Source organism: Solwaraspora sp. WMMD1047 (assembly GCF_029626155.1).
Lineage (GTDB): Bacteria > Actinomycetota > Actinomycetes > Mycobacteriales > Micromonosporaceae > WMMD1047.
The window spans coordinates 2,628,145-2,743,487 of sequence record NZ_JARUBL010000001.1 but is presented as its reverse complement, the minus strand read 5'-3'; the positions used below and the strand labels follow the sequence as shown (position 1 = coordinate 2,743,487).

The following is a 115,343-nucleotide window of genomic DNA, read 5'->3' as shown; positions in this document are numbered from 1 at the left end:
GCGGATCGCCTGCGGGGCGGCGGTCGGCAACCTGCGGCTGGCGCTGGCGGTGGCCGGCCGGCCGGCGCGGGCCTGGCTGCGTCCGGATCCGGCGGACCCGGACGTGGTGGCCCGGCTCACCCCGGACCGGCCGCGGCCGGCGACGCCCGGCGAGCGGGCGCTGCACGCGGCGATTCCGCGCCGGTACAGCAACCGGGCGCCGTTCTGGCCCGACCCGGTCCCCGCCGACCTGCGCTGGCGGCTGGCCGAGACGGCCCGTGCCGAGGGTGCCTGGCTGGAGATGGTGATCGGCACCGGGGCGGTCGCGGCGGTCGCGGCGGTCGCCCGCAGCGCCCACCGGGTGCTGCGCCGCGACCCGGCCTACGTGGCCGAACTCGCCGCGTGGACCCGACGTACCGCCGAGCCGGACGGGGTGCCGGCCGACGCCGGCGGGCCGCTCGGCGAACCGCACGACCTGCTCCCGCAGCGCGACTTCGGCATCCGCCGGCGGGCCCCGGGCCGCGACTTCGAACCGGAACCGCTGGTCGCCGTCCTCGGCTTCCCGGGCAACACCCCGGGCGACCAGATCGCCGCCGGGCAGGTGCTGCAGCGACTGCTGCTCACCGCCACCGACGCGGGGTTGGCGGTGTCGCTGGTCTCCCAACCGATCGAGGTGCCCAGCGCCCGGGAGCAGCTCCGGCTGGCACTGGGCCGGTCCGGCACCCCGCAGATGGTGATGCGGATCGGGTACGGCCAGCCCGGCTGGCCGACTCCGCGACGGGCGGTCGACACGGTGATCGACCCACCGGTATGGCTCGCGGCGGCCGGCGCCCGGCCGGGTGGCCCGGTGGCGGACAGGCCGAAGGTCCCGGCAGGTACGGACCGGCAGCCCTGACCCGGAGCCGCACCGCACCCGTCCAATGGAGTTAGGCCCCCGACCGGGAGCCGGAACCAGGAAAGGACGTGGCAGCCATGACCGCGATGATCGAGCGGCCTACCGCCCCCGCGACCGCTCCGGCGGTCGCCCAGCCCACCGGCGAGACCACCCGCCAGCAGGCCACCCGCTACACCTGGGCGGTCGTCCGCATCGCCCTCGGTTGGACGTTCCTCTGGGCGTTCCTGGACAAGACCTTCGGGTTGGGTCGGGGCACCGAGACCGAAGCGGCCTGGATCAACGGCGGGCACCCGACCGAGGGCTTCCTGCTGCACGGCGCGACCGGACCGTTCACGGACTTCTACCACAACATTGCCGGCGCGGCCTGGGCCGACTGGCTGTTCATGATCGGTCTGGCCGGCATCGGCGTGGCCCTGCTGCTCGGCATCGGCCTGCGGGTCGCCGCCGCCACCGGCGCGCTGCTCTACGTGCTGATGTGGACCGTGGTGCTGCCCCCGGAGAACAACCCCTTCATGGACGAGCACCTGATCAACGCCGCGGTGCTCGTGGGCCTCGCCCTGGTCGGCGCCGGCCACACTCTCGGCCTTGGCCGGACCTGGGCCCGGTTGCCGCTGGTGCAGCGGTGGGGTTGGCTGAAGTGACGACCTGATCCCCGCAGACCGCCCCCAGCTGGGGGCGGTCTCATTTTTTAGCCTTGTCTTATATAAGCACGCGCTGTATCTTCTGCTCGTGCATGCGTTCGATGTTCTCGGGGATCCGGTCCGCCGCCGGATCCTCGAACTGCTCGCCGAGGGAGAACACGCCTCGGGAGCGATCTGTGCCGTCATCCAGCGCGAGTTCGGGATCACCCAACCCGCTGTCTCGCAACACCTGCGGGTGCTGCGGGACAGCGGGTTCGCCACCGTCCGTGCCGCCGGCACCCGCCGCCTCTACGCCGTCAACGCTGACCCGCTGCACGAGGTGGACGCCTGGCTGGACCGGTTCCGCCGGTTCTGGGACCAGCGGCTCGACGCGTTGGGCACCGAACTGGCACGCGGCAGGCGGCAACGGCGCATCGAGTCGACGCCACCCGGACCGGACGGGACCGGACCGGCAGCAGACAACAGTGAGAGGACCGCGGAATGATCGACATCATCACCGAGCTGAACGCCATCAACCGCGCCGTCGGCAACCGGCAGCTCGCCGACGGCGAGGGCATCGGCGTGGTGCTCCGGCGGCGCTACCCCGCGCCCATCGACGACGTCTGGGACGCGCTGACCGATCCCGACCGCCTTCGCCGCTGGTTCCTGCCGATCAGCGGTGACCTGCGGGTCGGTGGGACCTTCCAGCTCGAAGGAAACGCGGGCGGCGAGATCCTGACCTGCGACCCGCCCACCCGACTGAAGGCGACCTGGGGCGGACCGGCCAGCGTGGTCGAACTGCGCCTGTTCGCCGACACCGCCGAGGAGACCACCCTGGAGCTGGAGCACACCGTTCCGCTCGTCTTCGCCGGCAGCGGCGCGGGCGCCCTCTTCGTCGGCCCGGGCTGGGACATCGGCTTCCTCGGACTCGGCCGGTTCCTGCGCGGCGAGGTCGTCGACGATCCGGTCGCCTGGGAGAACACCACAGAGGTCCAGCAGTACTCCAAGCAGACGATCGAGGCCTGGACGGCCGCCGTCGAATCGTCCGGCACCGCGACCGCCGAGGAGATCACCGCCGGGGCCGAGGCCGCCCGGTCCCAGTTCACCCCCGGGTTGCCCGCCGACTGATCAGCCGGCGGGCCGGGTCGACCTCGACTCGGCCCGGTCGACCGGCACCACAGGTGGCCGGTCGACCGGCGCCGCAGGTGGGTTGGTCGACTCCGCACCGGGCCGATCGGCTCCCCCGGTCGGTGGGCGGATCTCGGCCCGGCGGCCGAGGGCGGTGCCGCCGGCCGGCACGTCGTCGAGGACCAGCGCCCCCGCGCCGATCTTCGCGCGGGGGCCGATCACCACCGGACCCAGCACGGCCGCCCCGGCACCGAAGGTCACCTCGTCGCCAACCACCGGTTCACCGCTGAAGTCCCGCCGGCCGATCGTGACGTGGTGGTAGAGATCGATGCCGGCACCGAGTCGGGCGCCGGCGTGCAGGACCAGGCCATATGGGTGGAACAGCCGCAGACCCGGCCCGCAGCGCAGCTCCCGGGGCAGGTCGCTGTTGGTGCCGAGCCGGACCACGAGCAGATTCAGAATCTTGTACGGCAGGACGCCGAGCTGACGCCCGATGGTGCGTTGTTCGGCCGTCCACTGGCCGAACCGGAAGATGAGCAGGACGAGCCGGGCCAGCGGATCGCGGTTCCGCCGAAAATCCTGCCTCAGCGTGTCGAGCATGAGACAGAGCGTAAGGTCGGCGTACGGAGAATCGCGCCCGACGCACCGCGCCACCGACAAAGTCGCCCGGCCGGTGGCGCGTCGGCGCGACCCGAACCACCGCCCGTGGGGAGAGCGCCGAATGAGCAACCTGGGACGTCGCCGGTGACCGACCGGCCACTGCGGATCGCGTTGCTCAGCTACCGCGGCAACCCGTTCTGCGGTGGGCAGGGCGTCTACGTCCGGCAGCTCGGCCGGGAACTGGTCCGGCTGGGCCACCACGTCGACGTGCTGGCCGGTCAGCCGTACCCGGACCTCGATCCGGGTGTCCGGCTGGTCCGGGTGCCCAGCCTCGACCTCTACCGGGAGCCGGAGCCGTTCCGCACGCCCGGTCCGGGCGAGTACCGCGACTGGGTTGACCTGCTGGAGGTGGCGACCATGATGACGGCCGGTTTCCCCGAGCCGCTCACCTTCTCGCTGCGCGCCCGCCGGCTGCTGGCCGCCCGGCGGTCCCGCTACGACGTGGTGCACGACAACCAGGGACTCGGCTACGGCCTGCTGGACCTGGCCCGGCACGGCCTGCCACTGGTCGCCACCGTCCACCACCCGGTGCAGATCGACCGGCGCCTCGACCTGGCCGCCGCCACCGGGCTGCGCCGGGTCACCCTGCGCCGCTGGTACGGCTTCACCCGGATGCAGCGGCGGGTGGTCCGCCGGATCACCGACCTGGTCACCGTCTCCGAGGCGTCCCGGGCGGAGATCGTCGCGCACCTCGGCGTACCGGCCGACCGGATCGAGGTGGTGCCGATCGGCACCGACGCCGACCTGTTCGCACCCGACCCGGGCGTGGCCCGGGTGCCCGGCCGGATCGTCACCACGGCCAGCGCCGACGTGCCGCTCAAGGGGCTGCTGCCGCTGGTGGAGGCGACCGCGAAGCTGCGCACCGAGCGGCCGGTGGAGCTGGTGGTGGTCGGTACGGCCCGGGCCGGCGGACCGGTCCGCGCGGCCGTCGACCGGTACGGGTTGGCCGACGCCGTCCGGTTCACCGGCCGGATCCCGCACGCCGACCTGGTCGACGAGCTGCGCCGGGCCGAGGTGGCCGTGGTCCCCTCCCTCTTCGAGGGCTTCTCGCTGCCGCTGGTCGAGGCGATGTCCTGCGGGGTGCCGGTGGTCGCCACCACCGGTGGCGCGCTGCCCGAGGTGGCCGGCCCGGACGGCGAGGCCGCCCTGCTCGTCCCACCCGGCGACGTGGCCGCGCTGGCGGTGGCGATCGGGCGGCTGCTCGACGACGCCGGGCTGCGGCACCGGCTCGGCGCGGCCGGCCGGGCGCGGGTGCTGCGCCACTACACCTGGCGGGTGGCCGCCGAGCGGACCGTCCGGGTCTACCGGCGGGCCATCGCGGCGGCGGCGTGCTGACCGTCGACTTCGCCCGGCTGCGGCTGCGGCCGGGCGACCTGGTGCTGGACCTGGGTTGCGGGGCGGGCCGGCACGCGTTCGAGTGCTACCGGCGGGGTGCCCGGGTGGTCGCCCTGGACCGGTCCGCCAACGACCTGGCCGACGTCCGGAAGATGTTCTGGGCGATGCGCGAGGCCGGCGAGGCCGGCAGCACCAACCAGGACGGCGGCACCAACCAGGACGGCGGCACCAACCAGGACGGCGGGGACGACCGCGCCGTGGCGGTCGCGGTGCGCGGCGACGCGCTGCGGCTGCCGTTCCCGACCGGCGCGTTCGACGTCGTCATCGCCTCCGAGATCCTGGAACACCTGCCCGAGGACCGGGCGGCGATCGCCGAGGCCGCGCGGGTGCTGCGACCCGGCGGCACCCTCGTGGTCACCGTGCCGCGCTGGTGGCCAGAGCGGATCTGCTGGGCGTTGAGCGAGGCGTACCACCGGGTCGAGGGCGGGCACGTGCGGATCTACCGGCGCGGCCAGCTGCGCGCCCGGCTGCGCGCCGCCGGGCTGGTGCCGGCGGCCAGCCACCACGCTCACGCGCTGCACTCGCCGTACTGGTGGATGCGGTGTCTGTTCGGGGTCGACAACGACCGGGCCGCGGCGCCCCGCCTCTACCACCGGCTGCTGGTGCACGACCTGACCCACCGGCCATGGTGGACGGTCTGGCCGGAACGGGCGCTCAACCCGCTGCTCGGCAAGAGTCTGGTCAGTTACCTGCGCAAGCCGGACCGGGCCGGATGAGGCGCCCGCAGCCGCCCGGCGCCGGTCCGCTGGACCTGGACGCGGTCGGGCGGACCGCCGACACCATCGCCGCCGCGCAGGAGCCGAGCGGGCAGATCCCCTGGTTCCCCGGCGGCCACACCGACCCCTGGGACCACATCGAGGCCGCGATGGCGCTCGACGTGGCCGGCCGGCACGACCGCGCCCGGGCCGCCTACGAGTGGCTGCGCCGCAGCCAGAACCCGGACGGCTCGTGGTACCGGGGATACCGCGGCGCCGAGGTGATCGACCCGGTCCGGGAGTCCAACTTCACCGCGTACGTCTGCGTCGGGCTGCGGCACCACCTGCTCAGCACCGGCGACGACGCCTTCCTCGACCGGATGTGGCCGGCGGTGCGGGCCGCCGTCGACTTCGTCCTGGCGCTGCGCGCGCCGGGTGGCCAGATCGTCTGGGCCCGCGACGCCGCCGGGGCGGCCGCCGACGAGGCGCTGCTGACCGGCTGTTCGAGCATCTACCACGCGCTGCGCTGCGCGCTGGAGCTGGCGGGCCGGCGCGCCGAGCCGCAGCCCGGTTGGGAGCTGACCGCGAGCCGGCTCGGGCACGCCGTCGCCGCCCACCCCGAACGGTTCTCTCCCCGCGAGCGGTACGCGATGGACTGGTACTACCCGGTGCTCTCCGGTGCGGTGCGCGGGGCGGCGGCGCGAGCCCGGATCGACGCGGGGTGGGACCGGTTCGTCGTACCCGGGCTGGGGGTCCGGTGCGTCAGCGACCGGCCGTGGGTGACCGGCGCGGAGACCTGCGAGCTGGTGCTGGCGCTCTGCGCCCTGGGCGAGCGCGACCGGGCGGCCGGGCTCTTCGCCGACGTGGCCCGACTCCGGCACCCGGACGGCTCGTACTGGACCGGCTACGTCTATCCGGACCGGACGCTCTGGCCGGCCGAGCGGACCACCTGGACCGCCGGCGCGGTGCTGCTGGCCCACGCGGCGCTGGCCGGCCAGCCCGCCACCTCGGCGGTCTTCGACGCGGCCCGGCTACCGGCCGGCGTCCGGGGCCGGGCGGCCCGTATCCGGGTGGATCCGGCGACCGACCGCCGCCCGGCGCAGCACGCGTAGCGAGCCAGTGCCGGGCAGCTCGACGAAGCGGCCGCTGGCCAGCGCCGCGCGGTAGACCCGGTACGGCGCCTGCCCGCCGTCGGCCGGGTCGGCGAAGACGTCGTGGATGGCGAGCAGACCGCCGGGTGCCAGGTGCGGCGCCCAGCAGGTGTAGTCGGTGAAGGCCGCCTCGTCGGTGTGCCCACCGTCGATGAAGACCATCCCGAGCGGGGTGGCCCAGAGCCCGGCGGCCACCACCGACCGGGCGACCAGCACCACCACGTCCTGCTCCACCCCGGCCGCTCGCAGGGTCCGGCGCAGCACCGGCAGGGTGTCCATCAGCCCGCACTCCGGGTCGACCAGGGCCGGATCATGGTACGGCCAGCCGGGTTGCTGCTCCTCCGAGCCCCGGTGGTGGTCCACGGTGATCACCACCCGGCCGTGGTGCCGGGCGGCCGCGGCCAGGTAGATCGCCGACTTGCCGCAGTAGCTGCCGATCTCCAGCAGCGGACCGGCCCGGGCCGCGTCCAGCGCCGCGGCGTAGAGCGCCAGTCCCTCGTCGGGCGGCAGGAAGCCGGGCGCGGCCTCCGCCGCCGCCCGCAGCGCCGGGTCCATCGCGAGGGCTTCCACCTGGTACGACGGCACTACTCGTCGGGGTCGAACGAGACGTGTTCGAAGGCGTACGGGGTGGCCAGATCGGCCCGCCGGGACAGCAGCCGGTCCAGCTCGCCGGCCAGGTCGGCGCGGCCCGGCAGAGCCAGGTCGGCGCGGTCGGTCAGGTCGGCGCGGTCGGCTTCGTGGCGCAACCGTTCGCCGATCGCGGCCACCGCCAGGTCCGCGGCCAGCCGCGCCGGCGCGACGCCGCAGCTGAAGCCGTGCTGCCAGAGCCGGACCCGCTCGTACAGGAAGCGGTCCTCGCCGGCCCGCAGCCAGGCCCAGCCCTCCGACGGGCCGTCCCGCCAGTCGACGTGCAGGTCCCGGATGATCGGGTCGGCCACCCGCCGGTCCACGTACGCCTCGACGGCGGCGGCCCGGGCCGTCGCACCCAGGTCGTTGACGCAGCCCTGCCGGCCGTCGGGCAGCCGTCCGACGATGTCCCGATAGCCGGGCGGCGCGTCGTCCGGCCAGTCCGGGTCGACCCGGTCACCGGGACCGGGGCGGCCGGCCGCGGCCGGCTCCGCCGCGTCGCGGAAGGCGCGGGCGTCGATGACGTACTCGACGATCCGGCGGCCGTGGCCGGCCCGGCGCAGCACCGAGGACTCGATGCGCAGCAGGTCCAGGCCGACCGCCTCGCAGACCGTGTTCGTCATCCGGTCCACCCGGTCGCTGTCGCCGGACCGGCCGGCCGGGTCGGTCAGCACCACCGCGAACGTCGGCGCGTATCCGGCCGCCGCGCAGACCACGAAGTCCAGCTCCGCGCGGATCGCCGAACTCCACTGGTGAGCGGTGATCCCCGGGGGCCGGCGCTGCACCACCTGGCTGAGCTTGCGGCCGGGCTGTACGACACAGCCGGCTCGTTCGAACACCTCGCCCCGGGCGGCCCGGTCCGCGTGCTCGTCCCGGGTGAGCACCGGACGCAGCCACTGGCCCATGTCGTTCCCGGCAGTCACCATCGCGTCCCGATCCATCCCCGGGCCCGGTCGCCCCGCTCGGCGACCCGCACCGGCGGCGCTCGTCGCGGCGACCAGCCTACGACAGCGGGTGCGCGTAGCCGGCCTCGACACTCGGTCGCCCGGTGGCGGTGGCCGGCACGGTCAGCGTCCGCTGTCCCGCAGCAGAGGCAGCAGCCCGGCGAACGCGCAGCCGGCCGCGGCGACGAGCAGGGGCAGCCGCCGGTCGGCCAGCACCAGACCGGCTCCGACCGGGATGGCGACCACCAGCGGCGTGAACAGGACCGCTCCGGCGGTGGCCGCGACCCGCCCGAGTAGCCGTTGCGGGGTGCGCATCTGGACCGCCGTCATCGCCGCCACGAGCGTCCACGGCAGCCCGAGACCGGTGGTCACGGCGGCACCGACGGCGACCGGCAACCACGGTACGCAGAACGCGGTGAACGCGACCGCCACCAGCAGGGCGCCGGCCGCCCCGACCCGGACGGCGCCGAACCGGGCCAGCAGCAGGCCGGCGACCAGCCCGCCCACGATCGATCCGGCGCCCTGGGCCGAGGTGAGCACGCCGAGGAACGCGGCCGGCCGGTGCAGGCCGTCGGTGACGACGGCGTACATCGCGGCGGTGGTCAGGCCGGACATCGCGATCGCCACCCCGCCGATCGAAACCGCGCGCCGCAGCACCGGATCGCCGCGCAGGAACCGGAACCCGTCACCGGGCTGCGCCCACCGCGCCGCCGACGGCCGCGACCCGCCCGGTCGATCCGACCCGCCCGGTCGATCCGACCCGCCCGGTCGATCCGACCCGCCCGGTCGATCCGACCCGCCCGGTCGATCCGACCCGCCCGGTCGATCCGACCCGCCCGGTCGATCCGGGCCGGCAGAGCCGTCGCGGGCCGGGTCGGCCCCGGGCGGCCGCCGTGGTGGGCGGGGTCGGACCAGGCCGTAGAGGCCGGCCGCGGTGGCCAGCACGACCGCGGTCAGGATCGTCACCGGCGGTCCGCCACCCCAGGCGAACAACCCGGCGCCGGCCAACGGTGCGATCAGCTTCATCCCCTCCGCGGCGGAGGTCCGCACGCCGTTCACGTCGCCGAGCACCTCGGCCGGCAGCACGGCCGGCAACAGGGCCGACTCGGCGGCGGCGCGCACCACATGGCTCACGCCGTACGCCAGCATCACCACGAGAATGAGCCACCACCGCCGGGCGGTGACGGCCAGCAGGATCAGCAGGGCGGCGGCGGTCGACAGGTTGACCCCGATCAACAGGGCCCGGCGGGGCAGGCGGTCGACCACGGCGCCGAGCAGCGGTCCCAGGGCGGCCGGCAGGTACAGGCAGAATCCGACCAGCGCGGCGAGGCTGTTCGAACCGGTGAGTTCCCTGGTCCACACCCCGGCGACCAGGGCCATGGCCGTGCCGCCGAATCCGGAGAGCAGCGAGATGGCAACGAACAGGACCACGTTCCGGTCCCGGTAACGGTTGAGGGCGCCCCGCACGCCGGCCTCCCGCAGAGTTGAGTCGAGGGGACTCACATGCTCCGGGACCACCGGCCTCGGCGTCAACCCACGGTCGACCCGGGATCTGCCTTCGGCGTCGCGGCGACCAATGCCCGCCGCAGCCGGTCGACCGCCTTCCGGAGCGCCGGCCGAAGCAGCTCGGGCGGCACGCCGTCCAGGTCCCGCACCGCCAGGGTCGCCAGGTCCACCAGCGCCCCGGGCGGGGCGTCGCCGGCCAGGGCGAGGGTGGCCCGGGCCAACCCGGTCCGGGGGTGCCGACCGGCGCGACCCGGGTCGGCGTCGATCCGCCGGCCGGCCGCCAGCACCGCGGCGCGCAGGTCGCCGACGATCCGGCCGGCCCGGGCGTCGAGGGTCCGCTGGTGGCGGCGGGCCGCCCGCACCGGCCCCGGCTCGCGATCCGGGCCGGGGACGCCGCCGGAGGCGGCGGTGAGTCGCAGCAGCCGCTGCTCGGCGGCCTGTCGGCTGGCCAGGCCCAGCGCGGTCGCGATCCGCGCCCAGCTCGCGCCCCGGTCCCGGGCCTGGTGGATCAGCTGTCGCTCGACCCGGTCCAGGTGGGTCCGGAGCGCGGCCAGCTCGCCCAGTGCGTCCAGCGGTCGGGTGGCCCGCGGTCCCGGTTCGGCGAGGACCGCCAGCAGCTCGCGGTGTCGCCGTAGCGCCCGGTGCTCGGCCTGCGCGCGGGGCGGGTGCGAGGCGGCACCGACAGACTCGGGTCCGGTGGCGTGGGCCGACGGCGTCATGTCCGCCAGGGTGTCAGGCTCCGGGCGATCTGGTCAACAAAACGTTGACAAAGACCAGCAGTTGATCGACGAAAGCTGACGACACCTCGGGAGGAGCGTCGCGCCGATCACCATCGCCGATGCGGCCGCCCGAGCCGGGGTCAGCAAGACCACCGTCTCGCGGGTGCTCGACGGCCGCATCGTCCGAGTCGACGACGACACCCAGCGGCGGACGCCGAAGCGGAGCGCGCTCCGGCTGCGCGACACCATCCGCCGGACCCGCCCCGCTGGTCCATGATCATCTGATGGAAAAGGTCGCCCGGAGCCCCGACAGCGACCTTTTTCGTCAGATGATCATGGACCAGTCTGGTCAGGACCGAGGGGCGTACATGATCACCGCGACGCCGATCAGGCAGATGGCCGCGCCGATGAGGTCCCAGCGGTCGGGGCGGAACTTGTCCACGACGACGCCCCATGCCAGCGAGCCGGCGACGAAGATGCCGCCATAGGCGGCCAGGATCCGCCCAAAGTTCGGATCCGGTTGCAGGGACGCGGCGAAGCCGTACGCGCCGAGGGCGACGATCCCGGCGGCGATCCACAGCACCCCGCGATGCTCCCGCCAGCCCTGCCAGATCAGCCACGCGCCGCCGATCTCGGCTAGCGCGGCGAGCACGAACAGGGCCAGGGAGCGGACGAGGATCACGAGGTGGACCGTAGCGCCTGGCCGGCGGCGGGCACGTCGCGCGCGGCCGGCGTGGCGCGGGCGGCCGGCGTGGCGCGGGCGGCCGGCGTGGCGCGGGCGGCCGGCGTGGCGCGGGCGGCCGGCGCCGGGAGCGCGCCGCCGTCGGTGAGCAGCCGGGCGACCGGCAGGGTCGCCGCGCCCATCGCGACCGCGTCCGGCCCGAGCTGGCACAGCTCGATGTCGACCTGCGAGTACGGCTGGCGCAGCGCGTGCCGGGCGGTGGCCGCGCGGATCTGGTCCAGGCGGCCCTCCCCGAGCGCCAGGCCGGCCCAGCCGCCGAGGACCAGCCGTTCGGGGTTGAACAGGTTGATCAACGTGGCGAACCCGGCGCCGAGGTAGTCCACCGTCTCCGCGATCACCCGGGCGGCGGTCTTCGTGCCGTCGGCCGCCTTGAGCAGCGCGTGCAACGCCGACTCCTCGTCGGCGCCGGGGGCCGGCCGGCCGTGGTTGGCCTGCCGGAACCGGTCCAGGATGCCGCCCGCCCCGACGTACGCCTCCAGGCAGCCCTGCGCACCGCAGCGGCAGGCCCGGCCGCCGTACACGATCGTGGTGTGGCCCCACTCGCCGGCGCTGCTGTGCGCGCCCCGGTAGCTGGACCCGTCCGCGACCACGGCCGCGCCCACCCCGGAGCCGACCAGGGCGACCACCGCGTGCCGGGTACCGCGGCCGGCGCCGTACCACATCTCGGCCTGGCCGAGGGTCTTCGCGCCGTTGTCGACGAGCACCGGGATGTCGGTGCCGGCGCGCAGCATCGCGCCGAGCGGTACGCCGTCCCAGCCGATGGTCTGGGCGTGCACGACGGCGTCGGCGGTGCGCTCGACGGTGCCGGAGACGGCCACCCCGAAGCCGAGCACCGCCGCCGGGTCGACGCCGGCCTGCTCGACCACCGAGGTCAGTCCGGCGAGCAGGTGCCGCAGCACGTCGTCGGGCTCGGGTCGCGCGGCGGCGATCGGGTGCTCCGCCTTGGCCAGCGGGGTCATCGCCAGGTCGAAGAGTTCGACCTGGACCCGGTTCTCGCCGACGTCGGCGCCGACCACATAGCCGTAGCCGGGGGCCACCCGCAGCAGCACCCGGGGTCGGCCGCCGTCGGACTCGACCGCGCCGGCCTCCTCGACCAGGCCCTCGCCGATCAGCTCGCCGATCAGGTTGCTCACGCTGGCCTGGCTCAGCGCGGTGGTCTGGCCGAGTTCGTAGCGGCTGAGCGGCCCGTCGCGGTAGAGGTTCGTGAGCAGCACCGACCGGTTAGCGCGGCGCACGTCGCGCACTGTGGTCCGCCGCGGATCCATCGACACCCGTCCTCTTTGCCCAGCTCAGCAGGTCACTCCAGGCACTGCCACCGGCACCAAGGATGCCGCAGGCAGAAGTTTAACGCTTTGAACTAAGTATTGAAGTATGCTGTCGAACCGTTCGGGTTGCCGGTACCACCCTCCGGCTCACCGACCCGCGCCGAAGGAGCTCCGCGTGCCCGAGTTCGCCAGCCTGCCCCCGGACTTCGTCTGGGGCGTCGCCACCTCCGCGTACCAGATCGAGGGCGCCGTCGACGCCGACGGGCGCAAGCCCTCGATCTGGGACACCTTCTGCCGGGTTCCCGGCGCGATCGACGGCGGTGACACCGGTGACGTGGCCTGCGACCATTACCGACGCTGGCCGGAGGATGTCGCGATGCTGCGCCGGCTCGGCGTCGACGCGTACCGGTTCTCGGTGGCCTGGCCGCGCATCCTGCCGGACGGCACCGGCCGGCCCAACCCGCCCGGCCTGGCGTTCTACGACCGCCTCGTCGACGAGTTACTGGCCGCCGGCATCCGGCCGTTCGCCACCCTCTACCACTGGGACCTGCCGCAGGCGCTGCAGGACCGGGGCGGCTGGCCGGCCCGGTCCACCGCCGAGGCGTTCGCCGAGTACGCCGCCGTGGTCGCCGGCGCGCTCGGCGACCGGGTAACCGACTGGATGACCGTCAACGAGCCGCTCTGCTCGGCCTGGATCGGGCACCTGGAGGGCACCATGGCCCCCGGCGAGCGGGATCTCGGCCGGGCCGTGCACGCCTCCCATCACCTGCTGCTCGGGCACGGCCTGGCCACCGCCGCGATCCGGGCCAACGCGGCCCGCCCGGCGGCCATCGGGGCGGTCCTGAACCCCAGCCCGATCGAGCCGGGCAGCGACTCCGACGCCGACCGGGCGGCGGCCGTCCGGGCCGACGGGCACACCAACCGCTGGTGGCTGGACCCGCTCTTCGGTCGCGGCTACCCGGGCGACATGATCGACACGTACCAGGTCGAGCCGCCGGTCCGCCCCGGCGACCTCGACCTCATCGCCGCCCCGCAGGACTTCTTCGGGCTGAACTACTACTTCCGCCAACTCGTCGTGGACGACCCGACCGGCCCCGCCCCGTACGCCCGGCAGATCCCGGTGCCCGGCGCCGTCGAGACCGCGATGGGCTGGGAGACCCACGCCACCGGCCTGGAGCAACTGCTGGTCCGGGTCGCCCAGGAGTACGGCGCCCGCAGCATCTATGTCACCGAGAACGGCTCGGCCTGGTATGACGAGGTGGCTCCGGACGGGACCATCGAGGACAAGCGGCGCACCGAATACCTGGAGGAGCACCTCGCGGCCTGCGCGGCGGCGGCCGCCCGGGGGGTGCCGATCGACGGCTACTTCGCCTGGTCGCTGCTGGACAACTTCGAATGGGCGTACGGCTACGACAAGCGGTTCGGCCTGGTCCACGTCGACTACCCCACCCAGCGGCGCACCATGAAGGCCAGCGGCCACCGGTACGCCGAGATCATCCGGGCGCACCGGCAGGGTGTCGTTCCGGGCTGACCCCCGCCGGGGGTTCACTCCCAGCGGAAGAAGCGGGCGGAGACCGCGCCGAGGCCGAGCGTCAGGATGGTCATCACGGCCACGTGCAGGGCGCTCGGCCAGGCGCCGGCGAACGAGTCCTGCAGCGCCTGGGAGGCAGCGCCCAGCGGGGTGTAGTCCGAGATCCGGCGGACCAGGTCCGGCATGACCGGGCCCGGCGTCCAGACCCCGGCGAAGAACATCAGCGGAAAGTAGACGAGCGTGCCGATGCCGGAGGATGCCCTGGCGCTCGGCGCCACCGCGGCGATCAGCAGCGCGACCGCGCACATCGCCGCCGACCCGAGAACGAAGGCGAGCCCGAAACCGGGCACGTTTTCCGGCGGCGCGACCTGGAAGACGGCGGTCGCGACGAGGAAGGCCAGCAGCGACCCGAGGACCAGCGCCCCCACGTTCACCACGAGCTGCGCGGCGAGCAGCACCGTCGGCGAGACCGGGGTGGTGGAGAGCCGGCGCAGGATGCCGCGCTCCCGGTACTGCGACAGCACCCCCAGCAGTGTGATCATGGTGACGGTGGCGATGGCCAGCGCCAGCGTGATGGGCAGATAGATGTCGATCGGCCGGTCCCCGCCGAGTGCCTCGTCCGGCTCGGTGAAGCCGGGAATGGCGCTGCCCAGCACCAGCAGCAGGATCGCCGGGAAGGCCAGGGCGAAGAACGCGCCGATCGGCTCGCGAACGAACAGCTTGGCCTCGACGGCGACGAGTTTGGTGAGCGACTTCATGATCAGCTCCTGGCTGCGGTCAGGTTGAGAACGGCGTCTTCGAGGGTCGGACGGGCCACCCCGGGCACATCGGCATCGGCGATCAGGTTGGCGGGGGTGTCGACGGTGACCACCCGACCGGCGGCCAGCACGGCCAGCCGGTCGCAGAGCCGCTCCGCCTCGTCCATGAAGTGGGTGACAAGGACGACGGTCACCCCCCGGTCGCGGATCTGCCGGATGAGTTGCCAGGTGTCGCGCCGGGCCTGCGGGTCCAGGCCGGTGGTCAGCTCGTCCAGGATCGCCACCGACGGGTTGCCCACCAGCGCCAGCGCGATCGACAGGCGCTGCTTCTGGCCGCCGGAGAGCTTGGCGTACGCGGTGTTGCGCTTCTCGGTCAGGCCCAGCTCCGCCATCAGGGCCGTCGGGTCGGCCGGGTCCGGGTAGAAGCTGCCGTACAGATCCAGCGCCTCCCAGACCCTGATCCGATCGGGCAGTTGGGACTCCTGGAGCTGGATGCCCAGCTTCTGCCGTACCGCCGCGCGGTCCCGGCGGGGGTCGAGCCCCAACACCCGCACGGTGCCGCCGTCGGGAGACCGGATCCCCTCGATGCACTCGACCGTGGTTGTCTTGCCGGCGCCGTTCGGACCGACGATGCCGAAGATCTCCCCTTCCAGCACGCTGAACGAGACGTCCGCCACGGCGACCTGGTCGCGGTAGCGCTTCCGCAGGTTCGTCACCTCGATCACTGTCATACCGAAAACGCTAGAAATTTCGCAGCCCGGCGAGAATGGGGCCACCCGCCGAGTACGGGTGGAGGAAACTGCACCCCGGCGCGGCGCCTCGGCCCATCGCGTCCCGGACCGACGATCGGGAGACTGTGGGCGTGGTGACCCGCCAGCTGCTCGCCCTGGTCCGCTGCCTCGCCCTGGTCGGGTTGGCGGCGGTGGGGCTGCTGCTGTCGTACGCGGTGGTCGTCGCCGCCACCCTCGTGGTGCCGTATCCGGCGGTCAGCACCGGCCAGCTCCGCCTCGCCCGGCTCGGCCGCCGGCTCGCCCGGAGGTGGGGAGGGGTGGACTTCCCGGAGCCCGAGCGCACCGGGCCACCGGTCCCCCAACGACGCGCCGACGGCTGGTACGTACACGGCAACCAGCTCTACCGGTGGCCGGTCGTGCCGGCCTTCCTGGCGCGGCTGGAGTGGGTGACCAGGGATCCGACCCACGGGCGGGAGTGGCTGTGGCTGCTGCTCACCCCGGTCACCGGCGGCCTCGCCGCGGCGGTGCCACCGGCGCTCGTGGTGGCCGGCGCGGCGGCGCTGTTGGCCGGCACGACCGCGCTGCTGTCCGGCACGACCGCGCCGCTCGCCGAAGCACTGCCGGTCTTCGGTGTACTGCCGGTCTTCGGTGTACTGCCGCTCGCCGGTGTGCTGCCCAGCTTCGGGGCGCTGCCGGGCACCTGGGCGGTCGCGCTCGGTGTCGCGGCCGTCGGCCTCGGGCTGGCGCTGGCTCCGGCGATGGTCCGGCTACACGCCCGGTGGACGGCGTTCCAGCTCCGGGCGGGCTCGGCGTCGTGGACCCAGCAGACGGGGATCGGCCGGTGGATCGGGCGCGGCTACCGGTCGGTCTGGCCGCTGGCCGGGCTCGGTGGGCTGGCGGTCGTGGCGTTCGGCGGGTTCCTGCTCACGGTGCTGGCCGCCGTGGTCTCGCGGGGGCGGCTGATGGCGTCGGTCTCGGCAGTCACCCGCCCGCTGCTGGGCCGCTACCGGCAACGCGCTCGTGCCTGGGCCGGCGCGGACCTGCCCGAGCCGTACCGGCCGTTTCCGGCGCCGCCGGTCCCGGACGGCGACGGTTCCTACCGGGTCGGCCGTGGCCTCTACCCGACCCGGTCCGAGGCGGTCCGGGCGCAGCGCCAGCAGTGGGTCGTCGCAGATCCGGCAACCTGGCGTGACCTGCTCTGGATGGGCCTGACCCCGCCGCTGGCGGTGCTCGGGCTCGTCCCGGCGGCGCTGGTCTGCGTCGGCCTGTTCGGGCTGGTGTGGCAGGTGGTCATCTGGCCGGCCTGGGCGCTGCCGATCGGCCTGCTCCGCGGGGACGTCTTCACCGCCTGGTACCTCTGGTACTTCGCGGCGCGACTGCTACCGGTCCTGGACGTCGTGCCGGGCTGGTTGAGCGTGCCGATCGGTTTCCTGATCACCCTGGTCGGTGTGGCGCTCGGGCTGCCGATGCTGCGGCTGCGCCAGTGGTGGGACCGGCTGCTGCTGGCCCCGACCCGGGCCGCGCTGCTCGCCCAGCGGGTGGCCCGACTCACCGAGACCCGGGCCGACGCCGTCGACAGCCAGGCCGCCGAGCTGCGCCGGATCGAACGCGACCTGCACGACGGCGCCCAGGCCCGGCTGATCGCCGTCGGACTCAGCCTGGCCTCGGTCGAGCGGCTGATGGAGACCGACCCGGTCCAGGCCCGCGACCTGCTGGCGCGGGCCCAGCAGACCTCCGCCACCGCGCTGGCCGAGCTGCGCGACCTGGTCCGCGGCATCCACCCCCCGGTACTCGCCGAACGCGGCCTGGTCGACGCCGTACGCGCGGTGGCCCTGGACACCCCGTTGCCGGTGTCGGTGACGGCCGACCTGCCCGGCCGCCCAGCGCCGCCGGTGGAGACGGCCGCCTACTTCGCCGTCTGCGAGGCACTCGCGAACGCCGTCCGGCACGGCGGCGCGAAGCGCGTGGAGATCGACATCCGACACCGCAACGGCCTGCTGCGGATCACCGTCACCGACGACGGCCGGGGCGGCGCCGACCCCGAGCAGGGCACCGGCCTGCGCGGGGTACGACGCCGGCTGGGCACCTTCGACGGCACCGTGACCGTGCACAGTCCACCGGGCGGACCGACGGTACTGACGATCGAGCTGCCGTGCCCGCTCCCCCCACCGGGCGGGGCCGGCCGGTGACGGCGTGGCGTCACCGGCCCGGGCTCGGTGGCGGTCCGGCCGCCGTAGCCAGGTGCAGCGACAGCTCGCGTACCAGATCGTCCATGCTCTGGCCGGTCTGGGCCCGGACCAGCCCGAGGGCCAGCTCGGCGAGCAGGTAGAAGCCGGCGGTCCGGGCCTGGTCGGTCGGGAAGGCGGCGAGCAGCGACTCGGCGCCGGCCAGGTCGCCCCGGTGCCGGGCGCCGATCACGCCGGCGGCGCGTTGGACGGCCTCGGCCTGACCCGTGGAGGCCCGGTCCATCGGCTCAGATCCCCGGCTTGGCGGCCCGGGCGGCGGTGAACCGGGCGTCCACGTCGATCCAGTTGACCAGATTCCACAGCTTGTCGACGTAGTCCGGCCGGACGTTGCGGTACTGCAGGTAGTAGGCGTGCTCCCAGGCGTCGAAGACCAGGATCGGAGTTGATCCCTGACCCACGTTGCCGTGATGGTCGTAGACCTGCTCGATGATCAGGCGTTGGCCGAGCGGTTCCCAGGCGAGCACACCCCAGCCGGAGCCCTGCACGCCCTTTGTGGCCGCCGAGAGCTGGCCGGCGAACGCGTCGAACCCGCCGAGGTACTCGTCGATCGCGGCGGCCAGCTCGCCGTCGGGCCGGTCGCCGCCGTCCGGGGAGAGGTTGTTCCAGAAGATCGAGTGCAGGACGTGGCCGGAGAGGTTGAAAGCGAAGGTCTTCTCCAGCCCGACGAGGGTGCCGTAGTCGCCCTTCTCCCGTGCCTCGGCCAGCCGGTCCAGCGCGTCGTTGCTGCCCTTCACGTAGGCGGCGTGGTGCTTGCTGTGGTGCAGCTCCAGGATCTCGCCGGACATCGCCGGTTCGAGCGCGCCGTAGTCGTACGGCATGTCGGGCAGCGTATAGACCGCCATCGGACTCCCTCATCTATTGAGCAGAATTGGCTGTTGCCATCTACTTGCAACAGGAGCCTATCGACAGCAGGCGAGGCTGTCGAAACGTCGACGCCCGCTGCGCGGAAATCCGACGGTTCGGTTGACCGCCATGGCCGTCACCAGCACTTTCGAAGGTTCCGCTATCCATACACCGACGGACCATAGCCAGCAAATGCGTGGCCGCCGGCGCTGGCGCCGTGTCACGGTGTGGGCCGCCCGACCGTCGAGCAACCACCACCATCCACAGGAGACGAAGCCCGTGAGCACCAGCAGGCGTGCCGTACTCGGCATGATCGCCACCGCCGCGGTGGCCGGTCCTCTCGCGGGGCTGTCAGCCCCCGCCCCCGCCCTCGCCGCCGATCTGTACGACTCCAACACCGACCTGTACGCCGACCCGAACCTGACCGAGGGCGTCGACTACGCCCGCCGCTACCGGCGGCACGCCCTGCTCGACAACACCGACGGCCAGGCGTTCCCGTTCCCGCGTACCGCGATCATCGCCCCGCACGGCGGTGGGATCGAGGCCGGCACCTCGGAGCTGTGCCTGGCCATCGCCGGCTACCACCCGGCCACGCTGGCGGTCACCCCGACCGGCGGCGTCGTCCACGACTACTGGATGTTCGAGGGCATCCGCTCCGGCGGCAACGCCGACCTGCACGTCACCGCGACGCACTGCGACGACGTGCCGGCCCTGTCGGTGGCGGCCAGCGCGCTGAACGTGGTGGCCCTGCACGGCTGCACCCCGGCCTCGGCGGGCCTGTCGTCGACCGCGCAGGCGGTCGCGGTCGGCGGGCGCAACGCCGCCTTCCGCGCTCAGCTGATCGCCGCGTTCCAGGCCGCCGGCTTCACCGCGCTCGACGCCACCACCATCCCGGCCCTGGCCGGCACGGCGGTCGACAACATCGCCAACCGCGCCCTGCTCGGCATGGGCGCCCAGTTGGAGATCACCACTCCCCTGCGGACGGCGATGTTCGGCACCAACACCCGCCCCCAGCGCCGCCACACCACCACCCAACTCTTCTGGGACTTCGTAACCGCCACCCGCCTGGCCATCACCCAAACCGAAGCCACCCAACCCATCCCCTGACCCCACCCCTGCCTGATCGCGAAGGGTTCGGGTCGTGCGCGCGACCTGAACCCTTCGCGATCACTGAGCTGGCGGTTGGCAGCAGCCGAGGTGGGCGGCCGGGAGGGCGCACGGGTGGGCGATCCGCCGCCGGGTCCGAGAATCCTGGCGTCACACCACACCCGGGTACGCAGAGACTGCTCGTCTTCCTCGGAGAGGCTCGTCGCACCGAAGTCGAGCACGGGTAGCTGGGTCAGCGACGCGCGCAACGCGGTGACCAACTCCACGGCGGCGTGCCGCGAGGTGAGCGCGGTCGGCAGGTGGATCACCCAGCGGGTGCCGCCGCTCACCACCGCCCCCTGTTCCGGCTTCCCCGTTCGGGCTCATCCCCGCCGGGTCCACCGCCACTGCCACTGCGACTGCCGCCTTCGCTGCCGGTGGCGTCGACGGCGCGGGGACGGGCCGCCCCGGAATCAGCGGACCTCGTGACCGGTCCGAAGTCCGGGTCGGCGAACTTGCAACCGATGTGGCGGGTCCGCCACTGCCACAGCCCCTGCCGGATCCGCTCCAACTCTTTCGACGTGGTCCGCACCTCCCGCAGCAGGCCATCCATCTCGTCGGCGACCTGCCGCAGGTACCCGTACACCTCATCGGGGTCGAGCCCGCGCCACCGTCGGCCGAACGTGGCCGTCCGGACCTGGTAGGGAGCGATCCGATTACCCGTCCGATACATCATCGCGCCACTCCAGACACCTCGTTCATCCGTGCTGGAGCCACCCTGACAAACCAGACGATCACCAGGAACGACTACCCGCTGCACTTGTGTGGCACCTTTTCCGCCACCGCTGCCGGTAGGCTGCACAGAGACCGGTCTCGACTCGATCGGAGGCTGTATGACGACCGTGCAGCGCTGGACCGGTCGGGAGACCAGGGCGTTACGGCAAGCACAACGCATGAGTGTTCGCGACTTCGCCAAGCACTTGGGGGTCGGCGAGCGAACTGTCTCCAAGTGGGAGGCCGGCCATTCAGGCATCTGCCCCCGTCCGGAGATGCAGGCCGCGCTTGATACCGCTCTTGCCCAGGGGTCCGACGACGTCCAGGACAGGTTCCGATCAGCCCTGGGACACCCCGCCGCCGCGTCACGAGACAGCCCGGAGGGCCCTTCGGATCCGTTGTCGATCGGCTACGGCACGGCTCCGCAGGACCACCTGCCGCACGAACACCTCGCCGACCTCACGGCGGTCTACACGAATCGTGCTGAACTCTCGACACACATACCGGTCGGGAAACTGCTCGACGGAGCGCGTGACGTTAGGGCAGTTGGCTTGTCATTGAACGTGCTGTGTCAGGACTACGCGGACCGTCGCTGGCACGCACTTGTCGAGGGCGGCGCCCGCATCCGCTGCCTGTTTCTCGATCCCGCAGGCTCGGCGCTGCGGGCCAGGGAGGCTGAAGAGGGCTTCCCTGCTGGACACCTGGCTGCCTTGACGAAGCTGAACATCGAGACCCTGACTCGGGTTCGGGGCCGGCTGCCGGATGAGGTCCAGGGGAACATCGACATCGCCACCTACGACGAAACAATCCGGTTCAACATCGTCCTCGTGGATGGCCTGTGCGTCGCGCAGCCCTACCTGCCCGAAAGCCGCGGGGTTGACTCACCGGCCTTTGTGATCAAGCGTCGCCCGGACGCGCCCGGGCTCTTTCCGGTGTTCGAGCAGGTATTCGAATCACAGTGGGAGCGAGGGCGGAGGCTGTGACCGAACTCGGTCGGCTGCTCCCGCTCGCCGTCCAGGCTGTTGAGCGAGCCAGCCTGGTGATGCGGCATCGGCCAGCAGGAACCCTGACTGCGAAGGGCGATCGGGACCTCGCGTCGCAGGTGGACTTCCAGATCGAGCGCGACCTTCGCCTGTTTCTCCGCGACGAGACGCCCGAAATCGGGTTCCTCGGTGAAGAGGAGGGCGTCAGCGGGTCAGGCGAACTGCAGTGGGCGCTCGACCCGGTGGACGGGACAGTGAACTTCGTCCGCGGCCTACCCCTCTGCGCGATCTCGCTCGGGCTGATTCGCGGCAGGCGACCGGTCCTGGGCGTCATCGACCTTCCGTTCCTCGACCGCCGCTATACGGCCGCCGAGGGCCACGGCGCACAAGCGAACGGCCAGCCGATCAAGGTCAGCGACACGGCATCACTGACCGAGGCCATCGTGGCGATCGGCGACTACGCCGTAGGCCCGGACGCCACGAGCCGGAACCGGTCACGTCTCGCGCTGACCGCCCTGCTCGCCGCAGCGGCTCAGCGAGTACGGATGACCGGCTCGGCGGCGCTCGACCTCGCCTGGCTCGCCGAGGGAAAGTTCGACGCCGCGCTCACTCTGTCGAACCATCCGTGGGACATGACGGCCGGAGTCGTGATCGCCCGCGAGGCCGGTGCGGTGATCCTCGACCAGGACGGATCAGCCCACTCCAGCGACTCGATGGCCACCATCGCCGCCACACCGCTGCTCGCTGATCAGGTACTCCAACTGGTGAACCTGGCGGAGTCGGCGCCCGCTCGATCACGGCAGGCACGCGGGCGGAACCCGACCGATTGACCGTGATAGCGGGGTGTCTACTCCATTTCGTCTCCATCAGCGCTCCAGGAAGTAGCCGGTGGGCTTCGGCTTCCAGGGCGGCGAACTCCTCGGCCGCCTCGCGGTCAGCCTCCGCCAGTTCACGGGCGCGACGGTCGGCGTCGAAATCGTCGAAGTGCTCGTGGGAAATCTTCTGCATGTCGCTCTGAGAGACTCGTCCGGCGTCGGCCAGCAGTCGGCGCTCGTTGAAATCCAGGAAGCGGTCGGTCTGGACCACCCATTCGGCCATCCGGATCTGCTGGCGCCGCCGGGTCCGGTCCTCCCCGAAGTCGAGGAACATCGTGGTCAGCCGGTTCAGCTCATCCAGCTCGCTCGCGTTCAGGTAGTTCTTCGACACGGTCACGTCGCTCTTCCGCACCCGGGATCCGGGCCAGTTGGTCAACCCATGTTCGGCGCCTTCGCCCGCACCACGATGAGTTCGGCGGCGGTGTGGCCCGTGACGGCGTACACCAATTTGTTGGATTGTCGCGAAGAAGGTGCGGGCCAGGTCGCTTGAGCCGTCGTAGTCGACGCTGGTCTGCGCGAACAGATCCCGGACCTTCTGGTAGAAGCGCTTCTCGGAGGCCCGGATGTCCCGGATCCTCGCGAGCAGTTCGTCGAAGTAGTCGTGGCCGCCCGGCTGCTTCAGTCGCTGGTCGTTGAGGGCGAAGCCCTTGACCAGGTACTCCCGCAGGACTGTCGTCGCCCACTGCCGGAACTGCGCGGCCCGTGCCGACCTGACCTGGTACCCGATCGCCAGGATCATCTCGCCGGTCGGCTCGGACACGACCGATCCTCGCGTACCTCGATGTGGTCTGGCGCGTACCCGAATTTGGTTGGACGGACCCGCACGGCTGTGCCAGGGTACCGGGCGTGACCGCGGACTATCGGACGGTGAACCGGGCCAACTGGGACGAGCGGGCGCCCGCGCACGCGGCATCGCCGGACTACGGCATCGAGCGCTATGTCGACGATCCGGAGCATCTCAGCGACGTGATCCGGTTCGACCGGCCCCGGCTCGGCGAGGTGGCCGGTCTGCGGGTCGTGCACCTGCAGTGCCACATCGGCACCGACACCCTGTCGCTGCACCGGCTCGGCGCCCGGGTGACCGGGCTGGACTTCTCCGGCGCCTCGCTGGCCCAGGCCCGCGCGCTGGCCGCCCGCACCGGCGCCGACATCGACTTCGTCGAGTCCGACGTCTACGACGCGGCACAGGTGTTGGAGCCCGGCGGCTTCGACCTGGTCTACACCGGCATCGGCGCGATCTGCTGGCTGCCGGACATCCGGCGGTGGGCGCAGGTGGTCGGCGCGCTGCTGCGCCCCGGCGGCCGGCTCTTCATCCGGGAGGGCCACCCGATGCTGTGGGCGTTGGACGAGGCCCGCACCGACGGGCTGCTGGCGGTCGAGTACCCCTACTTCGAGCGGCCCGAGCCGCTGGTCTTCGACGAGCCCGGCACCTACGTCGCCACCGACGCCACCTTCACCCACAACCTGACCCACGAGTGGAACCACGGCCTCGGTGAGATCGTCACGGCGCTGCTCGACGCGGGTCTGGACCTCACCATGCTGCAGGAGCACGACAGCGCGCCGTGGAACGCCCTGCCCGGCGTGACCGAATGCGACGAGCGCGGCGAGTGGCGGCTGCGCGACCGGCCCTGGCGGCTGCCGATGACGTACACCCTGCAGGCCCGTCGCCGCCCCTGATCAGCCGAGCAGCCGGTCGAGCGCGGCGGCGGTGGCGTCGTCGGCCGGCAGGTGCACCAGCAGTCGCTGGTCGGCGGGGTCGGGAAGATCCAGGATCTCGTACGCCAAGCGCAGTTCGCCGGCCTCGGGATGGCACAGTCGCTCGACGCCGGTGCGGCGGGGCACCGTGGGCGGCCCGTGGTACCGGTCGGTGAACGGCGCACCGGCCGTGACGGTCAGCTCGTCGACGAGCCGGTCCAGATGCGGGTCGCCGCGCCCGGGCAGGCGCAGGTCGGCGACGAGCCGGTCGGCCAGGTCGGCCCAGTCCGGGAAGGCGTGCCGGGCCCGGGCATCGGTGAAGACGAATTCGACCAGGCTCGGCGGATCGGCGTCCAGCACCCCGAGCGGTCCGGCGAGGCGGGCGTACCCGCTGGTGTGGGCGAGGATCTCGCCGAGCCGGTTGAGGAGCACGGCCGGCCCGGGTTCCAGCCGGTCGAGCAGCGCCCGCACGGTGGGGCGGACGGACCGGGCCGGCGGCTCGGCCTCCATGCACGGCAGGCCGCCGTCCGCGCTCTTGGACATCATCCGCAGGTGGACCCGCTCCTCGACGGGTAGCCGCAGCGCGTCGGCGAGCGCGGCGAGCACCTGCGGCGAGGGCCGGCGGTCCCGCCCCTGTTCGAGCCGGGTGAGGTAGTCGACGCTCACGCCGGCCAGGGTCGCCAGCTCGGCCCGACGCAGCCCGGGGGTCCGCCGCCGGCCGCCGGGAGGCAGCCCGACCTGCGCCGGCGTGACCGCCTCCCGACGGGTACGCAGAAACGATCCCAGCTCGTTGTCGCTCACTGTCGAAAGGTTACCGCCGCGACCGGCGGCGATCCTGGCCCTGGCAGGGCCAGCCTCAACGCGGCCTGGCTGTCCCGGACCCGATCCGGCAGCGTGGCATCGGCAGCGAGCTGGGAACGACAATCACGGGGAGTACACATGGATCTGGGTCTACACGGTCGTACCGTCATCGTCACCGGGGCCTCCGGCGGGCTGGGGCGGGCGATCGCCCGCGGCTTCGCCGCCGAGGGCGCCGAGGTGGTCCTCACCTACCACCAGGACCGGTCCGCGGTGGAGAAGCTGGCCGGCGAGATCGGCGACCGCGCGTTCGTTATCCGGTACGACATGGGCGCCGACAACGCGGCGAGGAAACTGGTCGACGCGGTGCTCGACCGCGCCGGCCGGATCGACGTGCTGGTGAACAACGCGGTGCGGTGGGGCAGCTCGGCGCCGGATCCGGACGCCCGCTTCGAGAGCGTGCCGGACGCCGAGTGGCTCACGGTGCTGCGGACCAATGTCGAGGGTGCGCTGGGGCTGAGCCGGGCCGTCGCGCCGGCGATGCGCGAGCACCGTTGGGGGCGGTTGGTGCACATCTCGTCGAGCCTCGCGGTCGACGGTGCCGCCGGTTCGGAGTACTACGCCGCGGCGAAGGCGGCGCTGCACGGCTTCAGCCGGTCGGCCGCGTTCGGGCTGGGTGGCAGCGGGGACATCCTCTCCAATGTGGTGATGCCGGGCCTGACCCGGACCGACACGAACGGGATGATCGTGGACGCGGCCGGCGGGCACTACGCGGCGCTCAGCCCGCTGCGGCGGCTGCTCGACGCCGACGAGGTCGCCGGGCCGGTCGTCTACCTGGGGTCGGCCGCCAACACCGGCATCACCGGCCAGGTGGTGGCGGTGACCGGCGGCGCGTAGCCGGTCAGCGGCCGCAACCGACCCGCTGGGCGCCGAGCGCGATGTCGTCGATCCAGAGGTCGAAGTGGTCCGGCGTGGGGCCGCCCTGGTAGAGCTGCCAGCCGATCTTGACGGTGTTGGCGTCGGGCAGCACGAAGTCGACCGGGTTGCCGCCGTGCTCGGTGGTCGTCACCGTCATCTCGGGCTGGGGTACGCCGTCGATCCAGACGTCGATCCGGTTGTCGGCGCCCCGCCAGCGCCACTCGAAGCACTGCCAGCGGTCCTCGACCGTGGGCGCCGACTCGCGCCAGTTGGTCCAGTCGCCGGTCGGGCCGCCGTCGGCGCCCACGCCCCAGAACGAGCCGGCCAGCGGCGGCGCCCACTGGCCGCCGATCGGCCGGACCACCTCGGCGCTGCCGGCGCCGGTCAGCTCGACCAGGGTGAAGTGCGCCCAGTCCGGCGCGGTCGGGAAGGCGTCGACCTTGATCCGTACCCGGCCGTGGTGGCTGTTGCCGGGGGCGGCGAAGTCCTCGACCTTGAGGAAGGCCCGCCCGTTGCCCTCGGTGTGCACGTGCAGCGCCTTGCCGTGCCGCTGACGCTGCACGGCGAGGGTGCCGTGGCTGGTGTCGACCCCCCAACGCAGGGTGGCCGGCCCACCGACCGGCAGCCGTTCGAAGTCCTCACAGAACAGCAGGTTGCGGTGCGACCGGTCGCGGCACCCCGCGTCACCGGCCCCGGCACCGGCCGTGCCCGCCGCACCGGCCTGGACGCCACCGGCGCCGAGCAGGATCGCCGTGAACATGACTGCGAGGGCCGCCAGCCGGCCGCGCGACTTCACCATGGCGACAGAGCATGACAGACATCGATGGGTTGGCGCCACCCCGATGGTTTCGGCCGGGTGGCACGCACCTTCCCCGCAACCCGACCGTCCGGGCCAGGTAACGGCCATCCCGGCCGACCCGCCGCCACCGCCCCGCCCCCGGAGCTGACCGGCGGCGTCCCGCTACCACGAGTGCATCGAGCCGTCCTCCAGGCGGTTCACCGGCAGGGCCTTCGGCTGGTACGGGTACTTCGCGGCCAGTTCCTCGTCGATGTCGACGCCGAGGCCCGGCTCCTCGGACGGGAGCAGGTAGCCGTTCTCGAACCGGTAGCCGTGCGGGAAGACCGCGTCGGTCTCGCCGGTGTGCCGCATGTACTCCTGCAGGCCGAAGTTCGGGATGCTGATGTCCACGTGCAGCGCGGCGGCCATGCAGACCGGGGAGAGGTCGGTGGCGCCGTGCGAGCCGCTGCGGACGTGGTGCAGGGCGGCCAGGTCGAAGATCCGGCGCAGGTGGCTGATCCCACCGGCGTGCACCACCGTGGCCCGGATGTAGTCGATGAGCTGCTCGGTGATCAGCTGCTGGCAGTCCCAGACCGTGTTGAACACCTCCCCCACCGCGATCGGGGTGGTGGTGTGCTGGCGGATCAGCCGGAAGCCCTCCTGCAGCTCGGCCGGGACCGGGTCCTCCATCCAGGTCAACGCGTACGGCTCCAGGCTCCTGCCGAGCCGGGCCGCCTCGATCGGGGTGAGCCGGTGGTGCACGTCGTGCAGCAGCTTCAGGTCCGGGCCGAACTCGTCGCGGACCCGGGCGAAGACCGACGGTACGGTGTTGAGGTACCGCTCGGTCGACCAGACCGCCTCGGTGGCGATCGCCGCGTCGGCCGGCTCGTAGAAGGTCTTGTCCCCGCTCACCCCGTAGGTGGCGGCCAGCCCGGGCACGCCGGTCTGCACCCGCACCGCCCGGTAGCCGCGCTCGACGTACCAGGCGACCTCGGCCAGCACCGCCTCGGCCGTCTCCGCGTTGGCGTGCCCGTACACGGTGACGCCCTCGCGGGACCGGCCGCCCAGCAGCCGGTAGACCGGCAGCCCCGCCACCTTGCCCAGGATGTCCCAGAGCGCGGTGTCCACCGCCGCGATGGCGCTCATCGTCACCGGACCGCGCCGCCAGTAGGCGCCCTTGTAGAGGTACTGCCAGGTGTCCTCGATCCGGGCCGGGTCGCGACCGATGAGCGCCGGCACGACGTGCTCGGTCAGGTACGCCGCCACCGCCAGTTCGCGGCCGTTGAGGGTCGCGTCGCCGACCCCGGTCACCCCCTCGTCGGTGACGATCTTCAGGGTGACGAAGTTGCGTCCCGGGCAGGTGACGATGACCTTCGCGTCGGTGATCCTCATTCCGACATCTTGCTCGGTCCCCACCCGGACTGTCGATCAGCGGGCCACGGACCGGCCGGCGGCCGGAAACGGCTCATCGCCGAAGATCGCCGCCCAGACCAGCCGTTGCTGGTCGTGGACGGTCCGTTCCGCCAGGTCGATCGGCGGTTCCAGCCCGATCGCCGAACTCCAGGACGCGGCGGTGAACGCGCCGGTGCGGATCGCGGAACCGAACTCGTCCCGCAACCACGGGTACCGTCCGGCCCGCACCACCTCGCGCAGGTCACCGAGGGTGTGGGAGCTCAGCCCGCCCCCGTAGATCCGCAGGATCTGGATGAGACGCAGGCTCACATCGCCGGGATCACCGGCGTGTCCGGACGCCACTACGACCACCTCAGCCCATCGTTACCGACCGGTTCGCTGGAGATGGCCGTCAGCGTAACCTCCCGTTACGGACGGGTCGCCGTCCTATGTGGCGCAGGTCTTGTCCGGACGGCTAGTTCTACGGGTACGAGCGGGTCCCACGGGTACGAGCGGGTCCCACGGGTACGAGCGGGTCCTACGGGTACGAGCGGTCAGCCGGCACGGCGGTGGTGGCGGGAAGTCCGTGCGCGGCCAGGAACCCGTCTACCGAGGCGGACCAGGGAAAGTCCTCGGCCCGGCGGCGGGCCGCCGCCCGCCGCTCGCCGATCGACCGGGACGCCAGGTCAACGACCGCGTCCGCGTACGCCGGACCGTCGCCGGGCACCGCGACGCCGGCCGTGCCGATCACCTCCGGCAGGGCGCTCTCCGCGCTCGCCACGACCGGCGTGCCGCTGGCCAGCGCCTCCAGCGCCGCCAGTCCGAAGGTCTCCACCGGACCCGGTGCCAGCACCACGTCGGCGGTGGCCAGCAACCGGGCGATCAGGACCCGGTCGCTGACGTGGTTCTCGAACCGCACCGGCAGGCCGGCCCGGCGGGCCTCAGCCCGCATCCGGGCCTGCCGAGGTCCACTGCCGACGACGACCAGGACCGCCGGCACCGCCCGGTCGCGCAACTCGGCCAACGCCGCGAGCACCCGTTCCGGCTTCTTCTCCGGGGAGAGCCGCGCGCAGTGCAGCAGCAGCAACTCACGGCGGGCGGCGTAGCGGTCGCGTAACGCCTGGTCGTACCGGTCGGGGCGGAAGTGGTCGAGGTCGACCCCGAGCGGCACCCGGACCACGTTGGCCGCGCCGACCCGATGGAACTCCGCCGCCGCCCACGCGGTCGTGCAGACCACCCGGTCGTAGCCGCCCGCGGTGGCCACGTTCATCCGGTCGGCGAGCCGGTCGACCGGCAGCCGACCGCCGGCCGGCAACCGCAGCAGTCCGGCCAGGGTTTCGTGCGAGACCATCACCGACGGTACGCCGTGCCGGGACGCCCACCGGCCGGTCCACCGCAGCGTGGTCCGATCGGAGACCTCGATCCGGTCGGGCGCCAGTCCGTCCAACACCCGACGCAGGCGCTTGCGGTCCAGCAGCACCCGGTAGCCGCCGGTGCCGGGGACCACCGGCCCGGGCAGCGTGACGACGAGACCCTGCTCGGTGTCCCGCCAATCCGGTTGCGCCCCCGGTACGATGAGTACGGGCTCGTGGCCGGCTGCCCGGTAGCCCGCTCCGAGTTCCCGCAGCGCGGTCCGCAGGCCACCGGAGTTGCCGGTGACGAAGTTGGCCAGCCGAACGATCCTCATGCTGACTCCCAGTCGACGATCGTGATCGGCATGACAACAAGGTGCCGCGAGCCGGTCGGCACCACACCACGGCGTCATGACAGGTCGGCGAACTGTCGATGACAAGCCGCCATCTCACGTTCCCGCGCGTGTGAGCTCAGTTACCTCTCCACCGCTGGGGAATGCCGGTCTGCCTCAGGAGTTGCTGCCAGATGGATCGACGAAAATCCGGGCCGGCCCCGGCGGGTGTGCCACCGCCGCCATCGGCCCCGCGAACGGGGGATCGAATGACAGTCACCGCGCACGAGACGACGACGGCCGCCCCACCGGCCGGCACGCCCGGGGAGCTGATGAGCGGTCGGCAGCGGGCCGGCCTGGTGCTGGTGCTCGGCTCACTGATCGCGATCGGCCCGCTGACCATCGACATGTACCTGCCCGCGCTGCCGGCGATCACCGACAGTTTCGGGACGACCTCGGCCGCGGTGCAGCTCACCCTCACCGGCACGCTCGCCGGTCTGGCCCTCGGCCAACTGCTGATCGGCCCGCTCTCCGACGCGGTCGGACGCCGGGCGCCGCTGATCGCCGGCCTGGCGCTGCATGTCCTCGCGTCGCTGCTCTGCGTGATCGCGCCCAACATCGCCGTGCTCGGCGCGCTGCGGGTCCTGCAGGGACTCGGCGTCGCCGCGACGTCGGTGGTGGCGATGGCGGTGGTGCGGGACCTGTTCAGCGGGTCCGCGTTCGCCGGTCTGATCTCCCGCCTGATGCTGGTGATGGGTGCGGCACCGATCCTGGCTCCGACGCTGGGCAGCGCCCTGCTGAGCTGGACCGACTGGCGGGGCGTGTTCGTGGCGCTCGCCGGGTTCGGCGTACTGCTGGTGGTCGTCGCGGTGGTCGGGCTGCGGGAGACCCTGCCGGTCGCGCGACGCCGCCGCGGCGGGGTTCTGGACACCGTCCGCGTCTACCGGTCGTTGCTGCGGGACCGGGTCTTCGTCGGGCTGGTGATCGTCGCCGGGATGTCGATGGCCGCGCTGTTCGCGTACGTGGCGGGTTCGTCCTTCGTCTTCCAGGAGCGGTACGGCCTCAACGAACAGGAGTTCGGGGTGGCATTCGGGGCCGGCGCGGTCGGGCTCATCCTGGCCACCCAGCTCAACGTCCGGCTGCTGCGCCGGTTCGCGCCGCAGCAGATCCTGCTCACCGCCCTGTCCGTCGGATCAGTCGCCGGGCTGGCGCTGATCGGCTTCGCCGTGACCGGACTCGGCGGTCTGCCGACCATCCTGGCCTCGCTCTGGGTCGTGCTGGCGGCCGGCGGCCTGGCCATCCCGAACGCGCCCGCGGTGGCGCTGTCCCGGCACGGGGAGGCGGCCGGCACCGCCGCCGCGCTGCTCGGTTCGGTGCAGTTCGGCGTCGGCGCGGTGGCGGCCCCGATGGTCGGCGTGCTCGGCAACGGCAGCGTGGCGATGGCGTTGGTGGTCGCGGGCGGGATGTTCGCGGCGCTGGCGGTGCTCGTCCTGGTCGTCCGCCCGGCCCGGTTGGATCCGGTGGAGCCGCGGGTCGTCGCGGTGGCCACGCACTGAGAGAACCCGTGCCGGCCGGTCGTCAGCCGAGCTTCGAACCGGTGACGGTCGGCCGGCCGGCCCCGAGGTAGAAGATCCCGGGCAGGCCCTGGGTCTCGAACCCGTCGCTGGGGTTGCGGCGCAACTGAGAGCTCTCGATCCGCAGGGTGCCGGTGCGGTCGTTGCTGACAAAGAAGAGCGCGCCCCCGCCCTCGTTGGCGCTGTTGTTCTCGACGACGCTGCCGGCGATGCGGACGGTGAACCGGTTGCCGTCGCAGTAGATGGCCCCGCCGCTGCCGCCGCCCGGTGTTCCGGCCTTGGCCGGGTTGGCGCCCCGGCCGACCGCCTCGTTGTGGCTCAGCACGCTGTTCAGGATCACCCAGGAGACGCCGATGCTGCTCAGCGCGCCGCCGTTGGCGCAGGAGCCACCCTGGCCGGCGGCGCCGCCGAACGTGCTGCCCACCACGTACACCGGCTTGTCCTGGTGTTGGTCGAGCACCCGGATCGCGGCGCCGCCGAGGTCGGGGCCGGTCCGGTCGCACCGGTTGCGGACGAACCGGGAGTTGACCACCTTGAACCGCCCCCCGCGTACGAAGATCGCGCCACCTCCGCCGCCGTCGGTCGTGGCGCCGGTGGAGTTGCCGTCGGCGAAGGTCAGGTTCTGCACGGTGAGCCGGGGGTGGTCCTGGTCGTTGCAGTGCGAGGTGGTCCAGCCCTGCGCCTCGTCGCAGGTGTTCTGGTAGAGAATCCGCCGCTTGCCGCTGCCACTGAGGGTCACCAGGCCGCCGCCGTCCAGCACGACCTGCGGTCCGTTGCCGTTGCGGACCTTTGCGGTGGCGGTCATCGTGATGGTGACCGGGTCCGGCCCGCAGTCGAAGGTGATGATGCCGCCCGCGGCGACCGCCGAGACGACCGCGCGGCTGGTGCAGCTCGCCTTGGTGCCGTCGCCGATGACCCGGGTCGGTCGGGAGGTGTCGACCGCGCGGGCCTCGGCGGGGACGGCGGCCCGACCGGCCGGATTGCCCGGCGCCGGCGGTTTCCGCGGCCGGCGGCTCGCTGGCGCGGTGGGGCTGGCGCTCGGGGCGGCGCCGAGTCCGCTGGCGCCCTCGGCGGTCGGTGGCGCGGTCGATCCGACGGCGTCGGGTCCGGCCGCCGCGCCGTCGGGCGTCCCGGCCGGCTCGGCCCGGGCGCAGCCGAGTGGGAGGGCGGTGAGCGCGCAGAGCAGGAGCACGGGCAGGCGGGCGGCGAGACGCATCCGGCGATGCTAAGCGGCCGGTGGCGGTCGGGCCAGACCACGAACCGGCACCGCCGGCCGACCGCCCGGCGACAGCCGCGACCGGCATCTGTAACAGACCAGCTATTGGTCGGGAACACCTGTGCCAGTAGGTTCAGGGCGACCGACGAGGGAGGCCCTGATGACCGATGTCGACCGCGCCTACGCCGACGACCGTGCGCACGTGTTCCACTCCTGGTCAGCGCAGGCCACCCTGCAACCCGTGGTGGTCACCGGCGGCGACGGCGCCTGGTTCACCGACGGTGACGGCAACCGTTACCTGGACTTCGCCTCCCAACTGGTCTTCCTGAACATGGGGCACGGGCACCCCCGGATCGTCGCCGCCATCCAGGAGCAGGCCGCGAAGCTCTGCACGGTGGCGCCCACCTTCGCCAACGACGCCCGCGGCGAGGCGGCCCGGCTCATCACCGAACTGACCCCGGACGGCCTCGACCACGTCTTCTTCACCAACGGCGGCGCCGAGGCCAACGAGCACGCGGTGCGGATGGCGCGGCTGACCACCGGCCGGCACAAGGTGCTGGCCACCTACCGGTCCTACCACGGGGCGACCGCCGGGTCGATCGCGCTGACCGGCGACCCGCGCCGGTGGGCCAGCGAACCGGCGATGCCGGGCGTGGTGCACTTCTTCGGGCCGTACACCTACCGGTCGGCGTTCTCGGCGCCCGACGACGCGACCGAGTGCGAACGGGCGCTGCGCCACCTCGACGAGGTGCTGACCCTGGAGGGCCCGGGCACGGTGGCCGCCATCGTGCTGGAGACCGTGGTCGGCACCAACGGCATCCTGGTGCCGCCGGACGGCTACCTCGCCGGGGTACGCGAACTCTGCGACCGGTACGGCATCCTGCTCATCTGCGACGAGGTGATGAGCGGGTTCGGCCGGTGCGGCGAGTGGTTCGCCTTCGACCGCTGGGGTGTCACCCCCGACCTGGTCACCTTCGCCAAGGGGGTGAACTCCGGCTACGTCCCGCTGGGTGGGGTGGTGGTCAGCACCCGGGTCTACCAGACGTTCGCCGAGCGCGCCTACCCCGGCGGCCTCACCTACTCCGGGCACCCGCTCGCCTGCGCCGCCGCGGTCGCCACCATCGAGGCGATGCGCGAGGAGGGCATCGTCGAGCGGGTCCGCGAGATCGGCGAGAAGGTGGTCGGCCCCCGGCTGGCCGACCTGGCCGAGCGGCACCCCTCGGTGGGCGAGGTACGCGGACTCGGCCTGTTCTGGGCGATCGAGCTGGTCCGGGACCGCGGCACCCGCCAGATGCTGGTGCCGTACAACGCCGCCGGCCCCGCCGCCGCGCCGATGGCCGAGATCGCGGCGGCCTGCAAGGCGGGCGGCGTCTGGCCGTTCACCCACTTCAACCGGCTGCACGTGGTGCCGCCGCTGGTGACCTCGGTGGACGACCTCAACCGCGGCATCGACGTGATCGACGACGCGCTGACGATCGCCGACCGGCTGGTCACCAGCGGCGGCTGACGGCAGCTATCCCCCGCCAAGGCCGGCGGTCACGCGCCGCCGGCCTTCAGCGTCACGGTGGCCGGGGCGAAGCCGGCGCCGGTCACGTCGACCCCGTCGGCCTGCAACGCGTCGAGCGCCCTCCCAGCCGGCCACCGCGACCAGTGCCACGGCGGCCGTCCCGGCGACCGCGCGGATCCGGGCCGCTGCGCTCATCGCACCAGCGCGTTCATCGCCGGGATGATGTGCTCCCCGTACGCGGCCAGGGTGCCCTCCTTGTCGTCGTGCTGCAGGTAGACGGCGAACTGGTCGACGCCGAGTTCGCGCAGCTCGGTGAGGCGCCGCAGGTGCTCGTCGACCGGCCCGAGGACACAGAACCGGTCGACGATCTCGTCCGGTACGAAGCTGGTGTGGCTGTTGCCGGCCCGGCCGTGCTCGGCGTAGTCGTAGCCCTGCCGGCCGGCGATGTAGTCGGTGAGCACCGTGGGCACGGCGCCGCCGGTGCCGTACCGGGCGACGATGTCGGCGACGTGGTTGCCGACCATGCCGCCGAACCAGCGGGTCTGTTCCCGCTGGTGGGCCAGGTCGTCGCCGACGTAGGCGGGGGCGGCCACGCAGAACCTGATGGCGGCCGGGTCGCGGCCGGCCCGTTCGGCGGCGGCCCGGACCGAGGTGATCATCCAGGCGGCGATGTCCGGGTCGGCGAGCTGCAGGATGAACCCGTCGGCCAACTCGCCGGTCAGCGCGAGCGCCTTCGGCCCGTACGCGGCGACCCAGACCTCCAGGGCGCTGTCGGTGACCCACGGGAAGCTCAGCTCCCGCCCCCGGTAGTCGACCGGCCGGCCGTTGGCCAGCTCCCGGATCACCCGGACGCTCTCCCGCAGTTCGGCCAGGTTGGTCGGTGGGGCGCCGAGGGTGCGCAGCGCCGAGTCGCCCCGGCCGATGCCGCAGACGGTCCGGTTGCCGTACATCTCGTTGAGGGTGGCGAAGAGCGAGGCGGTGACGGTGGCGTCCCGGGTGCCGGGGTTGGTGACCATCGGGCCGACGATCACCTTCTCGGTGCGGGCCAGGATCTGGCTGTAGATGACGAACGGTTCCTGCCAGAGCAGGTGCGAGTCGAAGCTCCAGACGTGGCTGAAGCCGGCCCGCTCGGCCTGTTCGGCGAGCCGGATCACCGACTCGGCCGGCGGGTCGAGCTGGAACACCACTCCGAAGTCCATGGATCACCGCACTTTCGGGAAGCCGAGGTCGACCTCGCTGGTGGCCGGGTCGGGCCAGCGGGAGGTGACGACCTTCGTCCGGGTGTAGAACTGGATGCCGTCGGGGCCGTACATGTGCAGGTCGCCGAAGAGGGACGCCTTCCAGCCGCCGAAGCTGTAGTAGGCGACCGGTACCGGGATGGGCACGTTGACGCCGACCATGCCGCAGACGGCGTCGTACTGGAACCGGCGGGCGGCCCCGCCGTCCCGGGTGAAGATCGCGGTGCCGTTGCCGTACGGGTTGTCGTTGACCAGTTTCAGCGCCTCCTCGTAGGTGTCGACCCGGACCACCGACAGCACCGGCCCGAATATCTCGTCGGTGTAGAGCGGCGAGTCGACCGGCACCCGGTCCAGCAGGGACGGTCCGAGGAAGAAGCCGGTGTCTCCGGTGGCGGCGCGGCCGTCGACGACGACCCGGGCGGTGGTGTCGGCGGCGTCGAGGTAGCCGGCCACCCGGTCCCGGTGTTCGCGGCTGATCAGCGGTCCCATCTCGGCGTCCGGGTCGCTGGCGGCGCCGACCCGGATCTTGTGGACCCGTTCGGCGATCGCCTCGACCAGCGGGTCGGCGACGGCACCGACGGCGACCACCACGGAGACCGCCATGCAGCGTTCGCCGGCCGAGCCGTAGCCGGCGGAGACGGCGGCGTCGGCGGCGGAGGCGACGTCGGCGTCGGGGAGCACCACCATGTGGTTCTTGGCCCCGCCGAGGGCCTGGACCCGCTTGCCGGCCCGGGTGCCGGCCTCGTAGATGGCGCGGGCGACCGGGGTGGAGCCGACGAAGCTCAGGGCCTGGACGTCCGGGTCGGCGATCAGTGCGTCGACCGCCTCCTTGTCGCCCTGCACGACGTTGAAGACGCCGTCGGGCAGGCCGGCGCGGCGCAGCAGGTCGGCCAGCAGCAGCGACACCGACGGGTCCTTCTCGCTCGGCTTGAGCACGAAGGTGTTGCCGCAGACCAGCGCGTTGCAGAACATCCACATCGGCACCATGGCCGGGAAGTTGAACGGGGTGATCCCGGCGACCACGCCGAGCGGTTGCCGGATCGAGTAGACGTCCACTCCGGAGGATGCCTGTTCGGAGTAGCCGCCGCGCAGCAGGTAGGGGGCGCCGGTGGCGAATTCGGCGTTCTCCAGGCCCCGGGCCACCTCGCCGAGGGCGTCGGGGATGGTCTTGCCGTGTTCGGCGCTGAGCGCGGCGGCGATCTCCTTGCGGTTGGCGTCGACGAGTTCCCGGAACCGGAACATCACCTCCGCCCGCCGGGACAGCCCGGTGGCCCGCCAACCGGGGTACGCGTCGGCGGCGGCGCGGACGGCGGTGCGGACCTCGGCGGCGGTGGCGGGGGCGAGTTCGGCCTGTTGTTCGCCGGTGGCCGGGTCCCAGACCGGCAGGCGGCGGGTCGCGGCGCCGGGGACGGCGGCGCCGGCTATCCAGTGCGGGATCAGCCTCATGGTGGTGCCTTTCGATGGCGGGTTCAGACGAGGTAGCTCGACAGGCCGCGCGGCAGGTAGCGGCCGTGGCCCTTGCGGCCGGTGTAGGAGCCGTCGGCGACGATGACGGTGCCCCGGGACAGCACGGTGTGCACCCGGCCGTCGATCTCGTAGCCCTCCCAGGCCGAGTGGTCCATGTTCATGTGGTGGGTCTCGACGCTGATCCGGGTCCGCCCGGCCGGGTCGTAGAGGACGATGTCGGCGTCCGAGCCGGGGGCGATGATCCCCTTGCGGGGGTAGAGGCCGAACATCCGGGCCGGGGTGGTGGCGATGGTCTCGACCCAGCGGGCCAGCGACAGCTTGCCGTCGACGACCCCCTGGTAGACCAGGTCGACCCGGTGTTCGACGCCGCCGATCCCATTGGGGATCTTCGAGAAGTCGCCGAGGCCGAGTTCCTTCTGGTCCTTGAAGCAGAACGGGCAGTGGTCGGTGGAGACGATGGCCAGGTCGTTGCTGCGCAGGCCGCGCCAGAGGTCGGCGCGGTGGGTCTCGTGCCGGCTGCGCAGCGGGGTGGAGCAGACCCACTTGGCGCCCTCGAAGCCGGGCGCGCCGAGCTGGTCCTCCAGGGTGAGGTAGAGGTACTGCGGGCAGGTTTCGGCGAAGACGTTGCGGCCGGCGTCGCGGGCCGCGGCGACGTGTTCGAGGGCCTGGCTGGCCGACAGGTGCACGATGTAGAGCGGGGTGTCGCCGGCCACGTCGGCCAGCGCGATGGCCCGGTGGGTCGCCTCGGCCTCCAGCGCGGTCGGGCGGGTGATGCCGTGGTGGATCGGGTCGGTCTCGCCGCGGGCGACGGCCTGCTGAATGAGCACGTCGATGGCGATGCCGTTCTCGGCGTGCATCATGATCATGGAACCGTTGTCGCGGGCCTTCTGCATCGCCCGCAGGATCTGGCCGTCGTCGGAGTAGAACACCCCGGGGTACGCCATGAAGAGCTTGAAGCTGGTGATCCCCTCGTCGTTGACGAGCTGGTCCATGGCCTTGAGGGAGTCGTCGTCGACCCCGCCGAGGATCATGTGGAAGGCGTAGTCGACGTGGCAGTTGCCATCGGCCTTGGCGTGCCAGGCGGCCAGCCCGTCGGCCACCACCTCACCGGTCTTCTGGACGGCGAAGTCGATGATGGTGGTGGTGCCGCCGTACGCGGCGGCCCGGGTGCCGGTGTCGAAGGTGTCGGAGGCGAAGGTGCCGCCGAACGGCAGCTCCATGTGGGTGTGCGCGTCGATGCCGCCGGGGATGACGTATTTCCCGGTCGCGTCGATGGTCTCGACGCCGGCCGGGCCGGTGCCGGGGGCGAGGACGGCGGCGATGGTCTCGCCGTCGACGAGCACGTCGGCCGGGTGGGCGCCGGTCGGGCCGACGACGGTGCCGCCGGTGATCAGCAGGGGCATGGGCCGGCTCCTCAGGGGTTGATGAGCGAGTCGTAGGCGTCCGGTCGGCGGTCCCGGTAGAACGCCCACCGGTCGCGTACCTCGGCGAGCAGGTTCAGGTCGAGATCGCGCACGACCAGCTCGGGGGCGTGCGAGTCGGCGACCTCGCCGACGAACTTCCCCTCCGGGTCGACGAAGTACGACGTACCGTAGAAATCGTTGTCGCCCAACGGTTCGACGCCGACCCGGTTGATCGCGCCGATGAAGTACTCGTTGGCCACCGCGCTGGCGGGTTGTTCCAGCTGCCACAGGTACGACGAGAGGCTGCGGCTGGTCGCCGACGGATTGAACACGATCGTCGCGCCGGCCAGGCCGAGCGCCCGCCAACCCTCCGGGAAGTGCCGGTCGTAGCAGATGTAGACGCCGATCCGGCCGACGGCGGTGTCGAAGGTCGGGTAGCCGAGGTTGCCGGGGCGGAAGTAGAACTTCTCCCAGAAGCCCTGCACCTGCGGGATGTGGGTCTTGCGGTATTTGCCGAGGTAGCTGCCGTCGGCGTCGACCACGGCCGCCGTGTTGTAGAGCACGCCGGGCTGCTCCTGCTCGTACATGGGCAGGATCATGACCAGGCCGAGTTCGGCGGCGAGGGCGGCGAAGCGTTCGGTGGTGGGGCCGGGTATCGACTCGGCGTAGGCGTAGTACTCGCGGTCCTGGACCTGGCAGAAGTACGGCCCGTAGAAGAGTTCCTGGAAGCAGATCACCTTGGCGCCCTGCCCGGCGGCCTGCCGGGCGTACTCCTCGTGGGCCTTGATCATCGATTCCTTCTCGCCCGTCCAGGTGGTCTGGACCAGCGCGGCGCGGATGCTGTCGGCCATGTCGCGTCCTCCCGCTGCTTGTGTGGAGTGCGGTGGGTAGAGTAGGACTCTAGTGACACAGGTGGAGCCGGACAATGGGTTGACTGTTACGGCCTATTTCGGAGAAGTAACATGCTGCAGCTCATCGCCGACGCCGTGGACGACCGCAGCGCCCGGGGCATCGCCGCCGCGGTGAGCCGGCTCGTACACGCCGGCCAGCTCCCCGCCGGCGCCCGGCTGCCCACCGTCCGCTCGGTGGCCCAGCAGCTCGGGATCAGCCCCACCACGGTCAGCGAGGCGTGGCGCAGCCTGGCCGCCGCCGGGGCGATCGAGACCCGGGGCCGCTCCGGCACCTTCGTGCGGATCCCGGCCCGTCCGCGCGAACAGCTCCGCTACGCGCGGTTGGCCGCCCAGCCGGCGGCGCTGCCCACCGACCTCTCCACCGGGGTGCCCGACCACGACCTGCTGCCGGACCTGACCGAGGCGCTGCACCGGGTTCGCGACGCGAGGCTGACCACCAGCTACCTCGACGAGCCGGTGCTGCCGGAGTTGGAGTCGGTGCTGCGGCAGCGGTGGCCGTTCCCGCCGGCCCGGCTGACCGTGGTCGACGGCGCCCTCGACGCGCTGGACCGAATCACCACCACCGTGGTCCGGCTCGGCGACCGGGTGATCGTCGAGAACCCCACCTTCCCGCCGATGCTGGACCTGCTGGAGTCGGCCGGCGCGATCCCCGTCCCGGTGCCGCTGGACGCCGCCGGCCTGGTCCCGGGGGCGCTGGCCGAGGCGCTCGACGACCGGGTGGTGGCGGTCTACCTGCAACCCCGCGCGCAGAACCCGACCGGAGTGAGCATGACCCCGGCGCGATCCGAAGAGCTCGCCGGGGTGCTGGCCCAGCACTCCGACGTGATCGTGGTGGAGGACGACCACGCCGGCGACATCGCCACCGCGCCGGCCGTCAGCGTCGGCACCCACCTGCCCGAGCGGACCGTCCGGGTGCACAGCTTCTCCAAGAGCCACGGCCCGGACCTGCGGCTGGCCGCCGTCGCCGGGGCGGCCCCGGTGCTGACCTCGATCGCCGACCGGCGGCTGCTCGGGCCGGGCTGGTCCAGCCGGCTGCTGCAGCTCATCCTGCTGGACCTGCTCACCGACGCGGCCACGGCCACCGTCGTCGCGCACGCCGCCACCGCGTACGCCCACCGCCGGCAAGCCCTGGTCACCGCTCTGGCGGCGCGCGGCGCGGTCGCGACGGCCGACGACGGGATCAACCTCTGGCTGTCGGTCGGCAACCAGCAGTTGGCGATGTTGTCCCTGGCCGCGCGCGGGATCGCAGTGGCGCCCGGCGCGCCGTTCGAGGCCGGTCCGCTCGGCGCCGACCATGTGCGGGTCACCGCCGGCCTGGTCCGCGCCGATTTCGACGCCCTGGCCACCGTGCTCGCCGAGGCGGCCGGAGTCACCGCCCGGGGCAGCGGCCGCCGCAGCTTCCCCCTGCAACGCGGCACCCGCTGACCGACCCTCCCTCAAAGCTTAAGTGGCCGCTTGACTTTATGGTCCGAGCGACTACGGTTAAGTTTGTGCTTAAGCATCAGGGAGAGCTGGCGGACCGGGTGTTCCATGCGCTCGCGGACGGGAACAGGCGGGCGGTGATCGAGCGCCTGACCCGCGGGCCGGCAACCGTGAGTGAGCTGGCCACCCAGCTCGGGGTGACCCTCGCCGCGACGGTCCAGCACCTCCGGGTCCTCCAGGACAGCGAACTGGTCCGCTCGGAGAAGGTCGGGCGGGTCCGGACCTGCCAGATCGATCCGGCCGGCCTGCGCAACGCCGAGGCGTGGTTGCAGCGCCAACGCACGACGTGGGAGCACCGCCTGGACCGCCTCGGCACGGTCGTCGACAACCAGCAGAAGGAGTCAGGATCATGACCGACCACTCGGTCAAGCACAGCACGTTCACGTTGGAGCGCAGCTACGCCGCCTCCCCCGCCACGGTCTTCGCGGCCTGGTCCGACCGGGAGACGAAGGCGAAGTGGTTCGCGGCCGAGGACGGGCGCTACTCGCTGGACTTCCGGGTCGGCGGCACCGAGTCCGTCCACGGGCACAGCGGGGGCGACCTCGTCGCGCGCAGCGAGTACCACGACATCGTCCCCGACGAGCGGATCGTCTACGGCACGGCGCTGTTCACCGACGGTGTCCTGGCGACCGTGTCGCTCACCACCGTGCAGTTCGCCAACGACGGCGACGGAACCCGGCTGGTACTCACCGAACAGGGGACCTTCCTGGACGACCGGGAGCAGCCCGGGTGGCGCGAGCAGGGCACCGGCGACTGGCTGGACGCCCTCGGCCGTCAGGTGGCCCGGCGATGACGACGGAGAGCGAACGACAGATCCGCGAGCTGCTGGAGACCCGCACCCGGGCGTTCGGCCGGCGGGACGCGGCCACCGCGGCCGGTGCGTACCACGACGATCTCGTGCTCTACGACCTGGTCGGCCCGTTCGTCCGCCGCGACGAGGATCCGGCCGACCGGCTGCAGCGGTGGATGGCGTCCTACCGGACGGCGATCGGGCACGAGATCCGGGACCTGGAGATCACCGCCGGAGCCGATCTCGCGTTCTGCCATTTCCTGGTCCGGATCAGCGGCACGATGCGGGACGGCACCGAGGTCGGCATGTGGGTGCGCGCCACGACCTGCCTCCGCCGGGAAGGCGACGGCTGGACGATCGTCCACGAGCACGCGTCGGTGCCCTTCGATCCCGACACCGGTCGGGCCGTGCTTCGCGGTGCGCTCTGACGACCGCCCAGGCCGGGCTCAGGACGTCGCAGACGAACCCACGGCCGGCGGTACGGTCAGTGGCGCGGAACCTGACCGGGCGTCGAGAGGGCATGGTCGTGCAACCGAACGAGGCAGCCCCGTACCTGGAGACCGTGCTTCGCGAGATGTCAGAACGCGAGTCGGTCGAGCCCTTCGAGTGGGAGTTCACCGAGACCTGGGACGACGGCTACGGCCTGGGTCGGGTCATCGTGATCCCGCACGGGGCGGTCTGGTCCGAAGCCCGCCAGTCCCGGGTGACCCGGTCGTTCTCCGTCGGTTTCGCGGTCGCGGGCGAGCCGCTGAACACCGACGGCAGGCGACCATCGGTGCCCCGCTTCCACGACCAGCCGGGGAACTCGCGGCCGGAAAGCTTCCACCCCACCTCCTGGGTCGGCGTGGTCATGAGACACCTGGGTGGCCGGAACCCGCGCCGGTTCGACAACGGCTGGACGATGTTCGACGTGACCCTGCCCGACGAGGCTCCGGGCGGCGCCGCGGGGTGACCCCTACGCGCCAGCGGCCAGCACCTCGCGGAGCCGCGCGGCGAACTCCTCGGGCTTGCCGGCGTAGCCGAACTGGCCGCCGAGGAAACCGCCGTGGTGGCTCGGGAAGACCGTGGCCTCCTGGCCGAGCAGGGCGGCGAGGCCGAGGGCCGTCCGCGCGGTGTACGTCCCCGCCGACTCCTCACCGACGGCGACGACGATCCGGGTCGGCGCCGCGGTGAGCGCCGCCGCGTCGGGGCGGTAGTCGGTGACCGCCCACGAGTTCTTCGACAGCAGCGGATCGTCGCGGCTGCCGTCGTCCTCGGTCGGCAGGCCGAACATCGCCGGGTCGGGCGCCGGCTGGGCGAAGTAGTCGTCGGTGAACTCGCCCTGCCAGGAGGTCATCGCCATGAACGCGGCCATCCCCGCCCCGAAACCCTTCGCCTGGTAGGCGTCGTGGAAGGCGGCCCGGCCGCGTCCGGCGGCCTCGGCGTCGGGCAGCACGGCGTTGATCGGCGGCTCGTGCGCCACCAGCGTACGGACGTCCTCCGGCTGGGTGGCGACCAGTTCGAGCGCGGTCACCGCACCGCCGCTGCTGCCGAACATGTCGACCGGCCCGGCGCCCAGCGCCTCGATCAGCAGGTGCAGGTCGGCGGCCTGATCCTGCGGGGTGTGATCGGAGCGGCCGTCGGTGCGGACGCTGCGGCCCAGGCCGCGCGGGTCGTAGGTGACGACCGTGCGGTCCCCGAAGTGGGGGGCGAGCGCCTCGAAGCCGTCGGCGGTCATCGGCTGACCGATCATGAACAGCACGGGCTGCTCCCCGGCCGGCGGGAGCGGTCCGCGAACGTCGTAGACGAGGTCGACGCCGGGCAGCGTGAGAGTGTGGGTGAGCGGTTCGGTCATGCCGCTCAGCCTAGGTGGCGGCTGTGACACGCATCCGGTTTCGCACCGCGGCGGCGTCCGGGTGGCCGAGTTCGTCGAGGATCTCTAGCGACCGGCCCCAGGTCTGCCGGGCCGGCCCACGGTCGCCGGCCGCGAGATGCGCCTCGGCCAGGTGCGACAGGGTGTCCGCCAGGAAGTACCGGTCGCCGAGCTCCTGGTAGAGATCGATCGCCCGCCGGTAGCAGTCGACGGCCGCCGCCTGCTCCCCGAGGTGGTGGTGGGCGTAGCCGAGGCTGTCCCAGGTGTTGGCCTGGCCGCGCCGGTCGCCCAGCTCCTCCAGCAGCCCGATCGCCTCCCGACAGTGACCGACGGCCGCCGCGGCGTCGCCGACCTGGACCTGGAACCAGCCAACCCCGTTGAGCGCGTTGGCCAGCCCCTGCCGGTGTCCGCTGGACCGGAACAGGTCCAGCGCCCGCAGGGCGTGATCGAGCGCGTCGGACAGCCGGCCCTGCTGTTCGCGTACCCCGCAGAAGTTGTGGTGGATGCGGGCCTGGCCGATCTTGTCGCCGACGGCGCGGTAGCGGTCGAGCGCCGCGCGCAGCTGGGTTTCGGCCTCGTCGAGGCGACCCAACTGGAGCTGGGCGAGGCCGAGGCTGCGATGGGCGTACGCCTGGCCGCGCAGGTCGGCCAGCCGGCGGGCGGCGGCCAGCGCGGCCTGTTGGGTGTCGACCCAGTCCTGCCAGTGTCCCCGGCGGTCCAGGAACTCCCAGAACGCCCAGGCCAGCGGCCAGATCCGGGCGTCGAGTCCGGCTCCGGCCCCGGTCCGGACGGCGGCGAGCAGGGTCTCGCGTTCGGTCGCGAACCAGCCCATCGCCGCCGCCGCCGAGCCGAGCCGGGTTGGCGTCACGCCGTCGGCCGGCGGCGGCAGGTCGATCCGGTCCCGGTGCGGGTGCATCAGCCCGGCGGCGTGGTCGGCGGTGTGCAGGTAGTGGTCGTAGAGCCGCTCCAGCGCCGACCGGCGCCCCGCCGCCGGGTCGTCGCGCTGCACCAGCTCGGCGGCGTACGCGCGGAGCAGGTCGTGGCAGGCGTACCGCCCGGAGGTGGGCTCGGTGACCAGATGGGCGCGGACGAGTTCGGCCAGCAGCGGGCGTACCCGGGATTGCGGGACGCCGGCCAGGCTGGCGGCGGCGGCCTCGGCGAGGTCCGGTCCGGGATGCAGGCCGACGAGCCGGAACAGCCGCGCGGCGTCCGCGGTCAGGCAACGGTAGGACCAGGAGAAGACCAGGCGTACGTCGGTGGCGGGATCGCCGGTGGTGAACCGGTCCAGCCCCGCCCCGCCCTCGCGCAGCTCGGCGGCGAGGTCGGTGAGCGACCGGCCCGGGTCGGTGACGGAGCGGGCCGCCACGATCGCCAGGGCCAGCGGCAGGCCCGCGCAGTGCGCGACGATCTCGTCGACCGCCGCCGGTTCGGCCGCCACCCGGGCCGACCCGAGCCGCCGGACCAGCAGTTCCCGCGCCTCGTCGGGGGTGAGCAGGTCCAGGGCGAGCGGCTGGGCACCCTCGGTGGCGACCAGGCCGGGAAGCTGGTTGCGGCTGGTCACCACCACCAGGCAGTCGGGGGTGCCCGGCAGCAACGGGCGGACCTGCTCGGCGTCGCGGGCGTTGTCCAGCAGCACCAGCATCCGCCGGCCGGCCATCAGGCTGCGGTAGAGCCCGGCCCGCTCGTCCGGACCGGCGGGAATCCGCTGCGCCGGCACGTCGAGGGCGTCGAGGAAGCCGCGCAGCGCGTCGGCGGGCCGGACCACGGTGTCACTGGCGTCGAAGCCGTGCAGGTTCAGGTAGAGCTGTCCATCCGGGAACCGGTCGGTCGCCCGATGCGCTCAGTACAGCGCCAGCGAGGTCTTGCCGACCCCGGCGGTGCCGGCGATCGCGGAGACCACCACCGTCGAGGCCGGCCGGGTGTCGGCGTCGAGCAGCAGGTCGAGCCGCCGCAACGCCGACGCCCGACCGACGAAGAGCGCGGGCGCCGCCGGCAACTGCCGGGGTACGGCGAGCGGGCCGCGAGGTGCCTGGCCGGTCGATGCTGTCGACTCGGTCCGCGTGGTCGACCCGGTGGGGGCGGTCGGCTCCATCGGCGCGGTCTGCGCGGTCTCCCCGGTCGGCACGGCTGGCTCCGGACGGAGCAGGCCGCGGTGTTCCTCCGGGGTGAGGCCGAGCGCGTCGACAAGCAACCGGATCGACTCCGCCCGGGGGCGCTTGAGCACACCGGACTCGATCCGGCGGATGGTGCGGGCGCTCAGGCCGGCGCGGAGGGCCAGCTCCTCCTGGGTCAGCAGGGCCCGCTCCCGGAACCGCCGCAGCGCGACGCCGAGGCCGGACAGGTGGCCCGCCTGACCGGCACCTCCGGTCGTCGACACCGTGCGCACCCCCCGAAGTGTCCGGTCAATGTCCGGTCGGTGGCCTGTCCCGGCCGCCAGCAAGCGGGCAGAGTCTATGTCGGCGCAGGCGCCGGCCGCCCACTGCGGGGGGAGGGTGGTCACGACCGCACACGGGGGTGTGCCATCGACGGCCGGCGTCGTCGCGAGTCCCGGATGACCGGACCCGCGACGACGCCGGCCGTCCGCGTGGCCCTACCGGGTCGCACCTGCCAGCGTCGCCCGCTGGCTCGATCTCCTCGACGGACCCCCGGCAGCCCGATAGGGAATCAGTCGAAGTCGATTCGCATCAGCCTGCTGTCGGCCCAGTCGTCTGGATGGGTGGGCCTGATGGTTCCGGGGTCGTGCGGCTGGTTGAGGTCGTCGACGATGGCCGCGATCACGGCGGCCCGTTCGGTGGGATCGGTGACGGTGGTCGCGTGCGCCGGGAGGTCCGCTCTGATGCCGTTCTTGAGGTGGAAGGTGAAAGCGGGGTTCGCTCGTAGGTTTGCGTACCAGCCGGTCGCGCCTCCGCCCGCTCCGCTGCAGAGGTAGGTTGCGCCGTTGGCGCGGTAGAAGAAGATCTCGATGCGGCGGGGTCGCCCGGTACGCCGGCCGGTGGTGGTGATGTCCACGATTCGTTCGCGGGTTCCGGCCGCGGGCGTGATCTCGATGGCACGTCTGATCTTGTGCGGCAGGTGCGCCAGCGGGTCGCGGGCGCTGCGCTCACGGTGCTGGTCTGCGGGGTTCATGCGGCTTCCTTCTGCAGTGCGGGGCCGAGGAGCAGGCCCCCGTCGATGACATATTCGGCGCCGGTGATGAAGGTCGCGTGCGGCGACAACAGGAACAACAGCAGTGCGGTGATGTCGGCGGGCTGCCCGAGTCGTGGTACCGCGAACGGCTCGGGCGAGTAGAAGTCGGCGATCGGGGCGTCGCTGCCGGTCGCCGGCTCGGTGATGAACGGGGTGGCGACAACGCCGGGGTGGATCGCGTTGACGCGGATGTTGTCGCGGCCCAACTCAAGGGCGGCGGTCCGGGTGAGCCCTCGAACCGCCCACTTGCTGGCGACATAGGGCGCGTAGCAGGCGGTGCCGCCCATGCCCATGGTGGAGGCGATGTTGATGATCGATCCTCCCCCCGCGCGGCGCAGCGCCGAGGCGGCTGCCCGGATGCCGAGGAAGGTGCCGGTGAGGTTGATGTCGAGGATACGAGCCCAGGTAGCCCGGTCGGTGGACTCGATGAGGGCGGGTGGATTCTGCACCCCGGCGTTGTTGACCAGGATGGTGAGCGTGCCGAAGGCCTTCTCGGTTTCCGCGACGGCGGCGGCCCAGGACTCCTCCTGGGACACGTCGAGGCAGACGAAACGCGCCCTGTCTCCCAACTCCGCGGCGAGGCCAGCACCGCGCTCGGTGTTGATGTCACCGATGACGACGTTGGCGCCTTCGGCATGCAGGGCGCGTACGTGGCTGGCGCCCTGCCCACCGGTGCCGCCGGTCACGAGAACGGTCTGATTGGCGAAGCGGGACATCAGGTCCTCCCGGGACGTACGAGGGGCGACACCCGACACCGGGTGGTGAGTCGACTGACTCACCATGCCGAAGCTACGCTCTCACCAGTGGTGAGTCAACCCACTCACCTCGCTATGCTGGGCGCATGAGCCCAGCGCCGTCGGCCTATCACCAGCGCGTGGCGCAGGAGAAGCGCGCGCTCATCGTGCGGGCCGCTACCGAGCTGTTCCTGGAGCTGGGCTACGACCGGGCGTCACTGGCGCGTGTTGCCGACCGGGCCGGCGTGTCGAAAGCAACGCTGTTCAAGCAGTTTCCGACAAAGGCGGCGTTGTTCGACGCCATCGTCATCGAGTCGTGGGCCGAGAAGGACGTAGCCGACGTGCCGCCCGCCGGTGACCTGGCGGCCGGCCTGACGGTTCTGGGACGGCGCTACGCGTCGCTGTTGCGCCAGCCGGAGATGACCGACCTGTTTCGCATCGTCATCGCCGAACTGCCACGCTTTCCCGAGCTGGCCAAGGCACACTTCGCACAGGGCAAGCTGCCGTACTTCGAGTCCGTTCGGAGCTACCTGATGGCCGAGACCCACGCGGGAACCGCCGACATCACCGACCCGGAGATGGCCGCGACGCAGTTTCTCGGGATGATCTCGAACTACCTGTTCTGGCCGAGCCTTCTGCTCCCGGACTGGACGGTGACCCCGGCCCGCACAACCGCGGTCGTGGACGAAGCCGTCCGTACCATGGTTGTGCGGTACGGCACCGATGTGCAACTACCTCCGCGTCGCCGATCGGCAACGGTTCACCGCCGAGGTCGGCGATGAGCTGCCGGGTCAGGCCCAGTGCGGCGGAGTCATTCCCACAGTAGGGGACCACCAGCCGACGGCTGTCGAACATCGGCGGCTCCAGCTGCCACACCCGCGCCTCGCAGAGGTTGAACGCCTTGACGACGCGGCCGCCGGTCGCCAACTCGATCTCCTGTGCCATCGACCGACCGGGCTCGGTGACCAGCGTGAAGTGTTCGTCCTCGACCGGGTTGTTGCAGTCGACGACCGGTTTGCCGCGCAGCCCGTCACCGATCTCGGCCAGGGTCGCCGGTATGCCCTGGTAGAGAACCGGCGCCGTCAGCTGGCGCTTGTGGTCGACTCGACCTGTCCCAGCCGACCGCGGATGGCCGGTACGGTGGTTTCCTCCTCGTCGGTGTGGTCGACGCCGAGGCGGGTGAGGATGGTGAGCGCCTCCTCCCAGTGCCGGCGGGCCTGCTCGGACAGATTGAGGGCGCGGTGCGCTGAGGCCAGCCCGTCGTGTGCGCGCGCCTGGTCGGCTGGCTGTCCGAGCTCGCGAGCGAGCACGAGAGCCCGGCTGTGGTGCGCGATGGCGGCATCGGGCTGGCCGGCAGCGTTCCGCAGCCGGCCCAGGCCGTGCCGTGCCTCGAATTCAAAGTTGCGGTCGCCACTGTCCCGGGCGAGGGCAAGGAGTTCGTGGTAGTGGGCGTCGGCCTGCAGGTGACGGCCACACCGTCGGTGGAGGTCGCCGAGGCCGGTCAGGGCGTTCAGCTCGCTTCGGCGGTGGCCGGTGGCGCGGGCGATCCGCAACACCTGCTCGTAGTGCTCGACAGCCAGCGGGTACCGACCCTGCAACCGGTGCATGTCGCCAAGACCGGCCAGGGCGTCGAGTTCGCCGGCGCGGTGGCCGGTGGCCTTGGCTATCCGCAACGCCTGCCGGTAGTGCTCGGCGGCTTGCTCGGGCAGGCCCTGCCGCCGGCGGATGTCGCCGAGGCTGCCCAGCGCGGTCAGCTCGCCGGGGCGGTGGCCGGTGGCACGGGCGATCCGCAACGCCTGCTCGTAGTGCTCGGCGGCCTGCCGAGGTCGGCCCTGCAGCCGGTGGATATGACCCAGACCGGTCAATGCGGTCAGCTCGCCGACTCGGTAGCCGGTGGCCCGCGCGATTCGCAGCGCTTCGCCAAAATCGTCGGCGGCCTCCTCGTGCCGGCCCTGCAGGCGTCGGATGTCGGCTAGACCGCCCAACGCGTCCACTCCGTGAACGCGGTTGCCGGTGGCGCGGGCGGTGGCCAGGGCTTGCTGGTGGAGCGTCTCGGTGTCGTGGTAGAGGCCACGGGTGCGCAGGTGCCGATGCAGGATGCCGGAGAGGTGCCGAACGTGGTCGGCGTGGTGCTGTTGTGCGGCATGCCGGACGGCGGCCAGTAGGTTGCCGTGTTCGGTGTCCAACCACCGCAGCGCCGAGGCCGGGGTGGACAGCTCGGGACGGGGAGTGTTCGCTGCTGGGACCGGCGGCCGGTGCTCCCGCTCGGCCGGGTAGGCCGCGTCCATGGCCAGCGCGGCGACGTGCCGGTAGTGATCCAGCAGCCGGCTGATCGCCGCTCGCGCGGTGGACTCGGTCAGGCTGCCGGTTGCCGCGTGTGCGCGGGTCAGGTCGTGGAACCGGTACCGGCCCGGGGTCGGCTCCTGCAGCAGGTGAGCGTCGAGAAGCCGGTCGAGCGTCCGGTCGGCGTGCCCCACGGTGACGTTCAGCAGGGCGGCCGTGGCGTACCGCTCCAGGTCGGGTCCGGGATGGCGGCCGAGCAGCCGGTACGCCTGCTGCAGGTCGGTGTCGAGGTGACGAAACGACAGGTCGAGGGTCGCGGTTACACTGCGCTGCCCGGCCTCCAGCTCGGTCAGCCGGTGCTGCGGGTCGCGTAGCCGCTCCACCAGATGGGTCAGCGACCAGGTGGGGTGAGAGCGCAAGCGGGCGGCGGCGATGCGGATCGCCAGCGGCAGCTGGCCGCACCTGTGCACAAGCTCGATCAGTAGATCAGGTGACTCGTCACGGGGCTGACCCACGCCAGCGACACGGGTGAACAGGGTGATCGCGTCGGGAACCGGAAGGGTGTCGAGTGACAGCGTGTAGGTGGGATCGAGTCCTGGCAGCCGGTGCCGGCTGGTGACCAGCACCATGCTGCCGGGAGCACCGGGTAGCAGCGGCTGCACCTGGGACTCGGTGGCGGCGTTGTCCAGCACGAGCAGCACCTGTTTGTCGGCGAGCCGCGTCCGGTACAGCGCGGCCCGTTCGTCCAGACCGGCCGGGATCTGCGCCGCCGGGATGCCGAGCGCCCGCAGCGCGTGGTCGAGTGCGGCCTTCGAATCGACCGGCTCCACCCCGCAGGTGTATCCGTGTAGGTCGATAAAGATCTGTCCGTCCGGGTAACGCCCGACGATGTGGTGGGCGACGTGGACCGCCAAGGCGGTCTTGCCGATCCCGGCCATTCCATCGATCGTGCTTATCGCCAGGGCGGATGCGTCGTGTACCCGGGCCAGCGCGGCGACCTCCCGGACCCGACCGGTGAACATCCGCGGTGGCGCCGGCAACTGCTGCGGGACGCTTCGGGACACCGGCGCGGCGGCGGGTGGGTCGGTACTGACCAGTGCGGTGGCCTGGATCTGCCGGTCCGGCGGCGGTGGGAGGGCATCGCCGCGCAGGATGGCCTGGTGCAGCTGTTGCAGGTCATGACCGGGGTCGATGCCGAGTTCGTCGGCCAGCAGCCGCCTGGTGCGGGTGTAAAGGTCAAGAGCCTCGGCGGTACGGCCCAAGCGGTACAGCACGCGCGTCAACTCCACGGCCAGGGGCTCGACCAACGGGTACTGCGCGGCCAGCTCACTCAGCGGTCCGATCACCGTGGCCGGATCGCCCACGCGGTTCTCGGCCCGCGCCCACAACACGACGGCGTCCAGGTACTCCTGCTGCCACGCGGCGCGGGTCCGGGTCGCCCACTGGGCCGGCAGACCGGCCAGCGGTTCACCGTGCCACAGCCCGATCGCCTCATGCAGCCGGGCCGCGCGGACCTGATCCGGACTGTCCCGGTCCCGTGCCCGGGCGACGAGCCGCCGAAACTGGTGCAGGTCCACCTGCACAGGGTCGATGTCGAGCAGGTAGCCGCCGGACCGACGTACCAACGGCATGGTGGCACCGGCCGTCGTCAGCAGCCGCCGGAGCCGGGTGATGTGCACATGCAAGGTACGGCGGGCGCCCGCCGGGGCGGTTTCCCACACCCGATCGATCAACATCTGGGTAGACACCAACCGGCCCGCATCGACGAGCAGAAGCGCCAGCACGAGCCGCTGTTGTGGCCGCCCGAGCGGGATCGCCTGACCGTCCACCCGGGCTTCGACCGGGCCCAGTACCCGAAACTCCATGACGTCCCCCCGCGATCGACGTCTGACGGAGCGGACCCGCGCTGCCCGGCCAGCACTGATCCACGCCTACCGATTCAGTGTAGGCCGATGCACGGCGGTAGTCGGTCCCGCCGTTAACAGTCCGTTAGGAACTCGCGCCACCGTCGACGTGCAGGCTGGAAATCGCGCGGCGGACATCCCCACAACCAAGACCGGTACCGGAGACGAAACGTCCGCACCTGCGTACCACGATCTGTCCCTCCCCTACCGAACAGGAAGGATGTTGACGATGTCGATCACACAGCCAGACAGGAAACCAGCCGGGAGGTCCATGCGCGCCAAGGTGCTGTTCACCGCGGCCATCGCGATGATCCTCGCACTTCCGGCGTCGGCCTCTGTCGCGTCCGCTGATGACCAGGTCAGCAAGGGATCGCCGACGGTTGGCGCCCCCGAGACGCCGACCCGGGTCAGCGCCGCCGACCGCTCCGGAACGCAGGTGATCTACGACGTCGGTTGTTGGACGACGTTCCGCCCACCTGCCCCGGGCGGAGCGCCGATGACGCACTACTACGCGAACTGCGCGAACACCTGGGTTATCGTCTGCCCGGCCGTCACCGTCAATGGTGTCCAGACGGTCTACTACAACGTATGGAAGGCACTGGGGCCGTACCCCGGCGTAGCCGACCACACCAACACCGCCGTGTGGTATTACGCGGCGACAATCCCGAACGGCAATTACACCACGGTCTTCTGCTGACGCGGAGAATCCCCGGCGCGGACCTTCCCGGTCCGCGCCGGTGGCGAACACCCGGACCCGGGCAGACAGTTTCGGTGGCACGTCCACCACCGTTTCACCGTCGGCGACCAACCGCGCGGCGATGTGCCGGCCGATGCCGTAGCCGCCGTCGGTGCGCGGCGGTGGATTCTGGCTTCTACGGTGGGGGGATGACCAGCATCCCGACCGGCGTCGCCTGGCGGCTCTATCTACGCGCTCTCGCTGAGGCCGGGCTTGACGTCGCGTCCGTCGGCGCCTGGATCGCCGCCGCCGAGTTGCCCCCGGCCCGCCGGCGCCTGGCCCGTGGGGCGTTGGCGGCGGTCACCGTTGCCGTGGCGATCCCGGGGGTCCGTGCCATCCGCGCCGACATCGCGGGCAGAGCCGAGCCGGTGATCCCGGGCGCCCGCTCGGGGCTGCCGTTCGTGGACGCTGGTATCAGGCTCCCCGCCGGTGAGCCGGCCGGAGGGGACGCCTCAGCGCGGCGGCGGGCTCTCCTGGCCGGTGCCGTCGTGCTGGCCACCGCCGGGGCCGTCTCCGTCGGCGTCGCCGCGGCCGGCCGCCGACTGGAGCGACGCTGGCTGGCGCGGCTCGCCCGGCACGGCCACCCGCACCCGCACCGGGCCCTGGGCGTGCGGACGGCCGCGTTGTACGCGGTGGTGGTCGTGCCCAGCCGGCTGCTCGCCGTCCGGAAATCCGCGCAGGCCGACCGCCGAGCGAACGTGCCGGGCGGCGCAGACGCCGCCACCGGCACCGGATGACCCGCTGCGTCCGCGTGTGGCGATATCGTCAAGCTCAGTAATACGGAAGCTGGGCCTCAGCAGATGGTCCTGAACCCGCTGACGGAGGAACCCGCAGACCAGCGCTCGGCGACAGTCCCTCCGCTGGGAGTGGGCGCAGTGCGGAGAAGACGTCGGACCAGTTGGCCGGGAGATTCTCGAAGATGAACCGCTGGTACCGCGTCATGAGCAGGGTGCCGGCGGCGCTCACCTCGGCGTCGTCCGACCGCGTGGCCTCGATGCACTGATCGAGGCAGTCCCAGTCGGGGTCGTCGTCGTCCACGCCGACCGTCGCGAGCGCCGCCAGGACCGTCTCGTCCTCGAAGAACGAGTCGTCCCACGCCGTCGCCGCGCCCATCAGGTACGTGAGCTGTGTGCTGGGTAAAAGCCGCTGCTCCGCGAGCGCTTCGCTGTCGTACGTCCGGTCCGCGTCCTCGCCCACCAGGTCGGAGATCCCGATCGACATCTCGACCAGATCCCGCCAGTACGCGACGTTGCGCGCCCCGTCGGTCTGAAGCATGTATTGGCTCGCGAACACCGCCATCCGTTCCGGGTCGTCGATCAGCGGCGACACCACCGTGTCCATGCTGAAGTCGAACCCGAAGAACCACCGTCGCCCGTCGACCACGATGGACTCGATGCCGCCCACCCGGCCGTCGCGGTCCTCGATCGGCTTTGCGTCTTCCACGGCAGGTGAGCTTACTGCGGCGCTCCGCGGCTAGCTGCAGGTCACCGTCGGATAGACCGGCGAGCCTGTGCCGGCGTACCCGAAGGTGTAGCTCTGCCCCGGCAACAGCGTCCCGCCCGTGCCGTAGGGCGGTGGGTGGATGTGGAGGAATGAGCCGGCCTGGGTGACGGTCGCGCCCCAGACCTGAACGATGTAGCCGGGCGGTGGCACGGGCAGGACAGCCCGCCAGGTCACCGGTCGGGCGGATATGTTCTGGATGGTGACGTTTACTACGTATCCGCTGTTCCACTGCGAGGGGACTGTGATGTCGACCTTGCACAGGCCGTCCTCTGTGTCGCTCGCGGCGCTGGCGGGCGTCGCCATCATGACCGCCGCGAGCACGGCGGTCAGAAACGTCGCGAGTTTGCTCCGGTACCCCATGGACTCAAGGATCCACCGTGACAGAGATGTCGGTCAATGCATCAGAGTGCCAGAGTCTAACAACGCTGGGCAGGTGAACCTGTCTCGCGCTCGGCATGGGTGGGGCCGCCGCCGGCGGTCGGCGGGCGGCGGCCCCGGAAGGAAGCGCCGGGCCGTCAGGCCGACACGGGTACGGGACCGGCCGGCTCGGGTACGACCTCGAGTTGGTGACGCAGCTTCTCGCCTTCGACGTCCACGTTGGGCAGGAGCCGGTCGAGCCAGCGCGGCAGCCACCAGGCCGACCTGCCCAGCAGGGTCATGGCGGCCGGCACGATGGTCATGCGGACGATCAGCGCGTCGAAAAGCACGGCGATACCGAGGGCGAACCCGATCGACTTGATGATCGCGTGGGGAGCAAGGATGAATCCGGAGAAGACGCTGATCATGATGATCGCGGCAGCGGTGACGACCCGGGCGCTGTGCTCGAACCCGGAGATCACCGCGTGCCGGGCAGCGATGCCGCGCACGTAGTCCTCGCGCATGCGGGTGACCAGGAAGACCTGGTAGTCCATGGCCAGGCCGAACACGATGCCGATCATGACGACCGGCAGGAAGCTGGTGATCGGTCCGACCTGATCGACGCCGAGCGCGCCGGCGAACCACCCCTTCTGGAAGACCGCGACCACCGCGCCGAAGGTAGCCGCGATGCTGAGCAGGAAGCCCACGGTCGCGGTCAGCGGCACCAGCAGCGATCGGAACACCAGCATCAGCAGGATGAAAGCGAGGCCGACCACGACCGCGAGGTACGGGATCAGCGCGTCACCGAGCTTGGTCGAGATGTCGATGTTGATCGCGGTCTGGCCGGTGACGGCGATGTCCGCGCCGGGCACCTCGCCGTCCTGCTGCCGGATTTCCCGGACCAGGTCCTTGGTGGCGGCAGTGCTGGGGCCGCTGCTCGGGACGACGGTGAGGATCGCGGTGTCGCCGGCCTGGTTGATCGCCGGCTCGGTGACCGCGCTGACGTCGTCGATGCCGCGAAGCCGGGTCGCCACCTGCTCGGCCGCCTGCTGCGCCGCGCCGTTGCGTGAATCGACGACGACGATCAGCGGGCCGTTGAACCCGGGCCCGAACCCTTCCGAAAGCAGATCGTAGGCTTTGCGCTGCGTGGTGTCCTTGGCAGCGGTGCTGTCGTCTGCCATCCCCAGCCGCATGTCCAGTGTCGGCAGCGCGACCACACCGAGCCCGACGACCGTGAGCACCAGCACGGCCACCGGCCGGCGGGTGATCAACCGCACCCACCGCGCGCTGAAGGCGGTACGGCCGGGGGCCTTCGAATCCGGTGAGTGCAGCCCACGGCGGCGCTTGCCGACGATCCGGCGGCCGGCGATGCCGAGCAGCGCCGGTAGCAGCGTCAGCGCGATCACCACGGCCACCGCGACGGTGAACGCCGCCGCCAGGCCCATCTGGGTCAGGAACGGGATACCGACGACAGACAGCGCGGCCAGGGCGATGATCACGGTGAGACCGGCGAACACGACCGCGGAGCCGGCGGTGCCGACCGCCCGGCCAACGGCTTCCTGAGGCTGCCGGCCGGCGGCCAGTTCGTGCCGGTACCGGGAGACGATGAACAGCGCGTAGTCGATCGCGACGGCCAGGCCCAGCATCAGGGCGATGGTCGGGGTTTCGGAGGAGAGCTCGGCGAACCCGGAGGCCGCGGTGACCACGCTGATGCCGACGGTGATACCGACAATCGCGGTCAGTAGCGGCAGGCCCGCGGCGACCAGGGACCCGAACGTGATGACCAGCACGATCGCCGCGACGACCACGCCGATCACCTCGCCGAGGGCCTGCTCCTCGTCGACCGCCAGCGCGTCACCGCCGACCTCGACGCGGAGCCCGCTGACCCGGGCGTCGTCGACCGTGCTGGTAAGGGCGGCGTGCGCGGCCTCGGACACCTGGTCCGCGGGCACCTGGTAGGTGGCCTCGGCGAACCCGATCGTGCCGGTCTCGTTGAGCGCACCGGAACTGAACGGGTCGTCGACCGAAGCCACCTGCGGCGCCTGCCTCAGGTCGGCGACCGCGGCCTCGACCGCCTGCCGGTACACGGGGTCGCGCAGGGTCCGGCCGTCGGGCGTGGCGAACACGACCCGGGCGGTGGCGCCGCCGGCCGACGCTTGCGGGAACCGCTCGGCGAGGAGGTCGATCGCCCGCTGCGACTGTGCGCCCGGAATCCGGAACGAGTCGTACGTCGGTCCGGACAGCGCGGCGGCGCCGATCAGCGTCGCGGCCAGGACCGCCAGCCAGGCGCCGACGACCCACCAACGCCGGTGGAAGGCGAACCGGCCCAATCGGTAGAGGAACGAGGCCATAGGAGTCTTCTCCTGTTCAAGGGCGTGAAATCGACTCCTGGATCGTTCGTCAGCGGGGCCGTCCTCGTCATCGGCCTGCCGCGGTGACCGCAGCCGCCGCGATCGCGGCGGCTGCCGCCGGCCGCTACCACGTACGCGGGTGATGCGATGGCCGGACGCGGCGTCGCCTACTGCGCTCGTAGTAGATCGTTTGCCACGCCGGCGACGGACTGCCTACTGTCGGCCCGTGAGAGCTGGCGGCCTTGTCGAGGCAGGCAGACATCGTGCGGCCGCCGGTCTGAATGGGGTGGCGGCCGGGGTGCGCCGGCTCGCCGGCACGCATCCCGTCGCCGCCCGCGTGGCCGGAGTCGGCGTCCTTGTTCTTCTCGCCGTACTGATCACCACGACGCCGGGCCGGGCCGGGTTCACGATCACCGCGATGGCCACCGCGGTCGTGGTCGCCGCCTGCTTCGTCGTCCTCCCCGTACTGCGCTGGCCGGTCTGGCTCATCCCCGCCATTGCGACCGCGGGCGTCGTGGCCGCGATCCCGTCTGCGGCGACCGACTCGCCCGCCCGCTCCGCCCTCATCCTGTCGATGCTGCTGTTCTCCCTGCGCAGCGAACGGATCGTGGTGGTGGTTGTCACCGCCGCCGCGAGCGTCGCCGCGGTGCTGGCCGGCAGCTTCGCGGCCACCGTCAACACGAGGGTGGCGCTCAACGACGTCGAGGTCCTGCCATGGGTCGTGGCGTTCGCCGCCTTCGGGCAGACCATCCGGGCCCACCGGGGGCGGCGGGCCGTTCTCGAAGATCGGGCGCGCCGCGCGGAGCAGGGTCGCGAAGCCGAGGCGCGCCAGCGGGTCCAGGCCGAACGGCTACGCATTGCACGCGACCTGCACGACGCGGTCGGTCACCAGGTGGCGCTCATCAACGTGCAGGCCGGCGCCATGACCCTCCTGCTGGACCGCGCCGACCTCGCCCGGGCGCGGCAGTCCCTGGGCCACATCCAGGACGCCAGCGAAGCCGCGCTCACCGAGCTCAAACTCACCGTGGGTCTGCTGCGCCAGCCAGGCGAGGACGAGTCCGTCGAACCTGCCGGGCGTCTCAGCCGGCTCGACGAACTGATCGCCTCCTTCACCGCCACCGGTCTGCGGGTCACCTGCGACGTCACCGGCCCGGCCCCTGCCCGACGCGGTCGACCTCACGGCCTACCGCCTGATCCAGGAGTCCCTGACCAACACGGCAAAGCACGCTGTGGGCACGTCGGCGTCGGTCCGGCTCGACTTCCGGCCGGGAGTTCTCGCGCTGACGGTGGAGGACGACGGGCCGGCGGTCCCTGGCACCGCACGGTCGGGACCCGATGGCGGGGTCGGCACGGTGGGGCACGGCATCATCGGGATGCGGGAGCGGGCCACCGCACTCGGCGGCCGGCTCTCCGCCAGCCCTCGTCCCGAGGGCGGCTTCCGCGTGATCGCCGAACTGCCCGTTCCGGCCGGCGCGACCGCATGAGCGTCGTGCGTGTGCTGCTCGCCGACGACCAGGACATCGTCCGAGCCGGGCTTCGGCTCATCGTCGACAGCGCCCCCGACCTGACGGTCGTCGCCGAAGCCGCGACCGGCACCCAGGCCGTGCGGATGGCCCGCCAGTGCCGCGCCGACGTGGTCCTCATGGACATCCGCATGCCGGAACTCGACGGCCTCGCCGCGACCCGCCGCATCTCCACCGACCCTGACCTGGCGGGCACGAAGGTGCTGATCCTGACCACCTTCGAGGTCGACGAGTACGTCTTCGAAGCGCTGCGGGCCGGCGCCAGTGGATTCCTCGGCAAGGGCGCACGTCCGGAGAGGCTGATCGACGCGATCCGCACCGTCGCCGGCGGCGACGCCCTGCTCTCACCCGCCGCCACCCGCGGGCTCATCGCCCGCTACCTCGCCGCAGACGACCACAAGCCGGCCCCCGCCGCCAACCTTCTCGACGGGCTCACCGTACGGGAACGCGAGATCGTCTCGCTGGTCGCCATGGGTATGTCGAACGCCGAGATCGCCGAACATCTCACCCTCAGCCCGCTCACCGTCAAGACGCATGTGAACCACGCCATGACCAAACTCGACGCCCGCGACCGCGCGCAACTGGTTGTCATCGCATACCAGGCCGGCGTTCGCGGTCCCGCCTGACCAGCCGCGTCGCGGGCCGCTGGTGGCCCCGGTCCCGCTACCTCAGCAGCGGGAGTGCCCGTTGGCGGATGTCGGCGTAGCGCTCGTGGACCTTGGGGGTGGCGTCGGCGGTGATCTGGTCGGCCGCGACCGGCCACTGCGGTGGCTCGGCGGCGCCGGAGAGCGCCCAGGCCGCCTGACGGGCGGCGCCGAGTGCGACGTACTCGCCGGGGCGGGGCACGCTCACCGGCGCACCGAACAGCGCGGGCGCGATCGCGCGTACCGCTCGGGACGCCGCCGCGCCGCCGATCAGCAGGACCCGGTCGACCGGGACGCCCTGGGCGCGCAGCGCGTCCAGGGCGTCGGCCATGCCGCCGAGCATGCCCTCGACCGCGGCCCGGGCCAGGTTCGCCGCCGAGGCGTTCGCCCGGGTCAGCCCGGCGAGCAGACCGCGCGCGTCCGGCAGGTTCGGGGTGCGCTCCCCGTCCAGGTACGGCAACAGCGTCAGCCCGCCCGCGCCCGGCGACGCCGACAGCGCCAACTCGTCCAACTCGGCCAGCGACCGGCCCAGCAGGTCGGCGGCCGCGACCAGCACCCGGGCCGCGTTGAGGGTGCACACCAGCGGCAGGAACCGGCCGGTCGCGTCGGCGTAGCCGGCGACCAGCCCGCTCGCGTCGGCGGTCGGCTCGTCGTTCACCCCGAACACGCACCCCGAGGTGCCGAGCGACACCACCACGTCGCCGGGGCGCAGGCCGACGCCGAGCGCCGCGCCCATGTTGTCACCGGTGCCGGCCGCGAGCAGCGCCCCGGACGCGGTCTCGCCGACCGTCTCGGCCGGCCCGGCGACCCTCGGCAGTGCCAGGTCCCGGCCGAACGCGAGCTTGATCAGGTCCCGGCGGTAGTCCTCGGCCGCGGCGGACCAGTAACCGGTGCCGGACGCCTCACCGCGGTCGGTGGTCGGCTCTCCCCCGTCGGCGCGCAGCCGGTGGGTGAGCCAGTCGTGCGGGAGCAGCACGGTGCGGGTCCGGGCCGCGAGGTCCGGTTCGGCGCGGGCGAACCAGCGCAGCTTGGTGACCGTGAAGCTGGCGACCGGCACCAGTCCGACCGCGTCGGCCCACGCCTTCGGGCCGCCGAACTCGCCGGTCAGGTCGACCGCGGCGCGGGCCGAGCGGGTGTCGTTCCACAGGATAGCGGGGCGTACCACCTCGCCTGCCTCGTCGAGGCAGATCATGCCCTGCTGCTGCCCGCCGACGCCGATCGCGGCGACCCCGTCGAGCAGGCCGGCGCTGGCCCGCTCGAACGCCTCCCACCACAGGCGCGGATCGACCTCGGTGCCGTCGGGGTGCGGGGCGCGGCCCTCGCGGAGCACCTCGCCGGAGTCCGCGTCGCAGACCACGACCTTTGTCGACTGGGTCGACGAGTCGACCCCGGCAACCAGCGTCATCACACCTCCAGCAGGTGTTCGATGGCCATGGATGCCGACTGTACGCCCGCGACCCGGATTAGTTCAATGGCTTGACAAAATTCCCGGGTCACTCACGTTCGATCAGGTGGCCGACGACCTGCGGCACCAGCATCACGGCCGCGCCGGAGCCGTCCCGGCGCGGGTCCACCGGCGGCAGCTCCACCGGCTCGCCGCGCCCGGTCGCGCCGACCGGGCGCGGTCCGACCCAGGCCAGCTCCAGGCCCGCCTCACCCTTGAGGAACCGCTGCGCGCGCACGCCGCCGGTCGCGCGCCCCTTCGGCGGGTACGCCCCGAACGGCGTGAGCTTGACGCTGCGATCGGTGGCGGTGACCACCATCGGCTCGCCGTGTTCCGGGTCGTCGGTGCGGACCGCCCCGAAGAAGAGCACCCGCGCCCCGGCCGCCAGGTTGACCCCGGCCATGCCGCCGCCCTTGAGGCCCTGCGGACGCACCAGCCGGGCCGGGAACCGCAGCAGCGACGCGTCGTCGGTGAGGAAGGCGAGGCTCTCGGCACCGTCGGTGAGCCAGGTCGCGCCGACCACCTCGTCGCCGTCGCGCAGCCCGATCACCTCGAACTCGTCCGAGCGGACCGGCCACTCCGGGGCGCAGACCTTCACCACGCCCTGCCGGGTGCCCAGCGCCAGGCCTGGCGAGCCGGAGTCGCGGGCGGCGGCCGGCACCAGCCCGATCACCCGCTCGTCGGCTCGCAGCGGCACCAGCTCGGCGGCGGCCATCCCGCCGCTGAGCGAGACCGTGCCGGCGTGGTCGGGCAGCACCGGCAGCGGCAGCACCTCGGTGCGGAACGCCCGACCGGCGCTCGTCACCAGCAGCACCTGGCCGCGCGCGGTCGCCGGCACCACGGCCCGGACGGTGTCGTGCCTGACCCGGCCGTTGCGGCGGCGCCCCTCGGTGGACTCCTCCGACTCGGCCACCGTCCGGGCCACCAGCCCGGTCGCCGAGAGGATCACCTGGCAGGGGTCGTCGGCGACCTCCAGCGGGCCGGCCGGCACCGAGGCGGCGAGCACCTCCTTGAGGTCGCCGCCGATCAGGGTGGTGCGGCGCGGCGACGGGAACTGCTCGGCCACGGCCGCCAGCTCGTCGGAGACCACCTGGCGCAGCACCGCGGGGTCGTCGAGGATGCGGGACAGCTCGGTGATCTCGGAGCGCAGCCGGTCCTGCTCGGCCTCCAGCTCGATCCGGTCGTACCGGGTGAGCCGGCGCAGCGGGGTGTCGAGGATGTAGTTGGCCTGGATCTCGGTCAGGTCGAACTCGCGGATCAGCGCGGCCCGGGCGGCCGGCACGTCGTCGCTGCCCCGGATCAACTGGACCACCAGGTCGATGTCGAGCAGCGCGATCAGCAGGCCCTCGACCAGGTGCAGCCGCTCCTGCCGCTTGCGCCGCCGATAGGCGCTGCGCCGGGTGACGACGTCGTAGCGGTGCCCGAGGAACGCCTCCAGCAGCGCCTTCAGGCCCAGGGTGCGGGGCTGGCCGTCGACCAGGACCAGGTTGTTGACGCCGAACGACTGCTCCAGCGGGGTGAGCCGGTAGAGGTCGGCGAGCAGCGCCTGCGGGTTGACGCCGACCTTGCACTCGATGACCAGCCGGATGCCGTTCTCCCGGTCGGTGAGGTCCTTGACGTCGGCGATGCCCTGCAACCGCTTGGTCTTGTTGACCTCGTCGGTGATCTTTTCGATCACCTTCTCGGCGCCCACCCCGTAGGGCAGTTCGGTGACGGTGATGCCCTGCCGGCCCCGGCTGCCCTCGACCGGCCCGATCTCCACCTTGCCGCGCATCCGGACCACGCCCCGGCCGGTCTCGTTGGCCCGGCGGACCTCGTCCAGGCCGAGCAGGAGACCGCCCGTCGGCAGGTCGGGGCCGGGGACGAACTCCATCAGCTTGTCCAGGGTGGCGTCCGGGTCCTTGATCAGCCAGCGGGCCGCCGCCACCACCTCGCCGAGATTGTGCGGAATCATGTTGGTGGCCATCCCGACGGCGATCCCCGAGGTGCCGTTCACCAGCAGGTTCGGGAAGGCCGCCGGCAGCACCTTCGGCTCGGTGAGCGAGCCGTCGTAGTTGGGCTTGAAGTCGATGGTCTCCTCGCCCAGCTCCCCCACCAGCTGCATCGCCGCCGGGGACATCCGGGCCTCCGTGTAGCGGCTGGCCGCCGGGCCGTCGTCCGGGGAGCCGAAGTTGCCGTGCCCGTCGATCAGCGGGACGTTGAGGGAGAAGTCCTGCGCCAGCCGGACCATCGCGTCGTAGATCGCGGTGTCGCCGTGCGGGTGGTACTTACCCATCACGTCGCCGACCACCCGGGCGGACTTCACGTAGCCACGGTCCGGCCGGTAGCCCTGCTCGCTCATCGAGTAGAGGATGCGCCGGTGCACCGGCTTGAGCCCGTCACGGGCGTCCGGCAGCGCCCGGGAGTGGATCACCGAGTACGCGTACTCCAGGTAGGAGTCCTGGATCTCGGTCGCCAACGGGTTGTCCAGGACGGTGGCGCCCGCCTGGTCGAAGGCGGACAGGTCGCCCCGGGGCTGCTTGCCCTTGCCGCGTGCCATCTTTGATCAGTTCCTTCTACGAGTGACTGCCCGGTCAGGCGTCGATGCTCTCCTGGTCGACCCGCCCGGCCGACTCGATGAGCCAGTTGCGGCGCGGTTCGACCTTCTCCCCCATCAGCAGCTCAAGGGTCTGCTCCGCGGCGTCCACGTCGTCCAGGGTGATCCGGCGGACCGACCGGGTGGCGGGGTTCATCGTGGTCTCCCACAGCTCGTCGGCGTCCATCTCGCCGAGCCCCTTGAACCGGGGCACCGGGGTGACGATCTGTCGGCCGGCCTTCTCCAGCCGGCGGACGGTCTGCTCCATCTCGGTCTGGGTGAAGGTGAAGATGGTCTCCGGGTTGCGCCCCCTCGTGGTGATCTTGTGCAGGGGCGGCATCGCGGCGTACAGCCGGCCGTCCTCGATCACCGGGCGCAGGTATTTGGCGAAGAGCGTGATCAGCAGCGTCCGGATGTGCGAGCCGTCCACGTCGGCGTCGGCCATCAGGATCACCCGGCCGTAGCGCATCGCGGCCAGGTCGAAGGTGCGGCCGGTGCCGGCGCCGAGCACCTGGACGATCGCGGCGACCTCCACGTTGCGCAGGGTGTCGGCCAGGTTCGCCTTCTGCACGTTGAGGATCTTGCCGCGGATCGGCAGCAGGGCCTGGTATTCGGCGACCCGGGCCATCCGCGCCGAGCCGAGCGCGCTGTCGCCCTCGACGATGAACAGCTCGCTGCGCTCCAGCCCGGTCGACCGGCAGTCGACAAGCTTCGGCGGCATCCCGGCGCCCTCCAGCGCCGTCTTGCGCCGGGCGGCGTCCTTCTGCTGTTTCTGGGTCAGCCGCACCCGGGCCGCGTCGACGATCTTCTGCAGCACCGTCCGGGCCTCGGACCGGGTCTTGCGGTCCTCGGTCCACTGCTTCACGTACCGCTCGACGGCGGTCTGCACCACCCGGGTGATGCCGGCGGTGGAGAGCTCGTCCTTGGTCTGCGAGGTGAACTGCGGCTCCGGGATCCGTACGTGGATCACCGCCGTCATCCCCTCCAGGATGTCGTCCAGGACCGGCGGGTCCTCCTTGGGCTTGAGCAGGCCCCGGCTGTTGCGGACCGCCTCCACCAGGGCCCGGACCAGGCCGCGCTCGAATCCCTTGCGGTGGGTGCCGCCGTGCGCGTTGCGGATGGTGTTGGTGAAGCACTCGACGGTGCGCTCGTACCCGGTGCCCCAGCCGAAGGCGATCTCCACCTCGGCGCGGCGCTCCACGTCGGCCTGCATCACGCCGTTGGCGTCGGCGGCGTTCTCCTTGTAGCGGCCCTCCGCCCGCACCAGCAGCGGGCCGGCGACCGAGCGTTCCCCGGCCGGGGCCAGGAACTCCACCATCTCGACCAGGCCGCCCGGGTGGTGGAAGACCTCCTCGGCCCCGGTGGCGTCGGTCCCGGCCTCGTCGCGAAGGACATACCTGACCCCGGGTACGAGGAAAGCGGTGTTACGCAGCCGCTGGCGGACGGCGGGAACGTCAAGCGCCGCCCCGGAGTCGAAGTAGCGGGCGTCGTACCAGTAGCGGATCGACGTGCCGGTGGACTCGCCGCGCTTCATCCGGCCGACCTGCCGCAGGCCGGACTGCGGGGTGAACGGCGCCCGCGGCCCGTCGCCGTCGAAGACCCCCGGCTCGCCGCGCCGGAACGACATCTCGAAGACCTTGCCGGCCCGCTTGACGCGTACGTCGAAGCGGAGCGACAGGGCGTTGACCGCCGACGCGCCGACGCCGTGCAGGCCACCGGAGGCCTTGTAGCCGGAGCCGCCGAACTTGCCGCCGGCGTGCAGCCGGGTCAGCACCAGCTCGACCCCGGACAGGCCGGACCGGGTGTTGACGTCGGTCGGGATGCCCCGCCCGTCGTCGTCGACCTGGACCGACCCGTCGGCGTGCAGGGTGACCTCGACGGCGGTGGCGTGGCCGGCGACGCCCTCGTCGGTCGAGTTGTCGATGATCTCGTTGACCAGGTGGCCGATGCCCCGGCTGTCGGTCGAGCCGATGTACATGCCCGGCCGCTTGCGGACCGCGTCCAACCCCTCGAGGTGGGTCAGGTCGTCGGCCCCGTACAGGGTGTCAAGGTCTGCGCTCAACTGGTCGTACTCCCAAATCTCGCCGGACGCAGTGAGCCTAACCGCAGGCCCCGACGATCTCGGCGGCCGGCCGGCTCGGACGGCGACCGACCCGGCTCGGGAGGCGCGGGCCGCCGACTCCCCGACGCATTCCGCGACGGGATTCCCAGCCATAATGAATAGTTGCGACGCTTTCCCGACAGCGACACCAATCAGCACTCCGGACATATTGGCGAACTCGCGCCGGGAATCGGCCGACCGGCTCCGGCGCGGGGGTCGCACTGCCGCTCGCGAGCTGCGACTTTCCACATTATCTGTCGATCTTCCGGAGGTCCTGACCCCGGCCGACGGTCCCATGGGACACCTCGGCAACCGCACGGAAGTCCCGACTATGTCCGTTTGTGCTCGGCGCCGCCCGACTGGCGGCCGGTCCTAGTATTGCCAACGCGGTGACCGGTAAAAGACGCCGACGCCACCCGGGAGGCTTCGGGGAAGGCACCGCCATTGTCCAGCTCAGATCGGTTCATGGGGGAAAAAGATGACCGACCGCCGATTCGCCGCGCGCGACGCGCGCATTCGGGCCGCCGAGGCGGAGTTCGCCCGGCACATCCCGCACCAACTCAGCAATGGAGAGGAGTCCGACCACCCGTTCGTCGCCAACTACTCGAAGGGGCTGCCGCACAACGAGTTCGGCGAGGTGGAACCGGCCGCGTACGGCCTGCTGCGGCGGGCCGCGACCACCATGCGCAGCGAGGACTTCGAGCGGATTCCGCTGGCCGGAAAACGCCCGCTGGTCAACCCGCAGGCCGGGCTCTCCTTCGATCTGCAGGGGCCGGACCCGCAGGCGCTGGCCATCCGGCCGGCTCCGCGCATCGACAGCGCCGAGAATTCCGGCGAGATGATCGAGCTGTACTGGATGGCGCTGCTGCGGGACGTGCCGTTCACCCGCTTCGACACCCACGACCTGGCCGCCGAGGCGGCCACCGAGCTGACCGGCCTGTCGGACTTCCGGGGACCGCGTCAGGACGGTGAGGTCACCCCGCAGGTGCTGTTCCGGGGAAACACCCGGGGCGATGTGGTCGGGCCGTACCTGTCGCAGTTCCTGCTCCGGGACATCCAGTACGGCACCCTGTTGATCCCGCAACTGCAGGACACCCTCGAGCCGGGGCCGGACGACAAGCCGGTCGATCATCTGATCGGGTTCAAGGAGTGGCTGGCGGTCCAGGACGGTGCCATGCCCCCCGAGGACACGCGGAACCAGAAGGTCCGCCGGTACATCCAGACACCGCGCGACCTGGCGCACTACGTGCACTTCGACGCGCTGTACGAGGCGTACCTCAACGCCGCGCTGATCCTGCTGCACGCCAAGGCACCGGTAGACGCGGGAAATCCCTACACCTTCTCCGGCAACCAGATCGGCTTCGGCACGTACGGCGGTCCGCACATCCTCTCCCTGGTCACCGAGGTGGCGACCCGGGCGCTGAAGGCGGTCTGGTTCCAGAAGTGGTGTGTGCACCGGCGGTTGCGGCCGGAGGAGTTCGGTGGCCGGGTGCACCTGATGGTCTCCGGGAAGCGGGAGTACCCGATCGACCCGGAGGTGCTGAACTCGCCGGTGCTCAAGCGGATCGCCAACCGGAACGGCAGTTACCTGCTGCCGCAGGCGTTCCCGGAGGGCAGTCCCACGCATCCCTCCTACGGCGCCGGACACGCCACCGTCGCCGGGGCGTGCGTGACCATCCTCAAGGCCTGGTTCGACGAGTCGCACGTCATCGACCGCCCGGTGGTGCCGGCGGCGAGCGGGACCGCGCTGATCCCGTACACCGGTCCGGACGCCGACCGGCTGACCGTCGGTGGCGAGCTGAACAAGGTGGCGGCGAACATCGCGATCGGGCGGAACATGGCCGGGGTGCACTGGCGCACCGACTACTCCGAGTCGGTACGGCTCGGTGAGGAGGTGGCGATCGGCCTGCTCCGCGAGGTCAAGCACACCACCCACGAGGACGCGCACTTCACCCTCAGCCGCTTCGACGGCACGACGATCACCATCTGACGGCCCACGCCAGCCGGCGGACCAGGGACCCGATCCGCCGGCTGGCGCGTCGACCGCGACCAGCGGTTCCGGCTACGGCCGGGCTTCGTACACGTGGTTGAAAGGGGTCTGCGCGGCGAGCCGGAAGCTGGTGAACCCGGCCTGGGTCGCCACCTCGCGGATCCGGGCCGGGCCGGCCTGGGTGCCCAGCGCCGCACCGACCGGTTGGGACAGGGACGCCGGCGTGCACAACAGCGTGGAGAACCCGTAGTAGGCGCGGCTGACCGGATTCAGGTTGTCCTCGACGCGGTCACCCGCCGCCGGTTCGACGATCATCCAGGTGCCGTCGGCGGCGAGGACGTCGCGGACCCGCCGGCCCGCGGCTACGGGGTCGCCCATGTCGTGGAGGCTGTCGAACATGGTCACCAGGTCGTAGCCGTCGCCCGGGACGTCCGATGCGGCGGCGATCTCGAACCGCGTCCGGTCGCGAAGGCTGGCGTCGGCGGCCCGTTCCCGTGCCGTGGTGATCGAAGCCGGGTGGTAGTCCGAGCCGACGAAGGTGGACCGGGGGTACGCCTGGGCCATCAGGATCGTCGAGGCACCGTGACCGCACCCGACATCAGCCACCCGCGCGCCACGCTCCAGCTTCTCGACCACGCCGTCGAGGGCGGGTAGCCAGGACGTGACGAGGTTGGCGGCGTACCCGGGGCGGAAGAACCGCTCGCATCCCGCGTGCACGTCGGTGTTGCGTTGGTGCCAGCCCACCCCGGTCGCGGCGCGGGCCGCCGCGAGCACCATCGGCGCGTCCCGGACGGTGCCGTGCGCGATCTGGAAGAAGCCGGGCAGAAACGCGGGGCTGGTCTCGTCCGTCAACGCCACCGCGTGCTCCGGGGGCAGCGTGTACCGGCCGGTGCCCGGGTCGTACTCGACAAAGCCGCCCGCGGCCTGGGCGTTCAGCCACTCACGGGCGTACGGCTCGCCGGTAGCCGTCCGGTCGGCCAGTTCGGCCGCCGTGGTGGGTCCGTGCTCGGCCAGGTCCCGGTAGTAGCCCAGCTGGTCGCCCATCACCACCAGGGCGCAGTTGATCGCCGCGCCGACCTCCTCGACGGCACGGAACACGAACGCCATCAGCTTGTCGGTGTCGACCGGTACGGACGAGTCGGTTGCGGTCATCGCTTGTCCTCCATGGTCACGGATCCGGAACCGGATGCGCAGACGCTAGGCGCGAATACCATTAGCGGCAATGGTGGAGACTGGAGAGCGATTAGTGAATCTAATAGGCTACCTGCGCGGCATCCGGGCCCTCTGTGAGGTCGACGCCCACGGGTCGTACTCCGCCGCCGCCGACGCGCTGGGGCTGACCCAGTCGGCGGTCAGCCAGCACCTGGCTGCGCTCGAACGCGAGACCGGGTTGCCGCTGGTCGAGCGGGGGACACGGCCGGCCGCGCTGACCGAGGCGGGTTACGCGCTCGTCCGGCACGGCAGGGCGGTCCTCGGCCGGCTGGACGCGGCGGCCTTGGAGCTGGCCGAGATCGCCGGCCGCCGCGCCGCCCGGCTCCGCTTCGGCAGCTTCCCGACCGCCCTCACCACGTTCGTGCCGGCCGCGATCGCCCGCCTGCGCACCGAACACCCGACGGTGGCACTGTCGGTGGTGGACGACCACATGCAGGGCTTACTGCCCCGGTTGGTGGACGGAGAGCTCGACCTAGCCGTCATCTTCGACCATGCCACGCTCCCCGAGACCGCCGCCGACGGGCTGCGCCGGATCCACCTCTTCGACGACAGGTACCAGGTCCTGCTGCCCGCCGGGCACCGCCTCGCCCGCCGCCGTCGGACGCTCGGCATCGCCGATCTGGCCGAGGAGGTGTGGATCGGCGGGCGTGCCGAGAGCGTCTGGTTCCAGATCGTCCGACACGCCTGCCGGGGCGCCGGCTTCGAACCGCGAACCTCGCTCGCCTCCGACGACTATCGGGCGGTGCAGGCTTTCGTGGCCGCCGGCCTGGGGGTCGCGGTCGTCCCGGGGCTGGCCGCCCGGCACGCTCCGCCGGGTGTCGCGGTGTTTGGGCTGGGCGCCGGTGCGCCGGTCCGGCGGATCTGCGTTGCGCATGTCGAGGACGGCTTCCAGCCGCAGGCCGCCCGCGCCATGACCGGCATCCTCCAGAACCTCACGGGCCGGCCGGCGAGCCGCGTCAGCGCCGCGCCAGCGGCACCACCTCGGACATGAAGCGGGCCAGCTGAACCTCGGCATCGGCCAGCGGCCAGATGAAGATCCAGTCGACGCCGACCTCGGCGTACCGCCGCAGGAGGGCGGCGCACCGCTCGGCCGGGCCCACCAGGACCCGGCCGTCCAACTGCTCCACCGGCCGGTTCAGCATCGCCGCCAACTCCGCGAGCCGCCGCCGCCCGAGCCGCCCGTCGTCGGTGACGTACGTCCACATCGTGGCCAGCGCACAAGGGAAGCGGCTGCCAGTCCTCCCGCGTTGTTCGAGCGCGGCGGCCAGTTTCACCCGCGCGTCGGCGACCCGCGCCGGAGTGGTGTTGTACGCCGAGGCGACCCAGCCGTCGCCGAGGCGCGCGACGCGCCGCAGACCGGCGTCCGAGCCCCAGCTGGCGATCCAGATCGGCGGCCCGTCCGGCTGCGTCGGAGGCGGCCGCAGCACCGGCCCGGCCGGATAGAAGCGGCCCGTTACCTGCGCGCCGTCCGTCAGGCCGGCGCGCAGGACCCGGATCGACTCCTCGAAGCGCGGCCACCGTTCGTCGAAGCGCACGCCAGCGGCCTCATAGTCCCGCGCGGAGGAACCCGGCCCCACCCCGAGGACGAGCCGGCCGCCGGAGATGACATCCAACGCGGCGGCCGCCTTGGCCAGCGCCACCGGTCCGCGTACGACTGGAAGCGCCACCGAGGTGGCCAACGCCAGGTCGCCGCTGGCCTCGACCACCGCCGAGAGCGCGACGATGCCATCCAGCCACGGCCGCTGGAACACCAGGTGGTCGTTGGCCGTGATGCACCCGTACCCCAGGCGCCTCGCCGTCGCCGCGTAGGAGGACAGCGTTCCCGGTGCCCAACCCTGCCCCTCGAAGTCGATCAACGGGAGGTGTGCGCCGTACCGCATGGCCGAGACCCTACCCACCGGACCACCGGCCGCCCGGACCGGGAAAGCGGCGCCGCGGCCGGTCGGCCCGCCGGCATACGGCATCGGCTGAACTCGATTGACAAAGTTTGGATTCCCGACTTAATCTTCGGCCGAGTTGGCCGGTGCCGGTCGCTTCCCCAGCCGGCGCCGGGCCACCGCCACCCGCCTGCGCGGCAGGCGCCACCGCCGAGGAGCGAGATGTCCGAACAGAAGTCCCGGGTCCGGAGCAGACGCTGGCGAGCCGGTCTGATCGCGGGCGGCGCCGCCGCCCTGATGGTCGGCGCCAGCTTCGCGGTCGCGCTCACCGCCCACGCCGCCACCGGCTGCCGGGTGACGTACGCGACCGCCTCCCAGTGGCCCGGCGGGTTCACCGCGAACGTGAGCGTGACGAACCTCGGCGACCCGATCAACGGCTGGCGGGTCGGCTGGACCTTCCCGTCGGGCCAGCAGGTCACCCAGGCCTGGAACGCCACCGTCACCGCCTCCGGCGGCCAGGTCACCGCCACGAACGTCGGCTACAACGCCGCCCTCGGCACCAACGCGACCGTCTCGTTCGGCTTCAACGGGTCGTGGACCGGCAGCAACACCGCGCCGACCAGCTTCACCCTCAACGGCGTCGCCTGCACCGGCAGCGTCGGCCCGACCACCCCGGTGCCGACCACCAGCCAGCCGCCGTCACCGACCCCGACCAGTTCGCCGTCGCCGTCGCCGACCACCCCGCCGCCGGCCGGCAACGCGATGGCCGCCGTCGCCGCCATGCAGCCCGGCTGGAACCTGGGCAACTCGTTCGACGCCGTCGGCGCCGACGAGACCGCCTGGGGCAACCCGGTGGTGACCCAGGCGCTGATCCGCAACGTCAAGGCGCAGGGCTTCAAGAGCATCCGGATCCCGGTGACCTGGAGCAACCACCACGGCCCGGCACCCACCTACACCATCGACGCGGCCTGGCTGAACCGGGTCAAGGAGGTGGTCAACTGGGCGCTGGCCGAGGACCTGTACGTGATGGTGAACCTCCACCACGACTCCTGGCAGTGGATCAACACCATGCCGACCGACCGGACCACCGTGCTGGCCCGCTACAACGCGCTCTGGACCCAGTTGGCCGCCGCGTTCCGGGACGCCTCCCCGAAGCTCACCCTGGAGAGCGTCAACGAGCCGCAGTTCACCGGCAGCTCCGGCGACGCCCAGAACGCGCAGCTGCTGCACGAGCTGAACACCTCGTTCCACCGGATCGTGCGGGCCTCCGGCGGCGGCAACGCCACCCGGCTGCTGGTGCTGCCGACCCTGCACACCTCCTCCGAGCAGGCCCGGATCAACGAACTGGTCACCACCCTCGACCAGCTCGACGACCCGAACCTGATCGCGACCGTGCACTTCTACGGCTACTGGCCGTTCAGCGTCAACGTCGCCGGGGGCACCCGGTTCGACGCCACCACCCAGCAGGACCTGACCGACTCGTTCGACCGGGTCCACAACGCCTTCGTCGCCCGGGGCATCCCGGTCATCATCGGCGAGTACGGCCTGCTCGGCTTCGACCGGCACACCGGCACCATCCAACAGGGTGAGAAGCTCAAGTTCTTCGAGTTCCTCGGCCACTACGCCCGCAGCCGGCAGCTCACCACCCAGCTCTGGGACAACGGCCAGCACCTCGGGCGTACCTCGTTCCAGTGGAGCGACCCGGAGCTGATCGCGCAGATCAAGTCGAGCTGGACCACCCGGTCGGGCACCGCGTCGGCCGACCAGGTCTACGTGCCGCGGACCGGCGCCATCACCAGCAAGACGCTGACCCTGAACCTGAACGGCACCACCTTCCAGGGGCTGCGCCAGGGCAGCACCAACCTGGTCAGCGGCACCGACTACACGGTCTCGGGCAACCAGCTCACGCTCACCGCGTCGGCCCTGACCCGGCTGGTCGGCTCCCGGGCGTACGGCGTGAACGCCACCCTGCACGCCCGGTTCTCCACCGGGGTCCCGTGGCGGATCGACATCATCAGCAACGACCGGCCGGTGCTGTCGAACGCCACCGGCACCACCGCCGCCTTCGCGATCCCGACCCAGTTCCGGGGTGACCAGCTCGCCACGATGGAGGCCAAGTACGCCGACGGATCCTTCGCCGGCCCGCACAACTGGACCGCGTTCAAGGAGTTCGACGTGACCTTCGCGCCGGACTACTCCGCGAACACGATCAGCCTGACCTCCGCGTTCTTCGCCGAGGTCAACGACGGCCAGGCGGTCACGCTCACCTTCCACTTCTGGAGTGGCGCGACCGTCACCTACCGGGTCACCAGGTCCGGCAGCAATGTCATCGGAACCACCGCCTGACGGTAACCGTCCCACCCACGGGTCGCGCTCCAGGAAAGGGTTTTCACCTGGGTCGCGGCCCGTGGGCTGCACCTTCCCACCGGGCACCTCGAAACGCCTGCACCCGGGGCGACGAAAAGGTGCGAAACATTGACGAGGCCCCACCCGTAGACCAGACTCGATGACCTGTGTGAGCGCTAACACGCCCGCCGCAAACCCGTCCGGGAGGCCCGCGCATGCCCCGTCCACGAGCGCTACTCGGCTTCGCCACCGTCGCCCTGCTGGCCGGCACCGCGGCGGTCGCCGTGCCCGCCCTGGCCCGCCCACCCGAGGCCGACCCCGCGTACACGATCACCGTCGACCGCACCCGGCCCGGTGTCGAGATCGACGACTCGATGTACGGGGTGTTCTTCGAGGACATCAACTTCGCCGCCGACGGCGGCCTCTACGCCGAACTGGTCCGCAACCGCTCGTTCGAGTTCCTGCCGGTGGACAACTCCTCGTACACCGGGCTGACCGCGTGGACCCCCGGCGCCGCCGCCGGCGGAACCGGCACCGCGGCCACCGTCGACGACGACGCCCGCCTCAACGACCGCAACCGGACCTACCTGCGACTCGGCCTGACCAACCCGGACGGCGGCTGGTACGGCGTGACGAACGCCGGCTACAACAGCGGGATCGCCCTGGTCGCCGGCGCCCGCTACGACTTCTCCGTCTGGGCCCGCACCGACGCCGCCGCCGGCACCCCGCTGACGGTGAGCCTGCACGACACCGCCGACCAGCCGCTGGCCCGGTCCTTGACACTGACCACCAACGGCGACACCTGGACCCGGTACACCGGCACCCTGAGAGCCACCCGGACCACCGACGCGGGCCGGCTCTCGGTGCGCGCCGGCGGCACCGGCACGCTGCGGCTGGACATGGTCTCGCTGTTCCCGCGGGACACCTTCCGGGGCCGGGCCAACGGGCTGCGCAAGGACCTCGCCGAGAAGATCGCCGCGCTGAAGCCGGGCTTCGTCCGCTTCCCGGGCGGCTGCCTGGTCAACACCAACAGCCACTACGGGTACGACGCCAGCACGAACTGGGAACGGTCCCGCTCGTACCAGTGGAAGGACACCGTCGGTCCGGTCGAGACCCGGGCCACCAACCGCAACTTCTGGGGCTATAACCAGTCCTACGGGCTCGGCTACTACGAGTACTTCCAGTTCGCCGAGGACGTCGGCGCGATGCCGTTGCCGGTGGTGCCGGCCCTGGTCACCGGCTGCGGCCAGAACCGGGCCACCGTGGACGAGGCGCTGCTGCAACGACACATCCAGGACACCCTCGACCTGATCGAGTTCGCCAACGGCCCGGCCACCTCCACCTGGGGCGGGCTGCGCGCAGAGATGGGTCATCCCGAGCCGTTCGGCCTGACCCACCTCGGGGTCGGCAACGAGGAGAACCTGCCGGACGAGTACTTCGCCAACTTCGTACGGTTCCGGGCCGCCATCGAGGCGGCGTACCCGGAGATCGTCGTGATCGGCAACAGCGGTCCGGACGACGAGGGCGCCACGTTCGACCGGCTGTGGGAACTCAACCGCGCGGCCGGGGTGGAGATGGTCGACGAGCACTACTACAACAGCCCGGCCTGGTTCCTGCAGAACAACGCCCGCTACGACTCCTACGACCGGGCCGGTCCGCGGGTGTTCCTCGGCGAGTACGCCTCCCGGGACAACAAGCTGTTCAACTCGCTGGCCGAGGCCGCGTACCTGACCGGCCTGGAGCGCAACGCGGACGTGGTCAAGCTGGCCGCGTACGCGCCGCTGCTGGCCAACATCGACCATGTGCAGTGGCGGCCGGACCTGATCTGGTTCGACAACGACGAGTCCTGGGGTTCCACCAGCTACCAGGTGCAAAAGCTGTTCATGAACAACGTCGGCGACCGGACGGTGCCGAGCCGGTCGACCGCCCCGGTCATCGAACCGGAGCCGATCACCGGCGCGATCGGCCTCTCCACCTGGGCCACCTCCGCCACCTACGACGACGTGTCCGTGACCGCGCCGGACGGAACCGTGCTGTTTCGCGACGACTTCTCCACCGGGGCGGACGCCTGGACGCCGGTGGAGCCGCGCGGCACCTGGTCGGTGGTCGACGGCGGCTACGTCCAGTCGGACACCGCGGCCCAGGACACCCTGGTCAAGGCCGGCAACATCACCGCCACCGAGTACGACCTGAACCTGAAGGCCACCAAGAACGCCGGGGCGGAGGGCTTCCTCGTCGCGTTCGGGGTGCAGGAGACCGGCCACCTCTACTGGTGGAACCTGGGCGGCTGGAACAACACCCAGGGCGCGATCCAGAAGGGTGAGGGCGGCGCGAAGGAGATCGTGATCGCGAAGCCGAACTCCATCGAGACCGGCGTCACCTACGACATCCGGATCGAGGTACGCGGGTCGCAGGTGCGGCTGTTCCTCAACGGCGAACTGTGGGACAGCTTCGTCGACGACCAGGTGATCGAGCCGTTCGCCCACGTGATCACCGAGGACCGGCGCCGGGGCGAGCTGATCGTCAAGGTCGTCAACGCCCAGGACACCCCGGCCGTCACCCGGGTCGACCTCGGGCGGCGCCGGGTGCACGGCACGGCCCGGATGACCGAGATCAGCGGCGACCCGGGCGAGCAGAACACCCGCTCGGCCGAGCCGATCCAGCCGGTCACCACCACCGTGGGCGGCATCGGATCCACCTTCACCCGCACCTTCGCACCGAACTCCGTCACGTTCCTGCGGATCCGGACCAAGTGAGGCGACCGACATGAGTTTCGACATCAGCCGCCGTACCCTGCTGCGTGGTGGACTCGGCGCGGCCGCGACCGGCCTGGTCGCCGCGCTGCCCGCTTCCGCCGGCGCGGCCGGCGGTTCCGCTCCCGACCCCGACGCCGCCGGGTCCGCCGGGGTCGGTGACGCGCAGCGGTACGCGGTGCCCACCGCCAACCCGCTCATCGAGCGCCGGGCCGACCCGTTCATCACCCATCCGGTACGCGGCATGTACTACTTCACCGGCTCGGTACCGGAGTACGACCGCCTCGTGGTGCGCGGCGCGCCCACCATCGCCGGCCTGTCCACCGCGGCCGAGTCGGTGATCTGGCGCCGGCCGGCCAGCGGCCGGATGGGCGGGCACATCTGGGCGCCGGAGCTGCACCGCATCGACGGACGCTGGTACATCTACTTCGCGGCCGGCGACTCCGACGACGTCTTCCGGATCAGGATGTACGTGCTGGAGTCGGCACTGGCCGACCCGCGCGACCCGGCCGGCTGGGTGTTGCGCGGCCAGATCGTCACCGAGTGGGACAGCTTCGCCCTGGACGCCACCACCTTCGAGCACCGGGGCCGCCGCTACCTGGTGTGGGCGCAGAGCGAGCCGGAGATCGCGGTCAACTCCAGCCTCTACATCGCCGAGCTGGCCACGCCGTGGCAGTTGGCCGGCAAGCCGGTGCGGATCGCCACCCCGACGCGGGACTGGGAGATCCAGGGGTTCCGGGTCAACGAGGGCGCGGCGGTGATCGTCCGCAACGGTCGGGTCTTCATGACCTTCTCGGCCAGCGCCACCGACGCCCGCTACTGCCTCGGCCTGCTCACCGCCGACGCCCGCGCCGACCTGCTCGACCACGCCTCCTGGGTGAAGACCCCCGACCCGGTCTTCGTGACCAACGAGCAGACCAGCCAGTACGGTCCCGGGCACAACTCGTTCACGGTGGCCGAGGACGGCGAGACCGACGTGCTGGTCTACCACGCCCGCGACTACCGGGCCATCGTCGGCGACCCGCTCTACGACCCGAACCGGCACACCCGGGTGCAGAAGCTCTACTGGCACCGCGACGGCACGCCGCTGTTCGGGGTGCCGGTCGGCGCCGGCGGGCCGATCGTCCGGCTGCGACCCGCCGACGCCCGGCGGTCGTTCGTCCGGCACGCCGACGGCGTGCTGCGGGTCGACCCGGACGTGCGGGAACTCGCCGACACCCAGTTCCGGTTCGCACCCGGCCTAGCCGGCGCCGACACCGTGTCGTTGACCTCGGTCAACTTTCCCGACCGGTACGTGCGGGTGGTCGGCGGCACGGTCCGGCTCGATCTGGCGTCCGACGACCCGGCGCACGCCGTCCAGGCCAGCTTCTACCGGATCCCGCAACGCGGCGGCGGGGTGTCGTTGCGGCTGGCCGGCGACGCCACCAGCTACCTGCGCCACGACCGCGGCCGGCTGACCACCGGCCGGGCCGCCGGCGCCCGGACCACCTTCCTGCTCGACTGATCGGCGCGGTCGTCAGAGCCTGCTCGGCTGACCGGCGCGGTCGTCAGAAGCTCCCGCCGAACCCGCCGCTGTGACCGCCACCGCCGTCATGACCGCCGCCGCCGTAGCCGCCACCGTCGTGGCCGCCGCCCGCCTCCGTGCCCGGATAGCTGGTGGGCCAGCCGCCGGCCCGGCGGTCCGGCCGGCGGGACGGCCGTGGCTGCCGGGCCGGGCGAGGCAGTTCCTGGGGCCGCCACTCGAGCCGATGGCTACGCACCACCCGTCGGCACTTCTTCCGCACCTCGGCCGGCACCGCCGGATTGGCGATCGTGTCGGAGAACGCCACCATCAGGTAGTTGCGCTCATAGCCGGCGAGCAGGTCGGCCCGGTCGCGCAGCACGGCGAGCACGCCGAGCCGGCCCTCCAGAATGTCCACCGCCCGGCGGGGCAGGTGCGGGTTGGTCAGGACGGCGGTCAGCAGCGGTGTCGGTTCCCCGTCTGTCCACAGTGCGTGCTGTTCAGCGATCCACCCGGTCGGGTTACCGGTGTTGCGCAGACCCTCGACGAAGGCGTACTCCAGCATGGCCAACAGGTCGGGCTGATCGGTGCTGGCGAGCAGGTCCGTCAACTCCCGATGGACCCGCGGGTCGGTGGAGTGCAGGGCGGCGTCGAGCGCGGCCGCGGCCGACGAACCACGGCGGCGGTTCTCCCGGTCCAGGGCGGCGACCAGTCGGACGCCGGGCCGGTGTGCGCAGTCGCGCTCCGGGGTCAGCAGGAAACGGGCCAACGGGTACGGCAGATCATGAAAGTAACCGGGAAATCCCGCGCCGGTCCGGGTCTGCACCTCCGACCACATTCCGCGCCAGAGCAGCTCCCACCCGTCCCCGCCGTCCCGCCAGACCCGCTCCAGGGACTCCCCCGCGATGCCGGCGACCCTCGGGTCCCGGGCGCCGCTGAACACCCGCAGCACCGGCCCGACGCTCGGGTGCGGGTTGGCGGCCCGCAACCCCCGGCCGAGCAGGCGGGCCGCCCGCCGCGCCCACCAGCCCCGCCCCCGCAACGCGCGGGTCTCCCGCCGGTCGACGATGCGCACCATCCCGCCATTGTGCCCAGCTCCCGGCCAGGACGCCGGCCGGCCACCGATCAGTCGATCTCGTAGCCCAGGTTCGGGCGCAGCCAGCGTTCGACCTCGGCCAGGTCCAGGCCGCGCCGGACGGCGTACTCCTCGATCTGGTCCTTGCCGAGCCGGCCGACGGTGAAGTAGCGCGAGGCGGGGTGGGCGAAGATCAGGCCGCTGACCGCGGCGGCCGGGGTCATCGCGTACGACTCGGTCAGGCCGATGCCCAGCGAGTCCGCGTCGAGCAGGTCGAACAGCTCCCGCTTCTCGCTGTGGTCCGGGCTGGCCGGGTAGCCCAGCGCCGGCCGGATGCCCCGGAACCGCTCGGCGTGCAGGTCGGCGAGGTCCGGCTGGGCATCCGGCTCGAACCACTCCCGCCGGGCCTTCAGGTGGAGGTACTCGGCGAACGCCTCGGCGAGCCGGTCGGCCAGCGCCTTTACCATGATCGACCGGTAGTCGTCCTGGTTGGCCTCGTACTCGGCGGCCAGCGTCTCGGCGCCGTGGATGGCGACCGCGAAGCCACCGAGGTGGTCGCCGGCCGGGGCGATGTAGTCGGCCAGGCAGCGGTTGGCCCGGCCGTCGGGCTTGGCGGTCTGCTGGCGCAGCATCGGGAACCGCACCCCGGCGGTGTCGAGCACGATGTCGTCGCCGTCGGCGTGCGCCGGCCAGAAGCCGTACGCGCCGACCGCCCGCAGCGACCCGTCGGCCAGGATCTTGTCGAGCATCGCGTTCGCGTCGTCGTAGAGCTCGCGGGCGACCGGCTGGTCGAGGATGGCCGGGAACTTGCCCTTCAGCTCCCAGGCCAGGAAGAGGAACTGCCAGTCGATCATCTCGCGCAGCTCGGCCAGGTCCGGTTCCACCCGGCGGACGCCGGTGAAGGCCGGCACCGGCAGGTCGCTGAAGTCCACCTGCTCGCGGTTGGCGCGGGCCTTCTCGATGGTCAGCAGCGGCTGCTGGCGGCGGTTGGCGTGCTGCTCGCGCAGCCGCTCCTGCTCGACCCGGTTCGCCTTGTCGAGGGTGTCGGCCCGGCCGGGGTCGAGCAGGTCGGAGACGACCCCGACCACCCGGGAGGCGTCGAGCACGTGCACGGTCGAGCCGTGGTAGGCCGGCGCGATCCGCACGGCCGTGTGCTGGCGGCTGGTGGTGGCGCCGCCGACCAGCAGCGGCAGCTTCAGGCCGCGCCGCTCCATCTCGGCGGCGACCGAGACCATCTCGTCCAGCGAGGGCGTGATCAGGCCCGAGAGCCCGACCGCGTCGGCGCCCTCGGCCACGGCGGTGTCCAGGATCTTCGCCGCCGGCACCATCACCCCGAGGTCGACCACCTCGTAGTTGTTGCAGCCCAGCACGACGCCGACGATGTTCTTGCCGATGTCGTGCACGTCGCCCTTGACGGTGGCCAGCACCACCTTGCCCTGGCCGCGGCGGGGATCGATCCGGCCTTCCAGCCGGGCCTGCTCCTTCTCCGCCGCCATGAACGGCTCCAGGTAGGCCACCGAGCGCTTCATCACCCGGGCGCTCTTGACCACCTGCGGCAGGAACATCTTGCCCGAGCCGAACAGGTCGCCGACGACCTTCATGCCGTCCATCAACGGACCCTCGATCACCTCCAGCGGCCGGTCGAACTGCTGCCGGGCCTCCTCGGTGTCCTCCTCGATGAAGTCGACGATGCCGTGCACCAGCGCGTGCGACAGCCGCTCGTTGACCGGCCCCTCGCGCCAGGAGAGGTCGACGGTCCGCTTGGTGCCCGACCCGGTGACCGTGGAGGCGAAGGTGACCAACCGGTCGGTGGCGTCCGGCCGCCGGTCGAAGAGCACGTCCTCGACCAGCTCCAGCAGGTCGGCCGGGATGTCGGCGTAGACGGCGAGCTGGCCGGCGTTGACGATGCCCATGTCCAGTCCGGCCCGCACCGCGTGCAGCAGGAACGCCGAGTGCATCGCCTCCCGGACCACGTCGTTGCCGCGGAACGAGAACGACAGGTTGGAGATGCCGCCGCTGGTGCGCGCGCCCGGGCAGCGCTGCTTGATCAGCGGCAGGGCGTCCAGGAACGCCTTGGCGTACCCGTTGTGCTCGGCGATGCCGGTCGCCACGGCCAGCACGTTCGGGTCGAAGATGATGTCCTCAGGGGCGAACCCGGCCCGCTGGGTCAGCAGGTCGTAGGCGCGGGCGCAGATCTCCACCTTCCGCTCGGTGGTGTCGGCCTGGCCCTGCTCGTCGAAGGCCATCACCACCACCCCGGCGCCGTAGTCGCGGATCCGCCGGGCCTGGGTGAGGAACGGCTCCTCGCCCTCCTTGAGGCTGATCGAGTTGACCACGCCCTTGCCCTGCACGCACTTGAGGCCGGCCTCCAGCACGCTCCACTTGGAACTGTCGATCATGACCGGGATCCGGGCCACCTCGGGCTCGGTGGCGATCAGGTTCAGGAAGGTGGTCATCGCCTGCTCGCTGTCGAGCAGGTCGGCGTCCATGTTGACGTCGAGCAGGTTGGCCCCGCCGCGCACCTGCTCCAGCGCGACGTCCACGGCGCCCTGGTAGTCGTCGGCCTCGATCAGCCGCCGGAACCGCGCCGAACCGGTCACGTTGGTCCGCTCGCCGATCATCACGAACCCGGTGTCCGGCCCGATCTCGAACGGCTCCAGGCCGCTGAACCGGGTGGTGACCGGCGGGCTGGCCAGCGCCCGCGGGGCGGCGCCGCGCACGGCGGCGGCGATCTGGGCGATGTGCGGGGGCGTCGTGCCGCAGCAGCCGCCGACGACGTTGACGATGCCCGCCTCGGCGAACTCGCCGATCAGGGCCGCCGTCTCGTCCGGGGTCTGGTCGTAGCCGCCGAACGCGTTCGGCAGGCCGGCGTTCGGGTGGCTGGCCACGTAGCTGCCGGAGATGCGGGCCAGTTCGGCGACGTGCGGGCGCATCTCGGTCGCGCCGAGCGAGCAGTTGACGCCGACGATCAGTGGCTGGGCCACCTCGATCGACCGCCAGAACGCCTCCACGGTCTGCCCGGACAGGGTGCGGCCGCTCAGGTCGACGATGGTCACCGAGATCCAGAGCGGGAGGTGCGGGGCGACCTCGCGGGCGGCGGCGATGGCCGCCTTGGCGTTCAGCGTGTCGAAGATCGTCTCGATCAGCAGCAGGTCGACCCCGCCCTCGGCGAGGGCGGCGATCTGCTCGGCGTAGGTGGCGCGGACCTGGTCGAACGTGACCGCCCGGTAGGCCGGGTCGTCGACCTTCGGCGACAGCGACAGGGTGACGTTGAGCGGCCCGACCGAGCCGGCGACGAAACGCCCGCCCACCTCGTCCGCCGCCTGCCGCGCGAGCTGCGCGCCACGCCGGTTCATCTCGGGTACGAGCGCCTCCAGGCCGTAGTCGGCCTGGGCGATGCTGGTGGCGGTGAAGGTGTTGGTGGTGGTGATGTCGGCCCCGGCGGCGAGGTACTGCCGGTGCACGTCGAGGATCACGTCCGGCCTGGTCAGGTTCAGCAGGTCCGGGTCGCCGGTGACGTCGCGCGGGTGGTCGGCGGTGATCAGGTCGCCGCGGTAGTCCGCCGGGGTGAGCTGGGCGCCCTGCAGCATGGTCCCCCAGGCACCGTCGAGCACCAGCACCCGCTGGGCCATCAGCTCACGCAGCTGCTGGGCCGCCCCGCCCCGCACGCGAAGATCACTCATATCGACACCTCCGAAAGAGATCGGAGGCGCCCTTGTCGATGGTCCCCTGGCTGGAAACCCCGGTCGAGCGTGGCGGGCTCAGGCCCGTTGCAGCGCCTCTCGACCTGCCGATCAGGTTACTCGACGGCACCGGCCGGCGACGTGCACCGGGTCACAGCCGGTGCCGGAAGAACTCCCTCAGGTCGCCGACCAGCAGGTCAGGCGCCTCCATGGCGAGAAAGTGCCCACCCCGGTCGAGCTCGGTCCAGCGTACGACGTCGTGGTCGCGCTCGGCCCACGGCCGGACCGTCACGTCGTGGGTCGACAGCAGCACCCCGGTCGGCACCCGCGGCGCCGGCTGGCCCGGGTCGGCCCCGTCGGCCTGGCCCCAGTCGGCCCCGTCGGCCTGGCCCCAGTCAGTCTCGGCGGCCGTCTCGTAGTAGATCTGGGCCGAGGAGGCGGCGGTGCCGGTGAACCAGTACAGCGACACGTCGGTGAGGATGCGGTCGCGGTCGACGCTCTGCTCGGGCAGCCCGTCGGCCGGGTCGGTCAGTTCCTTGAACTTCTCCACGATCCAGGCGAGCTGTCCGACCGGCGAGTCGTGCAGCCCGTACGCCACGGTCTGCGGTCGTTTCGTGTTGCACTGCAGGTAGCCGTCGTTGAAGTCCTGCATCGCCTGCCAGCGCCGCTGATCGGCTTCGGTCAGCCCGTCGAACTCGCCGTCCGCGCCGACCGGGAAGGTGAGCAGGCCGTTGACGTGCACGCCGACCACCCGGCCGGCGTCCTGACGGCCCATCTCCGGCCCGACGAAGCTGCCGGTGTCGTAGCCGTGCACGCCATACCGGTGGTATCCGAGCCGGCCCATCAGCCGGGTCAACAGCCCGGCCATCCGGGTCGGACCCATCCCGGGGCCGGCGAGCGGGGTGGAGAACCCGAACCCGGGCAGCGAGGGGATGACCAGGTGGAAGGCGTCGGCCGGGTCGGCGCCGTACCGGCGCGGATCGGTAAGCGGACCGATCACGTCGAGGAAGTCGGCGAAACAGCCCGGCCAGCCGTGCAGCAGGATCAGCGGCGTCGCGGCCGGCTCGGGCGAGCGGACGTGCAGGAAGTGGATCTTTTGGTCATCGACGTTCGTCATGAACTGCGGGAACTCGTTGAGGCGGGCCTCCTGGGCCCGCCAGTCGTAGCTGGTGCGCCAGTGGCCGGCCAGGTCGCGCAGGTAGTCGACCGGCACCCCCCGGTCCCAGCCGACGCCGGGCAGTTCGGTCGGCCACCGGATGTTGGCCAGCCGAGCGGCGAGGTCGTCGAGCTGGGGCTGCGGAATGGCGATCGTGAAGGGCCGGATGTCGGGTGCGGGGTCAGTCATGCCGGCGACGGTAGCCAGCGGTTAGGACCGTTCCGGTCCTAACCCGGGTGGCATGCTGGATCACATGTTGGAGTCCTCGGCCCGCCTGCTGCGGCTGCTGTCGCTGCTGCAGGCCCGGCGGGACTGGTCCGGGGCGGAGCTGGGCGACCGGCTCGGCGTCACCGCCCGGACCGTGCGCCGGGACGTCGAACGGCTGCGCCGGCTCGGCTACCCGGTGCACGCGGTGCGGGGCACGGCCGGTTACCGGCTCGGCGCGGGGGCGGCGCTGCCACCGCTGCTGCTCGACGACGAGGAGGCGGTCGCGGTCACGGTGGGCCTGCGGACGGCCGCCGGGGGGTCGGTCGCCGGGATCGAGGAGACTGCCCTGCGCGCCCTGACCAAGATCGAGCAGGTGCTCCCGTCCCGGCTGCGGTTCCGGGTCGAACGCTGCAGCGGGCCATGGTCCGGGTCGGCGGCGGCGGCCCGGCGGTGCCGCCGGAGACGTTGATGGCGGTCGCCGACGCCTGCCGGCGCCGGGTCCGGATCGGCTTCGACTACACCAGCCCCCGTGGCGGCGACAGCGTCCGCTCGGTCGAGCCGCACAGCCTGGTCAGCTTCGGCCGGCTCTGGTACCTGATCGGCTGGGACACCGACCGCGCCGACTGGCGGACCTTCCGGGTGGACCGGCTCCGCCCGCGTACCGGGGATGGTCCTCGGTTCGCGGCGCGGGAGTTGCCCGGCGGCGACCCGGGCGCCTACCTGTCGGAGCGGCTCTCCGCCCGCGCCTGGCCGTGTCGGGCGACAGTCGTCCTGCACCAGCCGGCCGAGGCGGTCGCCGAGGCGGTCTGGCCCGGTATGGGAGTGGTCGAGCCGGTCGATGCCGCCTCCTGCCGGCTGCATGTCGGCGCCGAGTCACCGGCCGACCTGGTCTGGATGATCACCTCGGTGGGCGTCGACTTCACCCTGATCAGCGGCCCGCCGGAGCTCACCGCCGCGATTCGGGACCAGGCTGCCCGCTGCCTGCGCGCGCTCCCCGCCGAGCCGCTCCCCACCGAGCACCGACCACCGGAGCCCGCCGACCTACCGGAGCCCGCCGACCCGCCGGAGCGGGACGGCTAGCCGGTGGGAAGCGTGATTGTGACCCGGGTCCCATGCTCGCTCAGGTCGAGCACCACCCGGCGGGCCATCTGGTTGATCAACTGCAGGCCGCGCCCACGCTCCTCGCCGGCCGACGCGGCGGCCCGCCACTGCCCCCAGTCGGTCACCTCGACGCGCACCTGGCGCCGGTCGATCTCGATCACCTTCAACGCGACGGGACCGAACCGCGAGCCGGGATAGGCGTGTTCCAGGGCGTTGCTCAGCGCCTCGTTGCAGGTCGTGAGCAGCGCGTCGACCCGCTCCGGGGAGAGCTCCCGCCCGGCCGACCAGTCCCGCAGCCGGCGCCGGGCGGGCGCCAGGTCGGCGGGCGAGCGCAGGGTCAGCCGCAGCACCGCCGAGCCGTCGGCGGTGGCCGGTGGATCGCCCAGCTGCAGGCAGGCCACCACGATGTCGTCGGTGATGGTCTGATCGGCGGTCATCCGGGTCAGCAACTCCTCACACCACGCCTGCGGCTCCACCCCGGTGAGCGTGCCCGCGATCTTGGCGAGCCGGTCCAGGCCGGTGTCGATCACCTCGTGCCGGCGCTCCACCAGGCCATCCGAGTACCACACGATCATCGCGCCGGGTGGCGCTTCGAGCTGCGTCTGCGGGCGGGGTCCGGTCGGCAGCCGCAGCGGCTGAGAGCGGCCCCCGTCGAGGAAACGGACCGCGCCGTCGGCGATCAGCAGCGGCGGCAGGTGCCCGGCGCAGGCGTAGGTGAGGATCCGGTCGGCGGGGCTGTACTCGGCGTACCCGACGGTGGCGTAGTCCGCTCCGGAGACCGCGGCACTGGCGGTGTCCAGCGCCTCCAGCACCTCGGCCGGGGACGCGCCGGTCATCGCCACCGAACGCAGCGACTGCTGCAGCCGGCCCATCGCGATGGCGGAGGTCAGGCCGTGCCCCACCACGTCGCCGACGGCCAGCCCGACCCGGTTGCCGGGCAGTTCGAACACGTCGTACCAGTCACCACCCACGTCGTGGCCACGCTCGGCCGGCCGGTAGCAGACGCCGGCCCGCACGCCGGGCAGGTCGGGCGGGATCCGCGGCAGCAGGGAGCGCTGCAGCTGGTGCGCCGCCTCGTACTCGGCCTCGTAGAGCGCCGCCCGGTCGAACGCCTGCCCGGCCAGCTCCGCCAGGGTCCGGGCCACCGAGGTGATCTCCGGACCGAGCGCACCGTCGCGCCGGAACGCGAACGCCAACGCGCCGAGGGTGCGCTCACCGGCCCGGACGGGCACCACGAGCAGGCTACGGGTGCCGGCCGCGGCGGCCGGCTCGGCGTACCGGGGAAACCGGGCGGCTATCTCGGCCGGGGAGACCAACTCGACGCTCTGGCCGGTGCGGATCGCATGGGTGATCGGCATCGGGCCGTCCTCGCCGAGGGGCAGCCCGGCGTGCCAACCGGCGGCGATCGGCGGCGGGCCGGCGGCGATCGGCCAGGCCCGCAGCGGCCCGCCCCGGCGGTCGACCAGGGCCACCCCGCCGTGGTCGGCGATCAGGCCGACGCCCCGCTCCACCAGCACCCGGGTCACCTGCTCGGAGGTCGCGGCGGTGGCCAGCCCCGCGGTGACGTCCTGCAGGGCCTGCAACCGGCGGCGGGCCGCCACCTCGCGGCGGGACCGGGCCCGGGCGCGGTCCCGTTCCGCGACCGCGATCGCCAGCACCCAGGCGCCCACCACCACGCAGGCGAGGTAGACCTGCAGGCTGGCGGTCTCCAGCCGCGGCCGGTCGGCCAGCGCCGCCCACGGCCCGTGCCCGGCGGCGCTGAGCAGATTGGCGGTGAACGCCAGCACGAAACCGGCGCCCCCGACCGTCGCCACCCGGCCGAGGAACCCGGCCACCAGCAGCAGCGGCACCGGCAGGTAGACGAGTGGCACCTCGTGCGGCCAGAACCCGACGACGGCCAGCCCGGCGGTGCCGGTCAGCATCGCCGTGGCCCGCCAGATCCGCCTCGACCAGCCGCCGACGCGCAGCGTGTCCAGCCCCACCAGGGCCGCGCCCAGGGTCAGCACCGCCAGTCCGTCCCCGGCCCAGAACTGGGTCAGCGCCGCCCACCACTGCGCGTCGCTGGCCCAGGCGCTGGTGGTGGCGCCGATCAGCGCTCCGGCGAGAGGCCCCGCCCCGACCGCGCAGCCGAGGAAGGCGAGCGCGTCCCGGCGCCGGGTCAGGTCGATCCGACCGGGCCGGAACCGGCGTAGCAGGGCCGCGCCGACCAGCGGCTCCACCACATTGGTGAGCACGAAGCCACCAGCGGTCAGCGGCGCCAGCCCCTGCCACAGATTGATCGCCAACTCCACCGTGCCGGCCGCGCCGAGCACCCAGACCCAGTGCCGGCGGCCGACGAGCAGCAGCGCGCCGAGCGTCACCCCGGCCGGCGGGAAGAAGACCGCGCCCGCGTCCGAGGCGCGGAACAGCAGCCAGGCACAACCCGAGCCCAACGCGTACGCGACAGCGACCGCGAGGGCGATCCACAGCGGTACCCACCGCCGGTCCGGCCGCTGTCCGGCCACCCCGGCCGGCGCGTCAACGACTCCCGTCATGCCGTCAGCCTGCCATCCCCCGGCCGGATCGGACGCCGCCATGTCCACTGTCGATCGGCGTGGCGTCGGCGGACCGATCCCGGGCCGGGCCGGCGGCCCGGTCGGGCCACCCTGGCCGCGCTACCGCAGCACCAGCACGTTGTAGTGGTCGAGCCGGTCGACGGTCACGGTCAGCCGGCCGTGCCGGCAGCGCGACGCCGGCACCGTCGACCCGGCGAAGTCGGGCGAGATCATCGTGACCCGCTGTGGGCAGGACGGCAGCCGCACCGTCAGCCGGATGTCGGTCTGCGGGATGATTCGCCGGTCGTAGTTGTGGTTGACCAGGTGGATGGTGCGGGACCCGCCGCCCCGCTGGACCAGCACACTGGCGGCGATGCGGTCGACCCCCGCCTGGACCACAGGTGAGCCGAGTTCGTTGTCCCGGTAGAGCGCGCCGTGCCGGTGGTAGAACCGGCTGTAGGTGCGGAGGAACTCCAGCATGCCCTGCTGCTCGGCGGTCGGGCTGCCCACCGTGTCCTTCAGGTGGAAGGCCGGGAACAGGCCGTTGGCGTACGCCTCGGCGCCGAAGATCCGCCAGTAGTCCATCTTCTCGGTAAGCGGCAGGTTCAGGTAGCTGGTCATCATGTCGTTGGGCCAGTCGATGAAGACCGCCACCGGCACCTCACCGGCGATCCGGGCGTTCTGCTCCTTGAGGTAGCGGAAGTTGGCCTGCAACGACTTCGCGCCGTTGAGGTGGCCGTCGACCACCGGCACGTAGTCGGCGCCCCGGTAGTCGGGGGTCTGCTCGTCGGGATTCCACGGATACATGCCGACGCTGTTGTAGTCCACGTACGGCAGCAGCCCGTTGGAGCTGATCAGGATCTCCCGGTGCGCGGTCCGCCGCGCGTAGCCGCGCAGTTCGTCGACCAGCTCCTTCCAGTAGCGGCGCAGGTAGGTCGCGGTGAAGGAGGTGTCCTCGGCGTACATCCGGTTGGCGGTCACCCGCCCCCACTCGGCGGCCAGCGGGTTGCCGGCGGTCAGCGGGTCGGTGTGCCAGCCGTTGGCGCGCAGGTAGCGGCGGTAGTTGAAGTTGCGGTCCAGGTCGTCGGGCGGCACGTCGGCGCGCGGCCGGTTGTCGTCGGTCATCCCGAACCGGGTCCGCCAGTCGGCCGCCGAGTAGCCGGGGTACTTCGCCAGCAGGTACCGGTTGAAATCGGCGATGGTGTAGTCGTCGAACCCCTCGTTGCCGTTGAAGCCGTACTTCAGGCCGCCGCTGAAGCCGGCGTTCACCTCGTCGAGGTTGATCCCGTCCACCCCGCCGTCGATCTGGATCCTGGCCCAGCCGAGCAGGTAGTCGCGGTAGCGCGGGTTGAAGATGTTGCCGCGCCGCGCCGGCACCGGGAAGCCGAACTCGTCGTGTGGCACCGGCTCGTTGTCGGCGTCGCGGGTGGACATGTCGTCGTAGATCTGCGGGCTGGCGAAGTCGTGCGGGAAGATCACACTGGCCGTGCCGCTGCCCATGAAGGTGATCCCCCGCCGGTGGTAACGGCGGATCTGGCCGAAGTTGTAGTCGGCCGCCTCGTCGCCGTTGGTGGACCACTTCCCGATCGCCCGGATGGTGACGTCGGGCGCCATCCGGTAGACCTGCGGGTCCTCCCGGTCCACGTCGGACTGGCTGAACGCGTAGACCGTGAAGTCGGCCGCCCTGGTCCGCCCCGCGGTCGTGGACCCGGCGGGGTGGCCGGCCTCGGCCGCTACCGGGACCGGCGCGCCGGCCGGCACCGCGACCACCAGGGCCGCCACGACCGCGTACCCGGACCACCGCACCGCCGCAGATCGCCGCGCCATGGCGCTCCCCTCCGGACCGTCACCGGCGGCGGGCGGGCGCCGGCCGCCGGTGACGGAAGAGTGTATTCGCCGGCGAGCAAATGTAGAAGGATGTCGCTGTCAGGGGGTGGTCAGCTGATCCGTCACGTACCGGTCCACGGTCCGGCGCAGGATCGTGACCAGCTCGGCGCACTCGTCGACGCTGATGGTCAACGGCGGCAGCAGCGGCAGGACGCCGTCGGCGTAGCTGGTCAACAGGCCGGCGTCCCGGCAGGCCAGGCGCAGCCGGTAGACGTCGCGCACCGACCACCCGGTCCCGTCCGGACGGCGCAGTTCGAGACCGAGCAGCAGCCCCTCGCCGCGTACCGCGCCGACGTGCGGGTGGCCGGCGAAGGCCTCGGTCAGCAGGGCGGCGAGCTGCCGGCCGCGCTCGCGTACCCCGTCGAGGAAGCCCGCCGAGGTGAGGATCTCCAGGACGGCCAGCCCGGCGGCGGCACCGAGCGGATGGCCGTCGGTGGTCGAGCCGTTCGGGAAGCCGAGCCGGACCGGCGGGTCGGCGAGCGCGTCGAAGATGTGGTCGGCCACCGCCAGCGCGGCCAGCGGGAAGTAGCCGCCGCTGAGCCCCTTGCCCAGTACGATCATGTCCGGGGGTTCGGCCAGCCGCTCGCTCACCGTCATCGCGCCGACCCGGCCGGCGCCGGTGGTCACCTCGTCGGCGACGGCGTGGATGCCCCGCTCGCGGCAGCCCCGCACCAGGGCCGACAACTGCTCGACGTCGGCGGCGTGCAGCAGGTTGCCCTGCACCGGTTCGAAGATCACGGCGGTCACCTGGTCCGCCCCGATCCGGTCGATGGCCGCGAACACCGGCGCGAGGTCCGCGCCGGGCACCGGCGCCGGTACGTGGGTGACGTGGCCGTCCACCGGTGCCGACCAGTCGTGCAGGATCTGCTCCGCGGTCAGCGCGGTGGCCAGCGGGCCGGTGCCGTGGTACGCACCGGACAGGGCGACGATCCGGGTCCGCCCTGGCTCGCCGGTCATCCGCCGGTGGAAGCGGGACAGCATGCCGGCCGCCTCGGTCATCTGGCTGCCGGTGTTGCCGAACCGGATCCGCCCGAGCGTCGGCGGGAGCAGCCCGGCCAGCGCGCGGGCGTACTCCACCGTCACCAGCGGCGGGTGCTCGTAGCGCATCACCGTGCCGGACGGCAGGGCGTCGAGCTGGCGCCGCATCGCCTCCTTGACCGGCTCGCACGAGTAGCCCAGGGTCACGTTCCACATCGACGACCGGGCGTCCAGGTAGCGCCGGCCGGCCTGGTCGACGGCGTAGCTCCCGTCCCCGCCGACCAGGAACAGGTCCGGATCCGACTCGCGCAGGAAGTCGGCCATCGGGGTGATGCCGTGCCAGGCGTGGTACTTCGATCCATCGATCATGACGACTCCTCAACGGGACCGGGACGGGTTGGCGACGGGCCAGCGGCGCGGCGCCGACCCGCCGGGCCGGCGGGCGGTGAGCCGGCGGGCGGCGGCGGCCACCGCCTCGACGTCCGGCAGCAGCGGCGCGAGCAGGGCCGGGCTGACCGGGGCCGGCACCGATGCCCCGGTCAGCAGCTCCAGCCGGTCCGCGGCGACGGCGCCGCAGCGGACCAGGTGCAGGCCCAGGTCGGCCATCACCGCCGCACCGGCGGGCGCCTCGTCGACCAGCACCACCGGTCCGCCGCCGGCGACCAGGCCGGCGACCCCGTCGCGGTCCAGCGGAGCGGCGGTACGCAGGTCGACGACCTGGCTGCGCAGCCCTTCCCGGTCGAGCAGCGCGGCGGCCCGCAGGCAGGTCGCCACCGTGTTGCCGATCCCGACCAGGGTCAGGTCGCGGCCGGCCCGGGCCCGCCCGGCCACCCCGAACGGCAACGCGGCGTCGGTCGGCTCCGGCTCCGGCAGCTCGGCCCAGTCGGGCGCGTAGAGCCGGGGTGACTCCAGCACCAGCACCGGGTCCGGATGCACGAGCGCGGTACGCAGCAGCCCGGCCGCCGCGTTCGGCGAACCCGGCACCGCCACCACCAGGCCCGGGATCTGGCTGAACAGGCCGTGCTGGGCGTGCTCGTGCTGCGCGCCCAGGTGTTCACCGCCCCGGGTCAGGCCGCGGATCACCACCGGCACCGAGAACTGGCCGCCGGACATGTACCGCCAGGTGGTCGCCTCGTTGATGAGCTGCTCGAAGGCGCTGAACAGGAATGCCGCGCGGGCGATGCTGACCAGCACCCGCCGGCCCAGCAGCGCCATCCCGACGGCCATCCCGAGCATCGCGTGCTCGGCGATCGGCAGCCGGACCATCCGGTCTTCGCCGTAGAGGTCGATCAGGTCGGGCTGCTGGAAGGTGCAGAACATGCTCATCGTCGGCTGCGCGGACAGTGCGCCCCGGACCGCCGCGATCGACGGATGCGGCCGGCTCACCGGGTGCCCCCGGGCCAGGCCGCCACGGTCACCCCGGTCGTCGCGCCGGCCGGGTCGGGCTGGTCGGCGGCGAGCCCGTCGGCGACCACGGCGGCCAGCTCCCGGTCGACCTCGGCGCGGATGGCCGCGACCCGGTCGCCGTGCCCGGCCGAGGTCAGCGCCGCCGCCGCCCGGTCCACCGGATCCCGGCTCGCCCAGTGTCCGCGTTCCGCGGCCGGCCGGTACTCGGCCGGCGGGACCGGGCCGAGCTGCGCGTGGAAGTGCCGCAGGAAGGTGCGGGCCACCAGCACCTGCGGTACGCCGGCCCGGCAGTCGGTGAGCGCCTCGGCCGCGGCGGCGGCGACCGCCGTCACGTCGTTGCCGTCGACGTCCCGGCAGGCCAGCCCCAGACCCCGGGCGAGCTCGGCCGGGGCGAGGTGCCGGACCAGGTCGCTGCGGGTGTGGTCCTGCCAGCCGTTCTCCTCGCAGACCACAAGCAGCGGCAGCCCGCGGACGGCGGCGACGGTGAGGGTCTCGTACGCCACACCGGCGCCCAACGCCCCGTCGCCGCAGAAGGCCACCACCGCCCGGCCACCACCGGCGGCCTGCTCCGCCATCGCCGCCCCGGCCGCGATCGGCAGCTGCGCGGCCACGATCGAACTCGCCCCGAGCAGGTAGTGGGACCGGTCGGCGACGTGCATCGAGCCGGCCCGGCCGCCGCAGACCCCGCCGGAGCGGCCCAGGATCTCCCGGAACAGCCCGGTGGCGGGCACCCCGGCGGCGAGGGCGTGCCCGTGGCAGCGGTAGAAACTGACCACCCACTCGTCCGGCCGGCGGGCCGACAGCACCCCGACCGCGACCGCCTCCTGGCCCGTGTACGGATGCACGGAACCGGGAACCAGCCCTCGGGCGGCGCATTCCAGCACCCGTTCCTCGAAGGTCCTGATCCGCACCATCTCGTGGTACGCGGACGCGAGATCGAATTGCTGCATTCGCCCTCCGCCACCGGCGCCTGTTCGGCGGTCCGCAAATTGGGCCGACGTCAATTCCGTAGAGCCAACCACAATTGCCCGGAAGCCGTCGTCCGTAGGATTACGGAAATGGCATCGGTGTAAATACCTAGTCCGCCGGCGACGGGGCGGGGGGAACCCGTCGGGAGACGACGACCACGGTGCCGGCGAACGCCACCATGGCGAAGCCGACAAGCGCCGGGACGACCCCCCGGACCTGCGCCACCACCCCGGCGGCCAGCGCCCCGACCGGGATCGCCAACACCCCCAGGGTGCGGCTCAGCGCCAGCACCCGGCCGAGCAGGTGGGCGGGGACGATGCGCTGCTGCAGGGACACCGCGGCCACCAGCCAGACGGTGGCGCAGTAGCCGAAGACGGCCTCGTACAGGATCAGGGTCGGCACCGGCGGCGCGACGCTGGCCACCGGGATGAGCAGCAGCGCGGCGCCCGCCACCGGCGCGAAGACCGGCACCACCCGGGCCGGCCCGAGCCGGCCGATGACCCGCCCGGCGGTCGCCGCCGCGACCACCGCCGCCACGCTGTTGACCGCGAAGGTCAGCCCCAGCAGCCACGGCCCGAGGCCCAACTCCCGGTACGCGTAGAGCACGTAGAGCCCGCCGATCGCCGCCCCGCCGAGGTTGAGCGCGGCGGTGGTGACGGCGATCCGGACCAGCACCGGCCGCCCGCGCAGCGCCGCGATCCCGGCCCTCAGGTCGGCGAAAATGCTGCTCGGCGGCCTTCCGGTGGGCTCGGCCGGGGCCGGGCGCAGCCGGCCGAAGGCCACCGCGGCGAGCACGTGGGTGGCCGCGTTGGCCAGCATCGCCAGCGCCCCGCCGAGCGTCTGGACCAGGGCACCGGCCGCCGCCGGACCGGCGATCTGGCCGACCGACTGCGCCCCGGCCAGCGCCGAGTTGGCCGCCACCAGCCGCTCGGGCGCAACCAGCCGGGGCACCGTGGCCTGCAGTCCGATCGCGGTCAGGCCGCTGAGCACCCCGGTCAGCGCGGCCACCGCAAACAGCAGCGGCAGCGAGAGCGCGCCGGCCAGGTGGGCCGCCGGCACGGCCAGTGCCGCCAGGGCGTTTCCGGTGCTGGCGGCGACCAGCAACCGTCGACGCCGGGCGCCGGCCCGGTCCACCAGCACCCCGAGCAGTGGGGTGGCCAGCGCCTGGGCGCCGTACTCCAGGGCGAACAGGCCGGCCGCGGCGACCGGGGAGGCGGCCAGCGCCAGCACGGCCACGGTGGGCAGCGCCAGCGCCGCCACGTGGGTGCCGACCACGCCGACGACCTGGGCCGCGACCGCGGGCCGCAGCGCCCGGTCCGACAGCACCGACCCACCGGTTCCGGTACGCACGCCAGCACTCCTCGATGGGTCGGTGAATGTGTCGCCACCCTGCCACGCCCGCGCCCCGAAGGGGAAGTGCGGACGTCCGAAAAAAATGGCCCGCCGCCGAATTGACCAGCCGGGTCGAACCGGGCCGGCGGTGGGTCTCGAAAGAAATGCTTGCCACGGTCCGGGACGGCAATTAACATCGGGTCCCATCGCCGCCACGGCGAACGCGACCATCCCTACGACGACGGTTACCGGGCGACACCGCGGTACGAGATCCGCGGATCGCACGGCGTCTATTGGCACGGTTTTCCCACCCCGACCGGCCGCGATTCCGGCTGGCCGACAAGGCCCATTGGGGGCTGCTCATGGCGCTCATCGACGCCCGCGAACTGGACCAGGACGAGCTGGCGTACCGGATCTTCGGGGTGACCCGGGACAAGACCCCGTGGCGCGCCGCGGAGATCATCGGGCGCGGACCGGCGGTCCGCGACTGGGACCGCGCCGAGCTGGCCTGGCGGATGTCCTCGCGCGGCTACTACGCCGAACAGGCCGGCCTGGTGGCGGCGGCGACGCTCGCCGCGCAGACCGAGGACGCGCCGCTGCGGTTCAGCCTCGCCCTGGCCACCGCCGACGAGGCCCGGCACGCCGACGCGTTCCTGCAGTACGCCCGGGCGGTCGGCGGCGAGCCGGAACCGGAGGCGGCCGAGCTGATGGAGCCGCTCGACGCCGCCCTGACCAGCCTGCCGTACATGGGCCGGGCGCTGGTGCACACCATGCTGGAGGGCTTCGCCGCCGACGAGTTCGTGCTGCTGCGCGAGGTGTTCGCCGGCGACCCGCTCGGCGAGCTCTACCACCACGTGCGACGCGACGAGATCCAGCACATCGCGATCGGACTCAACTACCTCACCCGCGAGTCGAACACCGCCGCCGGGCAGGAGCTGTGGCGCGAGTTCGGGCCGCAGTGGCACGAGATCGGCATGCGACTGACCTATCTGGACGCCATCTCGGCGTCGCTGGGTGAGCTGACCGGCCGCAAGCCCAACCGGGTCCGGCACTGGTTCCTCCGCCGGCACCGGGCCAGGCTGCGGGCCGGCGGCGTCGACATGGCGAGCATGGAGAGGAGGTGAACCCCGTGACGATCACGAAGGTTGCCATCAAGAAGCCGACCCACGGCACCTGCAAGTACCTGGTACCCACCAGGAAGTCCGAGAAGTGACCCGGCCCCGGATGGGGGCGACGACCGTCCCCATCCGGCGCCCACTCCGCCCCCGGTCGACAACCCTTTGGAGGCGTACCGCGATGTCCGTGTGTCTGGTCGCGATGCCCTGGCAGGCGATCGAGTCGCCGTCGCTGCCGATCGGGCTGCTCAAGGCGGCGGCCGTCGCGGCCGGCCGACCCGAGCCGGCCGCCTGGCACGGCAGCCTGCGCTGGGTGGAGTTCCTGCTGGAGCGCAGCGGCGGCGAGCTGACCCCGGCCGACTACACCCAGGTCGCCGAGGTGGGCCTCTTCGACGGGCTCGGCGACTGGGTCTTCGCCGGGGTGCTGCACGACGACCCCGACTTCGGGGTGGAGACCCTGCGCCGGTACGCCGCCGAGCACGGCGTCGACATCGCGGTCCCGCTGGCGATGCGCGGGTACGCGGCCGAGTTCATCGAGCTGGCCGTCGCCGAGATCTTGGCCACCGGGCCGACCCTGGTCGGCTTCACCACCACCTTCATGCAGAACGTGCCGAGCCTGGCGGCCGCCCGCCGGCTCCGGCAACTCGCCCCGGCGGTGCGGATCGCCTTCGGCGGCGGCAACTGCGACGGCGAGATGGGGATCGCGCTGCACCGCAACTACCCCTTCGTCGACTACGTCGTACGCGGCGAAGGCGAGGTGGCGTTTCCGATGCTGCTGGCCGCGCACGCCGGTGAGGTGCCGATGGCGCGGGTGCCGGGGCTGTCCTGGCGGGACGCGGACGGGGCGGCCGTCCACAACGACCAGGGGCCGCTGGTGCCGCCCGGCCGGATTCCCACCCCGGCCTTCGCCGACTGGTTCGACCTGCTGGCCGAGTCCCCCGTGCAGGGCCACGTCGAGCCGAAGCTGGTGCTGGAGAGCGCCCGGGGCTGCTGGTGGGGCGAGAAGCACCACTGCACCTTCTGCGGACTCAACGGGACCGCGATGCAGTTCCGGGCCAAGCCGCCGGAGCGGGTGCTGGCCGAGCTGACCGAGCTGGTGGGCCGCCACCACACCCTGGACGTCATCATGGTCGACAACATCATCGACAACCGGTACTTCACCGAGCTGCTGCCCCGGGTGGCCGCGCTCGACTGGGACCTGCGGCTGCACTACGAGGTGAAGTCGAACCTGCGCCCCACCGAGGTCGGCGCGCTGCGCGCGGCGGGCGTGGCACACGTCCAGCCCGGCATCGAGTCGCTGGTGACCCCGGTGCTGAAGCTGATGGACAAGGGCGTCTCCGGCATCCACAACGTGCGGACCCTGCGCGACTGTGAGTCGGCCGGGTTGACCGTCTCCTGGAACTGGCTCTACGGCTTCCCCGGCGAGTGCCGGGCGGACTACGCGGCGGTGCTGCCGCAGCTGCCCCGGCTGGTGCACCTGCAGCCGCCGGCCGGCGCCTCCCGGATTCTGCTCGAACGGTTCAGCCCGTACTTCGAGAACCCGGCGCTGGGCTTCCCGGCCCGCCGGCCGGCCCGGCTCTACCAGCACGTCTACGACCTGCCCGAGGCGGAGCTGGCGGACCTGGTCTACCTGTTCGACACCGACGCGGCCGGGCTGGCCGACGGTGACGTCGACCCGCTGCTGGCGCTGATCGGCCGGTGGACCGACGGTTATCCGGCCAGCGCGCTGCGGGTGGTCGCCGACGACGCCGACGGGATCGTGATTTCCGATCGCCGGGTCGGCTGGCCGGAGCGGGAGCACCGGATCACCGACCCCCGGCTGATCCGGGCTTACCACGAACTGGCGCACGGCCGGACGGTGCCGGCACTGGCCGGGCGGCTGGCCGAGGCGGGTCTGCCGGTCGGGGCCGAGGCGCTGGCCGGCTGGCTGGCGGAGCTGGCCGACGCCGGCCTGGTGTTCGAGGAGAACGGCCGGTGGCTGACCCTGGCCACCACCGTCGAACCGGTGAAGGTGGCCTGACATGACGACCCTGACCCTGCCCGCCGACCCGACCGGCCGGCTCGACCTGGCCGCCTGGTCGCTGCGGCCGGTGACGCTGCCCGAGCCGCTGGAGTTCGGCCAATCCGCCGAGCGCGACCTGGCGCTGCTGCGCTTCCTGCGGGAGGCCACCAGCCACGCCGTCCGGCTGCGGTGGACGCTCGTCGGCCAGCCGTCGTTCCCCCTCGACACCCACGTGCACCTGGTGCCCCCCAGCGGCGGCGGGGACGGGCCGAGCCGCGCCTACGCCGCGCGGTGGGGCGTCGGCTACCGGTACGGCAGCTTCTACTACCGGCGCGGGCCCGGTCTGGTGGTGGTCAAGGACGTCCGCCCGGGGGTGGAGCCGACCCGGCTGGTCATCACCGACGGCTTCGACGCGTTCCTGCGGCTCGCCGGTGACCCGGCCGCGCCTGGTGGCGGCGCCGGACCGTCGACCGGGTCCGACCCTGGGGACGCCGAGGCGGCGGCGGTCGCGGTGGAGGCCGGGCTGGCCTGCGCCGCCGGGACGGAACTGCTCGTCCTGCCCTACCGGATGCGGCACTGGCCGGTGCCGTACACGGCGGTCTGAGCCCGGCCGGGCACGCCGGCGTGCCCGGCCGGCGGTCGAGGTGCGGCCGGCGGCCGTAGCGCCCGAGGTGCCACGGCCGCGCGGCGTGCGATCGCGATTCGGGCGTCAGCTGTCGGAGATGATGGCGAAGCCGCGGTTCCAGTTCCTGGCGTCGGTGTCCGGGCGGTAGTTGTTCTCGATGTTGCCGGCCGCGTCCACCGAGAACCAGAAGACCTTGGTGCCGTAGGGGACGGTGAGCGTCTCGGCGCCCTCCCGGATGCCGGCCGAGGCGTAGAGCGTCGACTCGAAGGTCGGCTTGGTGCCGTCGAGGGTGTAGAAGATGGCGGCCGGTTCGCTCGTCGCGAACCGGATGTCCACAGTGCCCTCGGCCGCACCCGGGCCGGTGACCAGCGTGCTGGTCGGGCGTCTGCGGTCCTTGTCGTAGTCGCGGGCCACCCGCATCAGCTCGACCAGGCCGTTGGCGTACTCCAGGGTCTGCTCGTGCGCCTCGTCCCAGGCCGGCTGGAAGGACGTGCCGACCTCGAAGTTCCAGGCGTAGATGCCGTACTTGTACCAGAGCATGTCGCCGGAGTTGCCGGCCGCCGAGTAGAGCACGTCGGAGATCGGGCCGGTCCGGGCCGGGGTGACCGCCAGGTTCCGGTGCCGCTTGATGGCGGTCAGGATCCGCGACGAGGCGCCCCAGAAGAACGACTCCTCGGCCAGGGTCGGCCGGGGCGCGGAGATCCGGCCCGGGGTGGCGTAGGCGCCCGGCGACCACATGAAGTAGTTGCCGGACGAGTGCAGGTTCATCGAGAACCTGATGTTGGCGCGGCTGGCCAGCCAGTCCAGGTTGCGGTTCTCCGGCTCGGAGAGCTCCGCCGGGCCGGCGAAGACGTCGCTGGTGCAGCTCGTCGACGCGCCCGAGTAGCCGTCGAAGAGGCTGTACTCGCTGTAGTTGCGGTTGTTGTCGACGCCCCAGGAGTTGCGGGCCAGCGCGTCGGTGGCTCCCCCCTCGGCGCAGTGGTTGGTCATGTTCCGCCGCTGGGAGGCGAAGTCGTAGAACGAGTAGTGCCCGCCGTCGGGGTTGATCGACGGGGCGATCCAGATGTCGAGGGAGCGCAGCAGCTGCTGGGTGTTCTCGTCGGTGCGGTGGTTGCGCAGCAGCCGCTCCGCGGTCTCGATCGCCACCAGCGGCGGCACCCACTCCCGGGCGTGCTCCTGGGCGTAGGCGAGGACCCCGGTGCGGGAGCCGTCCCGGAACTTGCCGATCCGCAGCGCGTACACCGGGTGCGGGTCGCGGGAGACCGACGCCGGGGCCCGCAGGTTGTCGGTCAACGGCGTCGCGGCGACCGGCGTCACCACCCCGCCGCCCTCGTCACCCCGATACGGGTACGCCTTGACCAGCTCGCCCGCGGCGGCGTTGACGGCGGCGGCTACCTGGGCGGCGGTGCTGACCACCGCGCCGGTGGCGTCGGTGGCAAGGCTGACCCGGATCGCCGTGCCGGTCACGGTGACGGCCAGCGCCTGGTCGGCGGCGGCCGGGTCGGCCAGTTCCACGGTGATGTCGTTGCCGCCCTCGTGCCCCCAGGCCAGCGAGTCGACGGCGACCCGGCTGGCGTTGGTGGAGCCGAGCACCACCTGCGCCGGACGCCGGTAGCCGTTGGTCTGGTGCGGCAGCTCGACCACCTCGGCGAGGTGCGGGAACTCCTCGGCGAGCCGCCTGATCCGGTCGTAGAGCTCGGTCGGGGTCAGGTAGCTGGTGACGAAGTCCTTCTGGTAGCCCGGCCCCTCCGGGGAGTCGTCGGGGATCGGCAGCCACTGCTTCACCTGGGCGGTCACCGTGTCGCCGGTGGGGCTGGTGAGCTGGATCCGGTCGGGCCGGGCGGTGACCGTGGCGGCGCCCCGGTGGTAGAGGTAGACCCCGGCGTCGACGAACCGGGAGATGGTCTGGGTGCCGCCGGAGCCGAGTTCGGTGCCCGGTCCACTGTCGCGGGTCACCGTCAGCGTGCTGGTCGAGGTCTGGCCCTGGGCCCACTTCGCCTCGACCGAGAGCACCTGGCTGGTGCCGGAGGTGTAGTAGTCGGCTCGGATGATCCTGACGTCGGCGACGTCGGTGTCCTGCGCCAGCCGGGCGGAGAAAGCCCGGTTCTCCGCCCGGTGTTCGGCGATCGTCGCCTCGCGTTCGGCGATCCGCTCGTCGGTGTCCTGCGCGTCGTAGAGGGTCTCGCCGATCCGGTAGCCGCGCGCCCGCAGGCCGTCGATCTCGTTCGGGGTCACCACGGCGTGCACCACGATGCCCGTCTCGGTCTGGGAGACGTGGTGATCGAGATCGACGCCGGTGGCGACCAGCCGGTCGAGTTCGTGGCGGTCGGCCAGCAGCACCTCCACCACGCTGGCCTGCTCGTCGGCGAAGCGTTCCAGGATGGCGTGCACCGCGTCGGTGTCGTCCGGGGCGGCGGCGGTCACCGCGGTGGCCGGACCGGCCAGCAGGAGGAAGGCGGTCGCCGCGGCGACTGTCGCGAAGAGACGTCGGGGGGTTCCGGGCCGGCGTGAGGGGGACATGTCGCTGCCTTTCGCTTGCGGTGCCGCTGATCAGGGGGTGGTGAACAGGGCGGTGCACCGCCGCCGGGTCGGGCGGCCGGATCGAAGGATGTCACCCGCTCGATGGGGTTGGATCATCCTGGACAGACCCGACAGGCTCTGTCAACAGCCGGCCCGGCTCACTCAACTCCTGTCACAGCGCGGCGTCGCGCGCGGTCCACTCCGCGAGCCGGGTGAGCGGCACCGGGGCGGGACGCCGCACCGCCGTCGACAACTCGATCCGCCGGCCCTCGTCGGCCGACCGCAGCAGCGCGGTCATGATCTCCAGGACGTGCAGCGCCATCTCGCCGCCGGCCCGCGGCAGCCGCCCGTCGCCGGCCGTGACCAGGTCGATCAGGCCGATGCCCCGGCCGGCGCCGGCGTAGCCCGCCCGTGGCGGCAGGACCCGCCACCCGTCACCGCCGAGCGGGAAGCACCGGACCTCGCCGTCGAAATAGTTGGGATCGGGTACGGCCAGGGTGCCGGTCTCCCCCTGCACCTCGATCGGCGCGGCCGTCGTGGTGACCCCGTCGAAGCTGGTGGTGATGGTGGAGATGGCCCCGTTCGTGTGCTCCAGCGCGCCGGTCACGTGGGTCTGCACCTGGACCGGCACCGACTCCCCGAGCCGTGGGCCGGACCCGATGATCCGCTCGGCACGCAACCGGCCGGCGGCACCGACCACCGCGCGGACCGGCCCGAGCAGGTGGACCAGCGCCGAGAGGTAGTACGGCCCCATGTCCAGCAACGGGCCGCCGCCCGGGGCGTAGTAGAAGTCCGGGTGCGGATGCCAGCGTTCGTGCCCCGGGGTGACCATGACCGCCGACGCCGACAGCGGGCGCCCGATGAGCCCGTCGTCGATGGCGGCGCGGGCGGTCTGCGTACCGGTGCCCAGGACGGTGTCGGGTGCGCAGCCGACCCGGACGCCGGCCGCCGCCGCCCGGTCGACGATCGAGCGGCCCTCCGGGAACGTCACGGCGAGCGGCTTCTCCCCGTAGATGTTGCGGCCGGCGGCGATCGCGGCGAGCGAGATCTCCGCGTGCGCGGCGGGGATGGTCAGGTTGAGCACCGTCTGCAGGTCCGGGCTCCCGATCAGCCGCTCGGCGCTCGTCACCTCGGCGCCGGGCAGCTCGGCGGCGGCCGCGGCCGCCCGGTCGCTGTCCAGGTCGGCCACCGCGGCGATCCGCACGGCCGGGTGGTGGGCCAGGGTGTCCAGGTACTGGCGGGAGATGACCCCGAGACCTATCACTCCGACGCGGTGCGGGTCGCCCACAGCATGCCCCTCTCGATCACGGTACGCACGCTCGGGTGCTCCAGCACGTCCAGGCTGTGCCCGGGGGTCGTCACCACGATCTTTCCCGCGCCCCAGCGGCGGGTCCAGATCGCCGGTGAGGTGACCGGCCGGTGCCACGGGTGCCACGGGCGGGTGGGATGGGTGGTGGTGGCGAGCACGTCGATCAGGTCGTCGTGCAGCACCCAGTACTGCTCGGTGACCAGGTCGAAGTCGTCGATCCCGGCGGTGATCGGGTGCTGGCGGCCGAGCTCGGTCAGCTGCACCCGGTGCGGCAGGAAGTTGTCCTCCGGCTGGCCGCACCGCGCCTCCGGTTCCTTGCCCGGGTGGGTGGCGAACTGGCCGCCGACCAGGTGCAGGTAGTCCGACGAGGCCCGGAAGGAGTCGGCGATGCCGCCGTGCCAGCCGGTGAAGCCGGTTCCGGCGGCGACCGCCGCGGACAGCCCGGCCACCTGTTCGGCGGTGATCTGCGACATCGTCACGCACTGCACGATCAGGTCGGTGCCGGCCAGTTCGGTGGCGTCGGCGTAGATATCCGGCGACCCCTCCACCCGGACCGTGTAACCGCCGCGTTCCAGGAAGGGTATGAACAGCTCCGTCGCCTCGACCGGCCGGTGTCCCTCCCATCCGCCCCGAACCACCAACGCTTTCAACCCCGCCACAGCCGCTCCTCCCGGTCCGTCCCTGCCGGGTCGGCCGCCACAGGGGCAGGTCACCGATCCCGTCGTCGATCACCGAAACCGTACCTGTGCTGGGCGGCAGGTCCGCGGTGCCGGGGTTGTCGGATTGAGCACTGACGATCCATGACCGGCCGGGTCCGGTTCGGGGGCGGTGCCGGTGGGTAGCCGGCACCGCACCGCCGCCGCCCGGTCGCCACCGGGCGAAGCCACGAGAGGATCGAGATGGCCATCTCCCGCCGAGGTTTCCTGGAGGTCTCCGCCGCCACCGCGGTTAGTACACTGTGGACGCCCGGTGCCCGACCGGCGCCGCCGGACTTTCCCGCCGACATCCCGGTCTACCGCGAGGAGTTCCGCAACTGGGCCGGTGAGATCCGCACCAGCGCGCTGTGGACCTGCGCCCCCCGCTCACCGGCCGACGTCGTGACCGTCACCAACTGGGCGTACGAGCACGGCTTCACGGTGCGGGCCCGCGGTCACCGGCACACCTGGTCGCCGCTCACCGTGCCCGACGGCGCCGCCGGCGCCGACCGGGTCCTGCTGGTGGACACCACCCGCCACCTCACCTCGATGACCGTGGTGTCGACCGAACCGGCGGCGGTCCGGGTGCAGACCGGCGCCGCCATGGAGGACCTGCTCGGCTTCCTCGAAGGGCACGGGCTGGGCGTGACGAACACCCCGGCGCCGGGTGACCTCAGCGTCGGCGGGGTGCTCGCCATCAACGGGCACGGCACCTCGGTGCCGGCCGACGACGAGGTCCGGCCGCCCGGCCACAGCTACGGCACGCTGAGCAACCTGATCCTCTCCCTCACCGCCGTGGTCTGGGACCCGGCCGAGGGCCGGTACCGGCTGCGTACCTTCGACCGCGCCGATCCCGACTGCGCCGCGCTGCTCACCCACGTCGGACGTGCCTTCCTCACCGAGGTGACGTTACGGGTCGGCACGAACCAGAACCTGCGCTGCGTGAGCACGGTCGACATTCCCGCCGCCGAACTGTTCGCCCCGCCGGGCGCCGGGGCACGCCGTACGCTGGCCAGCTTCGTGGCCGCCGCCGGCCGGGTCGAGGCGATCTGGTTCGCCTTCACCGACCACCCGTGGCTCAAGGTCTGGAGCGTCCGGCCGACCCGCCCGCTGACCTCCCGCCCCGTCACCACCCCGTACAACTACGTCTTCTCCGACAACGTCCCGGAGCCGGTCTCCCGGCTCGCCGAACGGCTGCTCGCCGGCGAGTGGGCGCTCACCCCGACCTTCGGACAGGCGCAGTACACCACCGCCGCCGCGGGCCTGACCGCCACCCTGGCCACCGACCTGTGGGGGCCGTCGAAGAATCTGCTGCTCTACGTCCGGCCGACCACGCTGCGCGAGACCGCCAACGGGTACGCCGTGCACACCACCCGCGCCTCGATCCAGCGGGTGGTCGCCGAGTTCGCCAGCTTCTACGAACGGCAACTGGCCGGCTACCGGGCGCGGGGCGAGTACCCGGTGACCGGCCAGGTCGAGATCCGGGTCGCCGGACTCGACCGGCCCGCCGACGTCGGCGTACCCGGGGCGCAGTCGCCCTTGCTGTCCGCAGCCCGGCCGCGGGCCGACCACCCGGAGTGGGACGTGGTGGTCTGGTTCGACGTGCTCACCTTCCCCACCGCGCCCCGGGCGCACGAGTTCTACCGGGAGATGGAGCGGTTCTTCTTCACCACCTACACCGGCTCCTACGCCGGCTGCCGGGTCGAGTGGTCGAAGGGCTGGGGCTACACCGGGACCGCCGCCTGGGCCGACCCGACGATGCTGACCCGCACGGTGCCCGACACCTACCGGCACGGGCCCGACCCGACCTGGGACCGGGCGGTCGCGGCGCTGAACGGCCACGACCCGCACCGGGTGTTCAGCAACCCCTTCCTCGACCGGCTGCTGCCCGGCGGTGCCGACCCGGCCTGACCGTCGACTTTCACCACGATGAACAGCGGATTTGCAGAACCGACATGAGACTGAAACACCTGGCGGCGACGGTGTAGCGACCTCTTGATCATCGTGAGGTGCCCGTCCGGACACCCGGGAGGCGGCTGCCGTCGGGGTGTCCGGTGACCATGGGAGGTCACATGTCAACCACGCACTGGAGCGCGGCAAGTCGCCGCAGCCTGCTGGCCGCCGGGCTGGCCGCCGGAATCACGGCGGGGATCGCCGGCCCCAGCCAGGCGGCGGTGCCCCGGCACCGCGGCGGCCCGAAACACCCGAAGTGGCACCACCACCTCCGTTCCACCCCCGACAAGCTGCACTGGGGCGGGTTCCCGATCGGCTGGCAGCCCGGTCTGACCATGCGGTCGGGCGAGACTGTCCGGGTCGACACCCTCTCCCACCAGGGTTTCACCAACCCGGCCATCAACCCGCGCGACTACTTCGGCGCGTTCGGCGTCCGGCCGAAGGAGATCCTGGCCGACGGGATGGCGTTCTGGGAGACGCTGCCCGAGCGCGAGGCCACCGGCCGGCGGTACGGCGGGCACGTGCTGACCGGCCCGATCTACGTCCGGGGCGCTGAGCCGGGCGACACCATCGCGGTCGACATCCTCGACATCGACACCCGGGTGCCCTACGGCTTCAACAACACCGCCCCGACCGGTGGCGTGATGGCCACCTTCTATCCCGGCTGGCGCGAGGGCGACCAGGGCCTCGACATCCCCGCCGAGATCCCGCCCGGCCTGCCGGCCGGGGTCTGGCCCGACGTACGCACCCACCTCTACCGCACCGGCATGCACCGGGGGCGGGAGGTGGTCTTCTTCGCCGACGACATCATCATCCCGACCCACAAGTTCATGGGGATCATCGCGGTCGCTCCCCCGACGGGCGAGTTCATCGGCAACACCGAGGACGCCCCGCCACCGGCCACCGGCGTGCAGAACTCCACCCCGCCGGGGAAGTTCGGCGGCAACATGGACGTCCGCGACCTCAACGTCGGCACCACCCTCTACCTGCCGGTCTTCCAGCCCGGCGCGCAGATCTTCATCGGTGACCCGCACAGCTGCCAGGGCGACGGGGAGGTCAGCGGCACCGCCGTCGAGCACTCGCTCGCCGGCACCTTCAGGATCACCGTGATCAAGCGGGTGGCCACCGAACTGCCGTGGGCCGAGACCGACGACCACTGGATGATGATGGGCATCCACTGGGATCTCGACCGGGCGATGCGGATCGCGGTCGAGAAGACCGTCGACTTCCTCGTCACCACCCAGGGCATGACCGTCCCGAAGGCGTACTCGTTCGCCTCGATCGCGGTGAACTACCACAACGCCGAGGTCGTGGACCGCACCCAGGTGGTCACCGGATACATCCCGAAGAGTGTCTTCAAGGGCCGCCGGGGCTGACCCCCGCCGGTTCAGCCGCCGACCCGGGCCACCGGCCGGTCCTGCCCGGCCCGGGTCGGCAGCCGGACCACGAAGCTGGCTCCCTGGCCGGGACGGCCCAGCGCCTCGATCGTGCCGCCGTGCCCGGTGACGACCTCGCGCAGCAGCGCCAACCCGAGGCCGGTGTGCCCGCGCCCCCCGCCACCGCCGATGTGGAACGGGTCGAAGATCCGGTCGGTCGGGTCGAACCCGCTTCCGGTGTCGGTGACCGCCAGTTCGACGACGTCACCGAAACGGCGCACGGCCACCTCGATCTGCCCGCCGGCCGGCGTGTGGCTCAGCGCGTTGGTCAGCAGTTCACTCACCACCCGGTGCAGCGCGGAGGCCACTCCCAGCACCGGCAGCGGCACGTCCGGCCGGCTCAGCGTCAGGGTCACCTGCTGCTCGGCGGCCCGGTCCGCCTCGGCGAGGACCGCCGACTCGGCGAGCTCGGCCAGATCCACCAGGTCGGCCATCGGCCGGCCGTTGGGCAGGGCGGCCAGCCGGGCGGAGAGCAGCAGGTCCTCGACGACCTCACCGAGCCGCCGGGTGGTGCCGACCAACCGGTCGAGGTCACCGCGGTAGCCGTCCGGCACCCCGGCGGTGCCGGCCCGGCGGGCGAGCACCTGGGCCCGGGTGTGCACCTGGGCGATGGGCGTACGCAGTTCGTGGCTGACCTCGGCGATGAACCGGCGCTGCCGGGCGAGCGCCTCGGCCAGCGGCGCGACCGCCCGCCGGCCCAGCACCATTCCGCTGGCGATCGCGACGAGCAACCCGACCGCCTCGGCGACGGCGAGGGAGAGCAGCAGGGTCCGCCGGTCGGCGAGCTGGTACCGGGCGTCGAAGATGGCCTGCACGACGTCGTCGCCGCGCGGCCGGGTCAGCACGAAGTAGACGGTGTCGTTGGCCTCCACCGTGGTCTCGCGGGCGGTCCAGGTGGCGGCGCTGGCGTTGATCTCCTCGATCATCGGGAAGCCGGGCGGGGCCGGCACCCGGCCGGTGACCAGTTCACCGTCGTCCAGGATGAAGAGCCAGGTGCAGCCGGGTGGACCGGACGGGTCGCTGTGATCGGCGGTGTAGGCCAGTTCACGTTCGATCTGGCGTTCCTGGCCGCGGACCAGCATCGCGTAGGAGACGCCACCGGCGGCGGTCACCAGCACGGTCGCCGCGACCCCGACCAGCAGCCCGATCCGCCGCCGGGCGCGGGCGACCACCGCGCGTTCCGCCTCGGCCCAGGTCGTTCCGGCCGCGGCCCCCACCCGCCGGCTCGCCATCACAGCTCACCGAGCCGGTAGCCGAGACCGTGCACGGTCCGGACCGAGGCGCGGCCGAGTTTGCGGCGCAGGTAGTACACGTAGGTGTCCACAAGTGACGACGCACTGGCCTCGTCGAAGACCTGGCGGCGCAGCTCGGCCCGGGAGTGGACCACCCGGGGGGCGGCGGCGAGCACCCGCAGCAGCTCGAACTCCCGGGTGGAGAGCGCTACCCGGGTGCCGTCGGGCAGGACGACGTCGCGCAGGGCGAGGTCGAGTCGACCGGACCCGATCGGCAGCGAGTCGGCCCCGTCCGCCCGGCTGCGGCAGAGCGCCCGCAGCCGGGCGGTCAGCTCGTCCAGCTCGAACGGCTTGATCAGATAGTCGTCGGCACCGGCGTCGAGCCCGGCGACCCGGTCGTCGACGGTGCCGAGAGCGGTGAGCATCAGTGCCCGGGCGCCGACCGCCCGGGACCGCAGCCGGGTGAGCAGGTTGAGCCCGTCCATCGCCGGCAGCAGCCGGTCGATCACCATCACGTCGTACGGCCGGGTCAGTCCGAAGTGCAGGCCCCGTTGCCCGTCCCGGGCCACGTCGACGAGGTATCCCTCGTCGGTCAACACCTCGCTGAGCATGTCGGCAAGGTCCGCGTCGTCCTCCACCAGGAGCAACCGTCGCACGACTGGTGACGGCGCGATCGCATTGAGCACGTATTGAGAATCGCACATGAGGTGTGTTACATCGACTGTGATAGATATCTCTAAACCGGACCGGCGATTCGCCCGGCCGCTACTTTAACCTCTCCCGGCCCGGACCGGACCATGATCCGCGCCTCCCGCCGGTTTATCCAGCTCAGCACCGGTGTGGTCATCAGTGTGGTAACGAGCGCGACCAGCACCAGCGCGGTGAACAGCGTCGAGTTGACGATCCCCGCCGCCATCCCCACGTTTATCGCGATGAGCTGCATCAGGCCGCGGGCGTTCATCAGCGCGCCGACCCGCAGCGCCACCGCCGCCGGTTCGCCCCGCAGCCGCGCCGCCGCCCAGCAGGCACCGAACTTGCCGACGATGGCGAGCGCGACGCACCCCACCGCGAAGACCAGCACCGACGGCTGGCCGAGCAGCCCGAACTCGGTGTGCAGGCCGGAGTAGGTGAAGAAGAGCGGCAGGAAGGCGACCTGGCAGATCGGCACGATGGTGGCGATCATCCGGTCGGTGCGCTCGGTGTGCGGCATGATCGCGCCGACCGAGAAGGCGCCGAAGACGGCGTATAGCCCGATCTCGTCGGTGTACCAGGCGACCGCGAAGAGGAGCGCGATCAGGCCGAGCAGCCGGGACTGGTCGCCGAGCCGGTCGCTGCCGATCAGCGCGGCGGCCAGCCGCCGGCCGACGAACCAGAGCAGCAGGCCGAACAGCACCGCCCCGCCGAGCGTGACAACCGCCGGCCCCGGCCGGCCCGACGCGGTGGCGAGCACCACGGCGAGCAGGATCCAGGCGACCAGGTCGTCCAGCGCGCCACTGGCCAGGGCGAGCGAGCCGTACCGGGTGCCGGCGTGCCCGCCCTCGGTGATGATCCGGGCGAGCATCGGGAAGGCGGTGATGGCGAGGGCCACCCCGACGAAGGCGGCGGTCACCCCCGCGGAGGCGCCGGCCGCCAGGACCGGCACCTGCCCGGCGGTGATGAGCACCAGCAGCGCGCCGAGGCCGAGCGGGACCAGGATGCCGGCCAGCGACACCGCCCCGGCGGTGCCCGCCAGCCCGGTCAACGGGTGCGCGGTGAAGGCGTACCCGGCCTGGAACATGAAGATGACCAGGCCGACCTGGCCGACGATGTAGAGCACCGGGTAGAGCGCCGCCGGGAACAGCGCGTTCTGGACGTCGGGCGCCACCAGGCCGAGCAGCGACGGCCCGAGCAGCACGCCGGCCACCATCTCGCTGACCACCGCCGGCTGGCCGACCTTGCCCAGCAGCCAGGCCATCAGCCGGCAGAAGAGCAGGATCACCGCGACCGCGAGGAAGAAGCGGGGCGCCAACTCCACCGGCGTCATGATGACGCGCCCCCCGGGCCCCGGGCCGCCGCCGAACCAGGCAAGATCATTTCCGGATCCCCCTCGAAGTAGGTGGCGCAGAGCCGTTGGCGGCGCGCGTCGAGCACCATCACGCTGCCGAGCGTGAGTTGGACCAGGCTGCGCCAGACGTCGGACCACCGGTCGCGCAGTCGCATCGCCCACAGCCGGGTCCGCCCGGGTGGCCGGACGCCGGCCGGCACCAGGAAGCACGGTCCCCGGTTCGGCAGCGACCGGGTGTGCCGGACGCTGGAGACAAGCGTGTGGTGGCGCAGCACCTCACGCAGGACCGCGCGCATCATCACCGGGGCCACCCCGCGGGCCGGACAGGCCCGGTTGGCGGTGACCCCGAACGGGACGAAGTGCGCCTCGCCGCGCCGCAGCGTGCGCCAGCGGGACGGGTCGAAGGTGTCGTCGGCGGCCACCCCGGTGCGCTGGAAGGCCAGATAGTTGAACAGCAGCACGGAGCCGGCCGGGATGGTGACCTCGTCGTCGACCTCGATCGGTGCCGAGGTGATCCGGTGCGCCACCCCGAAGAGCGGATGGACCCGCAGGCTCTCGTCGATCACCCGGTCCAGCACCCGGTCGCCGTCCTCGCCACTCCCCTCACCCGTGGCGAGGACGGCCGCCAGTTCCCGCTGCGTCGGCGGGTGCTGCGCGACGGCGAGCAGCAGGTGCGCCATCGCCTCCGACATCTGGACGACCGCCGTGTTGAAGTACGTTCCCTGCAGGTACCAGGCCGTCTCCTCGGCGGTGAACGGCGCCGGCAGCGTCACCGGGGCCGTCCCGGCCTCGACCCGGTCCCGCAGGTAGCGGGTGAGCCGCTCCCGGCGGTCCAGATGCCGCAGCCCACAGCACTTGAGCGCGGTGACCACGTCGTCGGCATTGGCCACGATCAGCGCCCGCGCGTCGGCCGGGCAGGGCTCGGCGAAGACCAGTTCGTAATAGACCTCGGCCCAGATCGGCATCATCAGGTCGCGTAGCCGCACGTGACCGGGCCGGTCGGCCGGCAACCGGTCGAGCCCCCGGCGGGCCGCCGCCGCGGCGAGTTCGGCCGACCGCCGATGCGGCACCGCGAGCACCTGCCGGGTGGTGCGGGCGACGGTGCGGTAGCGCTCCCCCGGTTCGAGGTGCTCCTGGTGTACGTGCGGGCCGGGCGCCAGCCAGTACCAGAACAGGTCGGAGAGCCCGGCCCCCCGGCTACGGCCGTTGGCGGCCGGGTGCGCGTACACCCGCTCGAAGTGCTCGGGACCCACCAGCGGACCCGGGATCGGGATTCCCTCGGCACCGTTGACCCGGGCGAAGATCCACTCTCGGAGCCGGACCACGGCCGGAGGCAGCCAGTCCGGCAGAAACCACAGCACCACCCCGGCCACGACAAACACCGACCCGAGCAGGGGCAGCCCGCTCATCGGGGCGGTCCCGGCCGCACCAGGTCCGGGGTGAGGTCGGCGGGGCGGACCGCCCCGGTGAGCGTCATCGCCCGGTCCAGGTCGGCGCGCAACCACTCCAGCACCTGCCGTACCCCGGTCTCGCCCCGGGTCGCGAGCCCCCAGACGACCGGCCGCCCCACCCCGACCGCGGCGGCGCCGAGGGCCAGCGCGGTGAGCACGTCGGTCCCCCGGCGGACGCCGCCGTCCAGCAGCACCGGAATCCGCCCCCGCACCGCGTCGACGACCGCGGGCAGCGCGTCGATGCTGGCCGGCGCCCCGTCCAGCTGCCGCCCGCCGTGGTTGGAGACCAGCACGGCGTCGGCCCCGTGCTCGACGGCCAGCCGGGCGTCGGCCGGGTGCAGGATGCCCTTGAGGACGACCGGCAGCCGGGTGATCCCGCGCAGCCAGTCGATCCGGTGCCAGTCCAGCCGGGCGTCCATGACGATGTCGCGCACCCGGCCGGTCGCCGGGTCCCGCATGTTCTCGCAGCACAACCCGGGCGGCAGATCCAGAAAGCCGTTGCGCAGGTCGCGCCAGCGCCAGCCGAACACCGGCGAGTCGACGCTCACCACCAGGGCCCGGCAGCCGGCCGCCTCGGCCCGGCGGACCACCGACTCGGTGAAGCCGAGATCCGGTTGCGGATAGAGCTGGAACCACAGCCGCGCCCGCCGCCCGTCCTCGTCGGTCGCCGCGGCCACCGCCTCGATCGACGTGGTGGCCGCCATGCTCACCACCATCACGGTGCCGGCGGCGGCGACCGCGCGGGCGCAGGCCACTTCCCCGTCGGGATGCGCCAGCCGGTGGAAGGCGGTCGGGGCCACCAGCACCGGCAGCGCCAGCTCGTCGCCGAGCAGGCCGGTCCGCAGGTCACGAGCGCCCCCGCCGCGCAGCACCCGGGGCAGGATCCGGTACCCGTCGAAAGCGGCCTCGTTGGCGCGCAGGGTGCGCTCGTCACCCGCGCCGCCGGCGAAGAAGTCCCAGTGGTCCGGGTCGAGCCGCCGCTCGGCCTCGATCGCCAGGTCGTGCAGATCGACCAGGGGGCCCGCGCCGGCCGTGGGTATGTGACGCGGGCCCACCTGGTCCGCCACCGGAGGCACGGCTCAGCCCACGGCGCCGTCTAGGCAGCGGTCCAGGAACGAGACCAGCGGAGCCCGGTGCACGTCCGGCCGGTTCCACTGGTTCTCCAGGTTCTCCGCCAGGTGGTGGACCGCTACCACCTGGCCGTCGCGGTGGTGGCGAACCACCGGGTGCAGGTACGCGGCGTCGTGCGCCTGGCCGGCCTCGTCCTGGGCGACCCGGCGCACCGACACGTCGAACGGGTCGACCTGGTCGTGCTCCGGGCCGTACTCCAGCGTGACGAGAAACGCGTCCGTCGCCTCGTGGTCCGCCGTGTTCAAGCCGGTCCCGGTGACGTACCCGACCGGAACCTCCTCGTGGTAGCGGACGTCCGCCCCGGCCACCGTCAGCACGTCGGCGAGCACCCCGAACTGCTGCCACAGCGCGGAGCTGCGGTTGACCCGTTCGATTATCGCGTCGGCCATCGGCTCGGCCTCGGCGAGCACCTTCCGGGCCGGCCACGGCTGGTCGTGGTGGCGCCGTTCGAGGATGTGGTACAGCGCACGCACGGTGTACCGGAAGCCGTGGATGAACCCGTTCGTGGACCGCTTGAAGTCCCGCTCCTGGGAGAGCGTGCCGGCGAAGTACAGGCCCGGCACGTTCACCGACTCGAACGCGGCCGTCTGGGCGGGGAACCGGTCGTTGACGGCGAGCGCCGGCCGGCAGTCGGCGTCGAAGATCGACGCGTCGAACCGGAAGCCGGTGCAGAGCAGCACCCGGTCGTACCGCAGCTCCCGGACCGCCTCGTCGGCCCGGGAGAAGGCGAAGCTCACCCGGTAGCCGGCGCCATCGCGGGCGATCTCGCGGACCTGCCCGTCGAGGACCGCGTTCGCCGACTTGAGCTGGTACGTGTCGAGGAAGTTGTTGTTCACCGCCCGCAGGTGCCCGACGTAGTGGGTCCGCCAGGCCAGCCGGACCGAACTCGGCCCCGCCACGTGGATCAGCGCGGTGGTCTCCATCAGGTTGTCGGCGGTCTCGAACGCCGAGTTGCCCTTGCCGATGATGAGCACCCGCTGGTCCAGGAAGTCCCGGGGGTCGACCGACATCTCCGGGTACGGTTCCGCGTGCTCCACCCCGGGGATCGGTGGGATGTACGGCTGGGACACACCGGTCGCCACCACCACCCGGCGGGCCCGGTGCACGGTGCCGGACTCCTCGGTGACCGCGAAGCCCTCGTCGGCCAGCCGGGCGACGCTGGTGACCCGGCTGCCGTAGCTGACCCGCACCCCGGTGCCGGCCGCGAAGTCGGCCAGGTAGCGGATCATCTCGTCGGCGGGCGGGAAGTACCGCTCGGTGTACCGGGTGAAGCGCAGCGCCGGGTCGTCGGTGAGCAGCGAGTTCCAGTCCAGCCGCAGGTTCAGCTCCGGGTCGTCCGAACCGGTGTGCGGCTTGTTGATGGAGATCAGCTGCCGGTGCCTCGGGAACCGGGTGAAGAACGCCCCGGGGACGTCGGCGGACTCCAGCACCAGGTAGTCGCGGCTGCCGTCCCGTTCCAGCAGCGCCGCGAGCTGGAGTCCGGCCGGCCCCGCCCCGATGATCAGATAGTCGAGCATCTCTGCGGTCACGGAGCAGACCGTACGGCGCGGAACTCAGAGAAAACTCAGGCCCGGAATCTGAGTTATCTCTGAGGATCTGCCGCTATCTTCGCGCGCATGACGCAGGCACAGCAGGCACACCGGACCGGGCGTCCACTCCCGACAGAAGCCGGCTTCCCGCAGGTGGTGCTGGACCTGCTCGCCGCCGACCGGGACCGTCCCGTCTTCGAGCACGGCCGGCGCACCGTCGGCGGCGCCGAGTTGCTGGACCTGATCGGCCGGCTGACCGCCGGGCTGCGGGGGGCCGGGATCGGACCCGGCACCGGGCTGGCCGTGGCGCTCGGGGTGACGCCCGAGGCGTTCGCCGCCACCATCGCGGCGCACGTCGTGGGCGCCCGGGTGGCGGGGCTGCGACCGGGGCTCACCCCGGGCCAGCTCCGGCACATCCTCGGCCAACAGATCGCCGCGGTGCTCGTCGACGACGCCGGTGCGACCGCGTCGCTGCGGTCGGCGGCGGCCGGGCTGCCGCTGCTGGGGGTCGGCCCGGTGGCCGGGGCACCGGACCTGACCACCACCGACGCACCCCCGCACCCGCCGACCCCGACCGCCCGCCCGGACGACATCGCCCGGGTCACCTACACCAGCGGCAGCACCGGCAACCCGAAGGGCTGCCTGCAGACGTACGCCTCACTCGCCGGCGCCTGGGCCGCCTACCCGGACCGGTGGCCGTCGGTGGTCCGCGACATCGCCGGCAGGCTCGACCGGTATCTGCTCTTCGGCTCGCTGAGCAGCCACGTGATGCTGGAGTACGGCATCCTCACCCTGGCCGCCGGCGGCACCATGGTCGTCGCCGAACCGCCCCGGGGTGACCAGCCCTTCTTCCCCGCCGCCCTCGCCCGGCACCGGGCCACCGCCAGTGTGATCACCGTGCCCCGGCTGACGAAACTGGTGGCCGCGCAGCGCGCCGATCCGGTCGACCTCAGCGCGCTGCGTGCCCTGCTGGTCTCGGGCTCCCCGCTCGACCCGGCCCGGCTCGCCGAGGCGATGACCGTGCTCGGACCGGTCGTCTATCACGGTTACGGCCAGACCGAGGCCGGGATGATCGCGATGGTCACCCCCGCGGAGCTGAGCGCCGCCCTGACCGACGCCAACGGCTCACCGCTGGCCGACCGGCTCGACGCGGGCCGGCCACCGGCCGTGCTCGCCTCGGTGGGCCGGCCGCCGGGCGCGGTCGAGGTGCAGATCCGCGACGGCGACGGCCGGCCAGTGCCGGTCGGCACCGAGGGCGAACTGTTCGTCCGCACCCCCGGCCAGGCCAGCGGGTACTGGGCCGACCCGGAGCAGACCGCCGAGGTCTTCGTGGACGGCTGGGTCCGGACCCGCGACCTGGGCCGGTTCGACGCCGACGGATACCTGCACCTGCTGGGCCGCACCCGGGAGGTCATCATCGTCAACGCCAACCTGCAGTACGCGGGCCCGATCGAGCAGGCGCTCGTCGCGCACCCCGACGTGGCGGAGGCGTACGTCGTGGCCGTGCCGGACGAGGAGACCGGCGAGGCGGTGCACGCCTTCGTGGTGCCCGCCCCCGGGCGCGACCCGGAGCCGGCCGCGCTGCGGACGCTGGTCCAGGAACGGCTCGGCGAGGCGAGCGTGCCCCGGTACATCAGCTTCGTCGACGAGGTCCCGATCTCCCCCGCCGGCAAGCCCGACAAGCGGCGCCTGCTGGCCGGCCGGTGAGCCAGGCCGCGCCCGCCGGCAGCCGGTGAGCGCGGCCCGGCCCGGGTGCCGCCCGGTCAGCCGGCAAGGCCGGCGCGGTGGTAGACGAGCGCGGCCTGCACCCGGTCGGAGACGCCCAGCTTGCCGCTGATGATGGAGATCTGGTTGCGTACCGTCTTCTCGCTAAGCGACATGCTCCGGGCGATTTCGCGGGTGCTGCGGCCGTCGACCAACAGGGCCAACAACTGTCGGTCCCGCGGGCTGAGCGAGTCCAACGGACCCGGGCGGGCCGGGGCGCCGGGGGTGTCGTCGGCCACCCCTGGGCCGAACGCGCGTCCACCGGCCCGGACCGTGCGGATCGCCGCCAGCAACGTCTCCGGATCGGTGTCCTTGAGCAGGTAGCCGCGCGCGCCGGCCGTCCCGGCGGCGCGCACCGTCCCCGGGTCGTTCGTCATCGTCATCACCACGACCGCGCAGCCCGGCACGATGGTGAGCAGCTCACGCACCAGACCGACGCCGTCGCCGTCCGGCAGCGCGAGATCGACGAGCGCGCACCGCGGCCGGTCGAGAGTGGCCAACCGGCGGGCCTCGACCACCCCACCCGCCTCGACGACCCGGGCCACGCCGGGCTCACCGGCCAGCAGCGAGACGAGACCACGCCGGACCACCGGATGATCGTCCACCACGAGCATCGTGTCGGCAATGTGCGACTCATCGGACACGGTCAGATACATTACCCTCCGCGGATGTCCGCGTCGCTAGGGTCACTGACCATGTCAACAGAACGACAGCACCCCGTGTCCGGGGCGCGCGTCGCCATCCTCGACGCGCCGCCCGAGGTGCAGGCCTGGGTGGACAGCTTCATCCTGTCCGCGCAGCAGGGCACCGGCAACTTCCCGCACCCGCATCCGGTCATCCCCACGGCGACGATCCCACTGGGGACCCTGGAGCAACTGGTCACCGAGAACCTCGGTTCGCTGCCCTGGGGCGAGATGTCGCTGTCCAGCGGCGAGACGTCGCTGTCCAGCGGCGAGATGTCGCTGTCCAGCCAGGACGGCGGCGCGACCGCCGTCCGGCCGCGGCATGATCCGGAGCACGACACCGATCCGTCCAGCGGCTCGGCCTACCACAATCTCCTGCACAAGATGCTCGGGGACTTCCACTGAGCAGTGCGCGACTGCCGTGGTGGGTGGCGGGCGCCGCGTTGGCGGTGCTCGCCGGCGCCCTGCTCGTCGAACTCGGCCCGGGTCCGGCCGGGGTACCGGCGGAGACCCGGGACTGGCTGCTCGCCGCGATCTGCGCCCCGCTCGGCGCGCGGATCGCGGCGTACGCCCCGCGCAACCCGTGCGGCTGGCTGATCCTGACGGTCGGCGCGCTCGCCGCCGGCGCGGTCGGCGCCGGACTGCTGGCCGACGTGATCTTCGTCTGGCTGCGCGACATCCTCTGGTGGCCGGGTTACGGCCTGCTCATCGTGGTAGCTCTGCTCTTCCCGGACGGCCACCCGGCCGGTCGGGGCTGGCGCTGGGTCACCACCGCGCTGGTCGTGGCGACCGGCGCCGGGCTGGTCGCCCTCGGCTCGGTCGCCGCGCGGGAGCCGCGCGGCCTGCTCGTCGAGCCGGACAGCCAGCTCACCCCGGGCTGGGACGTCGTCGTCTTCCTGCTCGCCACCGTCGTTCTGCTCGGCGGGGCACTGCTCGCGATCTGCTCGCTCGCGGTCCGGCTGCGCCGCGCCGAGCCGGCGCGGCGCGGACCGCTGGGCTGGGCCGTGGCCAACGCCGCCCTGCTCGCCGTGGCGTTGGTGCTGGACACCGGATTCGACGTCCCGGCCGTCTGGCTGGTCGGCGCGCTCGCCATCCCGCTGGCCACCACCGTCGGGGTGCTGCGCTACGGGCTCTATGACATCGACCTGCTGGTGCACCGCTCACTCAGCTACGGCGCACTGACCGTGGTGGTCACCGCCGGCTACGCCGCCGCCGTCACCGTGGCGACCCGGGTGGTGCCCGAGGCGGCGGCGCCGGTGGCCGCCGCGGTGACCGTGATGGCCCTGCTCCCGCTGCGTCAGGGCATCCAGAACCTGGTCGCCCGCGCTCTCTACGGCCAGGGCGCCCGACCGTACGACCTGATGGTGGCGCTCGGCCGCCAGATCGGGCTGGCGCCCACCGCGGAACGGATCCTGGCCAGCGCGGTCGCCGCGATCGGCACCGGCCTCAAGCTGCCGTACGTCGCCGTGCACCTCGGCCACGATCCACAACCCGCGGCCACCCACGGCGAGCGGCGCCGGTGGCCGGTGCAGACCCTGCCGCTCACCTACCAGGGCCGCCGGATCGGCGGGCTGCTGGTGCAGCAGCGGGGGCCGGACGAGCCGTGGTCGCGCCGGGAACGGACCCTGCTCGCCGACGTCGCCGAGC

General features: G+C 72.4%; 94 protein-coding genes, 2 pseudogenes and 1 riboswitch (2 of these 97 only partly in view). Of the genes and pseudogenes, 41 read left to right on the top strand and 55 right to left on the bottom strand.

Annotated features, from left to right (window positions below):
* The 4 genes and pseudogenes from O7627_RS12610 to O7627_RS12595 form a co-directional block, all read left to right on the top strand.
* Positions 1 to 781 (top strand): annotated as a pseudogene (locus O7627_RS12610) (nitroreductase); its annotated part reaches 170 nt to the left of the window's first position; the annotation flags it as partial.
* A 170-nt stretch (positions 782 to 951) separates the two neighbouring features.
* Entirely contained in the window at positions 952 to 1,515 is a 564-nt protein-coding gene (locus O7627_RS12605; RefSeq protein WP_278098260.1) for a DoxX family membrane protein, read from the top strand.
* Positions 1,516 to 1,603: 88 nt separating this feature from the next.
* Positions 1,604 to 1,999 (top strand): metalloregulator ArsR/SmtB family transcription factor, encoded by a 396-nt coding sequence (locus tag O7627_RS12600; protein ID WP_278093688.1) that lies wholly within the window; start codon positions 1,604 to 1,606, stop codon positions 1,997 to 1,999.
* A complete protein-coding gene (locus tag O7627_RS12595; protein WP_278093687.1) occupies positions 1,996 to 2,622 on the top strand; it encodes an SRPBCC family protein in 627 nt (208 codons plus the stop codon). Before O7627_RS12600 ends, O7627_RS12595 begins: the two co-directional genes overlap by 4 nt.
* On the opposite strand, the gene O7627_RS12590 is transcribed toward O7627_RS12595, so the two are convergent.
* Complete coding sequence (locus O7627_RS12590) at positions 2,623 to 3,222, bottom strand: serine acetyltransferase (protein WP_278093686.1); 600 nt, start codon at positions 3,220 to 3,222, stop codon at positions 2,623 to 2,625.
* Between the two features lie 144 nt (positions 3,223 to 3,366).
* On the opposite strand from O7627_RS12590, the gene O7627_RS12585 reads away from it, so the two are divergent.
* Genes O7627_RS12585 through O7627_RS12575 form a run of 3 tightly spaced genes read left to right on the top strand, consistent with a single transcriptional unit; the run spans position 3,367 to position 6,484 of the window.
* Entirely contained in the window at positions 3,367 to 4,617 is a 1,251-nt protein-coding gene (locus tag O7627_RS12585; RefSeq protein ID WP_278093685.1) for a glycosyltransferase family 4 protein, read from the top strand.
* Entirely contained in the window at positions 4,611 to 5,393 is a 783-nt protein-coding gene (locus O7627_RS12580; RefSeq protein ID WP_278093684.1) for a methyltransferase domain-containing protein, read from the top strand. Before O7627_RS12585 ends, O7627_RS12580 begins: the two co-directional genes overlap by 7 nt.
* Positions 5,390 to 6,484, top strand: coding sequence for a prenyltransferase (locus O7627_RS12575; protein WP_278093683.1), 1,095 nt, complete (start codon positions 5,390 to 5,392; stop codon positions 6,482 to 6,484). Before O7627_RS12580 ends, O7627_RS12575 begins: the two co-directional genes overlap by 4 nt.
* On the opposite strand, the gene O7627_RS12570 is transcribed toward O7627_RS12575, so the two are convergent.
* The 4 genes from O7627_RS12570 to O7627_RS12555 form a co-directional block, all read right to left on the bottom strand.
* Complete coding sequence (locus O7627_RS12570; protein ID WP_278093682.1) at positions 6,404 to 7,093, bottom strand: class I SAM-dependent methyltransferase; 690 nt, start codon at positions 7,091 to 7,093, stop codon at positions 6,404 to 6,406. The genes O7627_RS12575 and O7627_RS12570 overlap by 81 nt on opposite strands.
* 14 nt (positions 7,094 to 7,107) lie before the next feature.
* A complete protein-coding gene (locus O7627_RS12565) occupies positions 7,108 to 8,076 on the bottom strand; it encodes a DUF2726 domain-containing protein (RefSeq protein WP_278093681.1) in 969 nt (322 codons plus the stop codon).
* 141 nt (positions 8,077 to 8,217) lie between these two features.
* Positions 8,218 to 9,597, bottom strand: coding sequence for an MFS transporter (locus O7627_RS12560; RefSeq protein ID WP_278093680.1), 1,380 nt, complete (start codon positions 9,595 to 9,597; stop codon positions 8,218 to 8,220).
* A gap of 26 nt (positions 9,598 to 9,623) precedes the next feature.
* The gene (locus O7627_RS12555) at positions 9,624 to 10,319 is read right to left on the bottom strand and encodes a hypothetical protein (RefSeq protein WP_278093679.1); all 696 of its coding nucleotides are present in this window, start codon (positions 10,317 to 10,319) and stop codon (positions 9,624 to 9,626) included.
* Positions 10,320 to 10,425: 106 nt separating this feature from the next.
* Between O7627_RS12555 and O7627_RS12550 the strand changes: the two genes are divergently transcribed.
* Positions 10,426 to 10,596 carry a LacI family DNA-binding transcriptional regulator gene (locus tag O7627_RS12550; protein WP_347404707.1) on the top strand — a complete coding sequence of 57 codons (171 nt, stop codon included), beginning with the start codon at positions 10,426 to 10,428 and terminating at the stop codon, positions 10,594 to 10,596.
* Positions 10,597 to 10,668: 72 nt separating this feature from the next.
* Here the strand turns inward: O7627_RS12550 and O7627_RS12545 are convergent, their stop codons facing one another.
* Both O7627_RS12545 and O7627_RS12540 read right to left on the bottom strand, forming a co-directional pair.
* Positions 10,669 to 11,001: a YnfA family protein gene (locus tag O7627_RS12545; protein WP_278093678.1), complete on the bottom strand. Its 333-nt coding sequence runs from the start codon at positions 10,999 to 11,001 to the stop codon at positions 10,669 to 10,671.
* Positions 10,998 to 12,326 (bottom strand): ROK family transcriptional regulator, encoded by a 1,329-nt coding sequence (locus tag O7627_RS12540; RefSeq protein WP_278093677.1) that lies wholly within the window; start codon positions 12,324 to 12,326, stop codon positions 10,998 to 11,000. Before O7627_RS12540 ends, O7627_RS12545 begins: the two co-directional genes overlap by 4 nt.
* A gap of 175 nt (positions 12,327 to 12,501) precedes the next feature.
* Here O7627_RS12540 and O7627_RS12535 point away from each other — a divergent pair, with 175 nt between their 5' ends.
* Positions 12,502 to 13,857, top strand: a complete 1,356-nt coding sequence (locus O7627_RS12535; protein WP_278093676.1) for a GH1 family beta-glucosidase — start codon at positions 12,502 to 12,504, stop codon at positions 13,855 to 13,857.
* A 14-nt stretch (positions 13,858 to 13,871) separates the two neighbouring features.
* On the opposite strand, the gene O7627_RS12530 is transcribed toward O7627_RS12535, so the two are convergent.
* Both O7627_RS12530 and O7627_RS12525 read right to left on the bottom strand, forming a co-directional pair.
* Entirely contained in the window at positions 13,872 to 14,615 is a 744-nt protein-coding gene (locus tag O7627_RS12530; RefSeq protein WP_278093675.1) for an ABC transporter permease, read from the bottom strand.
* 2 nt (positions 14,616 to 14,617) lie between these two features.
* Positions 14,618 to 15,346: an ABC transporter ATP-binding protein gene (locus O7627_RS12525; RefSeq protein WP_347404654.1), complete on the bottom strand. Its 729-nt coding sequence runs from the start codon at positions 15,344 to 15,346 to the stop codon at positions 14,618 to 14,620.
* 131 nt (positions 15,347 to 15,477) lie between these two features.
* Between O7627_RS12525 and O7627_RS12520 the strand changes: the two genes are divergently transcribed.
* Positions 15,478 to 17,535, top strand: coding sequence for a sensor histidine kinase (locus O7627_RS12520; RefSeq protein ID WP_278093674.1), 2,058 nt, complete (start codon positions 15,478 to 15,480; stop codon positions 17,533 to 17,535).
* A 10-nt stretch (positions 17,536 to 17,545) separates the two neighbouring features.
* Here the strand turns inward: O7627_RS12520 and O7627_RS12515 are convergent, their stop codons facing one another.
* Together O7627_RS12515 and O7627_RS12510 are read right to left on the bottom strand one after the other, a co-directional pair.
* On the bottom strand, positions 17,546 to 17,815 hold the full coding sequence (locus tag O7627_RS12515; protein ID WP_278093673.1) for a superoxide dismutase: 270 nt from the start codon (positions 17,813 to 17,815) through the stop codon (positions 17,546 to 17,548).
* A 4-nt stretch (positions 17,816 to 17,819) separates the two neighbouring features.
* The gene (locus tag O7627_RS12510) at positions 17,820 to 18,434 is read right to left on the bottom strand and encodes a superoxide dismutase (protein ID WP_278093672.1); all 615 of its coding nucleotides are present in this window, start codon (positions 18,432 to 18,434) and stop codon (positions 17,820 to 17,822) included.
* Between the two features lie 280 nt (positions 18,435 to 18,714).
* Here O7627_RS12510 and O7627_RS12505 point away from each other — a divergent pair, with 280 nt between their 5' ends.
* Entirely contained in the window at positions 18,715 to 19,542 is an 828-nt protein-coding gene (locus tag O7627_RS12505; RefSeq protein WP_278093671.1) for a poly-gamma-glutamate hydrolase family protein, read from the top strand.
* Positions 19,543 to 19,867: 325 nt separating this feature from the next.
* Here O7627_RS12505 and O7627_RS12500 read toward each other — a convergent pair whose 3' ends face one another.
* Positions 19,868 to 20,257, bottom strand: coding sequence for a DivIVA domain-containing protein (locus tag O7627_RS12500; RefSeq protein ID WP_278093670.1), 390 nt, complete (start codon positions 20,255 to 20,257; stop codon positions 19,868 to 19,870).
* 157 nt (positions 20,258 to 20,414) lie between these two features.
* Here O7627_RS12500 and O7627_RS12495 point away from each other — a divergent pair, with 157 nt between their 5' ends.
* The 4 genes from O7627_RS12495 (at position 20,415) to O7627_RS12480 (ending at position 23,830) form a co-directional block, all read left to right on the top strand.
* Positions 20,415 to 21,278: a DUF5919 domain-containing protein gene (locus O7627_RS12495; protein ID WP_278093669.1), complete on the top strand. Its 864-nt coding sequence runs from the start codon at positions 20,415 to 20,417 to the stop codon at positions 21,276 to 21,278.
* Positions 21,275 to 22,108: an inositol monophosphatase family protein gene (locus O7627_RS12490; protein ID WP_278093668.1), complete on the top strand. Its 834-nt coding sequence runs from the start codon at positions 21,275 to 21,277 to the stop codon at positions 22,106 to 22,108. The genes O7627_RS12495 and O7627_RS12490 overlap by 4 nt, the downstream gene beginning before the upstream one ends.
* A 58-nt stretch (positions 22,109 to 22,166) precedes the next feature.
* Entirely contained in the window at positions 22,167 to 22,643 is a 477-nt protein-coding gene (locus O7627_RS12485; RefSeq protein WP_278093667.1) for a hypothetical protein, read from the top strand.
* Positions 22,644 to 22,999: 356 nt separating this feature from the next.
* The gene (locus tag O7627_RS12480) at positions 23,000 to 23,830 is read left to right on the top strand and encodes a class I SAM-dependent methyltransferase (protein WP_278093666.1); all 831 of its coding nucleotides are present in this window, start codon (positions 23,000 to 23,002) and stop codon (positions 23,828 to 23,830) included.
* On the opposite strand, the gene O7627_RS12475 is transcribed toward O7627_RS12480, so the two are convergent.
* A complete protein-coding gene (locus tag O7627_RS12475; RefSeq protein ID WP_278093665.1) occupies positions 23,831 to 24,649 on the bottom strand; it encodes a helix-turn-helix transcriptional regulator in 819 nt (272 codons plus the stop codon).
* A 138-nt stretch (positions 24,650 to 24,787) separates the two neighbouring features.
* On the opposite strand from O7627_RS12475, the gene O7627_RS12470 reads away from it, so the two are divergent.
* Positions 24,788 to 25,543, top strand: coding sequence for an SDR family NAD(P)-dependent oxidoreductase (locus O7627_RS12470; protein ID WP_278093664.1), 756 nt, complete (start codon positions 24,788 to 24,790; stop codon positions 25,541 to 25,543).
* 4 nt (positions 25,544 to 25,547) lie between these two features.
* Here the strand turns inward: O7627_RS12470 and O7627_RS12465 are convergent, their stop codons facing one another.
* The 4 genes from O7627_RS12465 to O7627_RS12450 all read right to left on the bottom strand — a co-directional run bounded on the left by O7627_RS12465 (position 25,548) and on the right by O7627_RS12450 (position 29,421).
* Positions 25,548 to 26,363 (bottom strand): hypothetical protein, encoded by an 816-nt coding sequence (locus O7627_RS12465; protein ID WP_278093663.1) that lies wholly within the window; start codon positions 26,361 to 26,363, stop codon positions 25,548 to 25,550.
* Between the two features lie 162 nt (positions 26,364 to 26,525).
* Positions 26,526 to 27,734 carry a D-mannonate dehydratase ManD gene (gene manD / locus O7627_RS12460; protein ID WP_278093662.1) on the bottom strand — a complete coding sequence of 403 codons (1,209 nt, stop codon included), beginning with the start codon at positions 27,732 to 27,734 and terminating at the stop codon, positions 26,526 to 26,528.
* Between the two features lie 36 nt (positions 27,735 to 27,770).
* Positions 27,771 to 28,097, bottom strand: coding sequence for a hypothetical protein (locus O7627_RS12455; protein WP_278093661.1), 327 nt, complete (start codon positions 28,095 to 28,097; stop codon positions 27,771 to 27,773).
* Positions 28,098 to 28,272: 175 nt separating this feature from the next.
* Complete coding sequence (locus O7627_RS12450; RefSeq protein WP_278093660.1) at positions 28,273 to 29,421, bottom strand: glycosyltransferase; 1,149 nt, start codon at positions 29,419 to 29,421, stop codon at positions 28,273 to 28,275.
* Between the two features lie 329 nt (positions 29,422 to 29,750).
* Between O7627_RS12450 and O7627_RS12445 the strand changes: the two genes are divergently transcribed.
* Positions 29,751 to 30,974, top strand: a complete 1,224-nt coding sequence (locus tag O7627_RS12445) for a multidrug effflux MFS transporter (protein WP_278098258.1) — start codon at positions 29,751 to 29,753, stop codon at positions 30,972 to 30,974.
* Between the two features lie 22 nt (positions 30,975 to 30,996).
* Here the strand turns inward: O7627_RS12445 and O7627_RS12440 are convergent, their stop codons facing one another.
* Entirely contained in the window at positions 30,997 to 32,208 is a 1,212-nt protein-coding gene (locus O7627_RS12440; RefSeq protein WP_278093659.1) for a hypothetical protein, read from the bottom strand.
* Positions 32,209 to 32,368: 160 nt separating this feature from the next.
* Between O7627_RS12440 and O7627_RS12435 the strand changes: the two genes are divergently transcribed.
* Positions 32,369 to 33,715: an aspartate aminotransferase family protein gene (locus tag O7627_RS12435; RefSeq protein WP_278093658.1), complete on the top strand. Its 1,347-nt coding sequence runs from the start codon at positions 32,369 to 32,371 to the stop codon at positions 33,713 to 33,715.
* A 191-nt stretch (positions 33,716 to 33,906) separates the two neighbouring features.
* On the opposite strand, the gene O7627_RS12430 is transcribed toward O7627_RS12435, so the two are convergent.
* Genes O7627_RS12430 through O7627_RS12415 form a run of 4 tightly spaced genes read right to left on the bottom strand, consistent with a single transcriptional unit; the run spans position 33,907 to position 38,674 of the window.
* The gene (locus tag O7627_RS12430; protein WP_278093657.1) at positions 33,907 to 34,914 is read right to left on the bottom strand and encodes a TIGR03842 family LLM class F420-dependent oxidoreductase; all 1,008 of its coding nucleotides are present in this window, start codon (positions 34,912 to 34,914) and stop codon (positions 33,907 to 33,909) included.
* A gap of 3 nt (positions 34,915 to 34,917) precedes the next feature.
* A complete protein-coding gene (locus O7627_RS12425) occupies positions 34,918 to 36,399 on the bottom strand; it encodes a CoA-acylating methylmalonate-semialdehyde dehydrogenase (protein ID WP_278093656.1) in 1,482 nt (493 codons plus the stop codon).
* Positions 36,400 to 36,422: 23 nt separating this feature from the next.
* Complete coding sequence (hydA, locus tag O7627_RS12420; protein WP_278093655.1) at positions 36,423 to 37,823, bottom strand: dihydropyrimidinase; 1,401 nt, start codon at positions 37,821 to 37,823, stop codon at positions 36,423 to 36,425.
* An 11-nt stretch (positions 37,824 to 37,834) separates the two neighbouring features.
* On the bottom strand, positions 37,835 to 38,674 hold the full coding sequence (locus O7627_RS12415; protein WP_278093654.1) for a nitrilase-related carbon-nitrogen hydrolase: 840 nt from the start codon (positions 38,672 to 38,674) through the stop codon (positions 37,835 to 37,837).
* 111 nt (positions 38,675 to 38,785) lie between these two features.
* Between O7627_RS12415 and O7627_RS12410 the strand changes: the two genes are divergently transcribed.
* The 5 genes from O7627_RS12410 (at position 38,786) to O7627_RS12390 (ending at position 41,958) form a co-directional block, all read left to right on the top strand.
* Complete coding sequence (locus tag O7627_RS12410) at positions 38,786 to 40,159, top strand: aminotransferase class I/II-fold pyridoxal phosphate-dependent enzyme (protein ID WP_278093653.1); 1,374 nt, start codon at positions 38,786 to 38,788, stop codon at positions 40,157 to 40,159.
* A gap of 65 nt (positions 40,160 to 40,224) precedes the next feature.
* Positions 40,225 to 40,569 carry a metalloregulator ArsR/SmtB family transcription factor gene (locus tag O7627_RS12405; protein WP_278093652.1) on the top strand — a complete coding sequence of 115 codons (345 nt, stop codon included), beginning with the start codon at positions 40,225 to 40,227 and terminating at the stop codon, positions 40,567 to 40,569.
* The gene (locus O7627_RS12400; protein ID WP_278093651.1) at positions 40,566 to 41,009 is read left to right on the top strand and encodes an SRPBCC family protein; all 444 of its coding nucleotides are present in this window, start codon (positions 40,566 to 40,568) and stop codon (positions 41,007 to 41,009) included. Before O7627_RS12405 ends, O7627_RS12400 begins: the two co-directional genes overlap by 4 nt.
* Positions 41,006 to 41,434: a nuclear transport factor 2 family protein gene (locus tag O7627_RS12395; protein WP_278093650.1), complete on the top strand. Its 429-nt coding sequence runs from the start codon at positions 41,006 to 41,008 to the stop codon at positions 41,432 to 41,434. The genes O7627_RS12400 and O7627_RS12395 overlap by 4 nt, the downstream gene beginning before the upstream one ends.
* A 92-nt stretch (positions 41,435 to 41,526) precedes the next feature.
* The gene (locus O7627_RS12390) at positions 41,527 to 41,958 is read left to right on the top strand and encodes a hypothetical protein (RefSeq protein ID WP_278093649.1); all 432 of its coding nucleotides are present in this window, start codon (positions 41,527 to 41,529) and stop codon (positions 41,956 to 41,958) included.
* A gap of 3 nt (positions 41,959 to 41,961) precedes the next feature.
* Here O7627_RS12390 and O7627_RS12385 read toward each other — a convergent pair whose 3' ends face one another.
* The 5 genes from O7627_RS12385 to O7627_RS12365 form a co-directional block, all read right to left on the bottom strand.
* Positions 41,962 to 42,840 carry an alpha/beta hydrolase gene (locus tag O7627_RS12385; RefSeq protein WP_278093648.1) on the bottom strand — a complete coding sequence of 293 codons (879 nt, stop codon included), beginning with the start codon at positions 42,838 to 42,840 and terminating at the stop codon, positions 41,962 to 41,964.
* Between the two features lie 10 nt (positions 42,841 to 42,850).
* Positions 42,851 to 44,623 carry a tetratricopeptide repeat protein gene (locus O7627_RS12380; RefSeq protein ID WP_278093647.1) on the bottom strand — a complete coding sequence of 591 codons (1,773 nt, stop codon included), beginning with the start codon at positions 44,621 to 44,623 and terminating at the stop codon, positions 42,851 to 42,853.
* Between the two features lie 75 nt (positions 44,624 to 44,698).
* Entirely contained in the window at positions 44,699 to 45,235 is a 537-nt protein-coding gene (locus O7627_RS12375) for a helix-turn-helix transcriptional regulator (protein ID WP_278093646.1), read from the bottom strand.
* A gap of 287 nt (positions 45,236 to 45,522) precedes the next feature.
* A complete protein-coding gene (locus O7627_RS12370; protein ID WP_278093645.1) occupies positions 45,523 to 45,984 on the bottom strand; it encodes a nitroreductase/quinone reductase family protein in 462 nt (153 codons plus the stop codon).
* Complete coding sequence (locus O7627_RS12365; protein ID WP_278093644.1) at positions 45,981 to 46,760, bottom strand: glucose 1-dehydrogenase; 780 nt, start codon at positions 46,758 to 46,760, stop codon at positions 45,981 to 45,983. The genes O7627_RS12370 and O7627_RS12365 overlap by 4 nt, the downstream gene beginning before the upstream one ends.
* A 125-nt stretch (positions 46,761 to 46,885) precedes the next feature.
* Here O7627_RS12365 and O7627_RS12360 point away from each other — a divergent pair, with 125 nt between their 5' ends.
* Positions 46,886 to 47,560 (top strand): TetR/AcrR family transcriptional regulator, encoded by a 675-nt coding sequence (locus O7627_RS12360; protein ID WP_278093643.1) that lies wholly within the window; start codon positions 46,886 to 46,888, stop codon positions 47,558 to 47,560.
* A 300-nt stretch (positions 47,561 to 47,860) separates the two neighbouring features.
* On the opposite strand, the gene O7627_RS12355 is transcribed toward O7627_RS12360, so the two are convergent.
* The gene (locus O7627_RS12355) at positions 47,861 to 50,926 is read right to left on the bottom strand and encodes a tetratricopeptide repeat protein (protein WP_278093642.1); all 3,066 of its coding nucleotides are present in this window, start codon (positions 50,924 to 50,926) and stop codon (positions 47,861 to 47,863) included.
* Positions 50,927 to 51,236: 310 nt separating this feature from the next.
* Here O7627_RS12355 and O7627_RS12350 point away from each other — a divergent pair, with 310 nt between their 5' ends.
* Positions 51,237 to 51,662, top strand: coding sequence for a hypothetical protein (locus O7627_RS12350; RefSeq protein ID WP_278093641.1), 426 nt, complete (start codon positions 51,237 to 51,239; stop codon positions 51,660 to 51,662).
* Between the two features lie 188 nt (positions 51,663 to 51,850).
* Positions 51,851 to 52,438, top strand: coding sequence for a hypothetical protein (locus O7627_RS12345; RefSeq protein WP_278093640.1), 588 nt, complete (start codon positions 51,851 to 51,853; stop codon positions 52,436 to 52,438).
* 34 nt (positions 52,439 to 52,472) lie between these two features.
* On the opposite strand, the gene O7627_RS12340 is transcribed toward O7627_RS12345, so the two are convergent.
* From O7627_RS12340 to O7627_RS12330, 3 genes are all read right to left on the bottom strand, one after another.
* The gene (locus tag O7627_RS12340; protein WP_278093639.1) at positions 52,473 to 53,144 is read right to left on the bottom strand and encodes a hypothetical protein; all 672 of its coding nucleotides are present in this window, start codon (positions 53,142 to 53,144) and stop codon (positions 52,473 to 52,475) included.
* A gap of 30 nt (positions 53,145 to 53,174) precedes the next feature.
* The gene (locus O7627_RS12335) at positions 53,175 to 53,564 is read right to left on the bottom strand and encodes a cellulose binding domain-containing protein (protein WP_278093638.1); all 390 of its coding nucleotides are present in this window, start codon (positions 53,562 to 53,564) and stop codon (positions 53,175 to 53,177) included.
* 155 nt (positions 53,565 to 53,719) lie between these two features.
* Positions 53,720 to 55,912 carry an MMPL family transporter gene (locus O7627_RS12330; RefSeq protein ID WP_278093637.1) on the bottom strand — a complete coding sequence of 731 codons (2,193 nt, stop codon included), beginning with the start codon at positions 55,910 to 55,912 and terminating at the stop codon, positions 53,720 to 53,722.
* A gap of 226 nt (positions 55,913 to 56,138) precedes the next feature.
* On the opposite strand from O7627_RS12330, the gene O7627_RS37185 reads away from it, so the two are divergent.
* Positions 56,139 to 58,061, top strand: a complete 1,923-nt coding sequence (locus O7627_RS37185) for a response regulator (RefSeq protein ID WP_347404653.1) — start codon at positions 56,139 to 56,141, stop codon at positions 58,059 to 58,061.
* 37 nt (positions 58,062 to 58,098) lie between these two features.
* On the opposite strand, the gene xylB is transcribed toward O7627_RS37185, so the two are convergent.
* The 3 genes from xylB to O7627_RS12305 all read right to left on the bottom strand — a co-directional run bounded on the left by xylB (position 58,099) and on the right by O7627_RS12305 (position 64,160).
* The gene (gene xylB, locus O7627_RS12315) at positions 58,099 to 59,484 is read right to left on the bottom strand and encodes a xylulokinase (protein WP_278093636.1); all 1,386 of its coding nucleotides are present in this window, start codon (positions 59,482 to 59,484) and stop codon (positions 58,099 to 58,101) included.
* 88 nt (positions 59,485 to 59,572) lie between these two features.
* Positions 59,573 to 62,062 carry a DNA topoisomerase IV subunit A gene (locus O7627_RS12310; RefSeq protein WP_278093635.1) on the bottom strand — a complete coding sequence of 830 codons (2,490 nt, stop codon included), beginning with the start codon at positions 62,060 to 62,062 and terminating at the stop codon, positions 59,573 to 59,575.
* Positions 62,063 to 62,096: 34 nt separating this feature from the next.
* Positions 62,097 to 64,160, bottom strand: a complete 2,064-nt coding sequence (locus O7627_RS12305) for a DNA topoisomerase IV subunit B (protein WP_278093634.1) — start codon at positions 64,158 to 64,160, stop codon at positions 62,097 to 62,099.
* A 517-nt stretch (positions 64,161 to 64,677) separates the two neighbouring features.
* Here O7627_RS12305 and O7627_RS12300 point away from each other — a divergent pair.
* Positions 64,678 to 66,189 carry a vanadium-dependent haloperoxidase gene (locus tag O7627_RS12300; protein WP_278093633.1) on the top strand — a complete coding sequence of 504 codons (1,512 nt, stop codon included), beginning with the start codon at positions 64,678 to 64,680 and terminating at the stop codon, positions 66,187 to 66,189.
* A gap of 72 nt (positions 66,190 to 66,261) precedes the next feature.
* On the opposite strand, the gene O7627_RS12295 is transcribed toward O7627_RS12300, so the two are convergent.
* Positions 66,262 to 67,341, bottom strand: a complete 1,080-nt coding sequence (locus O7627_RS12295; RefSeq protein WP_278093632.1) for a class I SAM-dependent methyltransferase — start codon at positions 67,339 to 67,341, stop codon at positions 66,262 to 66,264.
* 94 nt (positions 67,342 to 67,435) lie between these two features.
* Here O7627_RS12295 and O7627_RS12290 point away from each other — a divergent pair, with 94 nt between their 5' ends.
* Positions 67,436 to 68,392, top strand: a complete 957-nt coding sequence (locus O7627_RS12290; RefSeq protein ID WP_278093631.1) for a LysR family transcriptional regulator — start codon at positions 67,436 to 67,438, stop codon at positions 68,390 to 68,392.
* Here the strand turns inward: O7627_RS12290 and O7627_RS12285 are convergent.
* On the bottom strand, positions 68,358 to 69,281 hold the full coding sequence (locus tag O7627_RS12285; RefSeq protein WP_278093630.1) for an LLM class flavin-dependent oxidoreductase: 924 nt from the start codon (positions 69,279 to 69,281) through the stop codon (positions 68,358 to 68,360). The genes O7627_RS12290 and O7627_RS12285 overlap by 35 nt on opposite strands.
* A gap of 294 nt (positions 69,282 to 69,575) precedes the next feature.
* On the opposite strand from O7627_RS12285, the gene O7627_RS12280 reads away from it, so the two are divergent.
* From O7627_RS12280 to O7627_RS12270, 3 genes are all read left to right on the top strand, one after another.
* The gene (locus tag O7627_RS12280) at positions 69,576 to 71,624 is read left to right on the top strand and encodes a cellulase family glycosylhydrolase (RefSeq protein ID WP_278098256.1); all 2,049 of its coding nucleotides are present in this window, start codon (positions 69,576 to 69,578) and stop codon (positions 71,622 to 71,624) included.
* 215 nt (positions 71,625 to 71,839) lie between these two features.
* Positions 71,840 to 74,380 (top strand): alpha-L-arabinofuranosidase C-terminal domain-containing protein, encoded by a 2,541-nt coding sequence (locus O7627_RS12275; protein ID WP_278093629.1) that lies wholly within the window; start codon positions 71,840 to 71,842, stop codon positions 74,378 to 74,380.
* 10 nt (positions 74,381 to 74,390) lie between these two features.
* A complete protein-coding gene (locus O7627_RS12270; RefSeq protein ID WP_278093628.1) occupies positions 74,391 to 75,881 on the top strand; it encodes a family 43 glycosylhydrolase in 1,491 nt (496 codons plus the stop codon).
* A gap of 43 nt (positions 75,882 to 75,924) precedes the next feature.
* On the opposite strand, the gene O7627_RS12265 is transcribed toward O7627_RS12270, so the two are convergent.
* The 3 genes from O7627_RS12265 to O7627_RS12255 all read right to left on the bottom strand — a co-directional run bounded on the left by O7627_RS12265 (position 75,925) and on the right by O7627_RS12255 (position 81,981).
* Positions 75,925 to 76,956 (bottom strand): hypothetical protein, encoded by a 1,032-nt coding sequence (locus O7627_RS12265; protein WP_278093627.1) that lies wholly within the window; start codon positions 76,954 to 76,956, stop codon positions 75,925 to 75,927.
* A 47-nt stretch (positions 76,957 to 77,003) separates the two neighbouring features.
* Positions 77,004 to 80,636, bottom strand: a complete 3,633-nt coding sequence (gene metH, locus O7627_RS12260; protein WP_278093626.1) for a methionine synthase — start codon at positions 80,634 to 80,636, stop codon at positions 77,004 to 77,006.
* Positions 80,637 to 80,653: 17 nt separating this feature from the next.
* A riboswitch (S-adenosyl-L-homocysteine riboswitch) is annotated at positions 80,654 to 80,743 on the bottom strand.
* 44 nt (positions 80,744 to 80,787) lie between these two features.
* Positions 80,788 to 81,981, bottom strand: a complete 1,194-nt coding sequence (locus O7627_RS12255) for an epoxide hydrolase family protein (RefSeq protein ID WP_278093625.1) — start codon at positions 81,979 to 81,981, stop codon at positions 80,788 to 80,790.
* Positions 81,982 to 82,045: 64 nt separating this feature from the next.
* Here O7627_RS12255 and O7627_RS12250 point away from each other — a divergent pair.
* Positions 82,046 to 83,079 (top strand): annotated as a pseudogene (locus tag O7627_RS12250) (WYL domain-containing protein).
* On the opposite strand, the gene O7627_RS12245 reads toward O7627_RS12250, so the two are convergent.
* The 6 genes from O7627_RS12245 to O7627_RS12220 form a co-directional block, all read right to left on the bottom strand.
* The gene (locus O7627_RS12245; RefSeq protein ID WP_278093624.1) at positions 83,076 to 85,634 is read right to left on the bottom strand and encodes a SpoIIE family protein phosphatase; all 2,559 of its coding nucleotides are present in this window, start codon (positions 85,632 to 85,634) and stop codon (positions 83,076 to 83,078) included. The pseudogene O7627_RS12250 and the gene O7627_RS12245 overlap by 4 nt on opposite strands.
* A gap of 120 nt (positions 85,635 to 85,754) precedes the next feature.
* Positions 85,755 to 87,461: a hypothetical protein gene (locus O7627_RS12240; protein WP_278093623.1), complete on the bottom strand. Its 1,707-nt coding sequence runs from the start codon at positions 87,459 to 87,461 to the stop codon at positions 85,755 to 85,757.
* Positions 87,462 to 87,560: 99 nt separating this feature from the next.
* The gene (locus tag O7627_RS12235; RefSeq protein WP_278093622.1) at positions 87,561 to 88,868 is read right to left on the bottom strand and encodes an aminotransferase class III-fold pyridoxal phosphate-dependent enzyme; all 1,308 of its coding nucleotides are present in this window, start codon (positions 88,866 to 88,868) and stop codon (positions 87,561 to 87,563) included.
* A gap of 9 nt (positions 88,869 to 88,877) precedes the next feature.
* Complete coding sequence (locus O7627_RS12230; protein WP_278093621.1) at positions 88,878 to 89,885, bottom strand: transketolase C-terminal domain-containing protein; 1,008 nt, start codon at positions 89,883 to 89,885, stop codon at positions 88,878 to 88,880.
* Positions 89,882 to 90,856 (bottom strand): thiamine pyrophosphate-dependent dehydrogenase E1 component subunit alpha, encoded by a 975-nt coding sequence (locus O7627_RS12225; protein WP_278093620.1) that lies wholly within the window; start codon positions 90,854 to 90,856, stop codon positions 89,882 to 89,884. The genes O7627_RS12230 and O7627_RS12225 overlap by 4 nt, the downstream gene beginning before the upstream one ends.
* Positions 90,857 to 90,983: 127 nt before the next feature.
* The gene (locus O7627_RS12220; protein WP_278093619.1) at positions 90,984 to 92,225 is read right to left on the bottom strand and encodes an MFS transporter; all 1,242 of its coding nucleotides are present in this window, start codon (positions 92,223 to 92,225) and stop codon (positions 90,984 to 90,986) included.
* A 344-nt stretch (positions 92,226 to 92,569) separates the two neighbouring features.
* Between O7627_RS12220 and O7627_RS12215 the strand changes: the two genes are divergently transcribed.
* From O7627_RS12215 to O7627_RS12205, 3 genes are all read left to right on the top strand, one after another.
* The gene (locus O7627_RS12215) at positions 92,570 to 93,331 is read left to right on the top strand and encodes a ferritin-like domain-containing protein (protein WP_278093618.1); all 762 of its coding nucleotides are present in this window, start codon (positions 92,570 to 92,572) and stop codon (positions 93,329 to 93,331) included.
* A 172-nt stretch (positions 93,332 to 93,503) separates the two neighbouring features.
* Positions 93,504 to 95,342 carry a RiPP maturation radical SAM C-methyltransferase gene (locus O7627_RS12210; RefSeq protein WP_278093617.1) on the top strand — a complete coding sequence of 613 codons (1,839 nt, stop codon included), beginning with the start codon at positions 93,504 to 93,506 and terminating at the stop codon, positions 95,340 to 95,342.
* A gap of 1 nt (position 95,343) precedes the next feature.
* Entirely contained in the window at positions 95,344 to 95,928 is a 585-nt protein-coding gene (locus O7627_RS12205; protein ID WP_278093616.1) for a DUF5825 family protein, read from the top strand.
* A gap of 105 nt (positions 95,929 to 96,033) precedes the next feature.
* Here the strand turns inward: O7627_RS12205 and O7627_RS12200 are convergent, their stop codons facing one another.
* From O7627_RS12200 to O7627_RS12190, 3 genes are all read right to left on the bottom strand, one after another.
* A complete protein-coding gene (locus O7627_RS12200) occupies positions 96,034 to 98,469 on the bottom strand; it encodes a M14 family metallopeptidase (RefSeq protein WP_278093615.1) in 2,436 nt (811 codons plus the stop codon).
* A 172-nt stretch (positions 98,470 to 98,641) separates the two neighbouring features.
* Positions 98,642 to 99,757, bottom strand: a complete 1,116-nt coding sequence (locus O7627_RS12195) for a Gfo/Idh/MocA family oxidoreductase (protein ID WP_278093614.1) — start codon at positions 99,755 to 99,757, stop codon at positions 98,642 to 98,644.
* Entirely contained in the window at positions 99,730 to 100,437 is a 708-nt protein-coding gene (locus O7627_RS12190) for a ThuA domain-containing protein (protein WP_278093613.1), read from the bottom strand. The genes O7627_RS12195 and O7627_RS12190 overlap by 28 nt, the downstream gene beginning before the upstream one ends.
* Before the next feature lie 240 nt (positions 100,438 to 100,677).
* Here O7627_RS12190 and O7627_RS12185 point away from each other — a divergent pair, with 240 nt between their 5' ends.
* Positions 100,678 to 102,384, top strand: coding sequence for a cholesterol oxidase substrate-binding domain-containing protein (locus O7627_RS12185; RefSeq protein ID WP_278093612.1), 1,707 nt, complete (start codon positions 100,678 to 100,680; stop codon positions 102,382 to 102,384).
* Between the two features lie 161 nt (positions 102,385 to 102,545).
* Complete coding sequence (locus O7627_RS12180) at positions 102,546 to 103,802, top strand: acetamidase/formamidase family protein (protein WP_278093611.1); 1,257 nt, start codon at positions 102,546 to 102,548, stop codon at positions 103,800 to 103,802.
* 11 nt (positions 103,803 to 103,813) lie between these two features.
* Here O7627_RS12180 and O7627_RS12175 read toward each other — a convergent pair whose 3' ends face one another.
* From O7627_RS12175 to O7627_RS12150, 6 genes are all read right to left on the bottom strand, one after another.
* On the bottom strand, positions 103,814 to 105,094 hold the full coding sequence (locus O7627_RS12175) for a HAMP domain-containing sensor histidine kinase (RefSeq protein WP_278093610.1): 1,281 nt from the start codon (positions 105,092 to 105,094) through the stop codon (positions 103,814 to 103,816).
* Positions 105,094 to 105,750: a response regulator transcription factor gene (locus O7627_RS12170; RefSeq protein WP_278093609.1), complete on the bottom strand. Its 657-nt coding sequence runs from the start codon at positions 105,748 to 105,750 to the stop codon at positions 105,094 to 105,096. The genes O7627_RS12175 and O7627_RS12170 overlap by 1 nt, the downstream gene beginning before the upstream one ends.
* 80 nt (positions 105,751 to 105,830) lie before the next feature.
* Positions 105,831 to 107,117: a cation:proton antiporter gene (locus O7627_RS12165; RefSeq protein WP_278093608.1), complete on the bottom strand. Its 1,287-nt coding sequence runs from the start codon at positions 107,115 to 107,117 to the stop codon at positions 105,831 to 105,833.
* Positions 107,114 to 108,547 (bottom strand): cytochrome P450, encoded by a 1,434-nt coding sequence (locus O7627_RS12160; RefSeq protein ID WP_278093607.1) that lies wholly within the window; start codon positions 108,545 to 108,547, stop codon positions 107,114 to 107,116. Before O7627_RS12160 ends, O7627_RS12165 begins: the two co-directional genes overlap by 4 nt.
* Positions 108,544 to 109,656, bottom strand: coding sequence for an alpha-hydroxy acid oxidase (locus O7627_RS12155; protein WP_278093606.1), 1,113 nt, complete (start codon positions 109,654 to 109,656; stop codon positions 108,544 to 108,546). Before O7627_RS12155 ends, O7627_RS12160 begins: the two co-directional genes overlap by 4 nt.
* A 12-nt stretch (positions 109,657 to 109,668) precedes the next feature.
* Positions 109,669 to 111,249, bottom strand: a complete 1,581-nt coding sequence (locus O7627_RS12150) for an NAD(P)-binding domain-containing protein (RefSeq protein WP_278093605.1) — start codon at positions 111,247 to 111,249, stop codon at positions 109,669 to 109,671.
* A gap of 87 nt (positions 111,250 to 111,336) precedes the next feature.
* Here O7627_RS12150 and O7627_RS12145 point away from each other — a divergent pair, with 87 nt between their 5' ends.
* The gene (locus tag O7627_RS12145; RefSeq protein ID WP_278093604.1) at positions 111,337 to 112,956 is read left to right on the top strand and encodes an AMP-binding protein; all 1,620 of its coding nucleotides are present in this window, start codon (positions 111,337 to 111,339) and stop codon (positions 112,954 to 112,956) included.
* A gap of 56 nt (positions 112,957 to 113,012) precedes the next feature.
* Here O7627_RS12145 and O7627_RS12140 read toward each other — a convergent pair whose 3' ends face one another.
* On the bottom strand, positions 113,013 to 113,657 hold the full coding sequence (locus O7627_RS12140; protein WP_278093603.1) for a response regulator transcription factor: 645 nt from the start codon (positions 113,655 to 113,657) through the stop codon (positions 113,013 to 113,015).
* A gap of 51 nt (positions 113,658 to 113,708) precedes the next feature.
* On the opposite strand from O7627_RS12140, the gene O7627_RS12135 reads away from it, so the two are divergent.
* Both O7627_RS12135 and O7627_RS12130 read left to right on the top strand, forming a co-directional pair.
* Positions 113,709 to 114,101 (top strand): hypothetical protein, encoded by a 393-nt coding sequence (locus tag O7627_RS12135; protein ID WP_278093602.1) that lies wholly within the window; start codon positions 113,709 to 113,711, stop codon positions 114,099 to 114,101.
* A gap of 23 nt (positions 114,102 to 114,124) precedes the next feature.
* A protein-coding gene (locus tag O7627_RS12130) for a GAF domain-containing sensor histidine kinase (protein WP_278093601.1) crosses the window boundary here: on the top strand, positions 114,125 to 115,343 show its 5' portion. Its footprint extends 665 nt past the window's final position; the window shows 1,219 of its 1,884 coding nt (coding positions 1-1,219); its start codon is at positions 114,125 to 114,127; its stop codon lies off the right edge, out of view.

Coding starts and splice junctions, on each gene's coding strand:
- O7627_RS12540 (WP_278093677.1), bottom strand. CDS start 12,326: ATGGATCCGCGGCGGACCACAGTGCGCGACGTGCGCCGCGCTAACCGG.
- O7627_RS12590 (WP_278093686.1), bottom strand. CDS start 3,222: ATGCTCGACACGCTGAGGCAGGATTTTCGGCGGAACCGCGATCCGCTG.
- O7627_RS12160 (WP_278093607.1), bottom strand. CDS start 108,547: ATGAGCGGGCTGCCCCTGCTCGGGTCGGTGTTTGTCGTGGCCGGGGTG.
- O7627_RS12225 (WP_278093620.1), bottom strand. CDS start 90,856: ATGCAGCAATTCGATCTCGCGTCCGCGTACCACGAGATGGTGCGGATC.
- O7627_RS12400 (WP_278093651.1), top strand. CDS start 40,566: ATGACCGACCACTCGGTCAAGCACAGCACGTTCACGTTGGAGCGCAGC.
- O7627_RS12205 (WP_278093616.1), top strand. CDS start 95,344: ATGACGACCCTGACCCTGCCCGCCGACCCGACCGGCCGGCTCGACCTG.
- O7627_RS12510 (WP_278093672.1), bottom strand. CDS start 18,434: ATGGCGGTCTATACGCTGCCCGACATGCCGTACGACTACGGCGCGCTC.
- O7627_RS12385 (WP_278093648.1), bottom strand. CDS start 42,840: ATGACCGAACCGCTCACCCACACTCTCACGCTGCCCGGCGTCGACCTC.
- O7627_RS12175 (WP_278093610.1), bottom strand. CDS start 105,094: ATGGCGAGCCGGCGGGTGGGGGCCGCGGCCGGAACGACCTGGGCCGAG.
- O7627_RS12285 (WP_278093630.1), bottom strand. CDS start 69,281: ATGCGGTACGGCGCACACCTCCCGTTGATCGACTTCGAGGGGCAGGGT.
- metH (WP_278093626.1), bottom strand. CDS start 80,636: ATGAGTGATCTTCGCGTGCGGGGCGGGGCGGCCCAGCAGCTGCGTGAG.
- O7627_RS12465 (WP_278093663.1), bottom strand. CDS start 26,363: ATGGTGAAGTCGCGCGGCCGGCTGGCGGCCCTCGCAGTCATGTTCACG.
- O7627_RS12595 (WP_278093687.1), top strand. CDS start 1,996: ATGATCGACATCATCACCGAGCTGAACGCCATCAACCGCGCCGTCGGC.
- O7627_RS12135 (WP_278093602.1), top strand. CDS start 113,709: ATGTCAACAGAACGACAGCACCCCGTGTCCGGGGCGCGCGTCGCCATC.
- O7627_RS12275 (WP_278093629.1), top strand. CDS start 71,840: ATGCCCCGTCCACGAGCGCTACTCGGCTTCGCCACCGTCGCCCTGCTG.
- O7627_RS12410 (WP_278093653.1), top strand. CDS start 38,786: ATGCTGCAGCTCATCGCCGACGCCGTGGACGACCGCAGCGCCCGGGGC.
- O7627_RS12440 (WP_278093659.1), bottom strand. CDS start 32,208: ATGCGTCTCGCCGCCCGCCTGCCCGTGCTCCTGCTCTGCGCGCTCACC.
- O7627_RS12445 (WP_278098258.1), top strand. CDS start 29,751: ATGAGCGGTCGGCAGCGGGCCGGCCTGGTGCTGGTGCTCGGCTCACTG.
- O7627_RS12350 (WP_278093641.1), top strand. CDS start 51,237: ATGCGCGCCAAGGTGCTGTTCACCGCGGCCATCGCGATGATCCTCGCA.
- O7627_RS12430 (WP_278093657.1), bottom strand. CDS start 34,914: ATGGACTTCGGAGTGGTGTTCCAGCTCGACCCGCCGGCCGAGTCGGTG.
- O7627_RS12425 (WP_278093656.1), bottom strand. CDS start 36,399: ATGAGGCTGATCCCGCACTGGATAGCCGGCGCCGCCGTCCCCGGCGCC.
- hydA (WP_278093655.1), bottom strand. CDS start 37,823: ATGCCCCTGCTGATCACCGGCGGCACCGTCGTCGGCCCGACCGGCGCC.
- O7627_RS12310 (WP_278093635.1), bottom strand. CDS start 62,062: ATGGCACGCGGCAAGGGCAAGCAGCCCCGGGGCGACCTGTCCGCCTTC.
- O7627_RS12240 (WP_278093623.1), bottom strand. CDS start 87,461: ATGGCGCGGCGATCTGCGGCGGTGCGGTGGTCCGGGTACGCGGTCGTG.
- O7627_RS12565 (WP_278093681.1), bottom strand. CDS start 8,076: ATGGTGACTGCCGGGAACGACATGGGCCAGTGGCTGCGTCCGGTGCTC.
- O7627_RS12370 (WP_278093645.1), bottom strand. CDS start 45,984: ATGAACCCCGCAGACCAGCACCGTGAGCGCAGCGCCCGCGACCCGCTG.
- O7627_RS12200 (WP_278093615.1), bottom strand. CDS start 98,469: ATGTCCCCCTCACGCCGGCCCGGAACCCCCCGACGTCTCTTCGCGACA.
- O7627_RS12395 (WP_278093650.1), top strand. CDS start 41,006: ATGACGACGGAGAGCGAACGACAGATCCGCGAGCTGCTGGAGACCCGC.
- O7627_RS12575 (WP_278093683.1), top strand. CDS start 5,390: ATGAGGCGCCCGCAGCCGCCCGGCGCCGGTCCGCTGGACCTGGACGCG.
- O7627_RS12180 (WP_278093611.1), top strand. CDS start 102,546: ATGTCAACCACGCACTGGAGCGCGGCAAGTCGCCGCAGCCTGCTGGCC.
- O7627_RS12235 (WP_278093622.1), bottom strand. CDS start 88,868: ATGATCGATGGATCGAAGTACCACGCCTGGCACGGCATCACCCCGATG.
- O7627_RS12335 (WP_278093638.1), bottom strand. CDS start 53,564: ATGGGGTACCGGAGCAAACTCGCGACGTTTCTGACCGCCGTGCTCGCG.
- O7627_RS12495 (WP_278093669.1), top strand. CDS start 20,415: ATGACGACCGTGCAGCGCTGGACCGGTCGGGAGACCAGGGCGTTACGG.
- O7627_RS12245 (WP_278093624.1), bottom strand. CDS start 85,634: ATGACGGGAGTCGTTGACGCGCCGGCCGGGGTGGCCGGACAGCGGCCG.
- O7627_RS12415 (WP_278093654.1), bottom strand. CDS start 38,674: ATGGCCGACAGCATCCGCGCCGCGCTGGTCCAGACCACCTGGACGGGC.
- O7627_RS12345 (WP_278093640.1), top strand. CDS start 51,851: ATGACCAGCATCCCGACCGGCGTCGCCTGGCGGCTCTATCTACGCGCT.
- manD (WP_278093662.1), bottom strand. CDS start 27,734: ATGAGGATCACCGACGCGAAGGTCATCGTCACCTGCCCGGGACGCAAC.
- O7627_RS12605 (WP_278098260.1), top strand. CDS start 952: ATGACCGCGATGATCGAGCGGCCTACCGCCCCCGCGACCGCTCCGGCG.
- O7627_RS12530 (WP_278093675.1), bottom strand. CDS start 14,615: ATGAAGTCGCTCACCAAACTCGTCGCCGTCGAGGCCAAGCTGTTCGTT.
- O7627_RS12390 (WP_278093649.1), top strand. CDS start 41,527: ATGGTCGTGCAACCGAACGAGGCAGCCCCGTACCTGGAGACCGTGCTT.
- O7627_RS12330 (WP_278093637.1), bottom strand. CDS start 55,912: ATGGCCTCGTTCCTCTACCGATTGGGCCGGTTCGCCTTCCACCGGCGT.
- O7627_RS12295 (WP_278093632.1), bottom strand. CDS start 67,341: ATGACCGCAACCGACTCGTCCGTACCGGTCGACACCGACAAGCTGATG.
- O7627_RS12210 (WP_278093617.1), top strand. CDS start 93,504: ATGTCCGTGTGTCTGGTCGCGATGCCCTGGCAGGCGATCGAGTCGCCG.
- O7627_RS12280 (WP_278098256.1), top strand. CDS start 69,576: ATGGTCGGCGCCAGCTTCGCGGTCGCGCTCACCGCCCACGCCGCCACC.
- O7627_RS12185 (WP_278093612.1), top strand. CDS start 100,678: ATGGCCATCTCCCGCCGAGGTTTCCTGGAGGTCTCCGCCGCCACCGCG.
- O7627_RS12470 (WP_278093664.1), top strand. CDS start 24,788: ATGGATCTGGGTCTACACGGTCGTACCGTCATCGTCACCGGGGCCTCC.
- O7627_RS12145 (WP_278093604.1), top strand. CDS start 111,337: ATGACGCAGGCACAGCAGGCACACCGGACCGGGCGTCCACTCCCGACA.
- O7627_RS12365 (WP_278093644.1), bottom strand. CDS start 46,760: ATGTCCCGCTTCGCCAATCAGACCGTTCTCGTGACCGGCGGCACCGGT.
- O7627_RS12215 (WP_278093618.1), top strand. CDS start 92,570: ATGGCGCTCATCGACGCCCGCGAACTGGACCAGGACGAGCTGGCGTAC.
- O7627_RS12555 (WP_278093679.1), bottom strand. CDS start 10,319: ATGACGCCGTCGGCCCACGCCACCGGACCCGAGTCTGTCGGTGCCGCC.
- O7627_RS12360 (WP_278093643.1), top strand. CDS start 46,886: ATGAGCCCAGCGCCGTCGGCCTATCACCAGCGCGTGGCGCAGGAGAAG.
- xylB (WP_278093636.1), bottom strand. CDS start 59,484: ATGACGCTGGTTGCCGGGGTCGACTCGTCGACCCAGTCGACAAAGGTC.
- O7627_RS12300 (WP_278093633.1), top strand. CDS start 64,678: ATGACCGACCGCCGATTCGCCGCGCGCGACGCGCGCATTCGGGCCGCC.
- O7627_RS12515 (WP_278093673.1), bottom strand. CDS start 17,815: ATGGACCGGGCCTCCACGGGTCAGGCCGAGGCCGTCCAACGCGCCGCC.
- O7627_RS12525 (WP_347404654.1), bottom strand. CDS start 15,346: ATGACAGTGATCGAGGTGACGAACCTGCGGAAGCGCTACCGCGACCAG.
- O7627_RS12355 (WP_278093642.1), bottom strand. CDS start 50,926: ATGGAGTTTCGGGTACTGGGCCCGGTCGAAGCCCGGGTGGACGGTCAG.
- O7627_RS12255 (WP_278093625.1), bottom strand. CDS start 81,981: ATGACTGACCCCGCACCCGACATCCGGCCCTTCACGATCGCCATTCCG.
- O7627_RS12270 (WP_278093628.1), top strand. CDS start 74,391: ATGAGTTTCGACATCAGCCGCCGTACCCTGCTGCGTGGTGGACTCGGC.
- O7627_RS12450 (WP_278093660.1), bottom strand. CDS start 29,421: ATGAGGATCGTTCGGCTGGCCAACTTCGTCACCGGCAACTCCGGTGGC.
- O7627_RS12500 (WP_278093670.1), bottom strand. CDS start 20,257: ATGATGTATCGGACGGGTAATCGGATCGCTCCCTACCAGGTCCGGACG.
- O7627_RS12435 (WP_278093658.1), top strand. CDS start 32,369: ATGACCGATGTCGACCGCGCCTACGCCGACGACCGTGCGCACGTGTTC.
- O7627_RS12265 (WP_278093627.1), bottom strand. CDS start 76,956: ATGGTGCGCATCGTCGACCGGCGGGAGACCCGCGCGTTGCGGGGGCGG.
- O7627_RS12165 (WP_278093608.1), bottom strand. CDS start 107,117: ATGACGCCGGTGGAGTTGGCGCCCCGCTTCTTCCTCGCGGTCGCGGTG.